Here is a 113,034-nt window from a genome sequence, read left to right on the forward strand (position 1 = left end):
CGGCCGATCGCCCGGATGCCCATGCCGTTCATGTACATCTCGATCGCCAAAGCTTTCGTCTCGGCACTGAACCTGGGCTGGCTGTCGGTGCAGTATCGACCGCAGGCCCGGCACACATAGCGCTGATGCCCCGACTTGCGGCCCCGCTTGATCAGGTCGGTCCCCTCGCACGCTGGACAACGCATCCTGTCCTCCCCGTCCCAAATCAAAGGAACACAGAAGAATCCAAAACGCGCCTCGTGTAAACAGTCCCCGCGCAGTCGGGGGTCCAGCGTTCCAGACACAAGCCATTGTTTTGCTTGGCTCTGTACCCCCGCCTGCGCGGGGGCACGGTGAGTTTCTGGCCAAGCTTCCGACTTTTGCAGAGGTTTCGCCGTTGCCGAAGTACGCCAAGAATACGAAGCTTCTTGCGACGTTCGCAGCCCTACTGCTTCGCCCGGCTTAAAACGCCTCTGAAGCCGATAAGAGCGTCGCCTTAATCCGGTCGCCGTCCACCACGACCCGGTCCGCGTCCTTCCGGTCCCCGAACGCGACCACCGCCCGGACGAACCCCTTCAGGTCGCTCGAACCCGCGCACCGCGCCGGCCCCTTGTCTCGGCGACTGGCCGGACCCGCGTGGCACATATTCGAACCCCCGCCGTCGCTCGAAGCCCGGCCGGGTCGCGCTGCCCGGTGAGGCATCCGGCTGACCGGGAACCGGGGACTGGCTCGATCCACGCGGTACATAGTCGAACCCGCGTCGACGATCGAAGCCCGGCCGCGCGGCACCATCCGGCCGCACGTCCGGCCTGCCACGCCAGCCGCCTGGGCGACCGGGCAGCGGCGACTGGCTGCTCCCCCGCGGGACATTCTCGAAGCCGCGCCGCCGGTCGAACCCCGGTCGATCCCACCGATCCCAGCGCGGCCGCCCATTGCCCCGGTCGCCGCGCCACTGGCCGCGCCGCTGCTCCCAGAAATAACGCTGGCGGTCGTTCCAGCGGAACGGCCGGCGATAGCGGTCATAGACGTAATAGCCGGTGCCCGGATAATAATAGTCGCCGAACCATCCCCAATACGGATCGCCGAACCCGGCGGCATAGGGATCGCCGTAGCCGCCATAACCGCCGCCGCCATAATAGCCCGATCCGACGCCGACCCCGACGCCACCATAACCAAGATCGCCATAGGCGCAGGCGGATACGCTTGCGCCCGCCGCCAGTGCCAGCACGATCGCGCGCAGCCGGTAGAACATGCGATTGCTCCCGCGGGTCGCTCGCCTGTGTAGAACGGCTGTCGCGCCCGATATTGGATAATGACGTAAAACGATCGTTCGACGCGGCCGGTTCCTGTACGCCGCCGTCCCGGCATGGCACGATATCGTGCCGCTTGCCCGCTGCCGTCCGAAACGATTAGAGCGTGCCACATGCCGACTGCCGCCCTCGCCGCCCATTCCGGGATCGTTCCTCCCCGCGAGGGCTTTGCGGTGTCCGATGTCGCGGCGTTCGCGGCGTTCGTGTTCATGGTGGTGCTGGCCCGGCGGGCGATCCGCAACCGCAAGCGCAAGGACTGACATGGACGCGTTCGATCGGCTCGAATCGGTAATCGTCAGCCGAATCGGCGGCGATCCTACCCAATCCTATGTCGCGAAGCTCCATGCACGCGGCACGGGCAAGATCGCGCAGAAGGTCGGCGAGGAGGCGGTAGAATGCGTCATCGCCGCATGCAGCGGTGACCGTGCCGGCCTGATCGGCGAGGCGGCCGACCTGATGTTCCACCTGACGCTGCTGCTGCGGACAAGCGGCATCACGCTGGACGACGTCCGCGCCGAACTGACCGCCCGCGAGGGCCGCTCGGGCATCGCCGAAAAGGCTGCCCGTCCCAAGGAGTGATCCCATGCCGATCAATGCCACCCAGGCGTATGATTCCGACAACATCTTTGCCCGCATCCTGCGCGGCGAGATCCCGGCGAAGCGCGTGTACGAGGATGATTTCGCCCTCGCCTTTCACGACATCGCCCCGCAGGCACCGGTTCATCTCCTCGTGATTCCGAAGGGCGCGTACGTATCGTGGGACGATTTTTCCGCGCGCGGGAGCGATGCGGAAATCGCCGGTTTCGTGCGGGCAGTGGGACAGATCGCCCGCGACAACGGACTGGTCGAACCGGGCTATCGCCTGCTCGCCAATATCGGCGGAGACGGCGGACAGGAGGTGCCGCATCTGCACGTCCACCTGTTCGGCGGGCAGCCGCTGGGACCGATGCTGTCGCGATAGGACAGCTTTATTACACGAAAGGAATTGCACGGACGGTTTTTGCGGGTAGCATCGCCCAATTCAAAAAAGGGCACCGCCCGTGCAAGCGCGGTGCATCCAGGGGATCGCTTCATGATATTCGGGCGCGTCAAACCACTCGACGCCATTCTCGCCGCCGCCGAAGGAAAGTCGCTGCCCCGCACCCTGGGCGCGCTCCAACTGACGCTGTTCGGCATCGGATCGGTGATTGGCACCGGCATCTTCGTCCTGACCGCTGCCGGCGCGCAGAAGGCCGGACCGGGACTGATGCTGGCATTCGCCATCGCCGGGCTGATCTGCGTGGTCGCGGCGCTATGCTATGCCGAGATCGCATCGATGATCCCGGTCGCGGGATCGGCCTATACCTATACCTATTCGGTGATGGGCGAACTTCTGGCATGGACGGTCGGATGGGCGCTGGTCCTTGAATATGCGGTCGCGGCCTCTGCGGTCGCGGTCGGATGGTCGGGCTATTTCAGCGGCACGATCCTCAATGAATTCTTCGGGATACAGTTGCCGGCATGGCTCGCGGCCGGACCGTTGGCGCTGGGTGGCGCGCCGGGCGGGTTCATCAACCTGCCGGCGGTGCTGATCGCACTGCTGGTCACCGGGTTGCTCATCATCGGCACCAGCGAGAGCGCGAAGTTTAACGCGATCCTTGTCGCGATCAAGGTCGTGGCGCTGACCGTGTTCATCGCGCTGACCCTGCCGTCCGAACAGTTCAGCGCCAGCCGGTTCAACCCGTTCCTTCCGGCGGGTGTCTTCGGCGGCTGGGGTACCGGCGTCGGGGCGGTCGGCGCGGCGGCGACGATCTTCTTCGCCTATGTCGGGTTTGACGCTGTCTCGACCGCTGCGGAGGAAACGAAAAATCCGCAACGCAACGTGCCGATCGGCCTGATCGGGTCGTTGCTGTTCTGCACCGTGTTCTACATCCTCGTGGCGGCCGGCGCGATCGGCGCGATCGGTGGCCAGCCGCTTGGCCCCAACGGTTTCATCACCGGGGGCGAAATGCCCTTCGCCGCCGGCTCGGCCGAACTGGCCCGCCAGTGCGCGATGCCGCAATATGCCGACGCGCTGGTCTGTTCGAACGAGGCGCTGGCGCACGTCCTGCGCGAGATCGGCTTTGGCAAGGTCGGCAACATGCTGGGCATCGCCGCCTTCGTCGCATTGCCCTCGGTCATCCTCGTGCTGCTGTTCGGGCAGACCCGCATCTTCTTCGTCATGGCGCGTGACGGCCTACTGCCCCCCAGCCTCAGCAAGATCCATCCGAAGTGGAAGACGCCCTATGTCGTGACGGCCATCACCGGTGGGGCGGTGGCGTTCGCTGCGGCGTTCCTGCCGGTCGGGCAGCTCGCCGACATCGCCAATGCCGGCACGCTCTATGCCTTCATGATGGTGGCGATCGCGGTGCTCATCCTGCGCAAGACCGAGGCAGCGCGGAAGCGGCCGTTCAGGGCACCGTTGATCTGGCTGGTCGCACCCGCGACGATCGTCGGCTGCATCTTCCTGTTCTTCAACCTGCCGATCGACGCGATGCTGGTGCTGCCGGTGTGGGGCGCGATCGGGCTGGTCGTCTATTTTCTCTACGGATACAGGACGAGCCATGTGGCGAAAGGCGTCATCGAGGTGCCGCGCGACGACGTCTTCGACGTACCGCACGACCCGCGCTGATCACGCGCCGAGGCAATAAGAAAGGGGGAGGCCGATCGGTTCGGCCTCCCCCTTTTTCGTCGGATGGTGTCGGGCGGCTCAGCCCAGCTGTTCAACCATCAGCTTGGTCAGATCAGCCTCGGGGCGCGCGCCATAGTGCGAGATGATCTCGGCGGCGCACAGTGCGCCCAGCTTCAGCGAGCGTTCGATGTCGTAGCCATGCGACTGGCCGTGCAGGAAGCCGGCGGCGAACAGGTCGCCCGCGCCGGTCGTGTCGACGACGCGATCGATTGGCTGGGCGGGCACGCTGGTGCGCTTGGCCTCGGTCACCGCGATCGCGCCGTGCTCGCCGCGGGTCACCACCAGCACCGGCACCTGCGCGCTCACCTGATCGACCGCAGCGTCGAAATCCTCGACCTGCGCGAGCGCCAGCAGCTCACTCTCGTTGGCGAACAGGATGTCGACCTGCCCCTCGGCAATCAGCGCGCGGAAGTCGTCGCCGTGGCGCGAGATGCAGAAGGTGTCGGACAGGGTGAAGGCGACCTTGCGCCCTGCGTCCCGCGCGATGCGGATGCCGGCCCGCATCGCCGCGCGCGGCTCTTCCGGGTCCCACAAATACCCTTCGAGATACAGGATCGCGCCGCTGGCGATCAGATCGGCATCCAGCGCCGCTTCGGGCAGGAACTGCGACGCGCCGAGAAAGGTGTTCATCGTCCGCTGCCCGTCGGGCGTGACGAAGATCAGGCAGCGGGCGGTCGTCGGCTCGCCGGGGCGGGTCGGGGTATCGAAGCGGACGCCGGCGGCACGGATGTCGTGCGCGAACACCGCACCCAGCTGATCGTCGGCGACCTGCCCGATGAAACCAGTCTTGCCGCCCAGCGCGGCGATGCCGGCAACGGTGTTCGCCGCCGACCCGCCGGAAATCTCGCGGCCCGGACCCATCTTCGCATAGAGCGCATCGGCATCGGCGGGCGAGAAAACGAGCTGCATCGACCCCTTCGTCATGCCTTCGGCGGCGAGGAAGGCATCGTCGGACTGCGCCAGAATATCGACGATGGCGTTGCCGATCGCGACGACGTCGAGCGTGGGTTGGGTCAAATAAGGTCTCCGGACAATCGATCCGCCGCCAGCATAGGCGGGGACGTTGCCGTTCGCGTTAGCCAGCGGCGTGGGGGCAGGCAAGGCGTTGACGGCGGGCGGCACTCCCCGCATCGTCGCCGGCGATGATCGAGAGCTTTCTTCTGTCCGTGCGCCAACTCGGCGACCGCGTGTTTCTGCGCGTGCTGGCCAAGTCGCTGGCGCTGACGCTGCTGCTGCTGGCCCTGCTCGGCGCGGCGATCGCGTGGGGGGCGCACTGGCTGACCGCCGATTTCCTGCTGCTGGGCGACGATGCCGGCACGCTGGCGGCGGTGGCGGCGGCCATCGCCGCGATCGGGATCGCATGGCTGCTGTTCCGCATCGTCGCGATCGCGGTGATCGGCCTGTTCGCCGACGAGGTGGTCGAGGCGGTCGAGGCGAAGCATTACCCCGCCGCGCTCGCCACTGCCCGCCCGGTGCCGCTCGGCCGGTCGCTGGCGATGAGCGGGATGTCGGCGCTCCGCGCATTGGCGGTCAATCTGATCTTCCTGCCGCTCTATCTGGTGCTGCTGGCGACCGGGATCGGGACGGCGGCGGTGTTCTTCGTCGTCAATGGCCGGCTGCTCGGCCGCGACCTGTCGGACATGGTCGCGGCCCGTCATTTGCCACCGGCAGCCATGGCCGCCGAACGGTCCGCCACGGGCGGGCGGCGCTTCGTGCTGGGGCTTGCCGGAACCGGATTGCTGCTTGTGCCGTTTGTGAATTTCGTCGCGCCCCTGATCGGTGCGGCGATGGCGACGCATCGGTTCCACCGGCGACGCCCACGGGGGGACGGACATGCGTAGCGGTTTCATCGCGGTCGTCGCGGGGTTGACCCTGTCGGCCTGCGCAGCATCGACCGGACCGGTCGTGCGTCAGAACGCCCTGCCCGTCCCACCGCGCCCGACCTATGGCACCGTCGGCCTCGAACGCGTGTTGGGTCAGAATGCCAATGCCCTGACCGGCCTGTTCGGCCAGCCGCAACTCGACCTGACCGAGGGGGCCGGGCGCAAGCTGCAGTTCGGATCGAACATCTGCGTGCTCGATGCCTATCTCTACCCGCCGCAGGCCGGGGGCGTGCCGGTGGTGCGCCATATCGATTCGCGCCAGCGCAACGGCGCGCCGATCGACCGCGCCAGTTGTGTCGCCGCCCTGACCCGCCGCGACGGTGGCCGCTGACGCCTTGCGACCTTTCCAGACCGGTGGCACGACGCCGCCGACCGCCCCACGCCGGAGTACATCCATGAAGCAACTCGTAGCCTTCGACCTCGACGGAACCTTGGCCGAAAGCAAACAGCAACTGACCGAGGCGATGGGCGAAGCGCTCGCCGACCTGCTGGGCGTCGCGCATGTCGCGATCATCTCCGGCGGCGACTGGCCGCAGTTCGAAAAGCAGGTCGCCACCCGCCTGCCCGACCGCGCCGATCTCACCCGCCTGTGGATGATGCCGACGAGCGGCACCAAGCTCTACACCTTTGGCGACGGGCGCTGGAACGCGGTCTATGCCGACCTGTTCGACGACGAGACCAAGGCGAAAATTCTCGCGGCGTTCGATGCGGCGCTGGAGGCGACCGGCTTCGTTCCCGAACAGACCTGGGGCGAGCGGATCGAGGATCGCGGCAGCCAGATCACCTTTTCGGCGCTCGGCCAGCAGGCACCGATCGATGCCAAGGAACATTGGGACCCCAGGTTCGAGAAGCGCAAGATCATTCAGGCCGACCTGAAGCAGCGGCTGCCGGGCCTGTCGATCAACATGGGCGGCGCGACGTCGATCGACATCACCAAGGAAGGTGTCGACAAGGCGACCGGTCTGGCCAAGCTGGCCGATTTCAGCGGCATCGCCACCGACGACATGCTGTTCATCGGCGACGCGATCTTCCCCGGCGGCAACGACTATGCACCGAAGGCCGCGGGCATGGACACGGTCAAGATCCGCGATCCGCAGGAAACGCTGGCGGTGATCGAGGCGATCGTCGCCTGTCAGAAGTAACCGCGCCCCCTGCCCCGTCGCGCGCGGGGCGGGGTTTGCGGGCCAAAGGTCACGAAAGTCACACTTGCACGCTTGTCGCGCGGCGTCGTGTTGTGCGCGGCCGGTGGCGCATGTGAACGGACGATGGAAAGAGCGCCGTCGAGGATAGGATAAGAGTTCCTCTGTAGGACAGCGTCGATTTCACACGTTGCACGGAAGATCACCCTCACCCTTCCCACCCGGCTGCGCCGGGCAAGCCCCTTCCCTCTCCCGCTGGGAGAGGGAGGGAGCGGCAACGCCGCGAACGGGTGAGGGCGATCGAGTCAGGTCGAGCATGACGATCGCGATCGGCTGATTGGCTATTTTTCGGCGGGCGGGCGGTAGAAGCGCGACAGGGCATATTCGTTGCGACCGCGATTGGTCTTTACCGCCAGTCGCTGCATCACGTCGCGCAGGCCCATCTTCGACAGCAGCAATTGCGTGGCGACGATCGTGCCGCGCAGCGTCATCCTTTCGGCGAGCGACCGGCGGGCGAGCAGCCGTGCGGTCCGGTCGTCGCCCTGCAGCCAGTGGACGACCGCCGCCCGGGCGAGGCCACCGGCGATCTTCTTCGATCGCGGCATATAATAGGGTGCGAGGACACCATGCCGGTCGATGACGTCCGCCGTCCCCCCGCTCGATAGCGCGTCGACGAACGCGTCGTGCCCGATCGCCGAGTAGAGTTCATGTTCGGCGAATTTGCCGGCGGAGGCGTTGACGCCGTCGCGGAACAGGAACCGCCGATACAACAGCCGATCGACATAGCCGAAATCGCCGATCCGGCTCATCCGGCGGAACAGGTCGGTCGCCTGCGCCACGCGGAAGAACGGACGATAGCCACCCGCCGCGATATAGGCCGAGCGGCGGAACATGACCTCGCCATGCGATATGCCGAACCCGGTGACCATCGGCCCCTTGCGGATCGCCGCGGCGGGCTGGACGAGATACCCCTTGCCGCCCTCCTCGACATTTTCGATCGCGCAGCCGACGGCGACGACGTCGGGATGGGCGAGCAGAAAGTCGCGTTGCGCGCGCAACCGGCCGGGCAGGCTTTCGTCGCCCGCGCCGTGGACGGCGATGAAGTCGGTATCGGCGGCAGCGCAGGCCGCCGCCATCGTGGCGGTAAACCCCGCATTGGGTTGCGCGATCACCGTCAGATTGGGGGCCGACAGCCCGCGAAGTTCGGCCAGCGTGTCGTCGCGCGATCCGTCATCGATCGCGACGATCCGCACATCGTCGCAATCCTGCGACAGCAGCGATTCGATCGATGGCCGGACCCGGCTGGCCCGATTGTGGAACACCGTGATGACCGTGATGCTCGCCATGGTCCGTCCCCCTGCCCCCGCACATGAAACGGGCCGCGCCTCCGGTCGGAGACGCGGCCCGCCCTGGCCGTCAAGTGGCGCGCTTACGCGGCCAGCTTGCGCAGCACGTACTGCAGGATGCCACCGTTCAGGAAATATTCCAGTTCGTTGATGGTATCGATGCGGCACTTGGTCTGGAACGTCTCGGTCGTACCGTCGGCACGGACCATGATGACGTCGACGTCCTGACGCGGACGGATGCCGGCAACACCCTGGATCGTGAAGGTTTCATCGCCGGTCAGGCCGAGCGTCTGGCGGGTCACGCCTTCGGCGAACTGCAGGGGCAAGACGCCCATGCCGACGAGGTTCGAACGGTGGATCCGCTCGAAGCTTTCGGTGATGACGGCGCGGACGCCGAGCAGGTTGGTGCCCTTCGCCGCCCAGTCGCGCGACGAGCCGGTGCCATATTCCTTGCCGGCGATGACGACCAGCGGCGTGCCGTCGGCCTTGTGGCGCATGGCGGCGTCGTAGATCGGCATGACTTCGCCGTCATAGCGGCTCATGCCGCCTTCGACGCCGGGGACCATTTCGTTCTTGATACGGATGTTGGCGAAGGTGCCACGCATCATGACATCGTGGTTGCCACGGCGGGCGCCGTAGCTGTTGAAGTCGCGACGGCTAACCTGATGTTCTTGCAGGAAAGTTCCGGCCGGGCTGTCGGCCTTGATGCTGCCGGCCGGCGAAATGTGGTCAGTGGTGATCGAATCGCCGAGGATCGCCAGCGGCTTCGCCTCGATGATGTCCGACGTCGGCTTCGGGGTCATCGTCAGCCCGTCGAAATAGGGCGGATTGGCGATATAGGTGCTCGACGTCGGCCAGTTATAGGTGTCCGACCCCTCGACCGAAATGCCCGCCCAATGCTTGTCGCCGGCATAGACGTTGCCATAGCGCGAACGGAACATGCCGTCGTCGATGTTGGCGGCCATCAGGTCGGCGACCTCTTCGTTGGTCGGCCAGATGTCCTTGAGATACACGTCCTGCCCGTCCGAGCCCTGCCCGATCGGGGTCGACACCATGTCCTGCGTCACGGTGCCCTTCAGCGCGTACGCAACGACCAGCGGCGGCGAGGCGAGGAAGTTGGCGCGGACGTCGGCCGACACGCGGCCTTCGAAGTTGCGGTTGCCCGACAGGACCGAGGCGGCGACGATGTCGTTGCCGTTGATCGCCGCCGAGATGGGCGCGGCCAGCGGACCCGAATTGCCGATGCAGGTGGTGCAGCCATAGCCGACGAGGTTGAAGCCGACCGCGTTCAGATCGGCGGTCAGGCCCGCCTTGTCGAGATAATCGGTGACGACCTGCGAACCCGGTGCCAGCGAGGTCTTCACCCACGGCTTGGGCTTGAGGCCCAGTGCATTCGCCTTGCGCGCGACGAGGCCGGCGGCGACCAGCACCGACGGGTTCGACGTGTTGGTGCAGCTGGTGATCGCGGCGATGACGACGTCGCCGTCGCCGATGTCATGGGTCGCACCCTCGACCGCAACGCGCTTGGCCGCGTCCTTCTTGTAGACGTTGGTCAGGTCGGCGTTGAAGACGTCGTCGACGTTCGGCAGTTCGACGCGGTCCTGCGGACGCTTCGGACCGGCGAGCGACGGCACGACCGACGACATGTCGAGTTCGAGCGTGTCGGTGAAGATCGGATCGACGGCGTTCTCGTCGCGCCAGAATCCGTTGGCCTTCGCATAGGCTTCGGTCAGCGCGATCACTTCGGCCGGACGCGCAGTCAGGCGCATGTAATCGATCGTCTTGTCGTCGATCGGGAAGAAGCCGCAGGTCGCGCCATATTCGGGCGCCATGTTGGCGATCGTCGCCCGATCGGCCAGCGTCATCGTCGACAGGCCCGGACCGTAGAATTCGACGAACCGCCCGACCACGCCGCGCGCGCGCAGCATCTGCGTGACGGTGAGCACGAGGTCGGTGGCGGTGATACCCTCGCCCAGCTTGCCGGTCAGCTTGAAGCCGACGACTTCGGGGATCAGCATCGACACCGGCTGGCCGAGCATCGCCGCTTCCGCCTCGATACCGCCCACGCCCCAGCCGAGCACGCCGAGGCCGTTGACCATCGTCGTGTGGCTGTCGGTGCCGACCAGCGTGTCGGGATAGGCGATCGTGCCGCTGCCATCGGTCGATTCCGACGACCACACCGCCTGCGCGACGTACTCCAGGTTCACTTGGTGGCAGATGCCGGTGCCGGGCGGGACCACCGAGAAATTGTCGAGCGCCTTCGATCCCCATTTCAGGAATTCATAGCGTTCGATGTTGCGCTGATATTCCAGCTCGACATTCTGTTCGGCCGCCTTCGGCGTGCCGAATTCGTCGACCATGACCGAGTGGTCGATCACGAGGTGGACGGGAACCTGCGGATTGATCTTGCCCGCGTCGCCGCCGAGCTTGGTGATCGCATCGCGCATCGCCGCCAGATCGACCACGCAGGGAACGCCGGTGAAGTCCTGCATCAGCACGCGCGCCGGGCGATACTGGATCTCGCGGTCCGAGCGGGCATCCTTCTGCCAGTCGACGATCGCCTGCGCGTCCTCGGGCGTGACGGTCACGCCGTCTTCGAAGCGGAGCATGTTTTCGAGCAGCACCTTCATCGAGAAGGGCAGCCGCGACACGTCGCCGAGCTTTGCCGACGCCTTTGCCAGCGAATAATAGGAATAGGTCTTGCCGCCGACATCGAGTGTGTCGCGGGTGCCGAGCGTGTCCTGGCCGATAGCGGTCATGCGGATCCTTCCCAGTTGGTCGCGGGCGGGATCGATCGGCCGATGGCCGTCGACGTGCATGCCGCCGCGGGAGGTTATCGAGCTGTACCCGAGCGCCTTAGCAACCGGGTTCCTTCGGGGGAAGTAGGTGAATCCGTGTTTGGGAAGCATAATACCACATCAAAACAATGTTTAAATGATTTAGATTTGCAATAGCAATACTCGCTCCCAATCTCCGTATGATGCGGAAGCTTGAACGCATCACTATATCCCAGTAGCCATTTGGCGGGATAATGCAGGAACGCGCCACGATGACCGAAGCTACCGAAGCGCCGCTGGATACAGCCATGCGGCGCGACGTCGAACGGGGATCGTCGTTTCAGTACCTGTCGGCTGATACGGCGATCGTTGAACGCGTCCATGACGCCGTGTCGATCAGTTTCCTGATCGATAGTATCCGCCCCTCCGGCGTCGTGTGGGATGACGAAAATGCGCAGCCCAGCCGGGTCGGTCGGCGCCGGGTAATCGAAGAACTCGCATCGGTGCGGATGACCCCGGACGCCGCAAATGCCCTGGCGATGGATATCCTCCTTGAGCTGGCATCTCTGGCCCTATCGACTGAGGTGCTAGAAAAAAACTTTGCGATCGTTCGATCCGCAGTCGAAGAACGGATGGCGAAGTCGGAGCAGGACAATCACGATGGGTGAACTCGCCGTCGTACCCCATCTCCAATACGGCTATGTCCACGGCATCCCGCCCGTCCATGAACCATTCGAACCGATCGCTCGATGGTTCGATGAAGATGACAACTCCCGCGAACGGGAAGATGTCGTCGTCCGGCTGGACATTTCTCCGCTTCGAAACCGGCGGCATTATCTGGGGTCGTGGACGCCCAAGCGGACGATGCGGCAAGGCGACGCTCTGGAAACACCGCGCCACCGTTACCGGATTGGGTCTCTGGCTGATGGCGGACGTCCCGTTCCGCGCATCGGGTTCCTGAAGGGCGCGATCCGCGTTCCCGACGATTTCGATACGATGGAGCAGGACGAAATTCAGGCGATGTTCGAGGGGTGACCCCCGTTCTGCTCGACACGCATCTGCTGCTTTGGTTAGCGGAGGGATCACCTTCGCTGCCCGATGAGGTAAAAACCCTGGTCGAAGACCCTGCGCAGACGATCTATTTCAGCGTCGCCAGCATCTGGGAGGTCGCGATCAAGTGCGGGCAGCAGCGGCCGGACTTCCTGGTCGAACCTGCCGAACTGCATGCCGGCCTGATCGCGGCAGGCTATGTCGAATTGCCGATCCATGGCCGCCATGCGGAGCGGATCCGATGGCTCGATCCGATCCATGCCGACCCGTTCGACCGGATCCTGGTCGCGCAGGCGATAGTCGACGGCATCACCCTCGTCACCTCGGACACGAAGGTCGCTGCCTACTCACCGGACATCCGCCTGCATCCGCGTCGCCGATAGACGCTGAACGACGAACCGCTTTCCTACACCATCTTTGTTCCTTTAATGTTCCATTTTCAAAGCTGAGGGGGAACGGGCAATGGCGACATATCGGGTGCGGCATGACGGGTGGACGCCGCAGCGGCAGCGGGCGTTTCTGCGGGCGTTGAGCGAGACGGGGTCGGTGCGCGATGCGTGTGTGCGGGCGCAGATCTCGACGACCTCCGCCTATCGGATGCGCGATCGATCGGCGACGTTCGATCGGGCGTGGCGGCGGGCGCTGGCCAAGGTCGCGCCGACGATCGAACAGGCGGCGTATGAACGTGCCGTACTCGGGTGGGACGAGCCGGTGTGGCATGGCGGCAAGATCGTCGGACATCGGCGGCGCTATTCGGACGGCCTGTTGCGATTGCTTCTGACGCGGGGCGTGTCCGCCGGGTCGGAGGACCCGGAGGACCGGCCGTTGAAGGGCGGATGGGTCCGTGCAACGCAGGCAGAGACCGATGCGATGCTGCTCGCCAATCTCCGCGGGTTGAGGCGGCAGAGGGAGGCCGAGGCGGCGCGCAAGGCCTTGCCTGCGCCGGCCCCGGTCGCCACCAACCGCGCGACACAGCAGGGGAATAACGATGCAGGTGACGCGGATCGGGGGACGGCGGGTGCTGTTCGTCATGGCGACGGACCACGAATATGGACCCTGTCTGGCTGAACGCTTCGTGCCGGTCATCACCGGGGTCGGGCCGATCGAGGCGGCGATCGGCACGACGCAGGCGCTGGCCGGGATGGCGGACCTGCCCGATCTGGTCGTATCGATCGGATCGGCGGGGTCGCGGCGGTTGCCGCTCGGGTCGATCTGGCAGGTCGCCAGCGTGTCATGGCGCGACATGGATGCGACGCGGATCGGCGTGCCGAAGGGGGTGACGCCCTTTGCCGATCATCGCGCCGAACTGCCGCTGGCGACGCCGCTCGACTGGCCGGTGGCGCGGTTGTCGACCGGGGCGGATATCGTCGGGGGTGACGCGTATGATGCGATCGATGCCGAGCTGGTCGATATGGAGACGTTCGCGGTGCTGCGGGCGTGTCAGCGGTTCGGGGTGCCGGTGATGGGGTTGCGGGGCGTTTCGGACGGGCCGGGCGAGCTGGAAGCGCTGGGCGGGTGGACGGCAATGCTGGGGGTTTTGGACGAACGGCTAGCGGTAGCGGTGGATCGGTTGGGGTAGGAAGAAGACCGAAAATAAGAAGGAAGTTAGTTCGCGCAGAGGCGCGGAGGCGCAGAGAGGTTGCGTTTGTGGCCAGAGCACCCGCGTCAGCAGGCCTTGAACCCGGCTGTTACCTGTACGAGCGCCTCCCGGTCGCGCGCGGATTGCTTGAGGCGCAACCGCTCTGCGCCTCCGCGCCTCTGCGCGAACATCCTCTGCCCCCTACGCCTTGTCGAGGAACACGACGCCCGGAATGGCAAGCCGCGCCGGGGTCGGGCGTACCGGGCCGTCGACCGTCACGTTGAACACCGCGACGTTGCCGCTGCGTTCGTTGGCGACGAGCAGCTGGCCGGTTTGCTCCAGCAACAGGAAGAAGCGCGGCCAGTCGCCGCCGCAGTCGATATGCTGGGCGAGCGTGGCGGTGCCGTCTTCGGCGAGGTCGAAGACCGCGATGCTGTTATGGCCGCGGTTCGAGGCGAAGAGGCGGCGGCCGGCGCTGTCGATCGCGATGTGGGCGGCCTGCGACTGGCCCTTCCAACCGGGCGGGAGCAGCGAAATGGTGGCGCGGGTGATGAAGCTGCCATCGGCCTGCGCGTCGAGCGTAACCAGCGTGTTGGCCATTTCGGTGACGACATAGGCCGTCGTCAGCGTCGGGTGATAGGCGAGGTGGCGCGGGCCGGCCCCGGGCGGCGCGCGCCATGCCACCACCGGCTCGGCGATCTCGCCGCTGTCGAGCGGATAGGCGAAGATGGCGTCCGCGCCGAGATCGACCGAATGGCAGAAGCGATCGTTCGGGGTGAAGCCGACCCAATGGGCGTGCGGGGCGCTCTGCCGATCCTTGTTCGGGCCGGTGCCGCTGTGGCGGCGGACGATCGGCGGCTGCGGCAGGCCGGCGGCGAGCGGGTAGAGCGCGACGGTGCCCGACGAATAATTGGCGACGGCGAGCAGGGTGCCGCGATGGTTGAGCGCGACATGACACGGATCGTCGCCGCCGCTGGGCAGGTCGGCGAGGATGCGGCCGGTGCGGTCGGTGGCGATCAGCCGCCCGGCGGCCGATTCGCGGACCAGATAACGCATCTCGCCGCGCGACACGCCGAACGAGATGTTGGTGAGCGTGGTATCAGCGGTGCCGACGCTCCAGCCGGTGCCGCGCGCGGGGAGCGCGTACAGCCCCTGCCCGCCCGGCCTGGCATAGGTGCCGGCGATCAGGTCCTGTCCACGCCCGGCCGCCCGGACGGGGACGGCAGCGAGCGTGGCGGTGGCGGCCATGCCGGCCAGGAGCGTGCGTCGGGTGGTCATCCCGACTCTATGCCCGTGGCCGGACGGCTAGGCAATCAGGCGGCGGCGAACACGCCGCAGGCGATGCGCCCGCCCGAATTGCCCGACGGATCGGTCTTGTAGTCGTCGGCATTGGCGTGGATGACGAAGGCCGCGCCATCGGCGTCGAGCAGGCCGTCCATCGTGCCGGCGGGCAGCTCGACGGTGACCGATCCGGTACCGTCGGCACCGATGGTCAGGTTGGGCGCGTCGCCGGCATGCGGACCGGCGGGATTGCTGGTGCCGTGCTGCTTCGACGTCGGGTTCCAGTGGCCGCCGGCGGTGGTGAAGTCGGGCGCGTCGCAGCGGCCGATGGTGTGGACGTGCGCACCGTGCACGCCAGCGGGCATGCCGCGCGCGTCGACGCGGATTTGGATGCCGTTCGCGGTCTGGGTGGCGGTGACGGTACCGACATCGGTGCCGGCTGCGGTGCGCAGCGGCGCGGTGGCGCTGCGCCCGGCGGCTGCGCCCGATCCGGCGGTGGTGGTGGTGCAGCCGGCAAGCGCGGCGGCGGCAATGGCGGTCAGGATGGTGGCACGCAGCATGGTCGGAGTCCCCTGTAATCGTGGAGCCGGAATGATCGGGACCGCCACGCGGTTCCTTTACTGCGGCATCGGTCCGGCGAGCAGCAGCGGATCGATGCGCGCCTCGTGCCACTTCATGCCCCAGTGGAGATGCGGGCCGGTGGCGCGGCCGGTCGCGCCGATCGCCCCGACGACCTGACCCTGCGCGACCCGGTCGCCGACCGCCACGTCGATGCGCGACAGGTGCAGGAACGCGCCGTTCAATCCCATGCCGTGGTCGATCATCAGCAAATTGCCTTCGAGAGTGAAAGGCGTAGCGGCGGCGAGGATGACGACGCCGTCGGCGGGTGCGGCGACGGGCGTGCCGGTGGGACGGGCGACGTCGACGCCCGAATGATAGGCGCCGGGTTCGCCGGCATAGATACGCTGCGCCCCGAACAGGCCGGAGACACGCCCCCGGACCGGCCAGACGAACCGCTGCCGCCAGCCCTGCGCGTCGGTCGCCCGATCGCGCGCGGCGGCGATCTGCGCCAGTTCGGGGGCGCGGCGGCGCTGGAATTCGGGGGTGGGCTGCGACACGCGCGGCAGGGTCGGCAGGCGCTCGATCCGCCATGCGCGTGGGGCGATGGTCAGGGGGTGGACCAGCCGGCGGCCATCGGGCAGGGTCGCGACCAGCGTGGCGGCAGGACCGGCGTCGCGGTCGAACGCGATCAGGAACGCGCCGTCGGGGGCGACCGCCACCGGTTGTCCGTCGAGCGTCAGGATCGTGCCGGGCGGGACCTGTCCGGTCATCGCCGCCCCCTGCCCCGGTGATCCGGTCAGCGCGATCGCGGGCGCGGGCTGGGCCGCCACCAGCAGCGTGGCGGCGAAGGCGATCACTGCGGGGCCATCGCCTTCGTCGAAGCCTCGGCGTCGATATAGGGTTCCTGCCGCGCCGCGCTCCAGTAGCGCAGTTCGTCGAGCGGGATGCGCGCGCCGGTGATCGCGCAGGTCACGAAGTCGCCATCGACCAGCACGCGGAAATTGTTCGTAAGATAGTGCAGCTTGGCAGGGCGGCTTTCGGTTGTCAGCATCGATCGGGTCCGGTTCTACAGCAAGGTGGGTTGCGCGGGCGAGACATAGGCGCGGCCGGGGGTGCGCTCAACCTTCGCGTCCAGCGCGCCGTCGCCGAAGTGGAGTTGCAACGCGCCCGCCGCGCGGGCTTCGGCGGCCGACGTCACCGTCTTGCCGGTGGCGCGGGCGGTGACGCGGACATAGCCCTTTTGCAGCAGATTGTCGGGATCGACCTGCCCCAGCATCCGCGCCGTCCCCTCGAACTGCGCGCGGGCCTGTGCCAGCCGCTGGGTCAGCATCGCAGGGCGCAGCGCATGGCCGTGGCGGTCGAGATTGCGGCGCGCGGTCGCGACCCGGCGTTCGAGTGCGAGCGACAGGCGGGCGGCGGCATCGTCGAGCCGCTGACGCTGCGGTCCGAGCAGCGCATCGCGGCGCGGCATGACGCGGACCAGCGCCGCCAGCTGCTCGGTCCCGCGCTCATGATAGCGGCGGACGATCCGCTGGGTCCGCAGCGACAGGGTCGCGATATTGTGCGCCAGTTCGGCGCGGACCGGCACCGCGATCTCGGCGGCGGCGGTCGGCGTCGGCGCGCGCAGATCGGCGGCGTGATCGCACAGCGTCGTATCGGTTTCGTGGCCGACCGCCGAGATGACCGGGATCGGCGAGGCGGCGACCGCGCGCACCACAATCTCTTCGTTGAACGACCAGAGGTCCTCGATCGAACCGCCGCCGCGCGCGACGATCAGCAGGTCGGGGCGGCGGACCGGTCCGTCCTCCGGCAGCGCACCGAACCCCTGTACCGCGCGCGCGATTTCCGCCGCCGAGCCTTCGCCCTGCACCTTGACCGGCCAGACGATGACATGGGTCGGGCAGCGATCCTCCAGCCGGTGGAGGATGTCGCGGATGACCGCGCCGGTGGGCGAGGTGACGATGCCGATGGTGCGCGGCAGGAACGGCAGGCGGCGTTTCTTCGCCGGGTCGAACAGCCCCTCGCCCGCCAGCTTACCTTTAAGCTTTTCGAGCAGTGCCATCAGCGCGCCTTCGCCGGCCAGTTCCATCCGGTCGATCACTATCTGATAGCGCGATCGGCCGGGATAGGTGGTCAGCTTGCCGCTGGCGATCACCTCGACGCCGTCCTGCGGCGTGAACGGCAGGCTGCCTGCTGATCCGCGCCACATCACCCCGTCGATCAGCGCCGAATCATCCTTCAGGCACAGATAGACATGGCCCGACGACGCGCGCTTGTAGCCCGAAATCTCGCCGCGCAGGCGGACGCGGCCGAATTCGCCCTCGACCATGCGCTTGAGGCGACCGGCCAGTTCGGACACGCTTTCGGGCGCGGCGTTGTCGCCGGGCTGTTGCTCGGCTACGAGCCGGCTCGACTGAAAACCGGGGAAGCGATCGTCCATGAATGTCCTGTTGATCGGATCGGGTGGGCGCGAACATGCGCTGGCGTGGAAGCTGGCGCGTTCGCCGCTCCTAGGTACGCTTTATGCCGCACCGGGCAACCCCGGCATCGGCAACCACGCGACGCTGGTGCCGCTGGACGTGACCGATCACGCCGCGGTTGTGCGGTTCTGCGTCGAACGGACGGTCAGGCTGGTGGTGGTGGGGCCCGAAGCGCCGCTGGTCGCGGGGCTGGCCGACGATCTGCGTGCGGCGGGCATCGCGACCTTCGGCCCGTCGGCGGCCGCCGCACAGCTGGAAGGATCGAAGGGCTATACCAAAGATCTGTGCCGCGAGGCCGATATCCCGACCGCCGGCTATGTCCGCGTGACCGACCTCGACGGTGCGATCTCGGCACTGTCGCCCTTCTCGCTGCCGGTGGTCATCAAGGCCGATGGTCTGGCGGCGGGCAAGGGCGTGACGATCGCGATGGACCGTGGCGAGGCGGAGGCGGCATTGGCGGCGATCTTCGAAAAGCCCGGCGGCGAAGCGGTGATCGAGGAATTTCTGGCCGGCGAGGAAGCCAGCCTGTTCGTGCTGACCGATGGCGTATCGCTGATGCCGTTCGGATCGGCGCAGGATCACAAGCGCGTCGGCGATGGCGATACGGGTCCGAATACCGGCGGCATGGGCGCCTATTCGCCCGCGCCGGTGCTGACGCCGGCGCTCGAACAGCTGGCGATCGACACGATCGTCCGGCCGACCATCGCGGCGATGGCGGCGCGCGGGACGCCCTATTCGGGGGTGCTGTATGCCGGGCTGATGCTGACCGATCGGGGACCAAAGCTGATCGAATATAATGCGCGGTTCGGCGATCCCGAAGCCCAGGTGCTGATGGCGCGGCTGGACAGCGATCTGCTGCCGCTGTTGCTGGCGGTGGCCGAGGGGCGGCTGGCGGAAGCGGAAGCGCCCGTCTTTTCGAACGATACCGCGCTGAGCGTGGTCATGGCTGCGCCCGGTTATCCGGGGACGCCCGAGACCGGCCAGCCGATCGGCGGGATCGATGCGGCCGAGGCGGCGGGCACGACCGTGTTCCACGCGGGAACCCGGATGGGCGATGCGGGCGTTGTCACTGCCGGAGGCCGGGTGCTGGCCGTCACCGCGCGCGGGGCGACCGTCACCACCGCACAGGCGGCGGCGTATCGCGGTGTCGATGCGCTCGACTTCCCCGGTTTTTGCCGCCGCGACATCGGCTGGCGCGAAGTCGCACGTGAGAATGGGCAGGATTAAAGCATGCAGGATAGCGGTACGACCCCGTTGCAATCGCCGGGCTTTCTGGGCGCGCTGACCACGGTGCATTTCGTCATCATCGCGCTGCTGGCGGTGCTGGTGATTATCGGCATCGGCTATGGGATGAAGCTGGCGCGCGCGCGGCGCGCGGCGACGCGCGAGCTGGAGGATGCCGGGCATCTGGAACGAACCGGCGACGTGCCGGCGGCCGATCCCGACCGACCAGCGGAAACGGGTGAGCCGGTGCCGGTCGAACCGCCAGCGTCGACACTGATCGAACCGGTCGCGCCGGTCGTGGAGGAACCCGCCGCGCCGATCGTGCAGGAACCGATCGCGATCCCCGTGGAACCGCCGGTCGCCGCGCCCGAGCCGGCGCGTGCGCCATTCGTCGAAACGGCCGCGCCAATAGTGCCCGCCGCGCCGGCCGGGTCCGATCTGACCCGGTTGAAGGGGCTGGGTCCGAAAGTCGCGGCGATGCTGGTCGAACAGGGTGTTCCCGATATCGCGACGCTGGCCCGGTTGCAGCCGGGTGAGGCGGACGACGTCGCGTCACGGCTCGGCACGTTCGCGCCGCGCATGGCGAAGGACCGCTGGGTCGAACAGGCGCGGTATCTGGCGGCCGGGGATATCGCCGGGTTCGAGGCGGTGTTCGGGAAGTTGTGAGGGGGGCGCTTAGGTTCGATCGATAGTCAGCGTTACCCACGGAAGCTCGTCATTCCCGCGCAGGCGGGAATCCATAAACGCCGACGGTTTGGCAGGATTCGCGACGCTGACGTATATGGACTCCCGCCTGCGCGGGAGTGACGAACGGGGATCGGACGCTATTCCTGCATCTAGCGAACTGAATGTCGATCCCGCCTGGGACTTAGCGCTCATCCTCACCCTTCCCACCCGGCTGCGCCGGGCGGGCCCCTTCCCTCTCCCGATGGGAGAGGGAGGGAGCGGCAACGCCGCGGAAGGGTGAGGGTGACGCCTAGTCAGCGGCGTCGGCTGGCGGACATTCCCCGAAGCGCGGGACGTCGCTCGACCCGCTGCTGCATCGCCAGCACGACGAACAGCATCGCCGGCCAGAATACCGAGCAGGTGAAATCGACCGTCGTGTCGCTCCACCGCCATGATCCGAAATTGAGCCGGTTGAGCACTTCGTTTGCCGCAGCGACGACCAGCACCACGATGAACGGCACCGGGTGCGACAGCGGATAGCGAGTCACCAGCCGGGCAAGAATCAGCACGATCATGCCGGCATGGATATGCAACACCGCGTCCGACGCGTCGGTATTGTCGCGTATCCACTGTACCAGCGACGCATATTCCGAGGAAATCTGCATGGCAGGCCAATACCACGCACGTCTGCTGCGATGCAACATGGCCACCTTCGCACAGGGGGCGGGCCCGTGGCTATTCGACCGGTTGCACCAACAGCTTGTCGATCTTGCGGCCGTCCATGTCGACGATTTCGAAGCGCCAGCCCTGTTCGGCGAAATGCTCGCCTTCGGTCGGCAAGTGCTTCAGAATCGCGAGCGCGAGGCCGGCGACGGTCGCGTAGTCGCGGTCTTCGGGCAGGTCGATGCCGATGCGTTCGGCCAGCTGGTCGGCCGGGGTCTGGCCCGACACCAGCAGCGATCCGTCGTCGCGGCGAACGATCAGCGGGTGGTCGCCCTCCTCCGCATCCGATGCGAAATCGCCGGCGATGGCGCGCAGTAGATCGGCGGGGGTCACGATCCCTTCGAAATGGCCATATTCGTCATGGACGAGGCCCATCGGCACGGCGGCGCGGCGAATCGCCTGCAACGCGTCCATCGCGTCGACCTGATCGGGGAGCACCGGTGCCTCGTGCAGCAGCGTGCGCAGGTCGAGCGGTTCGCCCCGGCACAAAGCGGCGACGATGTCGCGCGCCTGCACGACGCCGATGACCGCGTCGACCGACTCTTCGGCGATCGGCAGGCGGGTGTGCGGCGTCGCCGCCATCGCTGCGCGGATGCCGGCTTCGTCGAGCGAGACGTCGAGCCATTCGACATCGGTGCGCGGGGTCATGACTTCGCGCACCGGCCGGTCGGCAAGGCGGACGACGCCCGAAATGATCGAGCGTTCATGCTCCTCGATCACGCCCGACTTGCTCGCCTCGGCGACCAGCAGGTGCAGTTCCTCCGCCGTGACCCGGTTTTCGGATTCGCGGTTCATCCGCAGCAGCTTGAAGATCAGCGCGGAGGTGGTGTCGAGCAGCCATACGAACGGCGCGGTGATCCGCGACAGCCACAGCATCGGCACCGCGACCAGCACCGCGATCGGTTCCGGGCTGCGCAACGCGAACTGCTTGGGTACCAATTCGCCGATGACGAGGCTGGCGAAGGTGGTCACCCCGATGACGACGCCGAACCCGACATTGGCCGCCAGCGATTCGGGCAGCCCCAGCAGCACCATCCGTTCGCCGACCGGGCCGCCGAGGCTGGCCCCGGAATAAGCGCCCGACAGGATGCCGATCAGGGTGATGCCGATCTGGACGGTCGACAGGAATTTGCCGGGATCGTCGGCCAGCCGCATCGCAGTTTGCGCGCCCCTGCCCCCCGCTTTTGCCAAGCCTTCCAATCGGGCCCTGCGCGCGGAAACGATGGCGAGTTCGGACATGGCGAACACGCCGTTCAACGCCACCAGCGCGAGGATGATGACGACGTCGAACCAGGGGAAGGGAGAAAGAGGTTCCATCGAACTGCCCCTCCCATGCAGCAATGCCGCGTGCCGCACAACCGGCGAGTCGCCCCGGCGATACGATTTGGTGAACGCATCGGTCAGCGCCCGTTCAAAACGGCTGCGGAACAATGCCCCGCCTGTCCGGTTTTTCCGGGCGACGACGAAATCGGATACGACGGAGAATTATCATGGCAGCTCGTTCGAAAATCTGGGTGGCGGGTGCGCTGTCGGCAGCGATGCTGACCTCGGCCTGCGTCACCGACCCCGAAACCGGCCAGCGCAGCATTTCGCGCGCGGCGATCGGCGGTATCGGCGGTGCGGTCGGCGGCTATCTGCTGGGCGATCTGGTCGGCGGACGGCGCGACCGGACCGAAAAGATCCTCGGCGCGGGCATCGGCGGTTTGGCCGGCGCCGGGATCGGGGCCTATATGGACAAGCAGGAGCGCGACCTGCGCGCCCGGACCGCCGGCACCGATGTCGAGGTGACGCGGCGGGGCGACGATCTGGTGCTGAACATGCCGTCGGGCATCACCTTCGCCACCGACAGTTCGAATGTGCAGCCGCAGTTCCGGCCGACGCTGGACCAGGTCGCCGACGTGCTGCGCGACTATAACCAGACCTATATCGACGTGTACGGCCATACCGATTCGACCGGATCGGACGCGTACAATCAGACATTGTCGGAACGGCGCGCCAGCGCGGTCGCCAGCTATCTGAGCAGCAAGGGCGTGCAATCGGCACGGATCGGCACGCGCGGTTTCGGCGAGACGCAGCCGATCGCATCGAACGAAACCGAGGAAGGCCGGTCGGAAAACCGCCGGGTCGAAGTCAAGATCGTGCCGATCGCGCAGAACGAACTGCGCTGATCCTAGCCGCGGCGCTGCCCGAAGAAATCGCGGAGCAGCGCCGCTGCCTCGCCCTCACCGATCCCCGGATAGATGTCGGGGCGGTGATGGCAGGTCGGCTGACCGAAGAAACACGGGCCGTGCGCGACCGCGCCGCCCTTGGGATCGTCCGCCGCGTAATAGAGCCGCGCGATGCGGGCATGGGCAATCGCTCCGGCGCACATCGCGCACGGCTCCAGCGTCACCCATAAATCGCAATCTTCCAGCCGGTCGCGGCCCAGCGCCTGCGCGGCGGCACGGATCGCCAGCATCTCGGCATGGGCGGTCGGGTCATGGCGCGCACGCGGGGCGTTGGCCCCGGTCGCAATCACCCTGCCCTGCTGCACGATGACTGCGCCGACCGGCACCTCGCCGGCATCCGCGGCAGCGCGGGCGGCGGCGAGCGCCAGATGCATGGGGGACGCGTCGAACATCGCGCATCCTCTGCCATCCGCCAGCCGCAGCGGCCAGCACCTTATTGCGCGGTGGCGGGGCGTTCGACCTTGATCGCCGGTACTTCGACGGTGCGGTTGACGGTGCCGACATCGACCTTGCCGACATCGACGTCGAACTTGGGTGCCTGTCCCCCTTCGACCCGCACCTGCGGCAGGGCGGCGGTCCGCGTCTGATCGATACCGATGAAGCCGAAGCTCATCAGCGCGGCGACGATCAACGCCGCGACCCCCAGCAGAACCAATATTGCGCGCATTCCGCCACTCCCTTGCGATGTGCCATTGTCCGAATCGATGCCGTAACAACGCCGGGGCGGCGACGAGGGTTGCAACGGCGCGCAACGGTTGACGTCCGCGCCGTTCGACGCTATCCGCGCCGTCTTTCCGGGGCATGTGTCCCGACACAGAATCAGGATCAACGATCATGTCGCGCATCTGCGAACTGACCGGCAAGGGCCGGCAGGTGGGTCACAACGTTTCCCACGCGAACAACAAGACCAAGCGTACCTTCCTGCCGAACCTGCAGAATGTCACGCTGATGTCGGAAGCGCTGGAGCGCTCGATCCGTCTGCGCGTATCGACGCACGGCCTGCGCTCGGTCGAGCATGTCGGCGGCCTCGACAACTGGCTGCTCAAGACGCGTGACGACGACCTGTCGCTGCGCGCCCGTCGCCTGAAGCGCGACGTCGCCAAGAAGGTCGCCACCGCCGCCGCTGCATAAGCGGGTCGGTTGGTGTGATACAGACCCCCGGCACCCCCGCGGTGCCGGGGGTTTTGTCGTGGGTGGATGCCGCTGACCTATCGCGCCAGGTCTGGCGTAGCGATGATGGTTTCCCGCCTTCGCGAGAAGGACGGACGCTGTTCCAGTACCGTCGTCCTCTCGGCGGTCGTCATTCCGGCGCAGGCCGGGAGTGTTGCGAAGATACCGACTCCTGCACCCTGCCGTTCCCCCACGCAGGCGGGGGTCTAGGGTTCCTATCGCAAGCCGTTGTTCTGATTGGCTCTGGACCCCCGCCTGCGCGGGGGTACGGCGCGTTTTTTTGCGACGCTGGCGAATTTCGCATCGGTCACCGGTGGGCCGGAATCCATGGACACGGGGCTTTTCGGTGGAGCCGATGCCGGCCGGGTCCGTGGATTCCGGCCTTCGCCGGAATGACGATATAATGTTCAGCGGGGCTTTCGGGCCTTCGGCTTCCCGGGTTTCGGCTGCCACGACTCTGGCAGCGGGCCGATCGCGAATTTCAGCAGCAGCGAGCGTTGCAGCATCGACTGGTTGTCGTCGCTCGCCAGCCACAGGATCCGCCGTCCGCTTTCGTGGGTGATCGCCATCGCTTCGAAGTTGTCGTGCAGGGTCGGCGGCACCAGCCGGGCGAGCGTGCGGCCGCGCAGCGACTGGCCGGGGCGGACGCCGCGCAGGTCGACCAGTTCGATGCCGGTGGTGAAAAAGTCCTTCAGCCGGGTGCGACGGGTCAGCACCAGCAGCCGGCCATCGGGCAGTTGCGCGGCATCGGTATTCACGAAACTGGCGGGCGGCGCATAGCGAAAGCCGTAGCGGGGCGTCTTCGGATCGGTCGGATCGCCGAGGAAGCGGATCGCGCTATAGCCCCGCCGCCCCTTCTCGCCATGGCTTTCGCTGAACACGACGACGCTGCCGTCGTGCAACTGCGCCATCGCCTCCGCACCGCTGTTCGCCGACCAGTCGGCCATGCGCTGCGGCGCGGCGTGCGACAGGGTGCGCGACAGGTCGGCGGTGAAGCGCCAGATCTGGTTATGGCGTTCGTATCCGACCAGCACCGACCCGTCGGGCCGGACCGCCAGCGATTCGGTATCGCGATCGCGCTTTTCCCAGCCGGTGCCGGGACCGGCGATCTCGCGGATCGCGACGTCGCGCGGGGTCCAGTCGGCACCCATGGTGAACTGGACCAGCGATCCGCCATCGGACAACAGGCTGAACCGGTCGCCATCGACGTGCATCGACGAAAAGCCCCCGAACGCAGGATCGTTACCGCGCAGGACGACCCCGCCCAAATAGGTGAACGGTCCGCGATCACGCCGCCGGGGGTTCTTGGGATAGAGCGCGACCCGATCGGCGGTGATCGTCGGCACCTTCGCATAGAGCGGTAGCCGTTCGGCCCCACTCCAGCTGGGCACGAGCAGCAGCACCGCCAATATCACGAACAGGATTCGCATCGCCCCGGCTGTAGCGTCCGAACGCCCCAGCGCCAGTGGCGTTTGCCCCGGCATAGGGTACAGCCGCGGCGAAATCCGCGTGGAGAAGCCTATGTCTGCCGATGTCGTCGACCTGACCTGCCGCCTGATCGCCTGCGACAGCGTGACCCCGGCGACCGGCAGCGTGTTCGATGTGCTCGAGACCGCGCTGACCGCGATCGGCTTCGACGTCGACCGCTTCACCGTGGGCGAAGCACCGGACGGACCGGTCGAAAACCTGCTGGCGGTGCGGGGGCACGGCGGACGGCATTTCGCCTTTGCCGGCCATGTCGACGTCGTACCCGCCGGGAATGGATGGCAGGGCGATCCGTTCGGCGGGACGATCCGCGACGGCATGATCTTTGGGCGCGGCGCGGTCGACATGAAGGGCGCGGTCGCGGCGTTCGTCGCCGCGGCGGCGCGGGTGCCGGTCGAGGCGGGAACGATCAGTCTGATCATCACCGGCGATGAGGAAGGACCGGCGGTGTACGGCACCCGCGCGCTGATCGATCGCATGGCAGCGCGGGGCATCGCGCCCGACCTGTGTCTGGTCGGCGAGCCGACGTCGCAGCAACGGCTGGGCGACATGATCAAGATCGGGCGGCGCGGATCGGTCAATATCTGGATCGATGTGCCGGGGCGGCAGGGGCATGTCGCCTATCCGCATCTGGCCGACAATCCGATCACCCCGCTGATCGCTGCGCTGCACGAGATCGAGGGGATCGTGCTCGATAGGGGCAATGCGTGGTTCCAGCCGTCGAATATCGAGACCACCGACCTGACCGTCGGCAATCCCGCGACCAACGTCATCCCCGGTCATGCGGCGGCGCGGCTGTCGATCCGGTTCAACGACGAGCAGCGCGGCGACGCACTGGTCGAGCGGATCGCGGGCGTCGTGCGATCACATGCGCCGGAAGCACAGGTCGTCGGGCGGGTGTCGGGTGAGGCATTCCTGACCGCACCGGGGGCGTTTTCGACGCTGATCGCCGATGCGATCGGCAAGTATACCGGGCTGGAGCCGGAATTGTCGACCACCGGCGGCACGTCCGATGCCCGGTTCCTGTCGGCGCTGTGCCCGACGGTGGAGTTCGGGTTGCTGAATGCGACGATGCACAAGGTCGACGAGGCGGTGGCGGTCGACGACCTGCGGCTGCTGACGGCGATCTATGTCGATATCGTGAAGGCGGCGCTGGTAGGGAAATGAGGCGACATTCGTCATTACCGCGAGGGCGGAACCTCAGCAAAATTGCTCACAAGCGTACCCCCGCGCAGGCGGGGGTCCAGGGACCCGGGCACAGGCCGTCATTCTGCTTGGCTCTGGACCCCCGCCTGCGCGGGGGTACGGCGAGTGTACGGTTGGGGGGCGAGCCTTCGCAGAAGTTCCGCCTTCGCGGGAATGACGCAAGACAGGAGCAAGTCGCCGCCGTCAGTTGACCTTGTAATAGCCCTTGTACCACTCGGCGAACCGGCCCAGCCCTTCGGCCAGCCGGACCTTCGGTTCGTAGCCGGTCAGCGCGCGGAGTTGCGAGATGTCGGCATAGGTCGCGGTGACGTCGCCGGGCTGCATCGGCTTCATGATCTTCACCGCGTCGCGTCCGATCGCGCGTTCGAGTGTCTCGATCATGTCCATCAGCCCGACCGGCCGGCTGCCGCCGATATTGAGGATGCGGTGGTCGCCGGGCGTCGGCGGATGGTCGAGCGCGCCGATGATACCGTCGACGATATCGTCGATATAGGTGAAATCGCGCGCCATCCGGCCTTCGCCGAAGACTTCGATCGGGGTGCCGGCGACGATTTTGTCGGTAAAGCTGAAATACGCCATGTCGGGCCGGCCCCATGGGCCATAGACGGTGAAGAAGCGCAGGCCGGTCTGCGGCATGCGATAGAGATGGGCGTAGGACTGGCTCATCAATTCGCAGGCGCGCTTGGTCGCAGCGTAGAGCGAGACCGGGCGGTTCGCCGGTTCGTCCTCGCGAAACCCCTCCCCGCCCATCGGCTTGTCGCCATAGACCGAACTGGACGAGGCATAGACGAGGTGTTCGAAGCCCGGCGCATGGCGGCACGCTTCCAGTATCGTAAGCTGGCCGCCGACGTTCGAGCGTTCATAGGCAAAGGGGTTGTCGATGCTGTGCCGGACCCCCGCCTGCGCCGCCAGATGGACGACGCGGCGGATATCATGGTCGCGGACCAGCGCGGCGACCGCAGCGGCATCGGACACGTCGACCCGGTGAAAGGTGAAGGCATCGATCCTGTCGAACGTCGCGAGCCGGGCTTCCTTCAGCGTCACGTCGTAATAATCGTTGAGAATGTCGATGCCGATCACCCGCTCGCCGCGCGCGAGCAGGCGATGCGCGGTGGCATGACCGACGAACCCGGCCGCGCCGGTCACCAATATCGGACCCGACATCAGCGCAGACCCGCCGCGATGCCCATGGTCGGATCGTTCGGCATCGCCCGTTCCGAACCCGTCTGTCGGTCGCGTATCATCCGTTTCCCTTACCGCAACATGTTGGTATCGTGCCGCGGTGCAACATCGGCATACGCAGGAACACTCGTCAAAGGCCGTAGCATATCGGCCATCCGCCGCCATGCAAGACATGCGGCCGACGATGTGCGGGATATACCGATGGCCGTTAACAAATTCGCATGACCCGGCGTGTATCGATTTCCCAATGACTTGGGCGGCAATGCAGCGGGACTGGACCCGTCGGCACGGACGATCTAAGGCACCGCCGATCAACGACCTTGCCGGACGCGAAACCGCCGACGGATCTGGGCCGAACCGCGGCGGGCTTGGCAGGTGCCGGGATCGTCTGGCCAACGGGGAACAGGGACGGATGACTTTCGCTGCCGATCTCGCCCCGCAGGGCCATGCGCCGGACGCCGGCGTCGCCGCCGCGTTGCGCCGTGCGTTGCCGTCGGGGGAGGTTGCGACCGATGTGCCGCTGGCGACGCTCGGCCGCTGGCGGATCGGCGGCCCCGCCGATATCGTCGTCACCCCGCAATCGGTCGAGACGCTGGCCACCGCGCTGGCGGTGATCGCCGAACAGGATGCGCGCCATATCGTCATCGGCGACGGATCGAACCTGTTGTTCGACGATGCCGGATTTCGCGGCGTCGTGCTGCGCATCGGGCGCGGGCTCGGCGGTATCCGCAACCTCGGCGACGGGCTGGTCGAGGCCGGTGCAGGGCTGTGGGTGCCGGCGTTCGTCCGGCAGGTCATCGACTGGGGTCTGGCGGGGGCGGTTCATGCGATCGGCATTCCGGGGACGCTGGGCGGCCTGATCACCATGAACGGCGGCAGCCAGCGTAAGGGCATCGGCGAGAATGTCGTGCGGGTCGATGCGATCGATCCTGCCGGGCGGATGCAGCGGCTGACGCAGGACGATCTCGACTATCGGTATCGCGCGTCGCGATTGCAGCGCGGCGACCTGATCGTCGTCGCGGCGCAGTTGCGCTTCGAAACGGGCGACCGGCAGGCGATGCGGCGCGAGGCGCTGTCGATCCTTGCCGCGCGGCGCGCCAAGTTTCCGATGGTGCGCGCCAATTGCGGATCGGTGTTCGTCAGCGATCCCGCGCTCTATTCGCTGATCGGCCCCCCCGGCCTAGCCATCGAGCGGGCCGGGTTGAAGGGCGTGTCGGCGGGCGGCGCGCAGATTTCGCCCGATCACGCCAATTTCATCGTCAACAATGGCGGCGCGCGGGCGCAGGACGTATTGCACCTGATCCGGCTGGCGCGACGCTCGGTCGCCGCCATGTCGGGGATCGCGATGGACGCCGAAGTCCGCCACCTTGCCCCCAATGGCGTCCTGCGTCCGGCGCACGAAGTCGCCGACTTGCTGGCCGACCGGGCATGACCGTCGTCATCGAGACCGCACACGTCGCGCAGCCGACGACCCGCATCCTGAGCGTCGAACCGTCGCGGCTCGAAGGGATCGTCACCGTCAGCGGGGCGAAGAACAGTGTGCTGCGGCTGATGGCGGCGTCGCTGCTGACGGCCGGACGGATCGTGCTCGACAATTATCCGCAAGGGCTGCTCGATGCGCAGGTTCATGTCGGGATGCTGGAGGCGCTGGGCAAACGCTGCACGGTCGCAGGCGACGCGCTGACGATCGAGGAGGCATCGCCGCCGCCGGCCGAACTGGTGTGGGACGGACGTTCGATCCGCAACACGCTGCTGATCCTCGGCGCACTGGTCGCGCGGACCGGCGCGGGCAGCGTGCCGCTCCCTGGCGGATGCGATCTGGGCGGGCGCGGCTATGACCTGCACGAACTGGTGCTGACCCGGCTGGGCGCGCGGGTATGGGGCGAGCAGGGCCGGCTCCATGCCGAAGCGCCGAACGGGCTGACCGGGGCGGAGATCGTGCTGCCGCTGCGCTCGACCGGCGCGACCGAGAATGCGCTGCTCATCGCCTCGCTCGCGCGCGGTACGACGCGGCTGTGGAACCCGCATATCCGGCCCGAAATCCTCGACCTGTGCGATTTCCTGCGGTCGATGGGCGCAAGGATCACCGTCTTTGGGCAGGAAAGCATCGAGATTACCGGCGTGGCCGAATTGTCGGGTACCAGCCGGCGGGTGATGCCCGACAATATGGAAGCGATGACATGGCTGGTCGGGTCTGTCATCACCGGCGGCGACGTCGAAATCCGCGACTTCCCGTTCGACGATCTCGAAGTCCCGCTGATCTTCCTGCGCGAAAGTGGCGCAAAAATCTTTCGCGACGGCAATGTCGCGATCGTCCGGTCGGGCCGCCCCTATCCGGTCGAGATCAGCACCGGCCCCTATCCGGGGATCAATTCGGACATGCAGCCGCTGTTCGCCGCGCTCGGCGCGTGCGCGCGGGGCGAGTCGCGGATCGTCGACCTGCGCTTTGCCGGCCGCTATGCCTATCTGCCCGATTTCGAGCGGATGGGCGTGCGCAGCTTCGTGCGCGACGGCACCGCGCATATCATCGGCACGCAGACCCTGGTCGGCGCGGACGTTCGCGCAGCCGATCTGCGCGCGGGTGCGGCGCTGGCATTGCTCGGCATGAAGGCCGCGGGACAGACACGCATCAGCGATGCGTGGCAGATCGAGCGCGGCTATGATAAATTTCTCGAGAAGGCGCGCGGTCTTAACGCCACGCTCGCCTATCATGGTTCATAACGCGCGCATCTAACTGGCCCGTTTTAAAGGGATTCGGCTTCTTCCCATGTCCTACGAATCGAACCCGTTGCAGGCAGCCCTGCGCAAATGCCGGCGGCATTTCATCGCCACCGGCATTTTCTCAGGGCTGATCAACATCCTGTACCTCGTGCCCTCGATCTTCATGTTGCAGGTGTACGACCGCGTCGTGCCGACGCGCGGCGTCGCCACGCTGCTGGTCCTGTCGCTGATCCTCGCGATATCGCTGATCGTCTTCGCCGCGCTCGACACGGTGCGCATGAAGCTGCTGCTGCAGGCCAGCATGCGGCTGGAAAAGATGGCGGCCGGCAACATCCTGCATCGCATCCTCGGCAGCAACGGCGCATCGCCGGCACAGCGCGCGCAGGCGATGCGCGATTTCGATACGCTGCGCGGTACGCTGACCGGGCCGGCGATCATCGCGATGTTCGACGCCCCCTGGGCACCGATCTACATCATCATCTCGTACCTGCTGCACCCGCTGATCGGCCTGCTGGCGCTTATCAGCTCGGCGCTGCTGATCACGCTGGCGGTGCTGAGCGACAAGACGACCAAGAACAAGCTGAACGAGGTCGGGCAGCGCACGACCATGGCGTATCGATCGCAGGATTATTCGATCCAGGCATCCGAAGTCGCCCGGGCGCTGGGCATGCGCAGCGCGCTGGTCACCCGCCATCTGGTCGAGCGCGCCGATCTGGTCCGCGCGCAGGGCGATATCGCCGGCACGTCGGGCATCTTCCTCGCGATCACCAAGTTCTTCCGCCTGTTCCTGCAGTCGATGGCGCTGGCGCTGGGTGCCTATCTGGCGATCAACCAGCAGATTTCGGGCGGCGCGATCTTTGCCGCGTCGCTGATCCTCGGCCGCGCGTTGCAGCCGGTCGAACAGATCCTGAATGCGCTGAAGAACGTCATCAGCGCGCAGAACGCGTATAAGGGTCTCAACGCCTTCTGCCTGCTGCCCGACGTGACCGTGCAGCGCACCTCGCTGCCCGATCCGCGCGGCCGGATCGAGGTCGACGGCCTGACGATCCGCGTGCCCGGTTCGGATCGGGTGCTGCTCAACAAGCTGAGCTTTACCATCGAACCCGGCACCATCGTCGCGCTGGTCGGCCCGTCGGGTGCCGGCAAGTCGACGCTGCTGCGCGCGCTGGCCGGGGCAATCGATCCCGACGAGGGCGAGATTCGCGTCGACGGGGCCAGCCTGAACGACTGGAACCGCGAAGAGCTGGGCCGGCATATGGGCTATATGCCGCAGACGCCGACGCTGTTCCCGGCGACGGTCCATTCGAACATCTCGCGCTTCCGCCAGTTCGAAGGGCTGAGCGGACCGGAGCTCGATGCGCAGGTGGTGACCGCCGCGCAGCTGGCCGGTGCGCACGACCTGATCCTGCGGTTCGAGCGCGGCTATGACACGCAGTTGGCGATGCGCGAGGGCGGCGGTCTGTCGGCCGGGCAGCGGCAGGTGGTGGCACTGGCGCGTGCCCTGTTCGGGGCACCACGCATCCTGTTCCTCGACGAACCGAACGCGCACCTCGACATCAGTGCCGAGGGGCGGTTGATGGAGACGCTGCAGCACCTGCGCGAGCGCGGCGCGACCGTGGTCGTGTCGACGCACCGGACGGGCCTGTTGCAGGCGGTGGACAAGGTCATGCTGCTGCGCGACGGCGTCATCCAGATCTATGACGATCGCAGCAAGGTGATCCGTCCCGCCGCACCGCAGATGGAGCAGCAGGGCGCGGGTGCGCCGGGTGGCGGAACCCCGCCCCAGTCGGATCATGGACCGGCGACCCCGCCGTCCGGCCCGCCGCTACCGGGCAATGACGGTGCGCAGAACGATGCGACGGGCAACCGCGCCAACGGAGGTGAAGCGTGAGCGGCGAACTGGTGAACGCCCCCCAGACGGGGCAGAACATCGTACCGGTCGCGCAGGCGATCCGCGAACGGCTGGAAATCGACGATTCGCCCAACAAGGCGTTGCGCGCCGGCGTCATCATCGCCGTGCTGTTCTTCGTCGTGCTGCTCGGCTGGGCGTCGTTCGCCCGGCTCGATGCGGCGGCGGCGGGGGACGGCCGGGTCGTGGTGTCGGGCAATCGCCAGACGGTGCAGCACCGCGACGGCGGCTATGTCGAGCATCTCGACGTCCGCGAGGGGCAGCACGTCAACCAGGGGCAGGTCATCATCCGCCTGCGCGGGGCGGAGGTTCAGGCGACCGAACGCGCGCTCGCCGGCAGCGTAATCGATCTACAGGCGCAGCGCGCCCGCCTCGAAGCCGAAATCCGCGGCACGCCGATCCAGTGGCCGGCAAGCTTCGCACAGGCGACCGGCGACGACCGGACGCTGGTCGAACGCGCCAAGACGTTGCAGATCGCGCAGCAGAGCGCGCGCAACAACGCGCTGACCGCCAACCGCGCGGTGATCCGCCAGCAACAGGCCGAAGCGTCGCAGAGCATCGGCGGCTATTCGGCGCAGTCGCGCGCCAGTTCCGAACAGCGCCGCTCGCTGGAGGAACAGCTGGCCAGCACCAAGCGGCTGGCCGATGAAGGCTATGTCTCGCGCAACTCCGTCCGCCAGATCGAACGGTCGATCCAGCAGCTTGAAGGGGCCGATGCCGATTATGCGTCGCGCGCTCGTGCCGCCCGCGAACAGGTGGGTCAGGCCCGCGAATCGTCGGTCGCGACCTCGCGTCGGTATATCGAGGACGCGGCGACGCTGTTGCGCGATACCCAGTTCCAGCTGAACGAGGTGATGCCGAAATGGATCGCCGCGAAGGAACAGCTGGAACGCACCGTCATCCGCGCGCCGGTCGCCGGGCGGGTGGTCGAACTGCGCGTCTTCTCGCAAGGCGGCGTGGTGCAGGCCGGACAGCCGATCCTCGACATCGTGCCCGATGCCGCACCGCTGGTCGTCCGCGCCAATTTCGACCCGAGCGACATCGACGGCGTCTATGAAGGACGTCAAGCGGAAGTGAAGTTCCTGTCGCTGCACGAACGCGATCTGCCGATTCTGCTCGGCAACATCCGCAACGTGTCCGCCGACAGCCTGACCGACGAGAAGTCGGGCCGCAGCTACTTCACCGCCGAGATCGTGGTGCCGCAGTCGCAGATCGCGATGCTGAAGGAAGTCCGCGGGGCCGACACCGGCATCCGCGCCGGCGTGCCGGTCAGCGTATTGGTGAAGCTGCGTCCACGTACCGCGCTGCAATATATGCTCGATCCGCTGACCGAGGCGTTCCGCCGGTCGCTGCACGAGCGTTGATCGACCCTGTGCCGGACGGGCGGAAACGCGCTTCGTCCGGCACTTATCAGGGTTACTTCTGTCGGGCGCTGCGATAAGGATCGCGGCATCGACACGACCGCCCGTCCGGACAGGGAAGCCGGAGGCAGGTTCTGACAAGGGGGATTTTATGTCGGCGGGATATCGTTCGCGCGCACTGTTGCTGCTGTCGGTGGCGCTGACCGGGGTCGCCCCGGCGATGGCGCAGGTCGCCCGTCCGACGACGCGACCGGCCACGCGACCGGCGCAGCCTGCCCTCACCCCGATGCGGTCGGACCCGGTGTCGTCGGAAATCCCGACCCTGCCCGCCGATCCCAATGCGCGGACCGAAACGCTGGCCGAGGCGGTGGCCGATGCCTATCGCCACAATCCGCAGCTCGAGGCGCAGCGCGCCCAGCTGCGTTCGATCGACGAAAGCGTCATCCAGGCCAGCTCGCCCTATCGTCTGCGCTCCAGCGTCGTCGGCACGGTCCGGTACCAGGAGCAGGTGCAGCGGCAGATCTTCTTCAACGATCTGGTCACCAACCGGAACCGCGCGACCGGCGCGTCGCTGACCGCGTCGCAGATCCTGTTCAACGGCGGTCGTACCGCCGCGCAGGTGTCGGCAGCCGAGGCCGATGTGCTGTCGGCGCGCGAACGGCTGCGCGAGGTCGAGAGCTTCATCCTGTTCGAAGTCGTCGATGCCTATGCATCGGTGCTGCGCGACCAGACGCTGATCGCGATCCAGCGGCGCTCGGTCGATTCGTACCAGCGGCAGGTCGATCAGGCGCAGGCGCGCGAACGCGCGGGCGACCTGACCCAGACCGACATCAATCAGGCGCAGGCCCAGCTCGGGCTGGTGCAGGCGCAGCTGGCGCAGGGCGAGGCCAATCTGGAGCGCAGCCGCGGCCGTTTCGCCGTCGCGGTCGGGCGCAATCCGGGTAATCTGGCCCCGCCGCCTGTTCTCCCGGGCATCCCGACATCAATCGACCTCGCGTTCCGCAGCGCCGAGCAGGAAAGCCCGGCATTGTGGCAGGCGATCCTGAACGAACGCGGCGCGCGGGCGCGGATCGCCGCCGAGCGTGCCGAGCGCAATCCGGTGCTGAGCGCGGATGCGTCGATCGGCCTGAACGACCCCACCGGCATCGGTTTCGACAATCTGCGTCGCGGCGCGAGCGCGTCGGCGACGCTGACCGTGCCGCTGCTGACCGGCGGCGTGGTCGATTCGCGCGTGCGGCAAGCGCTGGCGAACCAGCAGGCGCAGGCGTTCACCGTCGAGGCGACCCGCCGGGGCGTGTCGTCGCAGGTGCAGCAGGCGTGGAACCAGACGATCTCGTCGGGTGAACAGCAGACGATCGGCCTGCGCAGCGTCGAGGCGGCGGCCCGCGCGCTGGAAGGCGTGCGGCGCGGATTCCAGGAAGGCTTCCGTTCGAACTTCGAAGTGCTCGATTCGGAGCAGCGGCTGCTCAACTCGCAACAGCTGGTCGCGAACGCCGAATATCAGCGTTACAGCTCGCAGGCGACGCTGCTGACCTATATCGGCCGGCTGGAAACCGCGTTGCTCAATCCGGGGGCCGCGACCTATGACATGGAGCGCAACCTGAAGAAACAGAAGGCGATGCAGATCGATCCCTTCCAGCCTTTCGTCAGTGTCCTCGACAAGCTGGCGCGCGCGCCGGACGATCCCAAGGAAGCGCCGGCAGTGCCGGTCGCCGGCCCGCCGAACCTGCTGCCGCCGACCGCCCCGCTGCCCGGCCGTCCGCTCGGCACCGCGCTGCCGGTGTTCAAAGACCCCGGTGCGATCGCGCTCCCGGCCGACGATACCGCCCCGCCGTCGGCACGACGCAACCCGGCGGCCGCCCGCAAGGACGACTGAGGATCTGGCGCGGTCGGGCTGTTGGTCCGGCCGCGTTTTTTCTGGACGGGCTGATCGGCAAAGGATCTCTTCGTGAATTGCCGGGGCACGGGACCCGAGGCGCACGCTCCGTCCGACCGCACACTTGCGAAAACACTTTCCTACAAGCTGTCGCCTATGGAACGAACCGTGAACGATCCACCTGGATCGTCAGCGGGAGAATGTTCATGTCCGATCCGTTCCAGTCCTTCACCGATTCGCCGGTCGGTCCGGCCCGCACCGCGGTCGCGGTGACGCCGAGCGACAGCGCACCGCTGCCCCGTCTGCCCAAGGCGCTTTATATCGGGGGCGGCGGCGACGTGACGCTGCGCTGCGTCGACAGCAGTGCCGACATCGTGTTGAGCGCGGTGCCGGGGGGCAGCGTGCTGCCGGTGCGGGCGCAGTTCGTGCGTGCGACCGGAACGACCGCCACCGCGATCGTGGCGCTCGGCTGATGCTGGGGTTCGCCTTCAATGTCGGCGCATCGCGCGGGCGACGCAGGGCCACGCCGTCATGGCGTGGTGCGACCCGCGACCTGATCGCGCGGATGGACCCGCCGCCCTCCGTCGACCGGACGGCGCAGATCGACCGGCTGATCGGCGCGCTGATCGATGCCGATATCTGGAGCCGGCTGGATACCGTGCTGATCCTCGCCGCGCATGGTCCGAAAGTGGCGCTGCTGAACTGGACCGGACGGCGCGATGCGGCGATCGGCGGTGGCACGCCGGTGTTCGTGCCCGATCGCGGCTATTGGTGCGACGGGCTGGACGACTGGATCGACACCGCGCTGGCACCGGTTGCGGGGACGCAGTTCCAGCGGAACGCCGCGATGGTGGGCGCGTGGACGCGCAAGGACGCACGCAACCCGGCCGCGCCGATCGGGACGATCACCGGCAGCTCGCTGCTGATCAACCCGCGCAACGTCGGCAATGCCAGCACCGGGCGGCTGAACGGGACGACGCTGGTCGCAGGCGGTACCGTCGACACCGGCTATGGCTTTACCGCCATCGACCGCAGCAGTTCGTCGCGCCTGCGCCAGATCATCAACGGCCGGGTGACCGGCAGCACCAGTTCGGCGACGTCGACCACGCCGGCATCGGCGACGATCGGACTGGGACTGACCAACGACATCTATTCGGAGGGGCAGTTCTGCGCATTCGTCGCCGGCGGCACGCTGTCCGACGCGCAGCACCAGACGCTGGCGACGGCACTGGCCGGCTATATGCGCGAGGTTGGCGTCGCCCCCCTGCCCGCCCCGACCAGCCGGACCTTGCCGTCGTCGCAAAGCATCGCCCTGCCCGATGGATCGGCACCGATCAGCGCGGGCAGCGGCATGGCGGTCACCGGCATCACCCGCGATCTGGCCGGTCGCTGGTATCTCGGCAATGGCCGACCGACCCGGACCGCGTTGCTGTTCACCCGGATGAAGCCCGACCTGTTGGCGATCGACGAGGAATTCGACCTGACGCGACTGGGGCTGTCGAGCGACTTTGCCGGATCGTGTCAGGGCATGACCTGCGACCGGACGACGGGACGGATCTGGTTCCTGTTGAAACAGGCGGGCAGCAGCGGCGACAAGACCTATCTGGCGAGCTTCGATCCGGCGACGGGCGCGCTGGCGGGTGCGCCGACGCTGGTCCTGCCGGGCGACAACGGCATCGCCTTTGATTCGCGGCGCGACGGTTTCTGGATCGTGCGCGATCAGAACGAGTTAGTATTGTACGATCGACAGGGTCGGCCACGCACCGGCGCGATCGAGCTGCCCGCGAACAGCGACCATGTGGTCGTCGTCGAAACCGCGCAGGGTGACTATGCGGTCGGCGATATCCTCGTCACCTTTGGTGCGAACGGCGCGGCCGGATCGCTGCTTCGCCTGCGGACCGGCGACTATGGCGGGCCGAATCAGATCGCGATCGACGTCCTGACCGGGGCCGATTCGGTCGAAGGCGTTCATATCCAGGGCAATTCGCTGTGGATCGGCAATGACGGCGCAACGAATTCGGGCAATCCCCCGCGAAATCGTCTGTTGACCTATCTGCCCTGACGAACGGATCGGCGCGGGCCACCGGTTGCCCGCGCCGATCCGTCCCGTCGGGGGACGCGCGTCCCCCGATCGGACAGAATTCGTTACGGTAGCGGCCAATGGTGTGCCGACGTCGATCAACGACCTTCAATCCTGCATTCGGCCGTTTGGGTAAACGGCCAGTCCACCATTTGCCGTATCATGACGGCACGCCGAATAGTCCTTGATCAGCCAAGGTTCTGCAATGGAACGCGAGAGCTCGCGAGGACACCATATCGTCGGGCGTTCAACAATCTTCGGTAAACACCCTTATAACCTCGTACTTTAGAACATCGGAAAAGGGATTCGGTGTCTATGGTCCTTGGGTTTGCGAAGCAGTCCAGACACTGCTCACCGCGAGTTCCACCGAGATTTCACAATCATTTTCGGCGGGGAAAATCGATGACCATGAACAGCGCAGTCGCAAACGGCGAACTTCATCTTCAGGGCACTTATCTGAGCATCGGCATCAATGCCGACGGCAACCTTGGCACCACCAAGAACGCACCGACCGGTTTCGCGACCGACGCCGACAGCGGCTTCCTGCGCGTCGGCATGTTCGCCGACCTCGACGGGTTCGGCCAGGGCAACGCGACCACGCTCGACGACGCGCTGCTGCAGGGCCGTTCGATCGAAGGGTTCAACATCGGCTACACGATCGGTTCGAACAAGGTCGTGCAGAGCAACCAGATGCTCACCGGCTATCACCAGATCAACGGCAAGCTGAGCGATGCCAGCACCGAAACCGAAGGCAAGGCGATCTGGAACGGCGCGACCAAGGACAATCTGGGCGTCGCACAGACCATCACGCTGGCCAATGACGCCAAGTACATCAAGATCGACGTCACGCTGACCAACAATTCGGCGACGACCATGAACGACGTCCGCTACATGCGGACCGCCGATCCCGATCAGGCCGGCAAGTACGACACCGCGAACAAGATCGAAAAGCAGGGCAACGGCGCGCTGGTCACCGCGATGCTGCAAAAGGACACCCCCTTCTTCCTGTATTCGCAGGACGCCCGGGCGACCGCTTCCTTCTACGGCTTCGTCAATCTCGATCCCTATGCAGCGACCAACACGTCGCAGGCGCAGGGCTATACCAAGACGGTCGACCAGACGCTGAACCTGACCTTCGGCCTCGGCACGCTGAAGCCCGGTGAATCGACCAAGATCACGCTGTACATGGGCGTCACCGACAATCTGAAGTCGACCATTGCCCAGATCGACGCCGGCAAGGCACCGGTCGTCGTCAACCTCGCCCCCGAAGCGGTGGCCGACGCCTTTGACGGTGACCAGGACAATGCGGTGACCGGCAACGTCCTGTCGAACGACAAGGACCCAGAGGGCAAGAAGCTGACCGCCAGCCTGCTCGACGGTCCGGACCATGGCACGATCACCTTCTCGGCCGACGGTTCGTTCATCTACACGCCGGACGCCGGCTGGAGCGGCGGCGACAGCTTCACCTATGCCGCATCGGATGGTGTGCATAACTCGAACGCCACCGTCGACCTGTCGATCGAGGCCGCCCCGGTCATCGAGGAACCGGTGATCGAACTGCCCCCGGTCGTCGCTCCGGTCGTTCTGCCGCCGGTGTCGACCGATCCGTTCCTCGACCTGCTCCAGGCCGCGTCGGTGATCCATGGCAATGCCAGCGCCAACGAAATCCTGACGGGTACCGCCGGCGCCGACGTCTTCCACTTCTCGAACGCTGCCACCACCGGTCAGGACCGCATCGTCGGCTTCGGCAAGAGCGACCTCTTCGTCACCGACGCCAAGCTGTACGACGGCAACAATGACGGCATCATCGCCCTGTCGCGGAACAAGGTGTCGATCGACGGCGGCAAGAATGGCGATACGGTCGTGATCGAAGGTGTGTCGAAGCTGCGCTTCCTCGGCACCGACGATGCGGGCCATGCGGTCTATGCCGATGCCAGCGCCCGTCCGAAGAGCGCCAAGGAAGGCACCACCGCCGACGACGCCTTCATGGGCGACGCCCGCAACAAGTCGAAGAACGTGTTCTTCTTCGACACCAACCACGGCCTCGACCTCGGCAACGACACGATCGGCAACTTCGGCAAGCATGACCTGGTCGTCACGACCACGAAGCTGGCCGACGACAACAGCGACGGCATCGTCAGCGCCACCGGCGGCAAGTTCGCGCTGCCCGGCGACACCGGCTCGCTGCTGGTCAGCGATACCAAGGGTGCCGCGATCGACTCGCTCGAATTCGACGGATCGGTCGTCCGCGACGGGCTGACCTACTATGTCTACTCGCTGGTCGGATCGGTCGGCACCGACGCGAGCGATCTGAGCTTCTGAACCGTCCCATCGGGACACTAGCGAACGCCGGTCCCGCAAGGGCCGGCGTTCTGCCGTTCAGCGGCGTGCCGCACGCGCGAAAAAGTTAACGAAAAGCGCCGCGCGCATTTGGCACATCGTTTCTTCACCTTTACAGGCTATCGATGGGGAATCGGTGGGAGGAAGCCATGCATCTCGATAATCTTTGCGCCATCATTGCCGAAGTCGAACTGATGGGCGGCGACCCGGTCAGTGAGATCCTTGCGCCCAGCGAAGTGCGCGCCATTGCCGAAGCGGTATTGGCGATCAGCGCGGCCGCGCCGGCGGCGCATGGCGAAGCCGCTACCCCGTTCGCCAGCGTGTGGATGCAGACGATCCCGCCATTCATGCACGATTGTTTCAGCGCGTAACGCAGCCGGGCCGGGCCTTCCCCGGTCCGTGACGATGACCGACGGCGACCGGGCACGCGATGGCGTTCCCGGTCGCCGTCGTTTCGGGACTGGCGCGTGCGCCACTGCCCGCAACGGTTCGGGCATCGTGGTACGGAACCGACCGAGCAGGACGGCCAGCATTATGATTACGGGAAATTAATATGCCTGTCATGTAACCACCCTACCCAGCGGACAAATCACAAGGGGACGTGGCGTGGCAGTTGCTGGAGATATCGCGTTGGTCGGCTATGGTGCCGATGCCGGGGTAAAGTCGTTCGCATTCGTCCTGCTGGCCGATCTGGCCGGGCAGACCCTCTATTTCACCGACAATGGCTGGCTGGCGGCCGGCGGCTTCCGTGCCAATGAAGGTACGGTCTCCTATACCGTGCCCGCCGATGCGAAGATCGGGACGGTCGTGACCATTTCCGGCCTGACCGGGATGCTCAATCCCTCGGCGAGCGGCGATCAGATCCTCGCCTATACCGGCAGCGCCACCAATCCGACCTTCCTGTTCGCGCTGAACTTCGCCGACGGCAAGACGGCGTTCGCCGGCGACGCGACGAGCTCGAACACCAGCGCGGTCCCGACCGGCCTGACCGCCGGCGCAGATGCGCTGGCCTTCGGCGACGACAACGGTGCCTATACCGGCCCGACGACCGGCAGCCGCGCAGAAATCCTCGCCGCGATCGCCGATACGAAGAACTGGACCACCAACGACACCGCCGGCGTGGCCTATGCCAGCGGCTTCACCGTCGGCGGCGGCAGCAATGCCGGGGCGTTCGGCGTCGCCGATATATCGGTGGAAGAAGGCGATGCCGGGACGACCGACCTGACCTTCACCGTCACCCGCGACGGCGGCAGCGACGGCGAAGCCACCGTCGACTATGCCGCGACCTTCGGATCGGCCGATGCCGGCGATATCGTCGGGACGTTGCCGACCGGCACGCTGACCTTCGCCGCTGGCGAGACCGCGAAGACCGTGACCATCACCGTCGCCGGCGACACCGTCCGCGAATCGGATGAGACGATCGCCCTGACGCTGACCGGTGCCACTGGCGGCGCGACGATCGCCGATGCGACCGCGACCGGCACGATAGTGAACGACGACGGCACCGCGCCCGCGGTGTCGATCGGCGACGTTTCGGTGGTCGAGGGCGATGCGGGCCAGACGCTGGCAACCTTCACCGTCACCCGCACGGGCGGCGATGGCGCGTTTTCGGTCGCCTATGAGACGATGAGCAACACCGCGACCGCCGGCAGCGATTTCGTCGGTGCCGACGGCCGCATCGACTTTGCCGCCGGCCAGCAGACGGCGACCATCTCGATCGCGGTGAACGGCGATACCGTTCGCGAAGGCAACGAAAAATTCTACGTCGCGCTGTCCGATGCCACCGATGGCGCGACGCTGACCGATTCGCTGGGCGAAGCGACGATCGTCAACGACGACCTGTTCCGCATCCATGACGTGCAGGGCGCGGCGTTCTTCAGCCCCGTCCTCACGGCCGACGGGGTCGGCGGCTTCAACATCCGATCGACGACCACCGTCACGGTACAGGCGGTGGTGACCGCGCTCGACGGCACCGGCGCACGGCAGGGTTTCTACCTGACCGAAGAGACCGCCGACTGGGATACGAGCGCGCTGACCTCCGAAGGCATCTTCGTGATGGCCCGCGACGATCGCAACGCCGGCACGACGCTGGCCGCGCTTGCGCCGAACCTGCGGGTCGGCGACCTCGTGACCGTCACCGCGCAGGTGATGGAGTATCAGGCGTTCACCAACATGCCGCGCACCGTGCTGACCGGTGTCAGCGGCATCACCGTGGATGCCAGCAACCAGGATCTGCCGACCCTGATCCTCGACGGATCGCCCGGCCGCGCCATCCCCAGCGCGATCCTGACCGACGAGGTGCCCAATTACTTCGATTCGGTCGGCGGTGCGGGTTTCGATCCGGCCAACGACGCGCTCGACTTCTTCGAAACGATCGAGGGGATGCGGGTCACCGTGCCCGACATGGTGGTCGCCGACGGTTTCGTCGGCGTTTCGGGCGGCAAGCCGTTCCTGAAAGCCTATTCGGCCGTCCATGCCGATGCCGACCAGATCAACAGCCGTGGCGGCTACACGATCGGCGGCGACCCGAAGCTGTCGCCGCCCGATACCGCCGATACCCGCGACGACGTTCGTTCGGGCGGGCGCTATATTCATGACGGCGATACCAATCCCGACATCCTCGAACTCGATTTCACCGACTTCGCGACCGCCGCGCCGGCGGCGCTCGTCACCGCCGCATCGGCGGGCGACAAGCTGGGCGACGTGACCGGTATCGTCGAATTCGACTTTACCGACCTGAAGCTGTTCGTGACCGACCCGGTGACGATCAAGGAAGACGTGACGCCCGTGCGCGAAGTGACGACGATCGTCGCCGATGCCCGCGCGCTGACCATCGGCACGTTCAACGTCGAAAATCTTGCCGCGACCGATGCCGACGCGCGCTTCACCGCGATCGCCGATGCCATCGCCGTCAATCTGAAGACGCCCGACATCCTGACGATCGAGGAAATCCAGGACAATAACGGCGCGACCGCGGGCGATGGCACCTCGTCGACCGGTACCGACGCCTCGCTGACGTGGCAGAAGCTGGTCGACGCGGTCAACGCGGCGACGGGGCAGCGGTACCAGTGGGTCGACGAACTGCCGGTCTATAATGCCGAGGGCGGCCAGCCCAACGGCAACATCCGCGTCGGCTTTCTCTACAATACCAACCGGGTGCAGCTCGGTGACCTCGCCGCCGACGCGACGATCGAACAGCGCCGCGCCTTTACCGACCGGATCGGCGACGGTGTGCGCGATGCCGGCGACCGGATCGGCCATGACGACAGCCAGATCGCCGGCCAGATCAACGCCGCCGATTGGACCAACACCCGCAAATCGCTGCTCGGCCAGTTCAGCTTTGCCGGCAACGACGTCTATGTCGCCGCCAACCACCTGCCGTCGAAGGGCGGATCGGGCGAATTCTGGCAGCTCGACCAGAATATCGACAATGGTCAGCCGACCAATGCCGGCTGGGCCAAGCGCAACGCCATCGGCGAAGACGTCTGGCACATGCTCGATACGATCCAGTCGGCATCGTCCGACAACCGGATCGTCGCGGGCGGCGACTGGAACGAATTCTACTTCAACCGCGCGATGGAAGCGGCGACCGGCTATGTCGACGCCAACGGCACTGCCCGCGACGGCGGCGCACGGTTCGACAATCTGACCGTGACCGAGCTGACCGAGGCCGAGCGCTATACCTATATGTTCGATGGCCGGTCGCAGGCGATCGACCATGTCATCGTCGATCAGCAATTGGGCGCGGTCGCCAGCTATGACGTCGTCCATATCAACACCGGCTATAACAATCGCGGTGGCACCAACCCGGCCTTGTCGGACCATGACCCCGCGCTCGCCCAGTTCGATTTCCGCAATTTCGGCGAACGCCTGCGTGGCACTGCCGCGATCGACCGGATCGAGGGGCTTGGTGGCGACGACCGGATCGAGGGGCTGGCCGGCAACGACCAGTTGTTCGGCGGTGACGGCAACGACCTGCTGATCGGCGGTGCCGGCAGCGACACGATGTGGGGCGGTGCCGGCAGCGACGCGTTCTTCTACGATGCGACCGGAGCCGGCGGAAAGGACCGGATCAAGGACTTCTCGTCCGAAGATTTCCTCGTCACCACCGTTCGCTTGCGGGACAACAACAAGAACGGCCTGATCGCGGCCGGCTCGAACAAGGTGTTCGACCTGTCGGGCGGCGGTTCGATCGCGATCGAAGCGGTCAACGGATCGAGTGTCCGTACGATCGAATATGACGGCATGCTGATGAAGAACGGCGTGGCTTATTATATCTACAGCACGGTCGGTTCGACCACCGATCCGGTAGAGGCGCTCGCGCTGCTCTGATCGGCCGGGCGGTGACGAAGGGGGCGGAACCGGTTTGCGGTTCCGCCCCTTTTTTGCGTCCGGAGCGATCTCCGATCCGGTTGGAGCATCGGCCCGCGGGCGACTTTGCTTTCCCGCGCGGCGCGGACCGACAGCGATACCGAAGCATCGCGACCGACACGCGACGAAACCGCGGACATGCCAGCGGCCCACCGCGCAACGGTCGCCCGCAGCGCACCGACGGTGCTCCGACGTGATCGGCAACTGCCCTATTGCGATTGGGCCAGCGTTCCCGGTCCTGCCGGGTCAACACCCTGCCCGTCGCAGCTATTCGCCAGATCGTGTTCGCCTTGCCCGGCGGGAAACCGATCGCGCGACCCATTCACCTGCGATTGCCGTACGCACCATCGATATCGTCATCCCGGGCTTGACCCGCGATTCCACTGTTCTTCGATGACGGCGGGCAAGAAGCGGGCTCCTGGGTCGAGCCCGGGGTGACGATCGGGAAATGGACGTCGGCTTCATCGCACTTGCGCGCCATCTCAGAATGGAGAGCGGGCGTATTGTACGCGGGTGCAGGCCAGAGCGCCGGCCACAGGCGCGATCGTACCGCAACGATTGTCCGTGCTCGACGCGATACGGCAGTACGACCGCCATCATGGCAGTTGGTCGGCGTTCGGTCGACCATGCGCCGCGCAACAAAAGAGGCGCCGGCTTTCGCCAGCGCCTCCCTTACCGATCGCCGTAGAAGCGACGGTTTGCCGTCAGCTTAGAGCGGCGGGGTCGAAGCGTCGGGTGCTTCGTAGATGTAGTAGGTCACGCCGCCATGGACTTCCGTCCCGGCATACTTGATCTTCGTCACGTCCGGGCTCGAGATATCGATCTGGCCGCCCGGGCCCATCTTCGGATCGGTCGACTGCGGCCCCGTCGAACCCGAAACGTCGAGAACGAAGTTCTTGCCGAAACCGACGACATTGTTGGTGGTGTTGTCGAACAGCTTGGCAGTGGTGACAATCTTGTCGCCTGCGCCGAAGTTGGTCAGCACGTCCTGACCCATGTTCAGGCCGAGTGCGTTGTCGATCAGCAGGGTCTTGTTGGCACCGGCGAAATCATAGGTTTCGTTGCCGACCTTGTTTTCCATGACGTTGGCGCGGCCACCGAACTCGGAAATCCACAGGTTCTTTAGCGTCGCCGAATTGGCATAGACGTGCAGGCCATTGTCGCCGGTGCCGCCCTTGCTGCCGAGGTAACGCAGTTCGGTGACGGGGCCGTTATCGCCGCTGACCTGGATCTGGTCGTTGCCGGCGTTCTTGCGGCTGGTGCGATCGATGTCGAGTTCGCCGTTCGCGCCGAACTGGATGAAGCCGTCGCCGTTGCCGTCGAAGATCTGCTTGTAGTTCAGGATCGAATCGTTGCTGCTGAAACCGTTGAGCGTGTCGTCGCCGGCGTTGCCTTCCTTGAACACGAATGCGGTCGCGCCGGCGCTACCGTTGTAAACGTCTGCACTGTTGTTCAGCAGAATGTCGACCTTGGTCGCGCTCGTGATGAGCGTGCTGTTGTCGCGGAACGTCGGAACCGTATCAGCCATGGTGTTTCTCCCTGAAATACTAAAAAAACATCGTTCGGCACGCCCGCCGTTTGAAGGCGCACCGTGCTTAAGAGGGCATTTACGTAGATTGTCGTGAACCGTCAATGAATTATGAAGGGTTCAACATGAACAGGAATCCAACCTATCCAGCTTTAGGACAGGCGTTAACGTTCTAATTTTGTTGACGCAGGACGACGCCGCCCTTCGCGACCGTCCGTTTCTACCTCGTATGAAGTATCGATCCGTTTCGGTTCGTTCGGCCGCCGCAAACATGCGACGACCTGAACCGGCTGCCGCTCGGATGCGATTTTTTTACTACAGCTTTATTTGACGGAACGCTGGAACATCGGCGACAGCCGGTCGCTGCCGAAATCGCGGTTTCCATCGAAACCGTCGGGCCATTCCAGCCGGTGCGGAAGGATGCGCTTTCGCGACGTCGCGTTGCCGACATCGTCAGCGTTACGACCTCCAACCTTGCCCAGTCGTTTCGGACGTGGACCCCTTATTTTCCCCGGCGTCGCTCTACGAGAATTGGTGCGGGATGCAAGCCGATTGGTGCGGCACATTATGCCGGACTGTCCCGACTTTCCCGTGTCGGGACAGTCTTGTGCCATTTTCGTCACGGTTGCGGGTGTTTCATGAACAATCGTTAATTATCAGTTTGCGCAGTGCCCCAATCCGCGCATCATTCGCGCAGTTGTACAGGGAGCGTAGCGTTGCCCGATTTGCCGAATGCCATGCCGCCCGCCCTGTCCAGCTTCGCCGCCACCCAGTCGCAACGCTCGATCGCCGCGCCGCTGTGGCGCGGGGTCCGATCGGTCGGATTGACCTGTGTTGCCGCCACGCCCGAACAATGCGCGACGCTGATCGCGACCGCGCAGCGGGGCGCGCCGGTGTCGATCGACGGCACCGATGCGACCGATCGGGCACGCGTGCAACTCACCGCCGATCTGACGCCGGTCGATGGCCGGCCGGCGATCACGATGTCCGCACGGCCATCGATCGTGATGGATGATGCACAGGGGGAATGGAACGGTCCGGCGGTCGTTGCCGGCGAGGGCGAGGATTTCGCGACCCTCGCCGAACGCGCGCTGGACCGGGCGCTGCCATGGCGCGGCGCACGACCGGATCACCGACTTACAGGGGAGATGAAGTAATGCAGAATAGCGCTCTGGTACCCGGCACGCCCGTCGAACGCGACTGGCCGCTGGGTGGTGCCGACGACCTCGTCGAATCGCTGTCGCTCGATCCGTTCGCGGGTCAGACCTATGCGAACAAGCCGATCGCCACGGCGACCCAGGCGGGGAACATCCTGACCCGTTCGGGCTGGAACTGGACCTACAACAATTACGGCGAATTGAGCGATGGGGTCCTGAACTTCGGTTTCTGGAACAGCATCGATGAGCTGCAGAACAGCTATTACGTCAACGCGACCGGCACGCTGGCCCTGAATGAGGCGTTTTACGGCGCCGATTTTTCGGCTTTCAACGCCGATCAGCGGATGCTGGCGCGCGCGGGCATCGCCCTTTGGGACGATCTGATCGCGATCAGCTTTCAGGAAACCAAGTCGTACAATGCCGACATCACCTTCGGTAACACCTTTACCGGTGGTGCGCAGGCCTATGCCTATCTGCCGTTCGGCAACATCTTCGATGCCTCTGCGCTGCAGGACGGGTTCGAGGATTATGGCCGGCTGAGCGGCGACGTCTGGATCGACGGTTTCGTCAGCTCGAACTTCTTCCCGGTCCGCGACAGCTTCTATGCCAAGACGACGATCGTCCACGAACTCGGCCACTCGCTCGGGCTGAGCCATCCGGGCAATTATGATGCGCTCGACGATGACGACGGCGACGGTCAGCCCGATCCGATCACCTATGCCAACGATGCCGCCTATGCGCAGGATTCGGCACAATATTCGATCATGAGCTATTTCAGCGCCTATGAAACCGGCGCGCAGCATATCGACTGGGCCAATCTCCGCTTCGGCTATGCGGCGACGCCGATGGTCCACGACATCGTCGCCATCCAGAAAATCTATGGTGCCGACCGGACGACGCGGACCGGTGACACCGTCTATGGCTTCAATTCGACCGCCAATCGCGCCGAATACGACTTTACGAAGAACGCGGCACCGATCGTCGCGGTCTACGACGCGGGTGGCAACGACACGCTCGATTTCTCTGGCTGGAACACGCCATCGGTCATCGACCTGAACGCCGGCGCGTTTTCGTCGGGTGGCGGGATCGAGGCGTTCCTGACGCTCGAACAGGTCAATGCCAATCGCGCCGCACAGGGCCTGGCCGCCCGTTCGCAGGCGACGTTCGACGCCTATACCGCGCTGCGTGATGACCTTGGCCTGACCAACGGCCTGTACAAGGACAATATCTCGATCGCGTATGGCGTGACGATCGAAAATGCGATTGGCGGCGGCGGCAACGACCGGCTGATCGGTAACCAGGTCGCCAACAAGCTGACCGGCGGTGCGGGGCGCGATATCTTCGAGTTGCGCAACTCGGGCGTCTCGGGCGTCGACACGGTGACCGATTGGCAGCGCGGCGACGTGCTGGCGGTCGATCGGGCGCTCCGCGACAACAACAATGACGGCATCATCACGTGGCGCGGTGGTACGGTGGCCATCGACACCACCGATGGCGACGCGGTCACGCTGACCGGGGCGAACGGGGCTGCCGGGCTGCGCCTGATGGGCAGCATCGACGGCACCTTCTATTATGGCGACGCCCGCGTCCGCCCGGTCGCGGGTCGCAGCCAGCAGGTCGCGGAAAGCGGCTTCGGCGACGATGTCCTCAAATCGTCGAGCAACAAGAAGATCAGCGACATCTTCTTCTTCGATACCGCCAACCCGATCGCCGGGCTCGGCAACGATTCGCTGACCTTCACCGCACGCGACATCATCGTCACCACGACGGCGTTGTTCGACGGGAATGACGACGGCATCATCCGCTTCAACGACGGCATCCTCGACCTGTCGGGCGCTGGCGGCACGGTCGCCATCTCCGGTACGCGCGCGCTGGAATTCGACGGGATGATCGAACAGAACGGACTGCGCTTCTATATCTACAGCGCCGTCGGTTCGAGCGTCGGCCTGGGCAGCGTCGACGTCTGACGACCTGGGTGGCACGATCCCCGATACGGGATCGTGCCACCCCCTTCCCCCCTTCGCAAACCGGGCAAGGCTCTGCTATTGGCGGGACTTCGCTGGGAAGGGATCGATCGCCGTGACGTTTGGCCATACACACGCGGCGGCGCGATGAACCGCATCGCACGCCAGGCCGGCACCGGTCGCGATTCGGCGGCGCTGCGCTGGACGATGACGCTGATCCCGCCCTTCGCCATCGCCTATAACGGTATTTTCGCCGCCGCCGCCGCGGTGGGCGCACCGATGAATAACGCGATCGTCATCGCCGCCGAACTGCTCATCATCCTCAGCGCGATCGGCCTGTCGTTCGTCCGCGACGGCATCCGCCGCGAGGATATGGCACCGCTGCTGTTCGTCGCCGGGATCGTCGCGGTCGCGATGATCGGGTCGCTGGTGTTCGAACGCCCGATGATCGAGGGGGTGCGCAACGCGCTGATCATCGCCGCCTTCACGATCCTCGGCATCCGCTGCGACGAACGAATGGTTCGCATCGCCTTTGCGGTCGGTTGCGGGATCGCGCTGGGCGTCTTGCTGCTCGAAATCAGCAGCGTCGACACCTATGCCTCGATCTTCCAGCCGGCGAGCTATCTGACCAAGACGCGCGGGTTCGTCGTCAAGGATTTCATGGACGAGAATTCGCTGGCGATCGGGACGATCTCGTACAGCGGGCGCTTCACCTTCGGCCTGTATGACGGGCCGCGCACCTCGTCGATCTTTCTGGAACAGGTCAGCATCAACTGCTTCTCGATCGTCATCATGGTGTATCTGTGCACCATGTGGCAGCGGCTGAGCCTCGCCGAACGGATACTGGCGCTGGCGACGGTGTTCCTGATCGTGGTCACCAACAATGCGCGCATGTCGGCGCTGCTCGCGCCGCTGTTCCTGATCGGGTATTTCCTGTTCCCGCGCCTGCCGCGCTATTGGCAGGGGCTGATGCCCGTCGTGTCGATCGGCGCGACCTTCCTACTGTTCGCGTTCATCCCGTGGCGCGCCGGCGACGATCCGGTCGGGCGGCTCGGCGTGACCTATCGCTATCTGACATCCTATAATGCCGGCGATTACTTGTTCGGCGTGCCCGCGCTCATCGCGCGGACCGGCGATACCGGCTATGGCTTCGTGATCGCGTCGATGGGACTGGCGGGCGCCTTCGTCTACTGGGCCTATCTGATCGTCGTCGTGCCCCAGAATTCGGACATGTCACGACGCGCGGCATGGGCGTCCGCGCTGTACATCTATGTCTGGCTGCTCGTCGGCGGCACCGGCACCTTCTCGATGAAGTCGGCCCCGCTGCTCTGGCTGCTGCTCGGCTATTGCCGGGCAACCTATCTGGCGGCGCAGGACGAAGGGGCGCGTCGGCAGGCCGAAGCCCACCGACTGACACCGCGCGAGCGCATGGCCCGGCGACACGCCGCCGCCGGTTGACCGGTCAGTGTGACCGGAACAGATGGATCGCCGCCATGATCGCCAGCCATGGCGTCGCGGCATAGACCGCCAGCGTCATCAACCGCTGGCGCGGTGACCATTTGAACGGTTGGGCAGCCGGTGCGACGTCGAAGCTGACGACGTTGCCGCGAGTCGCGTCGGACACGGCACCCGACGGCAACGTTCCGATGAACTCGCAGCCATATTGGGTACCCTCGCCCCACATCACGGTCGCCTCGACCGTGCCGACCCCGGCAAGGCCCAGCAGGACCGATTCGCCGACGCCCAGCGGATGGCCGGTGCGGATACGGCACCCGTGGCGGGTCAGGTCGAGCAGCGCGCTATGCACCGGCGGCCGCCCCGCAGCGCGCAATACGCACGCACGACCGACCGAAACACGATCGTCATCGCGACGACCGACAAACTGTTCTTCAATTATGCGTGCCTGAAGACTCATGGCATCCTCCATCTGGCTCCACACCGGATAGCGGATCAGGTCTTACCAAAGCTTTTCTGCGCACATCGAATTGATGGTTACTAATCGGTGATTGGTAAACGGCGGGTAAATCATTGCGCCTTTATTGTTCACCAGCGAATTTCGCGATCAGATCGTCCAGGTGACCGGGCGGATATCGCGTGCCGGACTGCCGGCGACCAGCATACCGGGCGCGACGTCGCGGACCACGATCGATCCGGCGGCGATCACCGCGCCCGATCCGATCGTCACGCCCTTCAGCACCATTACCCCCAGCCCGATCCAGACATCGTCGCCGATCACCACCGGCGCGGTCCGCCCGCGCGAACCGGTCAGATCGTGATGGTCGGTGTCCATGATGACGGTGCGCGCGGCGATCGCGACACGTTGGCCGATCGTCACCGCATGATGGCAATCGATCCGTACGTCGTCGGCCAGATAGCCGCTGCCGAGGGTCAGCCGCCCGCCCTTTCCAACGCGGATCTCGACGCCGCGATGCAGGGCGAAGATGCCGTCGACTTGCATCGCGCCGCCGGGCCGGACAGCGACCTCGGTCCCGCGCGACACCTGACCGGGCCAGCATTTGCCGATCGCCAACCGCCCCTTGCCGCTCACCGGCCCGGCGATCGACAGCCGCGCGCGCCGGTAGATCAGGACGCGAAACGGCGTACGCAGATTTGCGAACATGGTCGCGAAGGGTCGCAACCGCAGCAGCAGCCGGAGAAAAGGTGCCGCGCGCGTAAATACATTCAAATCAATTCCCCCGCCTTTTCACGGCGAACGAACGATAAGTATTTAGGTTCAATATGTGTTTTTGTGGACGACGACCTTCACGGTCATCGCGAGGATCGTGACGTCGCGCCAGAACGACCAGTTGGCGGCATATTCCAGATCGGCCTGCAAGCGGCGGGTCAGATCCTCGACATGGTTGGTCGCGCCGCGATAGCCGCGCACCTGTGCCAGACCGGTGATGCCGGGCTTCAGCGCGTGGCGATGCCAGTAGCGCGTGTCGACGTCCCAGAACAGGTGATTGCCGGCCAGCGAGCCCAGCGCGTGCGGACGCGGGCCGACGATGCTCATCTGTCCAAGGAACACGTTCAGCAGCTGCGGCAATTCGTCGATGCTGGTGCGGCGGATGAAATAGCCGACGCGGGTGATACGGTCGTCATCGCGGCGAGTGGAGACATTGCCATCGGCGTCGCAATTTTCGACACGCATGCTGCGGAACTTCAGAATGTCGAAGAATTCGTTGCCGCGTCCGACGCGCCGCTGGCGGAACAGCACCGGACCCGGACTGTCGAGCTTGATGAGCAACGCCGTCAGCAGCAGCGCGGGAGCCAGCGCGATCAGCGCGGGCACACATACCGCCAGATCGAACGCCCGCTTCGCAAACGCATCGCGCAACGACAGCGGCCCGACCGACACAGTCAGCGTCGCCCGGTCGCCGATATGCGATACGCCCAGCGCCCCGAAATGCGAGATCGTATCGACCACCACATCGCCGCGCACGTTCGCGCCCTTCAGAAGCATTGCCCAGTCCTGGCAGCGCGCTTCGGAACAGGCGACCACCACGCGTTCGCATTCGCGGATCAGTGATCCGAACGCGTTGAGCATCGCCGGGTCACGCAGGTCGGGTACCAGACCGATATCGCTCGCCCGAACCACGCGGTATCCCGGCGGCGGTGCGATGTCGGCCCCGTCGAGGATCAGCATCTGTACCAGCAACCGGTCGCGCAGCCGCGATTCGACGTAGATCGCCACGATCTGCCGGAACACGACCAGCGTCAGCGTGCCGACGACCATCGCGATGCCGATCAGCAGGCGCGACAGGTCGCGCTCGAGCTTCAGGAAATAGGACAGCAGGAACAGCACGCCATAGGTGAACAGCAGCGCCCGCACCGCAGGCGCGGTGTCGACGGATACGTCCTGCGCCGACCGCAGCGAGAACGCGCCCGAGTTGAACGCGATGCCGGTATAGACGATCGCGGTCACCGTCAGCAGCTCGAACAGCTTGAAATCGGACTTCAGCAAATGGCTCGGCAACAGGAAGCCGAACGCGATGGCAGTGATGTCCAGCGCCAGCAAAATCACATAGAGCCGCAGCCGAAGCGCATGCGGCGTCAGCCAGAAACGCGAACTTTTGGTCGCGCCAGCAATATCCGTTCCGGAATCGGCTGGTATTCCTGTCACCCTGATCCCCGATGTCCGCTATTCGCCGTTAACGGCTGTAATTGGTCTTGGTCTTGAAGGCCATGCGTGCGCCGCGCGTCCATGGATGAGTTGCGCTTGCAGCGCAAGTCCGGTGCGACGCGGGCGTACAAAGGGCGTTACGGTGAAAGCGTTACCATCTCTTTACTTCCCCGCAACGCGATACAAGTCGTAAAACGCATCGACATGCCCGCGCCAGCCGAAGCGTGCGTCGAGCAGTGCATCCAGCGCGCCGGGATCGGGCCGGTCGATCGTCGGCCAGTCGCGCGCAAAGGCCGCGCCCGATGCCGGATCGGTGAAATCGACGATGCGGCCGAAGCCCATCGTCTCGATCGTCCGTTCGAACGCGGGAATCGCGTTCAGCACGGGGTAGAGATGCGCCGACGCCCCCTCGATCGCCGCCAGGCCGAAGCCTTCATAGCTCGACGCCGACACATAGACCGACGACCGGCGCACGATATCGGCGATCTCGGCATCGGTCGGCGTCACCACCACCTCGACCGCATCGGCGACACCGGCCGCGGCGGCACGCTCGCGCAGGTCGGCGGCTTCCACGCCCATCGGCTTGCCCGCGATCACCAGCCGCCACGCCGGATCGACCTCGCGCGCCCGTGCGAACCATGGCAGCAGTTCGAACAGCCCCTTGTTCGGTGCCAGCCGGCCGAAATACAGCATCGTGTTCGCCGACGGATCGGCCAGCCCGCGAAACTTGTCGAGGCTGACGCCATTTTCGATCAGCCGCAAATTGCGCGGATGGATCTGCTGGAACCGGTCATGATCCTGCGTGCTCGACGCGCCGGTCGCGGCATAGGCGCGCATCGCGGTGCGGGTGACCGTCGCGAAATAGCGCAGCTTCATCTTGCCGGCGAATTGGGTGTGAAAGAATCCGCCATGCGTCGACAGCACCAGCGTGCGGCCATGGATCGGCTTGGTCAGCGCCAGATAGTCGAACAGGAAATCGACGCCATGGACATGGACGATGTCCGCACCGTTCAGATGTCGCAGCACGCCCGGCGCGATCGGGTAGCGTTTCGACCCCTTCCACGGCACCCGGCGGATCTCGACCCCGTCGATCGCGTCATGGTGCGGCAGCGCGGCCGTCGCATCGTCGTCGAAGATCGTGTCCAGCGTCACCACGCGAACGCCGTGCCCGTCGCGCTGCTGATAGCGCGCCAGTTGCAGGACGCATTCCTCCATGCCGCCGATCCCGGGATGGAACTGGCGGACGACATGGACGATCGACAGGGGGCGATCGGCGGTCATCGACGCGGCTCCGCTCGGTCGGTGCGCGGCCCGGGTCCGGGAAGCGGTCCGGGGCCGGTGGAAAGGGCCGGGTTCAGCATCCGTTGATACTCCGATGGAGGACAGGTCAATCGATCGTTCTTGGAACATTCGATCTTGAACAGATAGCGGTCGGGCCACATCCGGCCCCCGCCCCACCAGGTGATGCCCAGCAGCACGTCGCTGTTCGCGCGCAGTTGCGCGACGGCATCGGCCCCGACCGCCACGCAGCCGGGCGGCACCGCCGCATAGCTGCCGAACGCCGATTCGGTGATGTAGGCGCGCAGGCCGCGTCGCCGCAATTGCTTCGCGAAGCGGTCGAACCCGCTGTCGATGCGTGGCTCGCCCTTGTCGTTGGTGCAATCGCGCTTCGTGCCCGAACCGTCCGAATCGAAATAGCGATGGCCGTTCAGGAACGTGCGGTCGATCGGATCGAGCGGCCCCGGCGTCCGATCGAGCGCACAGCCCGCGCTCTGACACTTGCTATCGGCCGCCTCATGCTTGTCGAACCGCTGGATGCCCGAATATCCCGGCCATTGCAGCAGGATCGGATGGCGGATGCCAGCCCGGCGCAATCCGGCGATCACCGCCTTGGCCTCGCTGGCCCATTGCATCCACTCGACATTGCCGGGTTCGTTGACCAGATCGATCATCACCGACCCGTCGTCGGGAAATTGTCGCGCCAGATCGGTCCAGAACGCGATCTGCTCGCCGACCGGGTTCCAGCGCGAATTGTGATTGTCGAGGATCAGCGGCACCCGGCGCGTGCCGGTAAACGCGGCGATCGCCTTCAGTTCCTCGACCCGGTCGGGCATCATCCGGCTCGGGCGGAACGGATAGCGGATCAGGCCGAAGCGCAGCCGGTCGACGGCGTTGCGCACATCGGCCAGCGTCGGGCGCGGCGCATCGCTCTCCTTGCCCTCGGCTCCCGACAGATTGACGCCGAAGCGGGGCGGCGGCGCGGGACGGCGCGGCGGGTCCTTGGGCTGGGCCTCCCCTTGCCCATTGCATCCCGCGACCAGCATCATGGCGGCCAGCAGCCACGCGGCGCGCATCACGACACCGCCCCCCGCCGCCGGGCAACGGATCGGGCTGCATCGTTCATCAGCGACACCAGAAAATCCCCCAACAACCAGCGCGGCCGTCGCCAGAACAGCAACAATGCCACCACCGCCAGCACCGCCCCGGCGACGCCCAGCGTCACCACCGCCGGTGCCGCCGCCCGCCGCAACGCCGTCACCACCGGCAGGACCACCGCGACGCTCAGTACCGCCAGCAGCACCCCGTGCAGATGGCTGGCAACGAACGCGCGCAGGTCGACGCCAGCGATGCGACACGCGTTGACGTTGATGGTGATATAGGATGCGACCACGGCGATGCTCCCTGCCAGCGCGACGGCTTCGATGCCATAGGGATAGGCGATCAACGCCCCGCCGACGACCATCGCCAGATACACGATCTGGTTCGTGATCATCGCGCCGGTCGCGGCCTTGGCCCGCTGCAACGATCCGCCGATCTTCGAACCCAAGCGGAAATAGCTTGCCGAACACAGGATCGCGAACGGCCCGATCACCGCCGCCCACCGCGATCCGAGAATGATTTCAATGACTTCTGGGGCAAGGACCGCCAGCAACGCCGACATCGGCATCCCGATCGCCGCCGTCAGTTCGGTCCCGCGCAGGAACGCCGCCCGCAACCGCGCGGCATCGTCCTGCACCTGCGCCATCGCCGGAAACACCAGTCGTTCGGCGATGCGGGTATAGAGTTCGGACGGTACGCTCATCAGGTTGAAAGCGCGCGAATAGATGCCGAGCGCGGCGGCATCCATCGTCCGCCCGACCACCAGATTGTTCGACCGCAGCGCAAAGAAGTTCAGGATGCGCGCGACCGAAAACCCGGCGCTGCGCCCCATCAGCCGCTTCGTACCGGCGCGGGTCAGGAGCGGGCGCATCGGCGGACGAACGATCGCGACCAGCCACGCCGCCTTGACCACCGTCTCGACCAGCGCCGCCGCCACCAAGGCCCAATAGCCCCAGCCGAGCCATGCCAGCGCGATGCCGACTCCACCGGTCCCGACGATCCGCGCCAGCACCTGCGCGATCATTACCCGCCGCACGTCGAGACGGCGGACCAGCAGGTTTTCGGGCACGATCCCGAACGACTGGATCACGAACACCAGCGCCAGCACGCGCAGGACACCGGTAACACCATCGATGTTCAGAAACGCCCCCGCCAGCGGCGCGAACAACTGTGCCAGCAGGAAATAGCCGATGCCGCTCAGGAACACGAGCGTGCCGGCGACGCGGACATCGTCGCGGGTCAGCCCCGGCATCTGCACGATCGTCGCGCCGATCCCGACCTCGGCCAGCAACAGCGCCAGTTCGATGAAGATCGTCGCGCCCGCAATCACCCCAAAGTCATGCGGGAACAGGATGCGGGCGAGGACGGCGGTAAAGCCGAGTTCGATCGCCTTCGACGTCAGTTGCAGCGCGGTGGTCCACCCCGCCCCGGCCGCCAGGGTGCGCTTCATCGACCCCGGCGGACCGGTATTCGCCAACGGGTCGCGATCGTCGATACGGCTGTCGTCGCTCATCGATCGCGCGACCGATGCGAACGGGTCGGCGGACGCCCGGACCGAGCGCCCGCCGGCCGGATCAGAAAATGCGCTCGCGCACGAACAGCACGTCGTCGGGCAGGACCGGTGCGGCCAATTCGGCCTCCAGCTCGCGCCCGCCGCGATACAGCGTCACCTTGCGCTCCGACCCCGACAGGGTCGGGCCGCCGGCACGGGCCAGCGCCTGCCGGATGGTCATGCCCGGCGCGATCGCGAACGCGCCGGCGTTGCCGATCTGGCCATAGACATAATATTGCGGTGCCGGGATCGCATAGACCGCATCGCCCGGCTGCATCGCGACGTCGGGCTGCTGCCCGCGCGCGATCTGGGTCAGGCTATAGGTCGTCACCTTGCCGGCACGGCGCAGTTCGACGATGTCCGAACCGCCTTCGCGCAGACCGCCGGCCCGCGCCGCCAGTTCGCTCAGCTGGGTCGGCCGGTCGAGCGGCACCACCCCCGGCTTGGCGAATTCGCCAAGCACGGTGACCGTGCGGCTGGCATATTCGGCGATCTCGACATTGACGATCGGATCGTTGACGTAACCGCCGCGACGCAGCTGTTCCTGGATCGCGCTGGCCAGCGCCTGCGTCGTACGATTCGACGCCTCGACCCGGCCGACCAGCGGCAGGGTGATCGATCCGTCGGACTTGATGCGTGTCTTGGTCACCGAACCGCCCTGACCATAGATCGACACTTCGATCTGGTCTTCGGCCCCCAGCCGATATCCATCCCACGTCGCCTGCGCGGCGGCGGGTTGCGCGAGGGCGCACGGCATCGCAATCGCGATGGCCAGACTGACGAACGCCTTCATCCCCATATCCTTTCCCATCATATGCTCAGCATCGCCCGCAATGTCGTGGCAAAGCTGTCATAATCGTAAAAATCATTTTCGGCCGTACGCTGCCGGTACCGGGCGGCCAGTTCCAGCGTGATCGGCTGCGCCAATCGGTAGCGGACATCGGCCTGAGCGTTAAGCTGCGTATCGGACAGACGCGGCTCCGCGACGAACAACGGGTCCTCGCCCTTGTAATCGCGCTGCGACAGCTGGACACCGGCCCCGAACGACGTGCGCCGGCTGATCGTCAGCCGTGCGCCGAAATCGACCTGATCGCGCAGGATATAGCTGACGCCCAAATTGCCGCGCGCCGACACCGACCGGCCGAACGCGGCCGTCAGGACGAATCGCGAGATCGGGGTATAGGATGCGTTGATCGAATAGGTGATGCCGCTGAACGGCGTCGCCTGCGGCGATGCGGGATCGGCGGAAGTATAGCCGACCTCGCCGCTCGCCTTGATCCGGGTGCCGACGTCGCGTCCCACGCGCAGACCGGCCGACCGGATCTGCGTCACGTCGCGGACCTGCCCCTCGGGCGTATCGTAGAAGCGCGCGCGACGGATCGTCGAGAACGCACCGAACAACTGCGCCGTGCCTAGGCTGGGCAGGCTGTAGCCGATGCCGACGCGCCCATCGATGATGTTCTGGTTGCGCAACTGGCGGCGTTCGTTGTCGACCTTGAAATATCCGGCCGAGGCGATCGGATAAAATCCGGAGGGGCGCGGGCAGCTGGCCGCGATCGAGTAATCGGTGGTCGTCGCCGTGTTGCTGATGACGACGCCCAGATCCTCCAGGTCGGACTGTGCCTGCACGAAGGTACCGAGCACCGTCGCCCGACATTTCGGCCCGACGCGGATGTCGGCACCGCCGGTCAGCGCGATATCCTGCCGGTTCAGGAAGTCGAACCGGTTGTTCCACACATAACCGGCATAGCCATTGGCGAAGATCCGCTGCCGCGCCAGTTGCCGGCTGTAATCCAGCGTCAGCCGGGGTGCGGTCGACAGGTTGTCGGTCGGCTGGTTCGTGCGCTGCTCTCCCAGGCGCAGGATATTGGTGTCGTAGGTTTCGACCAGCGCCAGCGACAGGTCGAACTTGTTTTCCTGCGCCCGCGCGGGTGCTGCGGCCATGACAAGGCCGACCGCGCCAGCGGTCGCGGCGATGGCGACTGGACCCTTCATTCCCCGAACTCCCTGTCGGATGCGGCGCATCCGGCCCACCGCTCTATGACTTTCCGATCGTCCGGTCAAAATCCGCACGCGACCGTTACGATACGGGCGAGTTCCGGCACGCAGCCGGTCCGATCGCCCGATCGGGTTGCCGTAACTACCGATCGCGGCACGAAAAGTATATCCCGATGCTGCACTGCGGCATCATTTTGCCCGCGCACCATTGACCCTGCGCGCGCGGCAAGCCATTGCGTCGCCGAACGCGCGGATCGAGAATGCGCGCAGCACGCCACAGGGAGCGCGACATGAGCAAGGGACGGGTCGTGTTCGTGTCCGCGTTTCACGATTATCGCACCGCGAAGCGGGCGAGCATCCATCCGATCGCCAAGGCGCTGGCCAATACCGGGTACGACGTCACCTTCCTGTCGACGCGGTTCAGCCGCCTGTCGCGGCGCAAGGGCGATTCGCGGCTGTTTTTGTGGGACCGGGCCAACCAGTTCGAAACCGTCGACAACATCCGCTGCTATCTGTGGCGCACCGCCTTCCACCCCTTTGCCACGGGATCGAAGCTGGGTGACAAGGTGATGGGCACGCTGTTCCCGCTCTATGCCGAACTGCCCAATCGCGACGTCGACCGGATGTTCGCACAGGCCGATTATCTGGTGGTCGAGGCGACGGTTGCGGCGGTGATGCTGCGGCGGATGCGCCGGCTCAACCCGACCGCGCGGATCATCTATTACGCCACCGACCGGCTCGATACCGTCGGGGCGCATCCCTATGTCCGCCAACGGCTGGAGGTCGATGGCGCGCTGGTCCATCATGTCAGCCTGCGCTCCAGCGTGATGGCGGAGGATTTCGGCTGGGCGACCGACCGGCTGACGCGAATCGGCTTCGGCATCGATCCCGACGATTTCGTCGACGACGGGGTCAATCCGTACGCGCCCGGCACGGTGAACGCGGTGTCGGTCGGGGCGATGCTGTTCGACCAGAATTTCTTCCGCATCGCCGCGCCGGCCTTTCCCGACGTGCAATTCCACGTGATCGGCAGCGGCGCGAAGTTCGATGTGCCGCCCAACGTCATCCTGCACGACGAGATGCCGTTCCGCGCGACCCTGCCCTATCTGCGCCATGCGACGATCGGGCTCGCCCCCTATCACCGGGCGGCCGGCGTCGAATATCTGGCGGAGTCCAGTCTGAAGCTTGCCCAGTATGAATATCTCGGCCTGCCCGCGGTTTGCCCAGATTTCGCCTGCGGCGATGTGACGTCGCGTTTCGGATATCGTAACGACGATGCCGTATCGATCGGGGCGGCAATACGCGATGCGCTGGCGGCAGCGGGCAGCGTGGCACCGCGCGCCTTCCCGACATGGGACGGGATCGGCGAACGGTTGCTGCACCCCGAACGCTATCCGGACACCGCGTTGCCGGGTCACGCCCTACCGCATTCGAACCGATAGGCAATTGATGACGTTTATGCGATGCAAGGTCCGGGCAGGCCAGCGCCGGCCCGCGGGGAAGGAGGCGGAATGTTCGATCGATTGATGGGCCGCGTCCGTCTGCTGTTGCGAAAGCTCAATGGTGATACCGGCCGGATGCTGCCCAGTCCGCTGAAGGTCGCGGCGCAGGCGTCGCGCCCTCCGGTTCCGCGCGCGCCGACGGCACCGGCCCGGACCGCCACCCCCGAATTGTCGCCCGAACGCCGTATCGAGCGTACCCGCGCCCTCGCCGTCCGCCTGTTCGGCGCGAATCAGCCGGTCGACAATCCGCGCGACCTGTTCGGGCGGGAACACGAACTGGCCACGCTGCGCGAGACGGTACTCGAATCGGGCATGCACGCCGTAATCCACGGCCCGCGCGGCAGCGGCAAGACGTCGCTGGTCCGCGTCTTCGGCGACATGGCCGACGCCCGCGGTGCCACGATCATCTATCTGTCGTGCGCCGGCACCGGGGACTTCGGTCAGGTGATCCTGCCCTATCTCCACGAACTCGGCCCCGCCCCGTTCGGGTTGCGCGGGGACGAATATGCGAAGGCGATCGACCTGCTGTCGGCAGCGCCGACACCGCGCGCAGTCGCCGCGCTGCTCGCGCGGGCCGACCGCGACGATGTCGTCTTCATTCTCGACGAATTCGACCGGCTCGACGATAGCGAGACCAAGGCGCAACTGGCGCTGCTGCTGAAACTGCTGTCCGACATGCGTTCGCGCGTCCGGCTGCTGTTCGTCGGCATTTCGGGCGACGTCAGCGAACTGATCGACGTCCATGCTTCGGTCCGCCGCCATCTGACCGCTGTCGGGCTGAAACCGATCGCCGATGCCGAGGTTAAGAATTTCATCCGCCTGACCAGCAACGCCATCGGTCTGACCATGGCACCCAGCGCGCTGGAAGCGTTGCGTTGGGCGGCGTGCGGTTCGCCCTATCACATGCGGCTGTTCAGCCTGCAGGCCTGTCTGGTCGCGATCGATCGCGGACAGCAGGAGGTCGACGATGCGGCGATGACCGAAGGGCTGCGCCGCGCGCAGGCGGTCTGGCGGACGACCAATCCGCGCGACGACGAACTGTTCGCCCGGCTGCTGGGCGAACACCGCTATCCGATCGCGCTGCTCGAAAGCTTTGCGCGCGCCTGCGCCACCCATCTCGAATTCACCGTCGCCGACCTGACCGAAGCGCTGATCCGCGACGGCCATGATCCGGCGCAGGTGCCCCATCTGATCGAAAGTTTCGCCCCGGCACTCGGGCGAATGCAGGAAGGATCGCAGCGGCTGGCGTTCGACGACGTGCTCGCGCCGCAATTGCTGCTGGCGATGTGCGTGACGACGCGGACGGGGTCCGTCCCCGCGTCGTCCGCCGACGAAGGAACCATGCAATGAATGTCTGGGACTATCTCGAGTCGCTGAAAAGCCGCTGGCGGCTGGTCGCGCTCGTCGCGATCGCATGCATCGTCGCGGTCGCGATCTGGACGTGGCAGTCGCCGCGTACCTATACCGCGTCGTCGACGCTGCTGTTCGATCTGCAGCAATCCGATCCGGTCGCCGGCGGCAACGGCGCTGCCAAGGCGTCGGCATCGGTGCTGGGGACGCAGGTCGACATCATCCGGTCGGGCGTCGTCGCGCAGCGTGTCGCCGAAAAGCTCGGCTACGACAAGGACCCCGACCTGATCCAGCGCTATCGCGAATCGGGCGAACAGCGCATCGGCCTGCGCGAATGGATCGGCCGCCGGCTGGTCGCCCCGCTCGAAGTGGTGACTACCCGCACGACCAACGTGTTGTCGCTCAACTACAAGAGCGCCGACCCCGAAAAGGCCGCCCAGCTCGCCACCGCCTTTGCCGAGGCCTATGTCCAGACGCAGTTGCAGCTGCGCATCGATCCGGCGCGTGTCTATTCGCAGTGGTTCCGCTCGCAGATCAACGAAGCGCGCGACCGCCTCGAACAGGCGCAGCGTCGCCTCAGCAGCTTCCAGCAGGCACGCGGCCTCGTCGGTGCTGGCCGGTTCGACATCGAACAGGCGCAGTTGAGCGAATTGTCGCAACAGATGACCACGGCGCAGGCCGAAACCGCACAGTCGCGCGCCCGCGCCAACACCTCGGTCGGGTCGTCGTCCTCAGCCCAGCAGTCCGCCGTCGTGCAGGGGCTGGACGGGCAGATCGCGACCAAGTCGGCGGAATTGTCGCAATTGCGTCAGTCGCTCGGCCCGAACCACCCGCTGGTCGTCGCCGCGCAGGCGCAGGTCGCTGAACTGCGCGCCCGGCGTGGTCAGGCGGTCGGCACGGTCGTCGACGCGGTTCGTACCGACAGCGCCGCCGCTGCGGCACGCGAGGCCAATCTGCGTGGTCTGGTCGCGGCACAGCGCGAACGGGTGCTGCGGCTGGCCAGCGCGCAGGACGAAATGGCGGTGCTGCAACGCGACGTCGACTCGTCGCGCGCCGCCTATGACGCGGTCACCGCGCGGCTGAACGAAGTCCGCCTGCAGAGCGAAATTCCGCAGACCAACGTCAGCGTGCTCGACCGCGCGACCGCACCGACGCTGCCGTCCAGCCCGGACGTCGCCTTGCGGCTGCTGCTCGGCATCGTCGGCGGCGTGTTCGCCGGGATCCTCCTCGCGCTGTTCCTCGAATGGCGCCGGCCCCGCGTGCGCACCATCGACGGGTTCGAACGGGCGACCGGCCTGCCGGTACTCGCCGATCTCAGCCGGGGTTCGGTCCATGTTGGTTTTGCCGGAAAGGAAGCATCGGCATGAGGTTGCGTTCCAGCACGTCGCGGCCCGCGGCGGATCGCTACAGCGACATCGAAACCGCGCTGATCGATGCCAACCGGCTGGGTCGCGAAGAACTGGACCGGATCGAGGCGTATCGCGCCCGGACCGGGGCCAGCTTCACCGAAGCGGTCGTCGACCTCGGCGTCGTCGCACCCGAACAGGTGCAGCGGACGCTGGCGACGCGCGCCGAGGCAGGCACGCTGATCGATCCCGACGCCACCGGCGTCAGCCGCGCGGTCGTCGCCGCCTATGATCCCGACAATCCCCTGACGGTGAAGCTGCGCGCGCTGCGGTCCAGCCTGTTCGCGATCGAGGATCTCGAACGCGGCGACCTGCGGGTGATCGTCGTCGCGGCAGTCGGCACCGACGATACGCCGGGCGTCGCCGCCAATCTGGCGACGCTCGTCGCGCAGCTCGGCCAGCCGGGACTGCTGGTCGATGCGAACTTCGCCGCGCCCACCCATCACAGCCTGTTCGCGGTCGATCCGGTCGAGGGCGTCACCTCGCTCCTGTCCGGTGCCGAGGATCGCGAAGCGACGGTGACCGAGACGCCGGTGCCAAACCTGTCGCTGATCGCCGCCGGTCCGGCGATCGCCGCGCTGCCCGAAACGGTCGAGCGCGTGTCGCTGGTGGAACAGATTCGCGCCATCCGCCTCGGCCATCGCTTCGCGATCATCGACGCCGGTCATCAGCCACCCGAAATGATCGCCGCGATCGCGCGCGGGGCCGATGGGCTTCTGCTGGTGGTCGAGCGTACCCAGACGCCGTTCGCCGCGCTCGACACGCTGCTGCCGCGCCTCGAAGCGGCCGACGTGCCGGTCCTCGGCAGCATCCTGATCCGGTGAACCTTTGGCAGGACGGCCCATTGCGGCCGTCCTGCCCGGTCAGTCGTCGGACTGGCGAAAATAGGCCAGCCGCTGCGCGAGGATCGGCCGCCCTATTCGGTCCCAGATCACCGGCGACGTGTGCAGCCCGGCCAATGCGTGGATCATCCGCACCTGCCAGCTGCCCGCTTCGCGGCGCGCCTGTTCGATCACCGGCCAGCCCCGCGCGAAATCGCCCTTCACCATCAGGCGTGCCCCATACCAGGCGAGCTTGCGCGCCAGCACTTCGGGTCGTTGGCGCAGGAATGGGGCAAGATAGCCATGCCGGTCGATCGGGTCGTCCTCCCCCCGGTCGACCGCCAGCGCGCACTGCACGGCAAAGTCCGACAGATAGGCCTGCAGCACCAGCTTCTGCGGATCGGCGCTGACCCCGCCCGCCGGCTTGAACCGCCGGTACAGGATGTCGGGAACGATCGCATAGCCGGTATGGCGTGACATGCGCAGCCACAGGTCGCGATCCTGCGCATAGCGGAAGAACTCGCGGTAGCCGCCGACCCGATCGTACAGCGCCCGGCGGAACATCGTCTCGCCATGAGTGAACAGGTTGCGGCCCAGCAACGCCGCATGAAACGGCAGCCCGGCGGGCGGGCGGAAGACCAGCGTACCGTCGCCTACCGTCTCGTCATCCTCGACCCAGCATCCGACCACGCCCATCGTCGGATCGTCGATCAGCACCTGCGCCTGCCGCGCGACGCGGTCGGGAAAGGACAGATCGCCCGAACCATGGATCGCGACGAACGCACCGCTGCTGGCGCGAATGGCTTCGTTGATCGACGCAACGAACCCGCGATTGTCGCGCGTGATGATCTTGAGTCGGGGATCGTCGAACGTCTTCAGCTGCGCCAGCGTATCGTCGGTCGATCCGTCGTCGACGATCACCGCTTCGAGGTTCGGATAGGTCTGCGCCAGGATGGTGCCGACCGATTCCCTCACCCGGCTGCCACGATTGTAGAAGGCACTCACCACCGACACGCGGGGCAGGTCGGTCATTCGCTTTCCTTCTATCGTCCTGCCGCGACCGTCCTCGCCGGTAGCGTAGGACAGGCCCGGCACAAAGTCTGCCCTCAATTACAAGACACTGCGCCCGTGATTCCCGCGGTAGCAGTTCGTCTTTACCAGCCGATGAACGATACGGACGGGATGGTCGATCTACGGCGTGGTTCCGATGGCGGCAAGTGGGCGGTGCTCCCCGATACCGAACGTGGCGATACCGCCCGCCCCATAAGGGACGAACGGTATCGCGGGTTCCGACGGAAACCGTCGATCAGAGGATGAAGTCGCTGGCCGCCAGCTTGTAGTGGAATTCTTCGAGCCGGATGCCGAAATCAGCCTTGCCATCACCGTTCAGGTCGACTTCGACCTGGGTGTAATCGTCGATCACTTCGTAGCGGAGTTGCCCGGCCTTGCGACCGAATTCGGCGGTGCCGATAAAGGTCATCGCCTGATTGCCGCTCATCTTGGTGTTGGCGTCGAGCGCCGACAGGTCGATGACGTCGTCGCCGCGCGTGAAGTCGAGGATGCGGTCCATCGTGCTACCCTTGGATTCGTTGCCGGCAAGGTAGCGGAAGGTGTCGCGCCCGGCCCCACCGGTCAGCCAGTCGCGATTGGTGCCGCCGATCAGAATGTCGTCGCCGGCCCCGCCGGACAGCCTGTCCTCGCCTTCGCCGCCTTCCAGCCAATCCTTGCCGGCACCGCCCGTCAGGATGTCGTCGCCCTTCAATCCGTACAGGGAATTGCCGGCGTCGTTGGCGATCAGCTTGTTGTCGCTGCTGTTGCCCGTTCCGCGCCGCGCGCCACCCGACAGCGTCAGGTTCTCGACATTGGCGGTCAGCGTCCAGTCGATCGTCGCGATGACGATGTCGTTGCCGGCCTTGTACGCCTCGACCGTCTCGTCGCCGACATTGTCGACATAATAGGTGTCGTTGCCGGTACCGCCGATCAGTCGGTCCGCACCACCCAGACCGTCGAGCACATCATCGCCCCAGCCGCCGTTCAGGACATTCGCCACCGCGTTGCCGATGATGACGTTGTCCAGCTTGTTGCCGGTCCCGCTGATCGCGGTACCGTCGAGCTTCAGATCCTCGAACGAATTGCCCAGGACCCAGTCGACGGTGGCGTGGACCACGTCATGGCCCTCGCCGACCCGCTCGGTCAGCACGTCGCGGGCGTTATCGACATAATAGACGTCGTCGCCAAGGCCGCCGGTCAGGATATCGGCCCCCGCCCCGCCGTCGAGCACGTCGTTGCCCTTGCCCCCGATCAGCGTGTTGGCGGCGCTGTCGCCGACCAGAACATCCTTGAAATTGCTGCCGACCACTTCCTCGATCGACACATATTTCAGGCCATCGAGCTTGACGGTGACCCCCCCCGTCGCGGTCGAGAAATCGACCTTGTCATAGGTGCCGGCGGTGCCGATCCGCCCCGCAGACGTTGTGGTGTTGACGACCGTTCCGGTCGAAACGGGATCGGGTGCCCACAATTGCGCCAGCCCGACATCGCGACCATCGGCCAGGTTCGACAGCAACGTGTCGAGCGACGCCTTCCCGTTGCCGTTCTTGTCGAGCAGGCCGACATTATAACCGTTGAACCACTTGCCGGCGCCCCAATAGGTGCCCGACAAGCCGTAATCGTTCATCGCGTCGAGCATGTTGTCGAGCGCGACCTGCCAGCGCGGATCGTCCGAAGGGACGCCGAATTCGCCGATGAAGCCGCGTGCGCCCTTTTCCTCCAGCCACGCGACGAACGCCTGCAACCGCTTCACGCCGACATCGGCGGTGGCCCCTTCCGCATCGTAGCTGCCGGCATAGGTGCCCGACTGGTTCTTATCGAGGTAGAGGTGCGCCTCGTAGACGATGTTGTCGGCCGGGTCCTTGATGTCCAGATTGGGGTTGTTCGACCCCCAGTTGGTCGCATTGGCCCAGCTTTCGCCCTCGACGAAGATCGTGGTCTTGTCGCCCAACGCACGGATCGCATCGACCGCCGCCTGCGCCGCCGCCGGCCACACCGTCTTGTTCGGCATGTTGTGCGGCTCGTTCATCAGGTCATAGCCATACACCGCCGGCTTGTCGCCGATGGCATCGGCCAGCTTCGACCAGAAATCGGCGAACTTCTCGACCGGAACATCGGCGGTGCCGATCGCCTTGCCGGCAAAGCGGCCGTAATTATGGACGTCGATGACCACCTTCATGCCCAGGCTCTGGGCATTGTCGAGGAACTTGGTCAGCCGCGCCATTTCCTGCTCGTCGAGCGGCCCGCCCAGCTTGTCTTGCAGACGTTCCCACTTCACCGGAAGACGAACGAGTTCGATACCCTTTTGCGCGTAAAAGGTCAGATCCTTCAGCGATGGGTAGACATAGTCATAGCCATAGCGGTCGCCCTTGCCGAACTCCGCACCGGACAGGTTGATACCAAGCATTTCAGACCCCGCAGCCGTCGCAGTTGTGCGACCTTCCCGGGCTTTATGCTGCCAAGCCTGTCGATAATCGGTTGCGTGATCCGGATAACACGTCGTTCATTACATTTTAGTCGTTACGCCTGCGATCCTTTAGGACACCTAACAGGAATCGCGGATTGCCGAGGACATACCGGTCGAACATCCGCCGCGGCTCCAGCGCGAGGCGGTATACCCACTCGAGCCGCGCCGCACGCAGCCAACCCGGCGCGCGCGGGATCGCACCAGAGGTGAAGTCGAGAAACGCGCCGACGCTCATCGACGCCATCCCGATCTTCGCCGCATGTTCCGCCGCGAAAATCTCCTGCCGCGGCTGGCCCATGCCGATGACCAGCAGGTTCGCGCCCGATCGCGCAATCTCTTCGACCAGCGCAGGCTCTTCGTCCGGTTTGAAATAGCCGTCGCGGACGCCCATCACGCGATGGCGCGGATACCGCTCCGCGATGATTTCGCCCGCCTGCGCGGCGATGCCCGGTCGGCTGCCGAGCAGGAACAGGCGCAGGTCGTGGCGGCTTCGTTCGAAAAAGATCGGAATGAAGTCGCTGCCATTGACGTTCGCCGGGAACGGCGCGCCGTATAACAGCTTGCGCGCCATATCGACGCCGATCCCGTCGTTCAGCACCAGACTGTCGGAATAGGCGTCGACCAGTCGCCGGTCGGTCCGGGCGAGATTGACGCTGTGCGCGTTGCAGAAGGTGACGCTGCCACCATCGGCTGCGTCGATACGGTCGTCGACTGCCGCCACCGCTTCGTCAAAGGTCAGGACGGCGATATCGACCGGGCCGATCCTGCTGGTTTCCGCCTCGATCATTCCTGCTCCGTCGGGTTGGTATGTGCGCACTATGGTGAACCCGGCGCTAAGCCTATCGCTCAACCGCCCCGCAACCGCGCTCGTAGCAATGCCTCGGACGAATAGTCAATCGAGGCGGGCCGATGACCGATACTGCCGATCCCTATACGGTACTCGATATCGATCGTGGAGCGGACCCGGAGCAGATCAAGCGTGCCTTTCGACGGATGATCGCGCAGTGGCATCCCGACCGGTCGCGCGATGCCGAAGCCGCCGATCGTGCGGCGGCGATCATCAGCGCCTATCGCACGCTGTCCGATCCCGAACAGCGTCGGATGGTTGATCGACGGCAGACCATCCGGCCGATGCCGCCGGGGACCGAACGGCGACAGACCGTTCGCCGGGCGGCGGATCGCGCCGCGCTATCTCGGTCGCCATGCCCGACCGTGCGGGTGCGCGACGGCGCGTCGGCGGCCGTTGCGTTCGCGCTCATCGCCTATGTGCTTTCCCCCGATATCCGCGCCTATCAGCGCGACCGGGGCGACGGTGCCGCCGTCGCGGCAGCAACCGTCATCGGGCCGGAACGATGAAAAGCCCGACACTTTCGTGCCGGGCTTTCCGTCCGTTACCGAAGGTACGCTTATGCGCCCGGGGTCGGATCGAAGGTCGAGTCGGTGGTGCCGTAGTAATAGTACGTCACGCCGCCGATTTCGTTCGAACCCAGATACTTGACCGAAGTCTGGTCGGTGAAGTTCAGCTGGCCGCCCGGGCCACCCATCGGGTCGGTCGACGCCGGACCGTTCTGACCCGAGATGTCGAGCACGCCGTTCTTGCCGAACGTCACGGTGTCGTTCATGTCGCTGTCGAAGATCATCGACGTGCTGACGAGCAGATCGTCGCTACCGAAGTTGCTGATCGTGTCGCCACCGAGGTTCAGACCCAGCGCGTTGTCATGGAACAGCACCTTGGCGCCGCCATTCATGTCGAACGTGTTGTCGCCGACCGTGCCTTCGATCACGTTGGTGCGGCCGAAGGGCTCCCACAAGTTCTTCAGCGTTGCCGATTCGGCATAAACGTATCCGCCGTTCTTGTTGCCGAGATAGCGCAGTTCGGTGACGAGAGCGTTTTCGCCGGCGAGCTGCAGCTGGTCCTGACCGGCATTGCGACGGCTGACGCGATCGATGTCGAGGACGCCGTTCGAACCGAACTGGATGAAGCCATCGCCATTGCCGTCAAAGATCTGACGGTTGTTGATGATCGAGTCGTTTGCGCCCCAACCGATGAACAGGTCGTTGCCGACGTTGCCATTGGCGATGACGAATGCGTTTGCGCCGTCGCCGGCCTGATACGTGTCGCTGTTGCCGTTCGCGACCACATCCTGCTGGGTCGCGGTCGTGATCAGAACACTGTTATCACCAAATGCCATAAAATAATCCTCCTTGTTGCCCCGGAGGTGCGCGGTGGCCGACGATCGACTCCCTGCACCATTCGGTCCCCCCTTTTCCGCGCAAGGCAGGAAACAGGTTTGTCGAATGTCTTCACCCGGGTCAGCAACGTCACTTCGACGAGCACCGCATTTACTGTCGAGTAACCATTTCGTTCCCGGTCGGAGACGGCCTTTTACATATGTCTTGTTGCGGGACAGCACAAGCGTGGCAAATATGTATCAAACCGGGATCAACTTATTGAAAAACAACTAGTTCCCGCAAACGATATCGCCGTCGATACGCATGCGTTACGATCCCTTGACTTCTGCGGTTTTTAGGCGGGAATCGACCGTAGACTACCCGGCCGAAACGCCCCCGTCGCAGCGATTTTCAGCCCGTTCGGTTGCGCCGCAAAATAAGGTAGAGCGCGCCCCCTCCGCCATGCCTTGGATGCGCGCCGCGAATTGATGCGATGCGGTCGACGTGCCGGCCGGCCGCGATCCAGTCGCCGATCGCCGCCCGAATCGCCCCGCGGGCATGCGGCCGTTCCGATTCGGCACGCGGCGGGCGACCGGTCACGACCAGCAGCACCCGGTCGCCGCGAACGATCGCCCGTCCCAGTTCCTGATCGAGCCGCGCATGGGCCGATGCCAGCGTATGGCCGTGCAGATCGATCGTCGCATCGGGACTGACCAGTCCGCGCGCCAGCTTGTGGTCCCAGCTCGCGTCGAGCGTATCGCCGGGCGTCCGTGCCGGGCGTGCGGGCTTGACGGCGGGTGACGCGATCGGCCGCGCGGGCTTGGGCTTGGGCGCACCATGTTGTTCCAGCACGGCGAGCGGCGCGACGGGTCGCGCGCCGTGCAGCGGCTTTACCGCCGCGACGACCCGCGCCCAAAGCGCCGCCTCGCCCGGATCAAGGCGTCGGCCGGCCACTCGCGATCCGTGCGACGGTACCGATCGGCAACAGCAGGAACGCCGTGCCGCGCGCGCTCATACCCCCGGCGATCGCCCGCGCCTCGTCGCCCGCGCCCCAGAAGGTGTCGAAGCGATTGGTGCCCTTGATCGCGCCGCCGGTATCCTGCGCCACCCACAGGCCGGAGGCATCGGTGCGATCCATCGACAGGAACACCGGCGCGCCCAGCGGCACGAAGCGGACATCGGTCGCCACGCTGGCATTGCCGGTCACTGGCAGGCCCATTGCGCCCAGCGGCCCCGGCCCGGTCAGTTCGCGAAAAAACACGAAGCTCTTGTTCTCGCGCATGACGGCGCGCCCCTGTTCGGGATTGGCGCGCAGCCACGCCATCAGCCCCTGCATCGACGCCTGCCCCGGCCCGATCAGCCCGCGGTCGCGCATCAGCTTGCCGATGCCGGTATAGTCGCGGCCATTCTGCCCGGCATAGCCGATGCGCATGACCCCGCCATCGGGCAGGCGCAGCCGCCCCGAACCCTGCACCTGCAAGAAGAACATCTCGACCGGATCGGCCGCCCACGCGATTTCCAGCCCGCGTCCGGCCAGCGCCCCGTCCTCGATCGCGGTCCGGTCGTAATAGGGCACGAACTTCGCACCCTCGATGCGGCCGCGGACCTTCTTGCCCTTCCAATCGGCCGAAAACAGCCCGAGATCGGCCTCGACCAGATCGCCCGGCACGCCATAGATCGGGGTTTCATAGCCCGGCTGCCGGGTCCGCGCGCCGTGAATTTCCGGTTCATAATAACCGGTCGCAAACGCCTTGCCGTCGCCCACTTGCACCGTTTCGAACCATTGCGTGAAGAACGTCCGCGCCTGCCCCGCCCCGACGCCGCGCGCCGCATCGCACGCGCCCTGCCAGTCGGCCCCGCGCGTCAGCCCGGTCGGATCGGCCCGCCGCACCAGCGACGGACAGGAAATGCGAAACGCTGCCAGAGCGCGCGCGGCGGACTCTTCGGTCAACGGCAGGGTCGTGACCGGCGGCCCGGCAACGACCCCCGCCGCCAACGCGGTCGTCGCGCCGTCGATCGCAGCACCGCCGGTAATCGGCGGCAACGGCACCGCCCCAGTCGGCTGGCGCACCGCGACCGGCCGCTGCGCCGGCGCCTGACCCCGCACCGGAGGACGCGCAGACGTCGCCGTCTCCACGCCCCTAGGCACGATCGCATTCGAACAGCCAGCCAGCAACAGCGCGGCAAGCGCCGCCAATCCCCCCTTGCGCATCGACGTCAGGCTTCGTCGGTGTCGGCAAGCTTCCAGTTCGGGTCGTTGCTCTTGAGCACCCGCAGGAACGTCCAGACGTCATGCGTCTCGACCGCATCCGACATCGACCCGGCAACGATATTGCCGTCGGCATCGCGGGTGATCGCGGCGATATCGGCGTCGAAGCGCACCGACACGCGGGCCACGCCACCTTCGACCGATGCCTCGGTCACCACCGCGCGCTCGATCGATACCAGCCGGTTGTCGAGGACATGGCCTGCCGCATTGCGATCGGCGATCGCCTGCGCGAATGCTTCGCGCACATCACGCTCGGTCAGCCATTCCAGCGTCGCCTCGTCACCCTTCCAGAAGGCTTCGAGGATCATGCGATAGGCCGACTTGGCTCCTTCGACGAATTGCGCGACGTCGAACGACGGGTCGGCGGCGATCAGCGCGCGCAGACCGCCCTCGGCACCGCTGTCGACATGACGCGGCCCGAGCACGCGCGCTTCGGGCGTCACCTCGATCGGGCGCGCGACCGGCGGCGTCGCGATCCGCTCGTCCGCGGTGCGCGGCAACGGTTCATGGCCGGTACGCTTCCCCAGCACGGCATAGAGCCGCATCGCCAGAAACGCCGCGACCATTGCGAGCAGGACGACAAAAACCACCATGCCTTCACTTCCTTCCATCGTCCGGACATAGGACCGAACGAGCGCGGATACAAACGGCGTGACGGCCATATGTTCACCCGGGTGGTCGACCCGTTGAATCGTGGTCTGGCCGCTGCTAGTCCGCGCCATCTTAACGCGGGAAGCGCCAAAGCTATCCGCCCGAGCCGACAGGGATCGACATGGACGAACAGAACGCCGCAGGCGGCATCGACGCCTTTGCCAACGGGGACGACAGCCAGCCGGCGGTCAACGTCATCACCCAGTACGTCAAGGACCTCTCGTTCGAGAATCCGAACGCGCCGGGCGTGTATCAGATCGCCGGTCAGCCCAAGCTGGACGTGCAGTTCAACATCGGTGCCAACCAGGTCGGCGACGACGTCCACGAAGTTGTGCTGAAGATCGAAGCGCGCGCCGAGGTCGAGGATCAGGTCATGTATCTGGTCGACCTGTCGTTCGCCGGCCTGTTCGGGCTGCGCAACATTCCGGCCGAACATCTGCAACCCTTCCTGCTCGGCGAAGCCCCGCGCATCCTGTTCCCCTTCGCCCGCCGCGTGCTGGCCGATGCGGTCCGCGATGGCGGCTTCCCGCCGCTGCTGCTCGAACCGATCGACTTCGCGCAACTGTATCTGTCGCAGGCCGAACAGCAGGGCGCGCTCGGCGAAGTCGCCGGCCACGCCTGATTTCTCGGGGTGGGCGCGGGATCACAGGGCTGATCGACATGGGGCAATTCGCTTCGTCGAGCGTCACCCCGGACTTGATCCGGGGTCCCGCTTCTTCTCTACCCGCCCGGAAAGCGGGACCCCGGATCAAGTCCGGGATGACGCGGATACTGGGGTTCAGATCAGTGGCCAAAGCGTTCGATACGTGTCGATCCGTCCCCGTACCCCCGCCTGCGCCGGGGTACCGCCCGCACATCGATCGGCGCTAACCGCATGAAACTGGCGAAATCGCTGGGGTCGGTCGGCGGCCTGACGCTGGCCAGCCGCGTGCTGGCGGTCGGCCGCGACTCGCTACAGGCGACGTTCGTCGGCGCGGGGTTCGCGTCGGACGCGTTCCTCGTCGCCTTCCGCCTGCCCAACATGTTCCGCGCCCTGTTCGCCGAGGGGGCGTTCAACGCCGCCTTCGTGCCCCTCTTCAACAAGAAGGTGGCCGAAGGCGACGCGGCGGCGGAGGGTCAGGGGCTGCCCGCCGCGCTCGGCTTTGCGCAGGCGGTGCTGTCGGTGCTGCTGCCGGTGCTGATCGCCGCGACGGTCGTGATGCTGATCGCCGCATGGCCGCTCACCTATCTGCTGTCGGGCGGGTTCAACGGCGCGACGACCGAACAGTTCGCCTATGCGGTCACGCTGTCGCGGATCACCATTCCCTATCTGCTGCTGATTTCGATCGTGTCACTGTTGGGCGCGATCCTCAATTCGCTCGACAAATTCTGGGTCAATGCCGCCGCGCCGATCCTGCTGAACGTCGCGATGGTCGCCGGGCTATTGTTCTTTCACGGCCCCGATCCGTACGCGACGGCGCAGGTACAGGCATGGGCGGTCACTGTCGGCGGCGCGTTGCAGCTTGGCTGGGTGATGTTCGCCTGTCGTCAGGCGGGCGTGTCGCTTCGCCCGCAGCGCCCGCGCCTGACCCCCGAAGTACGCGAGATGCTGCGGCTGATCGTCCCCGCCGCGATCGGCGCGGGCGCAATGCAGATCAACCTGCTGATCTCGACCGCGCTGTCGGGGCGGCTGCTCGATCAGGGATCAATTTCCTACATCTATTATGCCGACCGCCTGAACCAGTTGCCGCTGGGCTTGATCGGCATCGGTCTCGGCACGATCCTGCTGCCCACCATTTCGCGACAACTGGCGCGCAAGGAAGACGCGGCGGCGATGGATACCCAGAATCGCGGTATCGAACTGGCACTGTTGCTGACGCTGCCCGCGACCATCGCCTTCCTGACCGTCGCCGAACCGATCATCCGGGCGCTGTTCCAGCATGGCGCCTTCGGGCCCGAGGATACGCTGCGCAGCGCCCAGTCGCTCGCCGCCTTCTCGCTTGGCCTGCCCGCCTATGTCCTGATCAAGGTGATGACGCCGGGCTTTTATGCGCGCGAGGATACGCGGACGCCGGTGCGGTTCGCGATGATATCGATCGTCATCAACATCGTCCTCAACCTCGCCTTCATCCCGACCATCGCCCATATCGGCCCGCCGCTCGCCACCGCCGTCGCCGCATGGGTCAACTTCGCGATGCTCTACGTGACGCTCCGGCGGCGCGGGCATTTCGCCTTCGACCGGCAACTTACCCACCGACTGCCGCGCTTCGCCATCGCCGCGCTGCTGATGGGCGCGGCACTGTTCTTTGCCGACCGCGTCGTCGCACCCTGGACCACCGGCGAAGTGCTGACCCGCATCATCGGCATGGTCGCGCTCGTCGGGGCCGGGGCCATCGTCTACGGCCTTGCCTGCCTTGCCACCGGAGCGTTCCGGCTGGCCGATCTCCGCGCGCTGCTGCGTCGGCGCGCCGCCTGATAGGATAAAACCATGCGTGTCGTCTCCGGCATCCAGACCACCGGCAACCTCCATCTCGGCAATTATCTGGGCGCGATCCGCAACTGGGTGCGGTTGCAGGACCGGATGGGTCCGGACGATGTCTGCCTGTTCTTCCTTGCCGATCTGCACGCGCTGACCGTGACGCAGGACCCGAAGGAAATGGCGTCGAACACGATCGAGATGGCGGCGACGCTGCTCGCCGCCGGCATCGATCCCGACCGCTCGATCCTGTTCAATCAGGCGCGCGTCCCCGCGCATAGCGAGCTGGCATGGATATTGGGCGGCACCGCCCGCGTCGGCTGGCTCAACCGCATGACCCAGTGGAAGGACAAGGCCGGCAAGAACCGCGAAGGTGCCAGTGTCGGCCTGTTCACCTATCCGGTGCTGCAGGCCGCCGATATCCTCGCGTACCAGGCGACGCATGTGCCCGTGGGCGAGGACCAGAAGCAGCATCTGGAGCTTGCGCGCGACATCGCCACCAAATTCAACCTCGATTTCGGCGTCGATCTGTTCCCGCTGCCCGAACCGATGATCCCGGAGGATACGCCGCGGATCATGTCGTTGCGCGACGGCACGGCCAAAATGTCGAAGTCCGATCCGTCGGACCTGAGCCGCATCAACCTGATCGATTCGGACGATCAGATCGCGACCAAGTTCCGCAAGGCCAAGACCGATCCCGAACCCCTGCCGTCCGAGATCGCCGGCCTTGCCGAACGGCCAGAGGCGCGCAACCTCGTCACCATCTATGCCGCGCTGTCGGGGGAGACGTCGCAGGACGTGCTCGCCAACTTCGGCGGTCAGGGCTTCGGCGCATTCAAGCCCGCCCTCGCCGATCTGGCGGTCGCCAAGCTCGGCCCGATCCGCGACCGACTGGTGGCGCTGCTCGACGACCGCGCCGCCGTCGGCGCGACATTGGCCAAGGGCGCGGCAAAGGCCGATGCGCTGGCCCGCCCGACCCTGTTGGCAGCCCAACAGGCATTGGGACTTCAGATCTGAATATTTGTTTTATTTAATCGGCGTGCTGCGGCCAAATATATGTTGTCCGTGGCACCTTCGTCACCTTATGCGTTCGGCAAGGCCCACTACAGGGGAAGCCGTTCGTGACCAGCATTACTGTCGAGACCAAGCCCTTTACCGACCAGAAGCCCGGCACGTCGGGCCTGCGCAAGAAGGTGCGGGTGTTCCAGCAGCCGCATTACGCCGAAAACTTCATCCAGTCGGTGTTCGACGTGGTCGAGGGCAAGGACGGCGCGACGCTGGTGATCGGCGGCGACGGCCGCTATCTGAACCGCGAGGTCATCCAGACCGCGATCCGCATGGCCGCCGCCAACGGCTTCGCCCGCGCGATCGTCGGACAGGGCGGCATCCTGTCGACCCCCGCTGCGTCGAATGTCATCCGCCAGCGCGGCGCGATCGGCGGCCTCGTCCTGTCGGCCAGCCATAATCCCGGCGGCCCGGACGAAGATTTCGGCATCAAATACAACGTGTCGAACGGCGGCCCCGCCCCCGAAAGCTTCACCGACGCGCTCTACGCCCGGACGCTTGATATCGATCGCTATGCCATCAGCGACTCGATCGGCATCGACCTCGATTCGCTGGGCGAACAGGATGTCGACGGCATGACCGTCGAGGTGGTCGACTCGGTCGCCGCCTATGCCGACCTGATGGAGACGCTGTTCGATTTCGCCGCGATCCGCGACCTGATCGCCGGCGGCTTCCGCCTGTCGTTCGACGCGATGAGCGCCGTGACCGGTCCCTATGCGACCGAGATTCTCGAACGCCGCCTGGGTGCCGCTGCCGGGACCGTCGTCAACGGCACCCCCCTGCCCGATTTCGGCGGGCATCACCCCGACCCCAATCTGGTCCATGCCCATGAACTGTACGACCGGATGATGGCCGCCGACGCACCAGAATTCGGCGCGGCGTCGGACGGCGATGGCGACCGGAACCTCATCATCGGCCGCGGCATCTTCGTCACCCCGTCCGACTCGCTCGCGGTGCTCGCCGCCAACGCGCACCTCGCCCCGGCGTACAAGGACGGCATCGCCGGTATCGCCCGTTCGATGCCGACGTCGGCCGCCGCTGACCGTGTCGCGCAGGCGCTGAACGTGCCGCTGTACGAAACCCCGACCGGCTGGAAATTCTTCGGCAATCTGCTCGACGCCGGCCTCGTCACCATTTGTGGCGAGGAAAGCGCCGGCACTGGTTCGGACCATGTCCGGGAGAAGGACGGGCTGTGGGCGGTGCTGCTCTGGCTCAACATCCTCGCCGCCCGCCGTCAGCCGGTCGCCGAGATCATGGCCGATCATTGGGCGCGTTATGGCCGCAACTATTATGCACGGCACGACTATGAGGGCGTCGAGCAGGCGGGGGCCGATGCGCTGATGGCGTCGCTGCGCGACCGTCTCGCCACGCTGCCGGGCACCGCGATCGGCGATCTGACCGTGTCGGAGGCCGACGATTTCGCCTATCACGACAGCACCGACGGATCGGTCAGCCGCAACCAAGGCATCCGCATCCTGTTCGCCGACGGATCGCGCATCGTGTTCCGCCTGTCGGGCACCGGTACCCAGGGCGCGACGCTGCGCGTCTATATCGAACGCTACGAACCGGCCGAGGGCGATCTGGCGCAGGAAACCGGCGATGCGCTCGCCCCGCTGGTCGCGGCGGCCGAGACGGTCGCCTCGATCAGGCAGCATACCGGCCGCAACGAGCCGGACGTCATCACGTAAGAAGAAGGATTTCGCGCGGAGGCGCGAAGGCGCGGAGGGGTTGTGTTCGCAGCACCCCCTCCGCAATCGGGAGACGCTTGCGCTTGCGGCTACCGCATGGGTGAAGGCCGCTGGCGCGGACGACGGCCATGCCGGGACGCAACCCCTCTGCGCCTCCGCGCCTCTGCGCGAACCAATTCTTCTATTACTTCTGTACGTCTATCGAACCACGTTCTCGACGGACGCTTCTCGACAGGCTCGAAGCTGCTCGAACCGAACGGGGTGGGTAAGACCCGCGCTCAGCCCTCGAGCGAGCGCAGCAGCGTTCTGACCGCGCTGTCGATCTCGCGGTCGAGCCCGCGCAATTCCTCGATCCGGCGCACGGCGTGGATCACCGTCGAATGGTCGCGATTGCCGAACTTGCGTCCGATCTCGGGGAGCGAGCGCGTCGTCAGCCGCTTGGCGAGATACATCGCCACCTGCCGCGGCCGCGCGATCGCCTGCGCCCGCCGTGCGGAGATCAGGTCGAGTTGCTTCACCTCGAAATGCGCCGACACCGCCCGCTGGATGTCATCGATCGTGACCCGCCTGGCGGGGCCGGCGAGCATTTCGCCCAGCGTCGCATGGGCGAACGCCATGTCGATCGTATCGCCGGTCAGCGAGGCATAGGCGATCAACCGGTTCAGCGCCCCTTCCAACTCGCGCACGCTGCCGCGAATGCGTCCGGCCAGCAATTCGAGCACATCCTCGGGCACGACGATGCCGGGCACCTCGGCCAGCTTCGCCGCGAGGATCGCATGGCGCAGCTCGGTTTCCGGCAGCTTGATGTCGGCGACCAGCCCCCCGCCCAGCCGCGACAGCAGCCGGGGATCGATACCCTCCAGCAGCCCCGGCGAACGGTCGCACGCGATCACCACCCGCTTGCCCGCGTCCATGAACGCGTTGATCGTGTGGAGGCATTCCTCCTGCGTCGCATCCTTGCCCGCGACGAATTGCAGGTCGTCGATCATCAGCAGGTCTACGCCGCGCAACCGCGCCTTGAACCCATGGGTATCGCGCGCGCGCATCGCCGCGACGAATTCGAACATGAACCGCTCGGCCGGCAGATAGGTCGCGCTCGCCGCCGGATCGGCGTCGAGGAACGCATGACCGATCGCATGCATCAGATGGGTTTTGCCAAGGCCGGTACCGCTATGCAGGAACAACGGGCTGAAGCGCGGCGCACCCGGCTCGGCCACCGCCTTCGCGGCATTGAACGCGACTCGATTCGACGCCGAAACCACGAACCGGTCGAACCGGTAGCGCGGATCGAACACCGGCCGCTCGCCCGGCACCCGCTGCGGCACGGCGGCGGCAAAGGCGACCGGCGGCGCGACGGGGGCCGGTGCCGAGTCGGGCAGGACGGCCGGCGGCACGATTCGCGATTGCAGCGCGCTCGCCGTTTCGACCACCACGTCGCGCACTTCGGGCAACTGCGCCCGGAATTCGTGCGTCAGCCGTTCGGCATAATGATTGCGGACCCAGTCGGTCATGAACGCCGACGGCAGCGTCAGGCGGACGACGCCGTCACCATCGGGGGCAACCAGTTCCATTGGCTTCAGCCACCGGTCGAACAGCCGCTGTCCGGCGGACGCACGCAGGTTCTGGCGCACGCAGGCCCATGCCGCGGCAACCTCAACCTGACCATGATCCACCGGCTTCGTCACGCAGATACACCCCTCCCGCCCGGAGAATCGACTTCTCCGCTACGGTTCATCCATCGGTTAAAAGCCCCCCTGACCGCGCCGGAGCGACGATCGTACACGGAGATTCGTGCGGGCCCCGACCACCGCTATCGGCGTCGGGAAGTGCTGTTTAGGAACCGCGACGCCGATCGATCAAGTCACGAAACGGAAATAAAGGCGGTTGACAGCGCACCAGCGGCGGAAACCCGTTGTATTTATTTTTTAGCGTTTTTAGTCAATATCTTAGCGCATTTCCGCCCGACCCGAATCCTCGAATCCACGGATTTCCGCCGTTTTCCCGGACGTTGATTCGGTGCGGTTCGCAGGAACCATTCCAGCGCGGGACGGGCGCTTCGGACCGACCCGTGACAGCGCGGACAGGCGACGCAAGAAACCCCGCCGACCATAGGGTCGACGGGGTTGATCCTGTCCGACAGGGACGAAGCGATCAGGCGATCGCGCCGACCGCCTTCGTCAGGCGCGAGAACTTGCGGCTCGCGGTGTTCTTGTGCAGCACGCCCTTGGCGACGCCACGGGCCAACTCCGGCTGGACGCTCGCCAGCGCGGTGGTCGCCGCTTCGCGGTCACCCGCGACGATCGCTGCTTCGACCTTCTTCACGAAGGTACGGATGCGGCCAACGCGCGCACCATTGATTTCCGCACGACGCGCATTGCGCCGGATACGCTTCTTCGCCTGTGGCGTATTCGCCATGCCGTCCTCGACTCTCGCAAATGATTGGTGCCGATCGAACAATCCGACCGGAGAAGGTGCGCCCCTTAACTGGTCGGGGGCGGCAGGTCAACTATCGCTGGCAGGATCGGCACCAGAAGGTGGAGCGCCCGCCATCGACGCGCCGTTCGACGACACCGCCGCACGGGCACGGCTCGCCTTCGCGGCCATAGACCCTGAATTGTTTCGAGAAATAGCCCAGTTCGCCATCGGGACGGGCATAGTCGCGCAGCGTCGATCCCCCCGCCCCGATCGCCGACAACAGCACCGCGCGGGTCGCATCGACCAGCAGCGCCAGCCGTTCGCGCGCGATCTGCCCCGCCGGCCGGGTCGGTGAAATGCCCGCGACGTTCAATGCCTCGCACACATAGATATTGCCGAGTCCCGCGACGATTCGCTGATCGAGCAACAGGATCTTGACCGGCGCGATCCGCCCCGCGAACCGCCGCTCCAGATGCTCGGCGGTGAAGTCCGGTCCCAGCGGCTCGGGTCCTAGTGCAGCAAAGGGCGGCCATGCCGCAACCTCGGCGGTCGGGATCAGATCGACCGACCCGAAGCGGCGCGGATCGTTCAGCACCACCTGCCGCCCGGCATCGGTCGCCAGTACCAGATGATCGTGCGCCAGCGGTTCGGCCGGATCGACCCGCCACCGCCCCGACATGCCGAGGTGAAAGATGAAGGTGTCGTCGCGATCGGTCGCGATCAGCCCGTATTTGGCGCGACGCGACAGGCCGGTCACCGTCGCCCCGGTCAGCCGCTGCCCGAGATCGACCGGCATCGCCCGGCGAAGATCGGCACGATTCGCGACGACCCGCGCCAGTCGTTTCCCGGTCAGCACCGGCGCCAGACCGCGCACGGTCGTCTCAACCTCGGGAAGTTCGGGCATTCAGATCCTTTCGGTCACCTCCGGCGTCACCCCAGCGCAGGCCGGGGTCTGACAGCGATCAGCGATGCCCTTGCCGCGAGAGACCACAGCCTGCGCCGGGGTGACGTCTGGAGCCAGGAACGTCGCTGGTTACAAAGAAAGCTAGGTTCGGTTTGCTCCGGCCACAAGGCACCGCTAGGGCAGTCTCATGAACGACACGGTATCCTTCGGTTACGAAGATGTGGCTCCCGCGGAAAAGACCAAGCGCGTCGGCGATGTCTTCGCCAGCGTCGCCTCGCGCTACGACCTGATGAACGACGCGATGTCGGGGGGCATGCACCGGTTGTGGAAGGACCGGTTCGTCGCGCGGGTGAAACCGCAAAAGGGCGAATCGATTCTCGACATGGCCGGCGGCACCGGCGACATCGCGTTTCGCATGGCAAAGGCCGGCGCACATATCACGGTCGCCGACATCAACCCCGCGATGCTGGGCGTGGGCATGGAACGCGCCGAAAAGCGCGGCATCGACGGCCTGCTCTGGTCCGAACAGAATGCCGAGACGCTCGATTTTGGCGACCGGTCGTTCGACGGCTATACGATCGCGTTCGGCATCCGCAACGTGACTGATATTCCGAAGGCATTGCGCGAGGCGCACCGCGTGCTGAAGCGCGGTGGGCGCTTTTTCTGTCTCGAATTCTCGACGGTGACGTGGCCGGGCTTTGCCGATGTCTACGACCAATATTCGCACAAGCTGGTGCCCAAGCTCGGCAAGCTGCTGGCGAATGACGAGGACAGCTATCGCTATCTGATCGAATCGATCCGCCGCTTTCCCGACATGCCCACCTTCGAACGGATGATCGGCGAGGCGGGCTTCATCCGCACGCGGGTGGAACCGATCATGGGCGGGCTGGTCGCGATCCATAGCGGGTGGAAGATTTGATCGCGATCCCGTTGGACTATCTTCTGTCCCGTCATTCCGGCGCAGGCCGGAATCCATGGACGGGGAACGGTTGCGATCCATCGACGACACCCGACACAATAGATTCCGGCCTGCGCCGGAATGACGGTGGGGGCATAAGGCTCGCATGACGTCGACCCTCACCCATTACTGGCGCATCCTGAAATGGGGGCGCACGCTGGCGCGCCATGGCGCGTTGATCGAGGTGGAGCGCAACCCGCGCACGCCGCCGCGCCTGCGCCGCGTAGTGCGCCTCGCCCGGCTGGGCGCGCGCGTTCCTGCGACCCCGCGCTATGCCGAGGCGTTCGCGGCGCTGGGACCGGCGGCGATCAAGCTGGGCCAGACGCTTGCCACCCGCCCCGATCTGGTCGGCGAGGATGTCGCGCAGGACCTGTTGTCGCTGCAGGACGCGCTGCCGCCGCTGTCGTGGGCCGTGGTGCGCCCGGCAATCGAATCGGGATTGGGTCAGCCGATCGAGCGCCTGTTCCAGTCGATCGAGGAGACGCCGGTCGGTGCCGCCTCGATCGCGCAGGTCCACCGCGCCATCACCACCGATGGCCGCCGCGTCGCGGTAAAGGTGCTGCGGCCGGGCGTCGAGGCGCAGTTCTTCGACGCGATCGACACCTATGAATGGGCCGCCGCCCGCATGGAGACGATGGGCGGCGAATTGCGGCGGCTTCGTCCGCGCCTTGTGATCGAGACGATGAAGCGCTGGACCGCGCGCGAACTCGACCTGCGCCGCGAAGCCGCTTCCGCCTCCGAACTGGCGCAGGGGATGGAGGCCGAACCCGACTTCACCATTCCCGATATCGACTGGCAGCGGACGACGTCGAAGATCCTGACGACCGAATGGATCGACGGCATCAAGCTGTCGAACCGCCCGGCGCTGATCGCGGCGGGGCACGACCTGCATGCGATGGCGACGCGGCTGGTCCGCGCGTTCCTGCGACAGGCGATCGCCGACGGGTTCTTCCATGCCGACATGCACCAGGGCAATCTGTTCGCGCTGCCCGATGGTCGCATCGCCGCGATCGACTTCGGCATCATGGGGCGGATCGACCGCCGGGCGCGAGTGTGGCTGGCCGAAATCCTCTATGGCCTCATCACCGGCGACTATAAGCGCGTCGCCGAGATCCATTTCGAGGCGGGCTATGTCCCCGCCCATCACAATGTCGCCGAATTCGCCACGGCGCTGCGTGCGGTCGGTGAACCGATGCGCGGGCTGGCGGTCAAGGACATGTCGGTCGGCATGATGCTCGATTCGCTGTTCAACATCACCCGCGACTTCGACATGGAAACGCAGCCGCATTTGCTGCTGCTGCAAAAGACGATGGTGATGGTGGAGGGGGTCGCGACCGCGCTCGATCCCGACATCAACCTGTGGGAGACGGCGGCACCGTTCGTGCGCGGCTGGATTCGCGACGAGCTGGGGCCGGAGGCGATGGTCGCCGACCGGATCATCACCGACCTGCGCACCTTTGCCCGGCTGCCCGACCTGATCCGCAATATCGAGGCGCGCTATCCGGCGCCCGGCGGTGCCCCGCCCTCCCCGCCGCTGCCCGAGGTCGCCGTCGTCCGTGTCGGCGGCGGCTGGCGCTATGCGGTGGTCGGGATCGTCGGCGGCCTTATCGGCGCGGCCTCGGCGATGCTGCTGGGATGATCCGCGCGCGACCGCCGGTCTGGCTGTCGTGCTCCAGCCGGTTCGCGACGCTGCGGCCCGGCATGGCGCTCGGCATCGCGCTGCTGGCGCTCGCCCTGCTGGCATCGGCCTGGTTCCTGCCGGCCGAGGACCCGGCGCGCGACGCGCCGCTCGGCGTCGACCTCTACGCCTCGGTCGTCGACGGGCTGCGCAGCGGCGGCGATTATTATGCCGTCGCCGCGCAGGAACTGCGCGCCGATCGTGCCCCGCTCCACCCCTTCCCCGCGATCCGCCTGCCGACGCTGAGCGTGGTGCAGGCAGTGCTGCCCGATTTCGTCTCGATCCTGTTGCTGATCGCCATCGCCGCCGCCACCGGCCTTGCCTGGAGCCGGCGGATCGGCGGCTGGTTCGAACGCGGCCCGCCGCGCATCGCCGCGCTGTTCCTGCTGGCCGGCGGGATGGTCGCGTTCGTCCAGCCGTCGCTGGTTGCATTCCACGAGCTATGGGCCGGGCTGCTGATCGCATGGTCGCTGGCGATCCGGCGCGAGGATCGCTGGGTCGAGGCGGTGGCGCTCGCCCTGTGCGCGATGGTGATCCGCGAGACGTCGGCGCTCTATGCACTGGCGATGCTGGTGGCGGCGCTGCTCGACGGGCGTCGGCGTGAGGCGCTGGGCTGGGTCGCGGCGCTGCTGGTGTTCGTCGCCGTCCTGCTGCTCCATGCCCGCGCGGTCGCGCTGGTCGCCGGGCCGCTCGACGCGGTCTCGCCCGGCTGGGGCGGGCTGCACGGCCCCGGCCTGTTCGCGTCGGGCATGGCGCGATCGACCGCGCTCATCATCCTGCCATGGTGGCTGGGCGCGCCGCTGGCGATGCTGGCGATGCTCGGCTGGGCGGCGGCACCGGGTCCGCTCGGGCGTCGGGCCGCGCTCACCTTTGGCGGATATGCGCTGGCGATCGCGGTGTTCGCACGCACCGACAATTTCTATTGGGCGCTTGCCGCCGCGCCTGCCTATCTGGTCGGCATGGCGTTTCTTCCCGATGCGGTACGCGACCTTGCCCGGCCGATCCTCGACAGGCGGCGTGTTCGGGTGCAGAGGATTACCCGATGACACGCATCTTGCTGATCGTCGGTGGCGGCATCGCCGCGTACAAGGCGTGCGAGCTGATCCGCCTGTTGCGCGGTCGTGGCCATGCCGTCCGCTGCGTGCTGACCGATGGCGGCTCGCAGTTCGTGACGCCGATGACACTGGCGGCGCTGAGCGAACAGCCGGTCCATACCAGCCTGTGGGACCTGAAGGACGAGGCGGAGATGGGCCATATTCAGCTCAGCCGGCAGGCCGATCTGGTCGTCGTCGCCCCCGCCACCGCCGACCTGCTCGCGCGCATGGCGGCGGGCATGGCCGACGACCTCGCCACCACGCTGCTGCTAGCCACCGACAAGCCGGTGCTGGCCGTCCCGGCGATGAACGTCCGCATGTGGCAACATGCCGCGACCACCGACAATGTCGCCACGCTGCGCCGGCGCGGCGTGACCGTGCTCGATCCCGATAACGGGGCGATGGCCTGCGGCGAATTCGGCCCCGGCCGCCTGCCCGAACCGCCCGCGATCGTCGCCGCGATCGAAGCGATGACCGCGTCCGCCCCCCAGTCGCTGACCGGCCGCCATGTGCTGGTCACCGCCGGCCCGACGCATGAGGCAATCGATCCGGTCCGCTATCTCGCCAACCGATCGTCAGGCAAACAGGGTTTCGCCATCGCCGCCGCCTGCGCCGCGCGCGGTGCGCAGGTGACGCTGATCGCCGGGCCGGTGACGCTGCCGACCCCGCCGGGTGTGACGCGGGTCGACGTCGAATCGGCGCGCGACATGGCGAACGCCGTGGCACAGGCGCTGCCCGCCGATGCCGCCGTCATGGTCGCCGCCGTCGCCGACTGGCAGGTCGAGGCCGCCCCGTCCAAACTGAAGAAGGGCGACGGCCCGCCGACGCTCACCCTGCTGCCCAATCCCGACATCCTCGCCATGCTCGGCCGGTCGCCGCGCCGCCCGCGCCTGCTGGTCGGCTTCGCGGCCGAAACCGACGACGTGCTCGCCCATGCCACCGCCAAGCGCAGCGCGAAAAATGCCGACTGGATCGTCGCCAACGACGTGTCGGGCGATGTGATGGGCGGGGATCGCAACGCGGTCCACCTCGTCACCGCCGACTGTGTCGAACGCTGGTCCGACGCCCCCAAGACCGATATCGCGGCCCGACTGGCCGACCGGATTGCCGATGCGCTGCTTTAGTCCCTTGTTGCTCCTCGCCGCCGTCGGCTGCGCCACCACCGCGCCGCCGCCGGTGACGCTGGCCGGTGCCAGTTTCGGCCCGACCGCGTCGCGCGACGTCCGCACCCTCGTCCTCGTGCTGCACGGCGACGGCGACGGCATGGTCCCCGCCGCGTTCAACGACGCCGCCCATGCCATTGCCGACGCGATCCCCGGCGCACGCGCGGTCGCGTTGCTGCGGCCCGGCTATCGCGACATGGCGGGCAATGCGTCGCCCGGCACCCGCGGCGGCACCGATGGCGACAGCTATACCGCCGACCGGGTGGCGGCGGTCGCCGATGCGATTGCGGGCTGGCGCACCCGCTATCCACAGGCGCGCGTGATCCTGGTCGGGCAATCGGGCGGGGCGGCGATGGCGGCGACGTTGATGGGGGTCCGTCCGGGGCTGGTCGACGGCGTCGTGCTGGCGGGTTGCCCGTGCATGTTGCCCGAATGGCGAAAATATCGCGCGAAACAGGGTGCGGCCGGGTTCAGGACGGCGGTCGACAGCTTCGATCCGTTGCAGACCGTCGGCGGCGTCGCGCCATCGACCCGCGTCGCGTTGCTGGTGGGTGCCGACGACCGGGAAACGCCGCTGCGCTTTTCGCGCGGCTACGCCGAGGCGCTGGCGCTGCGCGGCATCGCCACCGATTACCGCGTCCTGCCCGGGCGCGGCCATGACCTGTTGCGCGACGGCGACCTGATCGACGCGGTGCGCCGCATGGCCGCCGCGCCGCCCGCGACCCCGCAACGCAATGCGATGGTGACGCCATGATCCCGATCCGCCTGCGCCGCCTGCCGCATGGGAACGACTTGCCGCTGCCCGCCTATGCCACCGCCGGCGCGGCGGGCATGGACGTGGTCGCCGCCGAGGAGGTCGAACTCGCCCCCGGCGCGCGCCACGCCGTCGCCACCGGCTTCGCCATCGCGATCCCCGACGGGTATGAGGTACAGGTCCGCCCGCGCTCGGGCCTCGCGCTCAAATATGGCATCACCTGCCTGAACACCCCCGGCACGATCGACAGCGACTATCGCGGCGAAGTGAAGGTGATCCTCGCCAATCTCGGCGACCGACCGTTCCGCGTCGTGCGCGGCGAACGCATCGCGCAGCTCGTTCCCGCCACCGTCACCCGCGCCGACGTGATCGAGGTCGATACGCTCGACGATACCGCGCGTGGCACCGGCGGATTCGGTTCGACCGGGCGATGACGCTGCTGACCCTGTTGACGCTGGTGCAGGCGATGCCGCTGGTGCCGATGCCGGTGCCTGCCGCGCCCCCGATCGCCCGCTCGCCGATCGACTGGGCCGCGCTGCCGCCCCTGCCCTATCGCAGGACTCCGCAGCCCACGACGTCGATGGTCAATTTCGTCGTGACCGAACTGCGGCGCAACGAATGCCCGCGGCCGATGCCGGTAAAGGGCCGTACCCAGTTGCAGGTCGATGTCGCGGTGCTGATCGGCGAGGATGATCTGGTCCGTGCCACCATCCCCCGTGCGATCGGCTGTCCGACCGTCGAACAATATGGGGCCGGACTGGTCGTCAGCTTCGCCCGGGGCAATCTGATGCCGCATTTCGTCAACGAAGGCGGCTGGTATCGCGCGTCGTTGCGGTTCGACTGGACCGAATGACCTTTTCCGACGCCGAACTCGATCGCTACGCCCGCCACCTCGTCCTGCGCGAGATCGGCGGCGCGGGACAGGCGGCGTTGAAGGCCGCGCGCGTCGTCGTCATCGGCGCGGGCGGTATCGGTTCGCCCGCGCTGCAATATCTGGCGGCGGCGGGGGTCGGTACGCTGCTCGTGATCGACGACGACCGGGTCGACGCCAGCAACCTGCAACGCCAGACGCTGTTCGGGGACGGCGATATCGGCACGGCCAAGGTGACCGCCGCCGCGCAGGCGCTTGGCCGCATCAACCCCTATGTCACGGTCGAGCCGATCGCCACGCGGATCGACGCGACCAACGCCGCGACGCTGCTCGCCGGGGCGGACGTGATCCTCGACGGCTGCGACAATTTCGCGACGCGCCTGATCGTCGCCGATGCCGCGCTGGCGGCGCGCATCCCGCTGGTTTCGGCGGCGGTCGGCCAGTTCGAGGGGCAATTGGGGGTCTTTCGTGGCTGGGAAGCGCATCTGCCCTGTTATCGCTGCTTCGTCGGCAACGATCCCGCGCGCGCCGATGCCAGTTGCGCCGATCAGGGGGTGCTGGGCGCACTGACCGGGGTGATGGGCAGCCTCGCCGCGCTGGAGACGATTCGCGCGATCGTCGGTTTCGGCGACGATCCGGCGGGCAAGCTGCTGGTCGCCGACCTGCTCGCCTGCCGCTTTCGCACCCTGTCGCTGCCCAAGGACCCGGGTTGCCGATGCGCGGGCTGACGGTCGTCGTCGTCGCGCCCGATCCCGACCGGTTCCGTGCCGCCCTGACCCTCGCCTGCGCCGCCGCGGCGCTGGGCGGACGAACGCGGGTCTATCTACATGAGGGGGCCGTGGCATTGCTGGCGATGGCCGCGACCGCGCCGGCGGGCTTGCCGAACCTGACCGAACTGCGCGCCGTCGCGATCGACAGCGGCGTCGAATTGATCGCCTGTCAGACCGGGCTAGCGCTCGCCGGGCTGGCGGCGGACGACGCGATGGTCGCGGCCGGTGGCATGATCCACCTGCTTGCGACCCTCGCCGACGACCGGCTGGTCACTATCTAGACGGGGCGGAGGCCGTGTGGCCCCCGCCCGATCCGCTCAACCGTTGGCGAGCGCTTCCTGGGCGAACGCACGCACCGCCGGTCCGATATCGGCCCGGCTCAGCGCCACGGCGATATTCGCCTGTACCCAGCCGGCCTTGTCGCCGCAGTCGTAGCGCTTGCCGTCGAAGGTGAAGCCGTGGAACGGCTGGTTGCCGATCAGCTTGGCCATCGCGTCGGTCAGCTGGATTTCGCCACCCGCGCCCGGCTCCTGCGAATCGAGGATCTGCATGACTTCGGGCTGCAAGATGTAACGGCCCGGAATCATCAGGTTCGACGGTGCCTTGCCCTTGGGCTTTTCGACCAGCGCGGTGACCTCGGTCAGGCGACCGTCCTGCTTGCCGGGCGAGATGATGCCGTATTTGTCGGTCTCGCTGTCGGGCACTTCCAGCGCGCCGATGACGTTGCCGCCGACCTGGTTATAGGCTTCGACCATCTGCTTCAGGAAACCGCCGACCATCAGTTCGTCGGGCAGCAGCACTGCGAACGGCTCGTCGCCGACGATCTCGCGCGCGCACCACACCGCGTGGCCGAGGCCCAGCGGCTCCTGCTGGCGGACATAGACCGGGCTGCCCGGCTTCTGGCGGATACCTTCGATCAGCGACATCGACTTGCCGCGCGCCTTCATCGTCGCTTCCAGTTCGTAGGAAACGTCGAAATGGTCTTCCAGCGCGCCCTTGCCGCGGCCGGTGACGAATATGATCTGTTCGATGCCGGCTTCCAGCGCCTCTTCGACGGCATACTGGATCAGCGGCTTGTCGACGACCGTCAGCATTTCCTTCGGCATCGACTTGGTGGCGGGAAGAAACCGGGTGCCGAGGCCGGCGACCGGAAAGACTGCCTTGCGAACCTTCTTGATCGTCATCGTTTCATCCCCACAATTGCTGCGCCGCGATAGAGATACGCCGCGGAATTGGCAAACGACCTTTGTCCGCCGGGTCGTCCGCTGCGGCACGGCGGTTCATTGATCGTACAGCCCCTTTCCCCTAAGGGCGACGCGCATCATGGTGTTCTCCAAGCTATTTCGCAGGCCCGCAACCCCCGCCCCGCGCATTCCCGACGATATCGTCGTGTATGCGATCGGTGACGTGCATGGGCGGTTCGACTGCCTCGACGACCTGCTGGCGCAGATCGACGCCGATCCGGCACGCGGCGGACGGCGACCGGTGCTGGTGTTCCTCGGCGACCTGATCGATCGCGGGCCGGAATCGCGCGGCGTTGTCGACCGGGTCATGGCGATGTGCGCGGCCAGCGCCGATGTGCATTGCCTGTGCGGTAATCACGAGGAACTGCTGCTGACCGCCGCAGAGGGCGCGCGCCAGGCGCTCGGCGTCTTCGCACGTGCCGGTGGCAAGGAAACCCTGCTCAGCTACGGCGTCAGCGAAGAGGCCTATGAGCGCGAGGATTTGAAAGGCGTTCAGCGCCTGATCGCCGAGCATGTGCCGGCGGTGCATCTCGACTTTCTACGCGGCCTGCCCGACCAGTTGGTCGTCGGCGAATATGTGTTCGTCCATGCCGGCATCCGCCCCGGCGTCCCGCTCGATGCGCAGAAATCCTCGGACTTGCGCTGGATTCGCTCGCCGTTTCTCGACCATGTCGGCCGCTATGAACGTTTCGTCGTGCATGGCCACACCGTAACGCACGACCCCGACATCCGCGCCAACCGCATCGGCATCGACACCGGTGCCTATCGCAGCGGCCGACTGACCGCGCTGGTGCTGGAGGGGGACACGCGGCGGTTCCTGTCGACGGCCCTGTCCGCAGGCAACTACGCCGCAGCGGCGTAACCGCCAACCGTTCCTGACTATCGACGAGCACAGCATGCCGCTGTGACCGGCATCGCCCATTATTCCGACCGTCGTACCAACGAAAAAGGGCACCCCGAATGGAGCGCCCTTTTCCTAGACTGAAGCGCGGTTTCCCGCGCGAGCAATCAGTTGCTGTCCGAATCGCTGTCCGAATCGGCAACAACGACGATGCCCGCAACGACAGCAGCCGCGGCGAGAAGCGCCACGATGATGCCGCCGCCGGCCAGCTTTTCGCCCTTGGCGGCCGGAGCCGAAGCGCGAGCAACCGACAGCTTCGAAGCGTTGGCGGCGGTAGCAACCGTCGGAGCAACGGTCATCGAAACGGCCGAAGCCGCGATCAGCATGTTCTTAGCAAAACCCATGTCAACACTCCCTTGTATCTCTACACGTCGAGCGGCCCTTCGCATACGGCCCGCTCCCCTGCAAGCCTTATCATACCAATCGCGGCCAACCGTTTCCGGTCCCGGACCAACATAATACGCCCTGCGCACGGCTGAAACTCACCGGGGCGTGCCCGGTTTCGTTCGCAATCGCGGCAGTTCAGTATGCAGTGCGGCACCAAATTGGGCAAGCCACCCCGGCCCGATGATGACCGCGTTATTCGAGCGGCTGATCGCGCGTCGCCAGGACCGGCGGCACGTACGGGGTCGGTGCGCCGGGCGGGATGGCGGCGATCTCCGCGGCGATATTTTCTGCCCGTTTCCCGGCGGATGAATGGGTCCGGCTGTGGAAGATACCGCCGTCGATACGGGCACCGGGGCCTTTCCAGAACGCGACGGCCGACACCGGATTCCAGCCCGCATTGCGCAGCAGATGGACGCTCAGCCGGTCGGCATCGTCTTCGCTCATCCGAAAGATGCGTCCATTTCGGCCCAGTTCACGCAGCAGGCCACGACTGATCTTCGCCGCGTCGAGCCGGACATGGTGGCGCAGGATATTGTGGGCCAATTCGTGCGCGACGACGACGGCGAGTTGCGAATCGTCGAATCGTTCGAGAAACTGGCTGGAAATCTGCACCAGCCGGCCGTCGGCGACGGCATCCATCGATGGCCCGACCCGCAATTCGAACAGCGTGCGACAGCCGGGCGAGGCTGCAATGGTCACCGCGCGTTGCTGGCCTGCACGGCGCAGGACCATCGTCAGCGGGCGATCGGACGGTTGTGCGTCCAGTAGAGCGGCGAAGGCGTCGCGGGTGGCGACATGCCCGCCGCCCTTCGCAACCGGCACCGGCTGCGCATCGATGCTGACGATGGAATCGTTCGCACGCACCCCGGCGCGGGCGGCCGGGCTGTCGGGGACGACCGCTTCGACCGCGATCGCGGTTTCGAAGCCGAACGTCGTGCGGGCGGTCGGCTGCTCACCGACGTCATATTGATCGATGGCGTGCACGATCAGGCCGGTCACCGGGGCACGATCGGTACAAAGCACGGCATTGGCGTGGGCCAGCCGATAGCCGATCGCCCCAAGCCGCAGGTCGGCAGCGCGAAGGGTCTCGAGGGTCGCCTGATCGGTTCCGGTGGTGACGGCGGTATTGGGCGCAGCACCGATCGTCAGCAAGATCGTCGCGAGCAAAACGGCGCGCCGCGTCAGAACCGCGCGGCGACGCTCGGCAATCGAAGGGAAGGGAAAGGACATCCGCCCGCGATAGCATGATCGCGAAGGCCAAGGCGATGCCGGGCGGACTGTCGGGTTTCGGCCCACCGGAACGAAAAACGGCGCCGGAAACTTCCGACGCCGTTTTCGATCGAACCGGTCGCGCGCTTAACGCATGCCGGGCGGAAGCGCCTGTCCGGGGGGCGGCGCGCCGGCACCACCGGCACCACCGCCCTGCTGCTGCATCATCTGTTGCATCTGCATCTGCTGCAGCACCGCCTCCGGGATGAATTCGATCATGTCGACATCGAACACCAGCACCTGCTTCGACAGCTTCTTGATCTCCGGCGACATCGCCGGCGCACCGTCGGGACGGGGCGCGCCATAGCCGAGCGTCGGCGGCAACCAGAAACGGTAGCGCGACCCCTTCGGCATCAGCTTCAACGCCTCGCCGAACCCCGGCACGACCTGCTTGGGCGACATCGGGGTCGGGTTGCGGCTCTGGTCGAAGATCGTGCCGTCCGTCAGCTTGCCGACATAGTTGATCAGCGTGACGTCGGCATCGGTCGGGGTCGGGCCGCTGCCCTTGGTCAGCACTTCATATTGCAGACCGCTCGCGGTGGTGACGACGCCGGGACGCGAGGCGTTGGCGGCGAGGAACGAAGCCGTTTCGCTGCGCGAACCGACCCAGGCGAAAACCGCCGCGACCAGCAACGCCAGCGCGATCCCGATCCACACCCAGACGATATGACGCTGCTTGACAGGTTGCAGCGGAACGGCAGTGACCGACATCGACACCCCTTTGGCACGCCTCGCGCACCCGATCTCAGGAAACCGGCGGCATCGTCGACATCATCGGCGACGGGCCGCTATCCGTGGAATTACCGGGCGCCGTCGCGCTCGAGGCGCTTGCGCTCCATCTTGCGCGCCCGGCTGATCGCCGCCGCCCGTTCGCGAGCACGCTTTTCCGAAGGCTTTTCGTAATGACGACGCAGCTTCATCTCGCGATACACACCCTCGCGCTGCAGCTTCTTCTTGAGCGCGCGCAGGGCCTGATCGACATTATTTTCACGAACCATGATCTGCATGAGGTCGAAAAACTCCGGGTTTTTTCATCGCAATAGAATAGGGTTCGCCGAAGCATGGCCGCGGCGTGACGCTCCCCCCTAACAGGAGTACCCCCTGCGGGCAAGCGCGTGCGCCCGCCGGATCAGAACAGCAGGTCGCCCCCTGCGCGTCGCGCCAATATCCGGCCGATCGCGTCGAACAAGGCGTCCATCGCCACCGGCTTGAACAGGACTTCGTCGGCACCGGCGGCAAGACATCGCTCGGTCAGATCGATCGCGGTATCGGCGGTGACGATGATGATCGGCAGCGTCCGTTTCGCATCCTCACGCGCGCGCACGCGGCGGATGACCTCGAACCCGTCCATGCCGGGCATGCGCAGGTCGAGCAGGACGAGGTCGAACTCTTCCTCGTCGATCCGACGCAACCCGGCTTCGGCAAGGTCCGCCTCGACCATGGTCGCCCCGGCGACGTCGAGCATGTCGCGGACGACCCGGCGATTCATCGCGTCATCCTCGACGAACAGGATCCTCATGCGTCACCGATCCGAAGGATCGCCTTCTTTTCAAAGCTTTGCATATCGAAATCCGCTATCGCTACGCCGCATTTGAAACAAGGGCTGTTGGCACCGCACCCTGATTATCCCGACCGACGAACAACGCACCGATAAGTTGCTTAGCCGAAACCGGCTTGTTTAGCAATGTTATGACGCTTTTTTCGACATTTACGTCACATTCTTCTGAACTGCACATCAGAACGGCCGGTACCGGTGCCGTCCGCAGCATCGTCCCGATCTCGGTAAGATCGCGCTCCGGGGCATCGCTGCCCGCGCGGAACGCTTTCATATCCATCAACAAAGCGAACACCCTGCCCCCGGCCAGCAGCTCCCGCACCGTCGCCACGTCGTCCACGAACGCGATCGCCGCGCCGTGATCGGCAAACAGGGTCCGCATCATCCCCCGGGCGATCGGATTGCGTTCGAGAATGACCAGCTTGTCCGGGCTCGCATCCTCGCCCCGGTCCATTATTCGCGGAGTCGCCGGCGTTACCGGCAGGTCGAGCGTGAAGGTCGACCCCTCGCCCGCGACACTCGTGACGCGAATGTCGCCCCCCATAGCGCGGGCAAGATTGCGACAGATGGTCAGCCCGAGGCCGGTGCCCCCGAAGCGACGCGTCGTACTGTTGTCGGCTTGCTGAAACGATTCGAAGACATCGTCAATACGGTCGGCGGCGATACCGATACCAGTATCCGTCACGGCGATCCGAACATGTTGGTCGTTGCCCTCGACCCGCAGGCCAATGCCGCCGGTTTCGGTGAACTTCAGCGCATTCGACAGCAGGTTGAAGAGGATCTGGCGCAACCGTACCGGATCGCCCTCGATCCAGCGCGGCACCTGCCCGATCCCCAGCGTGAAGCGCAGCCCGCGATCCTCCGCCTGCCGCCGCGACGATCGCGCCAGCGTCTCGACCGTCTCGATCAGGTCGGTCGGAATGCGTTCGACCGACAGATTGCCCGACTGCATCTTCGCGACGTCGAGAATATCGTCGACCAACGCGCGCATCGTGACCCCGGCGTCGTGGACGATGCCCAGCCGATCGCGCAGGTCGGGCGTCAGTCGGGAATCGCGCAACATGACCTGCGCCATGCCGAGGATGCCGTTGAGCGGGGTGCGGATCTCGTGGCTGGTCGTCGCGAGGAAATCGCCCTTGGCCTTCAACGCCTTTTCCAGCGCGACATTGGTCGCCGCCAGTTCGACGTTGGCGTTGCGCACGGCATTCCGGCTCCGGCGCAACGTCACGACACCGAAGGTCAACAGCGCGACCAGCACCGCGACCGCGGCCGCGATGCCCCCGAACAGGATGCGCTGGTATCGCGCGCTCGCCCGCTCGAACACGATGTTGCGGCGCAGTTCCTCCTGCTTCAGCCGGGCAATGCGCAGTTCCTGATTCTGGAAGTCGAAGCGCGCCGCGATCAACGCGGTCTTGGTCGAGGTGGTGAGCTTCGTCGCCTGTTCGTTCAGCCGGCTGAGCGCTTCCAGATGGGCAAGCGATTTCGGTGCGTCGCCGACCGCCGAATAGACGGCATAGGCGTTCTGGTGATTGTCGCGCGCGGGAAGCCCGGTCGTGCGCAGATCGACCCCGTCGAACGCGGCATCGACCAGCTGCACCGCCAGCGCGGTGTCGCCGCGATCGATCGCCACCCGCGCCGCCAGCGTGCGCAGCTGATCCAGCGAGGCTTTCGACCCGACCGTTTCCGCGATCTTCATGCCCGCCATGACCGACTGCCATGCCGCCGCATCGTCGCCGGCCGCGCGCTGCGTCCGCGCGAGGTTGCGCAGGATCTGCACTTCGAACGACGGGTTGTTGAGCCGGCGCACCGCGACCAGCGCCCGTTCGAAATCCACGATCGCGCGTCGATAGTCGCGCATCTCGCTGATGACGTTGCCGCGATTGTTGAGCAGCGAAACCGACAGCAGGGGATCGCCGCCATAAGCCTCGATCGCCTGCTCGTAATAGCGCAGCGCCGCTTCGAAATCGCTGCCCTGCCGATACAGGGCCCCGATGCTGAGCAACGCCATGGCCTGCCCGCGCCGATCACCGGCGGCAAGATAGACGCGATAGGCCGATTGATAATCGGCCAGCGCCGCTGCCACCTGCCCCTCATCGGCGGACAGGTCGCCCCGCGTGCGCAGCGCATCGCCTTCGATCGCGACACGGGGATTGAGCCTGGCGAGGATTGCCAGCGAACGGTCGACCGAACGCTTGGCGGCGGCCTCCTGGTCGAGCCGGATATAGGCTTCGGCCTGCAACCAGATGCCGGCGGCGACCAGCCGCGAGGAGGCACCGTCGCGTTCCAAGGCGACGCGTTCCAGTTCCTGCCCGGCCCGCAAACCGGCGCGAGGCTCGGCGACCAGCGCGGCGCGAATCGCATCGAAACGGCGGTCCAGCGGGTCGACGCCCGGCTGCGCGCTTGCCGGCAACGCGATGGTCGCCATCCACAGAGACAGGGCAAGGAGCGGGAGACGCAGGCGCATTGGGGCAAACTAACCCGATTGAGTTAATGATTGGTACCGATCAACCGGTCTTCCATTGGCCTTCGTTGCGCAGGAAGGACAGGCGCGGGCTGGCCATCGCCGCCAGATGGCCTTCTTCCCGCAAGAAGGTGCGGAACGCATCGAACTCGATCGGGCGGCTGATCAGATAGCCCTGCACCATGTCGCAGCCCATGACGCCGAGCAGCGCCAGCGCGGCGGGTGTTTCGACGCCTTCGGCGGTCACTTCCATATCGAGCGCATGGGCGAGGTCGATCGTCGAGCGCACGATCAGCGGATCGCGGTTGCTGCTGGTCAGCTGGGTGACGAACAGCTTGTCGATCTTCAATTCGCTGGCGGGCAAGCGCTTGAGATAGGCCAGCGACGACAAGCCAGCCCCATAATCGTCGATCGCCAGCGGCACGCCGATTTCGCTGAACGTCCGCAGATTGGCGATTGCGCTCTCCGGATCGCGGATCACCGCGGTCTCGGTGATCTCGAACCCGACCCGCGCGCCGCCTTCGCGAACGAGTCGGCAGGCCTCGCGGACGAACCCCGGATCGGACAGCAGGACGCCCGACATGTTGATGAAGATCGGAATGTCGTAGCCGGCCGCCGCAAGCATGCGCTGATCGGCGATCACCCGGCGGATCGTCCACAGCGTCAGCGCGCCGATGACGTGCGATCGTTCGGCCGCCTCGATGAAATCGCCGGGCAGCACCAGCCCGCGGGTCGGATGCCGCCACCGCACCAGTGCCTCGGCACTCGCCACGCATTGCTGGCGCACCCGCACCTTGGGCTGATATTGCAGGAATATCTGCCCGTCCTCGATCGCGCCGGGCAGGTCGCGCATCAATTGAACCGGGTCGTGCCCCGCGGCGGGATCGCTCAGATCGCGTACGACGTCCGTGCCGATCTGCTGTCCGTCGACAAGCGCAAGCTCGGCTGCCTCAATCAGGCGAACCTCGTCGGCCTCGCGCACCCGGGCACCGACGCCGCCGATTCGCAACGTCACGCGACAGCTTTCGCCGTTCAGGTCGAACGGCTGCGCCATCGCCGCTCGGATACGCTCGGCCACGGCGTTGCCGGCCGTGGCCGAATCGCGCTCGAACTTGATCTCCAACCCGCTCCGGCCGACCGGCGTGATCCGGCTATCGGCGATCATCGCCCGCAGACGCGCGGCGATGTCGGCCAGCGCCGCGCCGGCACCGACGACCCCGACCTGCCGTCTCAATGCCGCGAAATCCTCGATTTCGGCGAGGAACAGGAAGCGATACCCGGCGGAGGGCGCAACGGCGCGTGCCGACACCGGTCCGTCGCGCACAGCGACCGGCGACAGGGGCCGCTGCCCCCTCCCGTGTCCTGACGGCCCGACCAGCGGGATATGTTCCGAATCGGCGCGTGCCATGATGTTCAGTGCTACCGCCCAAACCCCGAAGCATCCGTTAACGCCAGCAATCGCGGGGGGATGGTTTTCGTGCCGATTTGCGATTGGCGTATGGTTAATTTCCGGTTAATACGGCCTCGCGCTTCGGCGCTTCTGGGAGACTGAAAATGCAGGCGTTTTTCGCACTGTTCCGTGATCACTACGGCGAAGACCTTCGTCCGATCTAAATGGAACATTCGCCTGGATCGGGACGGTTCGCCGGAACGATCCAGGCGTTTTTGTGGAACGTCCTGTTTTGGGAAACGCCGTGCCGGACCCGGACGGCCGCTGCCCCGACGTGCCCGATTCGAACGCGGCAAAGCTGAACTGGCGGGCACGCGAAGAATCGTTGCCTTGTCGCACCGCCGTTGGTCGCTACCTGCGACGGGACCATGACCGATCCCGCATCCCATCGCCTCACCCATCTCGAACGGCTCGAGGCGGAAAGCATTCATATCCTGCGCGAAGTGGTCGCCGAGGCCGAACGCCCGGTGATGCTGTATTCGGTCGGCAAGGATTCGGCGGTGATGCTGCACCTCGCCAAAAAGGCATTCTATCCGGCCCCCCCGCCCTTCCCGTTGCTGCATGTCGACACGACGTGGAAATTCCGCGCGATGTACGATCTGCGGGACAAGGCGGCGCGCGATGCCGGCATGGAATTGCTGGTCCACCACAATCCCGATGCACAGGCGCGCGGCATCAACCCGTTCGATCATGGCAGCCTGCATACCGATTTGTGGAAGACCGAGGGGCTGAAACAGGCGCTCGATCACTATGGCTTCGACGCCGCCTTCGGGGGTGCCCGCCGCGACGAGGAAAAGAGCCGCGCGAAGGAACGCGTCTTTTCCTTCCGCTCGGCCAATCACCGCTGGGACCCGAAGGCGCAGCGGCCCGAACTGTGGCATCTGTATAACGCGCGGAAAGCGAAGGGCGAATCGATCCGCATCTTCCCGCTGTCGAACTGGACCGAGCTCGACATCTGGCAATATATCCTGCGCGAGAAGATCGAGATCGTGCCGCTGTATTTCGCCGCGCCCCGCCCGACCGTAGAGCGCGACGGGATGTTGCTGATGGTCGACGACGACCGCTTCCGTCTGCTGCCCGGCGAAGTACCGACGACCCGATCGATCCGGTTCCGCACGCTTGGCTGCTACCCGCTGACCGGTGCGGTCGAGAGCGAGGCGGCGACGCTGAGCGACGTCATCCAGGAAATGTTGCTGACCACCACCTCCGAACGGCAGGGGCGCGCGATCGACCGCGACGCCGGGTCGGCCAGCATGGAAATGAAGAAGCAGGAGGGCTATTTTTGATGGCAACCGCCCCCGCCTATACGCCCGACGCACTGATCGCGGCCGATATCGACGCCTATCTGGCGCAGCACCAGACCAAGTCGCTGCTCCGTTTCATCACCTGCGGATCGGTCGACGACGGCAAATCGACGCTGATCGGCCGGCTGCTCTATGATTCGAAGATGATCTTCGAGGATCAGCTCGCCGCACTGGAGAGCGATTCGAGGCGCGTCGGGACGCAGGGGCAGGAGATCGATTTCGCGCTGCTGGTCGATGGCCTCGCCGCCGAGCGCGAACAGGGCATCACCATCGACGTCGCCTATCGCTTCTTCGCGACCGAGAAACGCAAGTTCATCGTCGCGGATACGCCCGGCCATGAACAATATACCCGCAACATGGTGACCGGCGCGTCGACCGCCGATCTGGCGGTGATCCTGATCGACGCGCGCAAGGGCGTGCTGACCCAGACGCGGCGGCACAGCTATCTCGCGCATCTGATCGGCATCCGGCACATCGTGCTGGCGGTGAACAAGATGGATCTGGTCGGGTATGACCGGGTGACGTTCGATCGCATCGTCGCCGACTATGCCGGCTTTGCCGAATCGATCGGCATCGCCGGCTTCACCGCGATTCCCTTGTCGGGGTTCAAGGGCGACAATATCGCCGCTCCCTCCGACAACACGCCATGGTATGCCGGCCCGGCCCTGATCGAGCATCTCGAATCGGTCGCGCTGGACAGCGATGCGGCAGCGGCGCAGCCGTTCCGCCTGCCGGTGCAGTGGGTCAACCGCCCCGACCTCGACTTCCGTGGCTTTGCCGGCCTGATCGCCAGCGGGACCATCCGTCCGGGTGATGCCGTGCGGGTGCTGCCGTCGGGCAAGACGTCGCGCGTGGCGCGGATCGTGTCGATGGACGGCGATCTGGCGCAGGCGGTCGCCGGTCAGTCGGTGACGCTGACCCTGACCGACGAAATCGACTGTTCGCGCGGCGACGTGATCGCCGCCGCCGATGCGCCGCCGCAGGTCGCCGACCAGTTTCGCGCGACGATCGTGTGGATGGACGGCGAACCGATGCTGCCCGGTCGCGCCTATTGGCTGAAGACCGGGGCCGGCACCGTCTCGGCGACGGTGCAGCCCCCGCGCCATGCGATCGACGTCAACACGCTGGCCGAATTGTCGGTCAAGACGCTGTCGCTGAACGACATCGGCGTCGCCGACGTCTTCACCGATCGGGGCATCGCCTTCGAACCCTATGCCGACAATCGCGACCTCGGCGGGTTCATCCTCATCGACAAGATCACCAACGCCACCGTTGCCGCCGGCATGATCGACTATTGCCTGCGGCGTAGTCAGAATGTGCATTGGCAGTCGATCGACATCACGCGGCAGGCGCATGCCGCGCAGAAGAACCAAAGCCCCCGCGTCCTTTGGTTCACCGGCCTGTCGGGGTCGGGCAAGTCGACCATCGCCAATCTGGTCGAGAAGAAGCTGCATACGCTCGGCAAGCACAGCTTCCTGCTCGACGGCGACAATGTCCGCCATGGGCTGAACCGCGATCTGGGCTTCACCGATGCCGACCGGGTCGAGAATGTCCGCCGCGTCGGCGAGGTCGCCAAGCTGATGGCCGATGCCGGACTGATCGTGCTGACCGCCTTCATCTCGCCGTTCCGTGCCGAGCGCGATCTGGCGCGGTCGATGCTGCCGGCGGGTGAGTTCGTCGAGGTGTTCGTCGATACGCCGCTGGCCGTCGCCGAGGCGCGCGACGTGAAGGGGCTGTATGCCAAGGCGCGCAGCGGCGCGCTGGCCAATTTCACCGGCATCGACAGCCCCTACGAACCGCCGCTCGCACCCGAAATCCATGTAGATACGACGCGCGAGACGCCGGAAGCGGCCGCCGAACGCATCGTCGAACATGTGCTCGGCATCTGGGCACCGGTATTGTGACCGACGACGCACTTCTCGCCACCGCGATCGCCGCCGAGGCTGGCAAGCTGTTGCTCGCGATCCGGGCGGAGGGGCGCGAGAACGGCAAGGCGCTGGGCGACCGCGGCGACCGGGAAGCGAATACGCTGATCCTCGAACGACTGCGCACCGCCCGCCCCGATGCGTTCGTGCTGTCTGAGGAGTCCGCCGACGACAAGGCGCGCTGTGCCGCTGCGCAGACATGGATCGTCGATCCGCTGGACGGCACCCGCGAATATGCCGAAGGACGCGACGACTGGGCGGTGCATATCGCGCTCGCGGTCGGTGGCCGTGCGGAGGCCGGGGCGGTCGCGTTGCCGTCGCTGGGCATCACCTTGTCGAGCAGCCCCGCCCCGGTGGTGCCGCCCCGCCCCGATCGCCCGCGCATGGTCGTCAGTCGTACCCGCCCCGCGCCGCAGGCGCTGGCGGTTGCCGAAGCGATCGATGCCGAACTGATCCCGATGGGATCGGCGGGTGCCAAGGCAATGGCGGTGGTGCTTGGGCAGGCCGACATCTATCTGCACGCCGGCGGGCAATATGAGTGGGACAGCTGCGCGCCGGTCGCGGTGGCGCTGGCAGCCGGATTGCACGCGTCGCGGATCGACGGGTCGCCGCTCTATTATAACTGTCAGGATACGTGGCTGCCCGATCTGCTGATCTGTCGGCGCGACGATGCGGCCCGGATCCTGCCGATTATCGCCGGTCTGGGGCTCGACCGGTAGCGTACGGCTTCCAAGCGGCCGCCGCCCTGGTTTGACCGATCGGGGCGGGTCCGATGCTTCGATCCGTTCGCCGACAACAGGCTGCGATCGATGCCGGCCTGTGGCCCATGTCCGTCGTCCCCGCCGACCCCGGTTGCGGCCACGAACCGCATCGCATCTGGCCTCGGCACGACCCACCTGTCAGAAGCGGGCCATGGGCAATCATCATCACGACCATGGCGACCATTCCGGGCATGGTCATCACCAGCACGGGTCGCACGGGCATCTGGGCCATTCGCATGCCCCTGCCGATTTCGGCCGCGCCTTTGCGATCGGAACGCTGCTCAACATCGGCTTCGTGCTGGTCGAGGGCGCGGCGGGCTTCTGGTTCGATTCGATGGCGCTGCTTGCCGATGCCGGGCACAATCTGTCGGACGTGCTGGGGCTGCTGATCGCATGGGGCGGGGTCGAACTGGCCAAGCGGCCGGCATCGCGGCGGTTCACCTATGGCCTTGGCGCGTCGACGATCCTCGCCGCGCTCGCCAACGCGCTGGTGCTGCTGATCGCGGTCGGGGCGATCCTGCTCGAAACGATCCAGCGGCTGGGCAGTCCGCGCCCGATCGATGGCTGGCCGGTCGTCTGGGTCGCGCTGGCCGGGATCGTCGTCAACCTTGCCACCGCACTGCTGTTCGCGCGCGGGCGGCATGGCGACGTCAATATCCGCGGCGCATATCTGCACATGGCGGCCGATGCGGCGGTGTCGGCGGGGGTGGTGATCGCCGGGCTGGCGATCCTGTGGACCGGGGCGGGATGGATCGATCCGGTCGTCAGCCTTGCGGTCGTCGCGATCATCCTGATCGGAACGTGGAGCCTGCTGAGCGAATCGCTGCTCCTCGCGCTACAGGCGGTGCCGCGCGGGATCGATGCGGCGGCGGTCGAGGCGCTGCTGGCCGGTCTGCCGGGCGTCGCGCGGGTGCACGACCTGCACATCTGGCCGATGAGCACCACCGAAACCGCGCTGACCGCGCATCTGGTGATGCCCGACGGGCATCCGGGCGACGCGTTCCTGACCGACCTGTCGGAACGGCTGGAGCAGGCGTTCGGCATCGGCCATGCGACGGTGCAGGTCGAGACCGGCGACGATTGCGCGCTGACCCACGCGCATTGAGGGCTTTGGTCTGCGCCCCATAAGCGTATCCCCGCGCAGGCGGGGATACGCTTTCCCTTGGTGAAACTTACCGTGCCACCGACACGCGATAGATCATGCGGTGGTGGTACGGCTTGCCCGGTTCGACCCGTGCCGATCCGAATGCCGGCTGGTTGGGCGTATCGGGGAATTTCTGCGGTTCGAGCGCGATGCCGTCGCCCATGCGATAGACATGGCGATCCTTGCCGATCAGCGTCCCGTCGATGAAATTGCCCGAATAGAATTGCACGCCCGGTTCGGTCGTCAGCACTTCGAGCACGCGGCCCGATGCCGGGTCTTCAAGGCGTGCGGCAAGCTTGGGTTCACGGGTAATCCCGGCATCGAGCACGAAATTATGGTCATAGCCGCGCCCGGCGACGATCTGCGGATCGCGACCGTCGCGGACATCCTGTCCGACGATCCGCCCGCGGGTGAAATCGAACACCGTGCCCGCGACCGGACGACGCTCGCCGGTCGGGATCAGCGCGTCGTTGACGGGCGTGTAGCGGCTGGCCGGAATGGTCAGCTTGTGGGTCATCGTGCCCAATGCGCTACCCTCGCCGCCCATGTCGAACAGCGCGTGGTTGGTGAGGTTGACGATGGTCGGCGCATCGCTCTTCGCATCGAAATCGATGGTCAGTGCGCCCTTGTCGTCGAGCGCGTAGGTCACCGTCACGTCGAGCGTGCCAGGATAGCCTTGATCCCCGGCCGGGCTGTTCAGCGTCATCGTCACCGATGCGCTCGGGCCGTCCTTGACCGACACGATCCGCCACACCCGCTTGTCGAAGCCGACCGTGCCGCCGTGCAGCGAATTGGCCTTGTCGTTGCGGGTCAGCTGATACGCCTTGCCGTCGAGCGTGAACTTGCCACCGGCGATGCGGTTGGCGTAGCGGCCGATCGTCTGGCCCCAGTAATTGGGTGCGGTGACATAGCTGGCGGCATCGTCATAGCCGAGCGTGACGTCGGCCACCTTGCCCTTGCGATCGGGGGCGTTGAGCGCCTGCAACGTCGCGCCCAGCGTCATGATCCGAGCGCTGACGCCGTTGCTGCCGGTCAGCGTCACCATCTCGACCGCGGTACCGTCGGGCAGCTTGCCGAAGCTCGACCGCTTGGCCGTCGCCGCGTTTGCCGTCCCCACACACAACAGGGTCGCCACCGCCAACGCGCTGATCGAAATCGCCTTTTTCATTGTCACCCTCCCAAAGTCACCGGCGGGGCTATCGCGCCGCGTCCGGTTCGTCGGGAGGGGTATAGTCAGACAATAACGGCTTGTTCAAGCGGCGACCGGCGCAAAGCTCAGCCGTCGCCGAGCCGCTCGATATCGGCACCGACGGCCTGCAGCTTTTCCTCCAGCCGCTCATAGCCGCGGTCGAGGTGATAGACGCGGCTGACTGACGTCTCGCCCTCCGCCGCAAGCCCGGCGATGATGAGGCTCATCGATGCGCGCAGATCGGTCGCCATGACCGGCGCACCGACCAGTCCGGCGACCCCGCGCACCACCGCCGAACGGCCGGTGACGGTGATGTCCGCGCCCATCCGCGCCAGTTCGGGCACGTGCATATAGCGGTTTTCGAAGATCGTTTCGGTCAGCACGCTGGCACCGTCGGCGCGCGCCAGCAGCGCCATGAACTGTGCCTGCATGTCGGTCGCGAACCCCGGATAGGGTGCGGTCGACAGGTTGATCGGGCGGATGTCGCCGCTCGCCTCGACGAACAGCGAGGTCGCGCCCTCGCGCACCGCCACGCCCGCCTCGACCAGTGCATCGATCGTCGCGCGCATGTCGCTGGCCACGACATTGGCCAGCTCGACCGCGCCGCCGGTGATCGCGGCGGCACAGGCATAGCTGCCCGCTTCGATCCGGTCGGGCATCACCGCATAGGTCGCCCCGTGAAGCTTGCCGCGCCCCTCGATGGTCAGCGTATCGCTGCCGATGCCATCGATGCTCGCCCCCATCGCGACGAGGCAGCGGCACAGGTCGACGATCTCCGGCTCGCGCGCGGCATTTTCGAGGACGCTGGTTCCCTTCGCGAGCACCGCCGCCATCACCGCATTCTCGGTCGCGCCGACCGATACCACCGGGAAGCGATAGCGACCGCCGGGCAGGCGTCCGCCGGGCGCGGTCGCCTTCACATAGCCCGCCGCCAGCTCGATCTCGGCACCCAGTGCCTCCAGCGCCTTCAGATGCAGGTCGATCGGGCGGTTGCCGATCGCGCAGCCGCCGGGCAGCGACACCGTCGCCTCACCGGCGCGCGCGACCAGCGGCCCCAGCACGAGGATCGACGCGCGCATCTTGCGGACGATGTCATAGGGCGCGACCGTCGACGTCAGCCGCTGGCCACGCAGCGTCATCACCCGGCCGAATTCGCTGGGGTGCGATCCCTCGATCGTGGTCGATACGCCGAACTGGTTGAGCAGATGGCCAAAGCTGTCGACGTCGGCCAGCCGCGGCAAGTTGCGCAGCGTCAGCGGCTCTTCGGTCAGCAGCGCGCACGGCAACAGGGTGAGTGCGGCGTTCTTCGCGCCCGAAATGACGATGCGGCCGGACAGGCGATTGCCGCCGCGAATGACGATACGATCCATGGGGCAGCTTCTAGTGGGTACGCTAGGGTGTGCAAGGGGGTCGCCAGCTCCTCCCCGGTACGGGGGGGGGACCGTCGCCGGAGGCGATGGTGGAGGGAGTGCCCCACGAACGCAACGGTTCCGACTGCGGCCCTCCCCCTCCACCAGCCTGCGGCTGGTCCCCCTCCCCGCAAAGCGGGGAGGATCTATGTCGCCCGTTGCTTGGCTGCGGGGTTCGGGCCATTCTCTCGTCATCGGGACTATGGTGGAGATGATCGGTGACCGGAATCGCCGCTACGTTGCTGACGCTCGCAACGCTGATCGTTATGTCGGTCCGCTTTGATCGGCGTCACCGCGGGATCGCACGGTTACCGATGCAATGGTCGCTGTCGGGTCGTGTGAACTGGACCGCGCTGCGCCGCCTCGCGCTGGCGTTCACGCCGGTGCTGGCGGCGATCGTCCTGACGACCATCCAGATTACCGCACCCGTGCAGACCCAGCCGCCGGGGCCGGACGGGTCGGTATTGCCCGCCCTGCTAACGGCAGCGGTGTTGCTCGTCGTCGCCCATGCGATTCATCTTCGGCTTTGCGACCGGACGACCAGTCGCATGAACTGACGAAGGGTATCAGGCGGAAGCCGGGATCAAGCCTTTTCCAGCGTGCATTGCAGCGGGTGCTGATTCTGGCGAGCGAAGTCCATGACTTGCGCCACCTTCGTCTCGGCGACTTCGTAGGTGAAGACGCCGCACACGCCGACGCCGCGCTGGTGGACGTGCAGCATCACCCGCGTCGCTTCCTCCATGCTCATGCGGAAGAAGCGTTGCAGGCACAGGACAACGAATTCCATCGGCGTGTAATCGTCGTTCAGCATCAGCACGCGGTAGGGCGTGGGCTTCTTGACGCGGATTTGGGTGGCGACGCCGAGACCGGTCGAGCGGTCGTCGTCATGGTCGCGGTCGTCGCCGGCCATCTGGATGCAAAGCTGTCGAGACATGTCGCCATAAAATATGGCATGCGGGCCGGACAGGGCAAGGGGGTGCGTGGTCATATGCGCCGATTTGGAAATGACAAAAGGGGCGACCGCTCGCGCGACCGCCCCCTTCGTTAGCCCGTAAAGGTAACCGACCGCTTACGCGGTCGTCTTCACCTTGTCGGCGGCAACCGCAACGCGGTTGCTGATCGGCTGTGCGGCGTCGCCGGCCAGCTTGATCATCATTTCGGTGGTCTTCGACGCTTCGGCGACGAACGAGTCGAACGACTGACGGACGAAATCCGACTGCAGCTTCATGAACTCGGCCGGCGACTTCACGGTCGCGAGCGTCTTGGCGGTCGAGGTCGCGTGTTCGAACGACTTGCGACCGAAATCGGCCATTTCCTGACCCAGGGTTTCAAGGCCCTTGGCGGCGATGCGGCTGGCTTCGACCATCGCTTCGATGTTGCCCTTGGCCATCTCGTTCATTTCCTCGAAGCCCTTGGCGCCCTTTTCCATGGCGGCCTTCGCCTTTTCGTTGAACTCGGTCGACACGGCCTGCGCCTTGTTCGCGGCGTCCTGTGCGAAGTTCTGCGCCTTGTTGGCGGTATTCTGGGCGGTGGCGGTCGCTTCGTTGGTGACGTCCATGGTCTTTTCCTCGACTTGTGCGGTTACGGTTTCGACCGCCGCGGTGGTTTCCTCGGCCATGACCGTGCTGGTCTCGACCGCGGTTTCGGCGACTTCCACGACCGGCTCGACCGGCGGCGTCGGAATGACGGCGGCGGCGGTTTCGGTCTTGAAAGGCAATTCGACGGGAGCCGGCTTGGGCGCCGCCACGAACGGCACGGGCGGAATTTCCGCCTGTTCGGGTTCGGCGGGCGGCACCACGGCTTCCGGCGCGGCAGCCTCGACGGGTGCCGTGGCGACCGGTCGGGTGGATCGGGAAATGGCAGGCTTGCGCGTGCCGGTCTTCGGACCTCTGATGGCCACTCGGACATCCTCCATCTGATTACTGCTGCGGCGCATCACCTAATCGATCGGCGTGACGCTTTCAAGACGATTTTGTTGCGCCGCAGCATAAATATACAGATAGAAAAATCAAATGTTCTTATCGGGTTCGGACATATTCTCCCGGCGCGTCGCCCAATGCTGCTGCACTGCCGCCACCGGGAATGCGCGCCCCGGTCGCCGGTACGGCACCGCCGTCCGCCGCCGCAATCCATTGCCGCCAGTCCGGCCACCAGCTGCCCTTAATCTCCTTCGCCCCCGCGACGAAGGCGGCAAGCGAGTCGGCTGGTTCGTCGTTGGTCCAATATTGATATTTGCCGGCGGACGGCGGGTTCACGACGCCGGCGATATGCCCCGATCCCGCCAGCACGAACCGCAACGGCCCGGCGAAATGCTCGGTTACCTTCCACACGCTTTCGGGCGGGGCGATATGATCCTCGCGACCTGCCTGGATATAGGATGGGGTCTTGATGGTGGTCAGGTCGATCGGCGTGCCGTCGACGGTCATCGACCCCGCCTGCACCAGCCGGTTGTCGCGGTACAGGTCGGTCAGATACCCCAGATGCCAGTTCGCCGGCAGGTTGGTGACGTCGGCGTTCCAGTGCAGCAGGTCGAACGGCGCATAATCGTTGCCGAGCAGATAATTGTTGGTGACGTAGTTCCAGATCAGGTCGCGCCCGCGCAGCAGGTTGAACGTCGCGGCCATGTATCGCCCGTCGAGATAGCCGTCCTTGCCGACCTGCCGGATCATCTTCAGCTGCTCGTCATCGACGAACAGCGACAATTCGCCGGCTTGGCTGAAATCGACCTGCGCGGTGAAGAAGGTGGCGGTGGCGACCTTCGCCGCCTCGCCGCGTGCCTCCAGCAGCGCCAGCGTTGCCGCCAGCGTGGTCCCGGCCACGCAATAGCCGATGGCATGCACCGATTTGACGTCCAGCGCGGCGCGCACCGTGTCGATCGCGTCGATCTGCCCGCGCACGACATAATCGTCCCACGTCACATCCTTCATCGATGCATCGGCCGACTTCCACGACACGACGAAGACGCTCAGGCCCTGCTCGACCGCCCAGCGGATGAAGCTCTTCTCCGGCGTCAGGTCGAGAATGTAGAAGCGGTTGATCCATGGCGGAAAGATCAGCAGCGGGATCGCCCCGACCTTTTCGGTGGTCGGCGCATAGTGGATCAGTTCGTAGAGCGGCGTGCGCTTGATGACCTTGCCCGGTGTCATCGCGACGTTGCGGCCCAGTTCGAACGCGCTGGTGTCGCTCTGCGTCATCTGCCCACGGGCCATGTCGGCCAGCATGTTCTGCATGCCCTTCAGCAGGTTCTCGCCGCGCGTCTCGATGATCTTCTCGACGACCAGCGGGTTGGTCGTGGGAAAGTTGGTCGGGCTCATCGCGTCGATCAGCCCGCGCGTGGCGAAGCGCAGCTGCTCCTTCTGCTTGGCATCGACGCCGTCGATCGCGTCGACGCCCTTCAGCATGTGGTCGGCGATCAGGAAATAGCTCTGTCGGATGAAGGCGAACACCGGGTCGTCATGCCATTGCTTGGCCTTGAACCGCTTGTCGCGGGCGCGTTCGGGCGATTCGTCGACCGGCGTCGCGTTGGCGGGGTCGAGGAAGCGCTGCCACAGCTTCATCGTATCGGTCCAGAAATCGGTCTGCACCTTCAGCATGCCGGTCGGGTCGGGCAAGGCGGGCGCGCGTTCCATCAGGTCGATGCCCTGTTCGAGCATCATCTGTTGCGCACGACCGAGCATCTGCGTCCAGTGCTGCATCTCTTCGAGCGACATGGTCGGCAGGGCCGGATCGGCCGTTCCGGTCGGCTTCGCGGTCGATTCGGTCATTTTCCTCTCCATGGCGGCCCGGGCGCTCTACCGGTCAGCGGCTTCGTAGCGTAAGGATGCACCCGAAAGGAACGAGAATGTCCGACGAATTCTACCGCATGAAACGCCTGCCCCCCTATGTCATCGCCGAAGTGAACGCGATGCGGGCGGCGGCGCGTGCCGGTGGCGAGGACATCATCGACCTCGGCATGGGCAACCCCGATCTGCCGCCGCCCGACCATGTCATCGAAAAGCTGGTCGAGGTCGCGCGCAAGCCATCGGCGCACGGCTATTCGCAGTCGCGCGGCATTCCGGGCCTGCGCCGCGCACAGGCCAATTATTACGGCCGCCGCTTCGGCGTCGACATCGATCCCGACAGCGAAGTCGTGGTGACCATGGGGTCGAAAGAGGGTCTCGCCAGCCTCGCCACCGCGATCACCGCGCCGGGCGACGTGATCCTCGCGCCCAATCCCAGCTATCCGATCCACATGTTCGGCTTCATCATCGCCGGGGCGACGATCCGCGCCGTGCCGACCACGCCCGACGAACATTATTTCGAAAGCCTCGAACGCGCGATGGCGTTCACCGTGCCCAAGCCCAGCGTGCTGGTGATGGGATATCCGTCGAACCCGACCGCCGAAGTCGTCGACCTCGCCTTTTACGAGCGCGTCGTGGCGTTCGCAAAGGAACATGGGCTGTGGGTCATCTCCGACCTCGCCTATTCCGAGCTCTATTATGACGGCTGCCCGACGCCCTCGATCCTCCAGGTGAAGGGGGCGAAGGACGTCGCGATCGAATTCACCTCGCTCAGCAAGACCTATTCGATGGCCGGCTGGCGGATGGGCTTCGGGGTGGGCAACAAGAAGCTGATCGCGGCGATGACTCGGGTGAAGTCGTATCTCGATTACGGTGCCTTCACCCCGATCCAGGCGGCGGCCTGCGCCGCGCTCAACGGTCCGCAGGATATCGTCGAGAAGAATCGCCAGCTATATCACAAGCGCCGCGACGTACTGGTCGAAAGCTTCGGTCGTGCCGGCTGGGACATCCCCTCCCCGCGCGCGTCGATGTTCGCCTGGGCACCGCTGCCGCCCGCCCTCGCGCATCTGGGATCGCTCGAATTCGCCAAGCAGCTGCTGACCGAGGCGAAGGTCGCGGTCGCGCCGGGCGTCGGCTATGGTGAGAATGGCGAGGGCTATGTGCGCATCGCCATGGTCGAGAACGAACAGCGGCTGCGACAGGCGGCGCGCAACGTGAAGAAGTATCTGCAATCGATGGGGGTGAATACGCCGGCGGGACGCAGCGCGGGGTAATCTCTTCTCCCCTCCCTTGTTCAAGGGAGGGGAGCGTCCCTCATGGAACCCGCGCCCACACCCATCGCTATAGCGCACAACCACAGCGGAGCGCGCCGATGACCAATTTGCCGATCGAACTCACCCTGCTCGGCTGGTCGGTGGTGCTGCTGACCATCGCGATCCTGCTGCAAGGCCGGTTCGCGACCAGGGAGCGGGGCACGAAATGGAATGCCGGCCCCCGCGACGGCGACAATGCGCCCAAGGGGGTAATGGCAGGCCGGGCGCAGCGCGCGCTCGACAATCTCAAGGAAAGTTATCCCGCCTTCATCGCATTGGCGCTCGCGCTGGCGGTCAGCGGCCGTACCGACGGGCTGGGCGCGTCGGGGGCGATCCTGTGGTTCGCGGCGCGCATCGTCTATCATCCGCTCTATCTGTTCGGCGTGCCCTATGTGCGCAGCATGGCGTGGCTCGCGTCGATGCTCGGGCTGTTGCTCATGCTGATCCGGCTGCTGTGATAAGCGGCACTTCGTCCGTCAGAACATAATCTCGCTACGCCGCTGCGATCGATTGCCGCAGCTTCGCGCCGTACCGCGATCCACCGCGGTGGGAGCGTCGGCGTCATGTTCGTGTTCAAGGGTCTGGAAAGCCATCCGCGCAGCTTCGTGAAGGCGGTGTCGTGGCGGACGGTCGGATCGATCGACACCTTCCTGCTGGGACTGTTGTTCTCCGGCTCGGCGAAGCTGGCGGGGGCGATCGCCGGAACCGAAGTGCTGACCAAGATCACGCTGTTCTATTTCCACGAACGCGCATGGTCGCTGGTCCGCTGGGGCCATCGCGCCGATCCCGCCGCGACCACCGACGCCCCGACCCTCCCGGCGAGCTGACCTCCGTGGCGACCGGCCGGGCCGGTCAGTCGCGGACGACGTCTTCCTCAAGCGACCAGATCAGATCGCCCTTGCCCAGCACCCGCCCGTCATGGCTGCACACCGCGACCGGCTGCACCGGGCGATGGTCGCGGGCATCGACCAGTACCGGCGTCGCCGCCACGCCGGTTTCCCACCGCTCGCCCCATTGCCGCAGCGCGACCATGGTCGGTTGCAGCGCATAGCCCTTTTCGGTCAGGCGATATTCGATCTTGCGACGATCGCTCTCGACCGCGCGCCGTTCGAGGATGCCGTGCCCGACCAGCCGCGACAGCCGGTTAGCGAGGATGTTGCGCGCGATGCCGAGTTCCGACTGGAACTCCTCGAAATGCGAAAGTCCGTTGAACGATGCGCGCAGGATCAGGAACGACCAGCGTTCGCCCATCGCCTCCAGCGCGGCGGGCAGGCTGCACTGATTGGCAAGGTCGCGTAGCGGTTCTCGAAGGACGGTCATCATCCGCTCCGATTCTAGCGCATGACGACGGGCAAAGGAATAGCACTTCTCTCGCTACCGCAGCAAACATCGCAACTTGCAACTTACATTCATGTAGATTAGGCGCAGCACACCTTAATTCGAGATGGAGCCGTTGCCCGTGAAGATGCTCGCCCTGCTAACCGCCGCTGCGCTGACCCTGCCCTTCGCCGCCGCAGCACAGCCGAACCGCGGCTACAGCGCCGTGCCGGCGACCGCGCCGGCCGTCGACACGATCCTGACCCGCAGCACGCTGTGGAAATGCTCGGCCGAGCGTTGCGCCACCCCGCGCGGCGAGGGCAGCCACCTGACCATGTGCCAGCTCGCCGCCGCGCAGCTCGGCCCGCTTGCCGCCTTCACCGCCAACGGCACCGCATTTCCGCCGGAACAACTCGCAAAATGCAACATCCGCGCCAAAGGTGCCTGATCGACGCGAAAACGGTTGCAAAGCCGCCCCGGCCCGCTCCATCTAGATCGCATGCTGCGGCAGTATGAATTGGTGGAGCGGGTCAAGACCTACGACCCGGACGCGGACGAGGCGCTGCTGAACCGCGCCTATGTCTTTTCGATGCACGCGCATGGCAGCCAGAAGCGGGCATCGGGCGACCCGTATTTCAGCCACCCGATCGAGGTGGCCGGCATCCTGACCGACCTGCACCTCGACGACGAAACGATCGCGACCGCGATCCTGCACGACACGGTCGAGGATACCGTGGCGACGCACGAGGAAATCCAGGCCAAGTTCGGGGTCAACGTCGCGCGAC

Annotated in this window: 108 protein-coding genes (1 of these 108 only partly in view); 59 read left to right on the forward strand and 49 right to left on the reverse strand. The window is 66.1% G+C overall.

Features of this window, described 5'->3' with window-relative positions; all coding sequences use genetic code 11:
- Nucleotides 1-185, reverse strand: a 185-nt coding sequence (locus ASE50_RS19460) for a transposase-like zinc-binding domain-containing protein (RefSeq protein WP_321163369.1), incomplete at its 3' end; no start/stop codon positions are given.
- Nucleotides 186-475: 290 nt separating this feature from the next.
- Nucleotides 476-1,231 (reverse strand): hypothetical protein, encoded by a 756-nt coding sequence (locus tag ASE50_RS07100; RefSeq protein ID WP_056397726.1) that lies wholly within the window; start codon nt 1,229-1,231, stop codon nt 476-478.
- A 171-nt stretch (nt 1,232-1,402) separates the two neighbouring features.
- Here ASE50_RS07100 and ASE50_RS18715 point away from each other — a divergent pair, with 171 nt between their 5' ends.
- From ASE50_RS18715 to ASE50_RS07115, 4 genes are all read left to right on the forward strand, one after another.
- Complete coding sequence (locus ASE50_RS18715) at nt 1,403-1,549, forward strand: hypothetical protein (protein WP_156347334.1); 147 nt, start codon at nt 1,403-1,405, stop codon at nt 1,547-1,549.
- Between the two features lies 1 nt (nt 1,550).
- Nucleotides 1,551-1,868, forward strand: coding sequence for a phosphoribosyl-ATP diphosphatase (locus ASE50_RS07105; RefSeq protein WP_056397729.1), 318 nt, complete (start codon nt 1,551-1,553; stop codon nt 1,866-1,868).
- Between the two features lie 4 nt (nt 1,869-1,872).
- The gene (locus tag ASE50_RS07110) at nt 1,873-2,250 is read left to right on the forward strand and encodes a histidine triad nucleotide-binding protein (RefSeq protein ID WP_056397733.1); all 378 of its coding nucleotides are present in this window, start codon (nt 1,873-1,875) and stop codon (nt 2,248-2,250) included.
- A 111-nt stretch (nt 2,251-2,361) separates the two neighbouring features.
- Nucleotides 2,362-3,939 carry an amino acid permease gene (locus ASE50_RS07115; RefSeq protein ID WP_056397734.1) on the forward strand — a complete coding sequence of 526 codons (1,578 nt, stop codon included), beginning with the start codon at nt 2,362-2,364 and terminating at the stop codon, nt 3,937-3,939.
- Between the two features lie 78 nt (nt 3,940-4,017).
- Here ASE50_RS07115 and ASE50_RS07120 read toward each other — a convergent pair whose 3' ends face one another.
- A complete protein-coding gene (locus ASE50_RS07120) occupies nt 4,018-5,016 on the reverse strand; it encodes an adenosine kinase (RefSeq protein WP_056397737.1) in 999 nt (332 codons plus the stop codon).
- 149 nt (nt 5,017-5,165) lie between these two features.
- Between ASE50_RS07120 and ASE50_RS07125 the strand changes: the two genes are divergently transcribed.
- The 3 genes from ASE50_RS07125 (at nt 5,166) to ASE50_RS07135 (ending at nt 7,024) form a co-directional block, all read left to right on the forward strand.
- Nucleotides 5,166-5,840, forward strand: a complete 675-nt coding sequence (locus tag ASE50_RS07125; protein WP_321163370.1) for an EI24 domain-containing protein — start codon at nt 5,166-5,168, stop codon at nt 5,838-5,840.
- Nucleotides 5,833-6,213, forward strand: a complete 381-nt coding sequence (locus tag ASE50_RS07130; protein WP_056397742.1) for a hypothetical protein — start codon at nt 5,833-5,835, stop codon at nt 6,211-6,213. The genes ASE50_RS07125 and ASE50_RS07130 overlap by 8 nt, the downstream gene beginning before the upstream one ends.
- Nucleotides 6,214-6,277: 64 nt before the next feature.
- Nucleotides 6,278-7,024, forward strand: coding sequence for an HAD-IIB family hydrolase (locus ASE50_RS07135; RefSeq protein ID WP_056397746.1), 747 nt, complete (start codon nt 6,278-6,280; stop codon nt 7,022-7,024).
- Between the two features lie 338 nt (nt 7,025-7,362).
- Here ASE50_RS07135 and ASE50_RS07140 read toward each other — a convergent pair whose 3' ends face one another.
- Both ASE50_RS07140 and acnA read right to left on the reverse strand, forming a co-directional pair.
- Nucleotides 7,363-8,367: a glycosyltransferase gene (locus ASE50_RS07140; RefSeq protein WP_056397750.1), complete on the reverse strand. Its 1,005-nt coding sequence runs from the start codon at nt 8,365-8,367 to the stop codon at nt 7,363-7,365.
- A gap of 83 nt (nt 8,368-8,450) precedes the next feature.
- Nucleotides 8,451-11,126 (reverse strand): aconitate hydratase AcnA, encoded by a 2,676-nt coding sequence (gene acnA, locus ASE50_RS07145; RefSeq protein WP_056398019.1) that lies wholly within the window; start codon nt 11,124-11,126, stop codon nt 8,451-8,453.
- A 290-nt stretch (nt 11,127-11,416) separates the two neighbouring features.
- Here acnA and ASE50_RS07150 point away from each other — a divergent pair, with 290 nt between their 5' ends.
- The 5 genes from ASE50_RS07150 to ASE50_RS07170 all read left to right on the forward strand — a co-directional run bounded on the left by ASE50_RS07150 (nt 11,417) and on the right by ASE50_RS07170 (nt 13,773).
- Nucleotides 11,417-11,812, forward strand: coding sequence for a hypothetical protein (locus tag ASE50_RS07150; RefSeq protein WP_156347335.1), 396 nt, complete (start codon nt 11,417-11,419; stop codon nt 11,810-11,812).
- Entirely contained in the window at nt 11,805-12,179 is a 375-nt protein-coding gene (locus tag ASE50_RS19215; RefSeq protein ID WP_056397755.1) for a hypothetical protein, read from the forward strand. Before ASE50_RS07150 ends, ASE50_RS19215 begins: the two co-directional genes overlap by 8 nt.
- On the forward strand, nt 12,176-12,577 hold the full coding sequence (locus tag ASE50_RS07160; RefSeq protein ID WP_056397758.1) for a type II toxin-antitoxin system VapC family toxin: 402 nt from the start codon (nt 12,176-12,178) through the stop codon (nt 12,575-12,577). The genes ASE50_RS19215 and ASE50_RS07160 overlap by 4 nt, the downstream gene beginning before the upstream one ends.
- A gap of 79 nt (nt 12,578-12,656) precedes the next feature.
- Nucleotides 12,657-13,262: a hypothetical protein gene (locus tag ASE50_RS07165; RefSeq protein ID WP_056397764.1), complete on the forward strand. Its 606-nt coding sequence runs from the start codon at nt 12,657-12,659 to the stop codon at nt 13,260-13,262.
- On the forward strand, nt 13,225-13,773 hold the full coding sequence (locus ASE50_RS07170) for a 5'-methylthioadenosine/S-adenosylhomocysteine nucleosidase (protein WP_235512234.1): 549 nt from the start codon (nt 13,225-13,227) through the stop codon (nt 13,771-13,773). The genes ASE50_RS07165 and ASE50_RS07170 overlap by 38 nt, the downstream gene beginning before the upstream one ends.
- A gap of 201 nt (nt 13,774-13,974) precedes the next feature.
- Here ASE50_RS07170 and ASE50_RS07175 read toward each other — a convergent pair whose 3' ends face one another.
- The 5 genes from ASE50_RS07175 to xseA are packed head-to-tail and all read right to left on the reverse strand — an operon-like array spanning nt 13,975 to nt 18,055.
- Nucleotides 13,975-15,051: a lactonase family protein gene (locus ASE50_RS07175; protein ID WP_056397772.1), complete on the reverse strand. Its 1,077-nt coding sequence runs from the start codon at nt 15,049-15,051 to the stop codon at nt 13,975-13,977.
- Nucleotides 15,052-15,086: 35 nt separating this feature from the next.
- On the reverse strand, nt 15,087-15,614 hold the full coding sequence (locus ASE50_RS07180; RefSeq protein WP_156347336.1) for a superoxide dismutase family protein: 528 nt from the start codon (nt 15,612-15,614) through the stop codon (nt 15,087-15,089).
- A 57-nt stretch (nt 15,615-15,671) separates the two neighbouring features.
- Entirely contained in the window at nt 15,672-16,472 is an 801-nt protein-coding gene (locus tag ASE50_RS07185; RefSeq protein WP_056397775.1) for a M23 family metallopeptidase, read from the reverse strand.
- Nucleotides 16,469-16,666 carry a DUF2093 domain-containing protein gene (locus ASE50_RS07190; RefSeq protein ID WP_056397778.1) on the reverse strand — a complete coding sequence of 66 codons (198 nt, stop codon included), beginning with the start codon at nt 16,664-16,666 and terminating at the stop codon, nt 16,469-16,471. Before ASE50_RS07190 ends, ASE50_RS07185 begins: the two co-directional genes overlap by 4 nt.
- Nucleotides 16,667-16,681: 15 nt before the next feature.
- A complete protein-coding gene (gene xseA, locus ASE50_RS07195; protein ID WP_056397781.1) occupies nt 16,682-18,055 on the reverse strand; it encodes an exodeoxyribonuclease VII large subunit in 1,374 nt (457 codons plus the stop codon).
- Here xseA and purD point away from each other — a divergent pair.
- Both purD and ASE50_RS07205 read left to right on the forward strand, forming a co-directional pair.
- Nucleotides 18,054-19,322: a phosphoribosylamine--glycine ligase gene (gene purD, locus ASE50_RS07200; RefSeq protein ID WP_056397786.1), complete on the forward strand. Its 1,269-nt coding sequence runs from the start codon at nt 18,054-18,056 to the stop codon at nt 19,320-19,322. The two genes, xseA and purD, sit on opposite strands and share 2 nt — an antisense overlap.
- Nucleotides 19,323-19,325: 3 nt before the next feature.
- Complete coding sequence (locus ASE50_RS07205; RefSeq protein ID WP_056397788.1) at nt 19,326-19,985, forward strand: hypothetical protein; 660 nt, start codon at nt 19,326-19,328, stop codon at nt 19,983-19,985.
- A gap of 314 nt (nt 19,986-20,299) precedes the next feature.
- Here the strand turns inward: ASE50_RS07205 and ASE50_RS07210 are convergent, their stop codons facing one another.
- Together ASE50_RS07210 and ASE50_RS07215 are read right to left on the reverse strand one after the other, a co-directional pair.
- Entirely contained in the window at nt 20,300-20,650 is a 351-nt protein-coding gene (locus ASE50_RS07210) for a hypothetical protein (protein ID WP_056397791.1), read from the reverse strand.
- 70 nt (nt 20,651-20,720) lie between these two features.
- Nucleotides 20,721-22,025 carry a hemolysin family protein gene (locus ASE50_RS07215; RefSeq protein ID WP_056398024.1) on the reverse strand — a complete coding sequence of 435 codons (1,305 nt, stop codon included), beginning with the start codon at nt 22,023-22,025 and terminating at the stop codon, nt 20,721-20,723.
- A gap of 173 nt (nt 22,026-22,198) precedes the next feature.
- Here ASE50_RS07215 and ASE50_RS07220 point away from each other — a divergent pair, with 173 nt between their 5' ends.
- A complete protein-coding gene (locus tag ASE50_RS07220) occupies nt 22,199-22,876 on the forward strand; it encodes an OmpA family protein (protein ID WP_056397794.1) in 678 nt (225 codons plus the stop codon).
- Between the two features lie 2 nt (nt 22,877-22,878).
- On the opposite strand, the gene ASE50_RS07225 is transcribed toward ASE50_RS07220, so the two are convergent.
- Together ASE50_RS07225 and ASE50_RS07230 are read right to left on the reverse strand one after the other, a co-directional pair.
- Nucleotides 22,879-23,310: a nucleoside deaminase gene (locus tag ASE50_RS07225; protein WP_056398026.1), complete on the reverse strand. Its 432-nt coding sequence runs from the start codon at nt 23,308-23,310 to the stop codon at nt 22,879-22,881.
- Between the two features lie 59 nt (nt 23,311-23,369).
- On the reverse strand, nt 23,370-23,603 hold the full coding sequence (locus tag ASE50_RS07230) for a hypothetical protein (protein ID WP_056001837.1): 234 nt from the start codon (nt 23,601-23,603) through the stop codon (nt 23,370-23,372).
- Between the two features lie 167 nt (nt 23,604-23,770).
- Here ASE50_RS07230 and rpmB point away from each other — a divergent pair, with 167 nt between their 5' ends.
- The gene (gene rpmB, locus ASE50_RS07235; protein ID WP_056397797.1) at nt 23,771-24,067 is read left to right on the forward strand and encodes a 50S ribosomal protein L28; all 297 of its coding nucleotides are present in this window, start codon (nt 23,771-23,773) and stop codon (nt 24,065-24,067) included.
- A 446-nt stretch (nt 24,068-24,513) separates the two neighbouring features.
- Here the strand turns inward: rpmB and ASE50_RS07240 are convergent, their stop codons facing one another.
- A complete protein-coding gene (locus ASE50_RS07240; protein WP_082438874.1) occupies nt 24,514-25,536 on the reverse strand; it encodes an esterase-like activity of phytase family protein in 1,023 nt (340 codons plus the stop codon).
- A gap of 91 nt (nt 25,537-25,627) precedes the next feature.
- Here ASE50_RS07240 and dapE point away from each other — a divergent pair, with 91 nt between their 5' ends.
- On the forward strand, nt 25,628-26,758 hold the full coding sequence (gene dapE, locus ASE50_RS07245; RefSeq protein ID WP_056397801.1) for a succinyl-diaminopimelate desuccinylase: 1,131 nt from the start codon (nt 25,628-25,630) through the stop codon (nt 26,756-26,758).
- A 222-nt stretch (nt 26,759-26,980) separates the two neighbouring features.
- Here the strand turns inward: dapE and ASE50_RS07250 are convergent, their stop codons facing one another.
- Nucleotides 26,981-27,961, reverse strand: a complete 981-nt coding sequence (locus tag ASE50_RS07250; RefSeq protein WP_056397804.1) for an SDR family NAD(P)-dependent oxidoreductase — start codon at nt 27,959-27,961, stop codon at nt 26,981-26,983.
- 430 nt (nt 27,962-28,391) lie between these two features.
- Here ASE50_RS07250 and murB point away from each other — a divergent pair, with 430 nt between their 5' ends.
- The 10 genes from murB (at nt 28,392) to ASE50_RS07300 (ending at nt 44,598) form a co-directional block, all read left to right on the forward strand.
- Nucleotides 28,392-29,411 (forward strand): UDP-N-acetylmuramate dehydrogenase, encoded by a 1,020-nt coding sequence (murB, locus tag ASE50_RS07255; protein WP_082438875.1) that lies wholly within the window; start codon nt 28,392-28,394, stop codon nt 29,409-29,411.
- Nucleotides 29,408-30,700 carry a UDP-N-acetylglucosamine 1-carboxyvinyltransferase gene (locus ASE50_RS07260; protein WP_056397807.1) on the forward strand — a complete coding sequence of 431 codons (1,293 nt, stop codon included), beginning with the start codon at nt 29,408-29,410 and terminating at the stop codon, nt 30,698-30,700. Before murB ends, ASE50_RS07260 begins: the two co-directional genes overlap by 4 nt.
- Nucleotides 30,701-30,746: 46 nt before the next feature.
- On the forward strand, nt 30,747-32,591 hold the full coding sequence (locus ASE50_RS07265; RefSeq protein ID WP_056397815.1) for a type I secretion system permease/ATPase: 1,845 nt from the start codon (nt 30,747-30,749) through the stop codon (nt 32,589-32,591).
- Nucleotides 32,588-33,973: an HlyD family type I secretion periplasmic adaptor subunit gene (locus tag ASE50_RS07270; RefSeq protein WP_056397820.1), complete on the forward strand. Its 1,386-nt coding sequence runs from the start codon at nt 32,588-32,590 to the stop codon at nt 33,971-33,973. The genes ASE50_RS07265 and ASE50_RS07270 overlap by 4 nt, the downstream gene beginning before the upstream one ends.
- Nucleotides 33,974-34,121: 148 nt before the next feature.
- Nucleotides 34,122-35,846 (forward strand): TolC family outer membrane protein, encoded by a 1,725-nt coding sequence (locus ASE50_RS07275; protein WP_056397823.1) that lies wholly within the window; start codon nt 34,122-34,124, stop codon nt 35,844-35,846.
- A 206-nt stretch (nt 35,847-36,052) separates the two neighbouring features.
- Nucleotides 36,053-36,319 (forward strand): spike base protein, RCAP_Rcc01079 family, encoded by a 267-nt coding sequence (locus ASE50_RS07280; RefSeq protein ID WP_056398032.1) that lies wholly within the window; start codon nt 36,053-36,055, stop codon nt 36,317-36,319.
- On the forward strand, nt 36,319-37,908 hold the full coding sequence (locus ASE50_RS07285) for a hypothetical protein (protein ID WP_056397826.1): 1,590 nt from the start codon (nt 36,319-36,321) through the stop codon (nt 37,906-37,908). The genes ASE50_RS07280 and ASE50_RS07285 overlap by 1 nt, the downstream gene beginning before the upstream one ends.
- Nucleotides 37,909-38,328: 420 nt before the next feature.
- Nucleotides 38,329-40,248 (forward strand): Ig-like domain-containing protein, encoded by a 1,920-nt coding sequence (locus ASE50_RS07290; RefSeq protein WP_056397829.1) that lies wholly within the window; start codon nt 38,329-38,331, stop codon nt 40,246-40,248.
- Nucleotides 40,249-40,391: 143 nt separating this feature from the next.
- Complete coding sequence (locus tag ASE50_RS07295) at nt 40,392-40,637, forward strand: hypothetical protein (protein WP_156347337.1); 246 nt, start codon at nt 40,392-40,394, stop codon at nt 40,635-40,637.
- Between the two features lie 235 nt (nt 40,638-40,872).
- Entirely contained in the window at nt 40,873-44,598 is a 3,726-nt protein-coding gene (locus ASE50_RS07300; protein ID WP_156347338.1) for a Calx-beta domain-containing protein, read from the forward strand.
- 748 nt (nt 44,599-45,346) lie between these two features.
- Here the strand turns inward: ASE50_RS07300 and ASE50_RS07305 are convergent.
- On the reverse strand, nt 45,347-46,165 hold the full coding sequence (locus tag ASE50_RS07305) for a hypothetical protein (RefSeq protein WP_056397838.1): 819 nt from the start codon (nt 46,163-46,165) through the stop codon (nt 45,347-45,349).
- A gap of 716 nt (nt 46,166-46,881) precedes the next feature.
- Between ASE50_RS07305 and ASE50_RS19010 the strand changes: the two genes are divergently transcribed.
- The 3 genes from ASE50_RS19010 to ASE50_RS07320 all read left to right on the forward strand — a co-directional run bounded on the left by ASE50_RS19010 (nt 46,882) and on the right by ASE50_RS07320 (nt 50,744).
- The gene (locus ASE50_RS19010; protein WP_162236176.1) at nt 46,882-47,322 is read left to right on the forward strand and encodes a hypothetical protein; all 441 of its coding nucleotides are present in this window, start codon (nt 46,882-46,884) and stop codon (nt 47,320-47,322) included.
- The gene (locus tag ASE50_RS07315) at nt 47,322-49,289 is read left to right on the forward strand and encodes a M10 family metallopeptidase (protein ID WP_056397843.1); all 1,968 of its coding nucleotides are present in this window, start codon (nt 47,322-47,324) and stop codon (nt 49,287-49,289) included. Before ASE50_RS19010 ends, ASE50_RS07315 begins: the two co-directional genes overlap by 1 nt.
- A 144-nt stretch (nt 49,290-49,433) precedes the next feature.
- The gene (locus tag ASE50_RS07320; protein WP_056397846.1) at nt 49,434-50,744 is read left to right on the forward strand and encodes a hypothetical protein; all 1,311 of its coding nucleotides are present in this window, start codon (nt 49,434-49,436) and stop codon (nt 50,742-50,744) included.
- A 4-nt stretch (nt 50,745-50,748) separates the two neighbouring features.
- On the opposite strand, the gene ASE50_RS07325 is transcribed toward ASE50_RS07320, so the two are convergent.
- The 8 genes from ASE50_RS07325 to ASE50_RS07360 all read right to left on the reverse strand — a co-directional run bounded on the left by ASE50_RS07325 (nt 50,749) and on the right by ASE50_RS07360 (nt 59,335).
- Nucleotides 50,749-51,201, reverse strand: coding sequence for a PilZ domain-containing protein (locus tag ASE50_RS07325; RefSeq protein WP_162236177.1), 453 nt, complete (start codon nt 51,199-51,201; stop codon nt 50,749-50,751).
- A gap of 147 nt (nt 51,202-51,348) precedes the next feature.
- Nucleotides 51,349-51,906 carry an acyltransferase gene (locus tag ASE50_RS19670; protein WP_156347339.1) on the reverse strand — a complete coding sequence of 186 codons (558 nt, stop codon included), beginning with the start codon at nt 51,904-51,906 and terminating at the stop codon, nt 51,349-51,351.
- 114 nt (nt 51,907-52,020) lie between these two features.
- Nucleotides 52,021-53,304 (reverse strand): exopolysaccharide biosynthesis polyprenyl glycosylphosphotransferase, encoded by a 1,284-nt coding sequence (locus ASE50_RS07335; RefSeq protein ID WP_056502166.1) that lies wholly within the window; start codon nt 53,302-53,304, stop codon nt 52,021-52,023.
- 267 nt (nt 53,305-53,571) lie between these two features.
- Nucleotides 53,572-54,690, reverse strand: coding sequence for a glycosyltransferase family 4 protein (locus ASE50_RS07340; protein WP_056397854.1), 1,119 nt, complete (start codon nt 54,688-54,690; stop codon nt 53,572-53,574).
- On the reverse strand, nt 54,687-55,763 hold the full coding sequence (locus ASE50_RS07345; RefSeq protein ID WP_056397856.1) for a cellulase family glycosylhydrolase: 1,077 nt from the start codon (nt 55,761-55,763) through the stop codon (nt 54,687-54,689). The genes ASE50_RS07340 and ASE50_RS07345 overlap by 4 nt, the downstream gene beginning before the upstream one ends.
- Nucleotides 55,763-57,301 carry a lipopolysaccharide biosynthesis protein gene (locus ASE50_RS07350; RefSeq protein WP_056397859.1) on the reverse strand — a complete coding sequence of 513 codons (1,539 nt, stop codon included), beginning with the start codon at nt 57,299-57,301 and terminating at the stop codon, nt 55,763-55,765. The genes ASE50_RS07345 and ASE50_RS07350 overlap by 1 nt, the downstream gene beginning before the upstream one ends.
- 61 nt (nt 57,302-57,362) lie before the next feature.
- The gene (locus tag ASE50_RS07355) at nt 57,363-58,154 is read right to left on the reverse strand and encodes a polysaccharide biosynthesis/export family protein (protein ID WP_082438881.1); all 792 of its coding nucleotides are present in this window, start codon (nt 58,152-58,154) and stop codon (nt 57,363-57,365) included.
- Nucleotides 58,151-59,335, reverse strand: a complete 1,185-nt coding sequence (locus tag ASE50_RS07360) for an outer membrane beta-barrel protein (protein WP_056397865.1) — start codon at nt 59,333-59,335, stop codon at nt 58,151-58,153. The genes ASE50_RS07355 and ASE50_RS07360 overlap by 4 nt, the downstream gene beginning before the upstream one ends.
- A gap of 293 nt (nt 59,336-59,628) precedes the next feature.
- Between ASE50_RS07360 and ASE50_RS07365 the strand changes: the two genes are divergently transcribed.
- The 4 genes from ASE50_RS07365 (at nt 59,629) to ASE50_RS07380 (ending at nt 64,420) form a co-directional block, all read left to right on the forward strand.
- Nucleotides 59,629-60,780, forward strand: a complete 1,152-nt coding sequence (locus tag ASE50_RS07365) for a hypothetical protein (RefSeq protein ID WP_056397868.1) — start codon at nt 59,629-59,631, stop codon at nt 60,778-60,780.
- Nucleotides 60,781-60,849: 69 nt separating this feature from the next.
- Nucleotides 60,850-62,190, forward strand: a complete 1,341-nt coding sequence (locus ASE50_RS07370; RefSeq protein WP_056397870.1) for an AAA family ATPase — start codon at nt 60,850-60,852, stop codon at nt 62,188-62,190.
- The gene (locus ASE50_RS07375; RefSeq protein ID WP_056397873.1) at nt 62,187-63,557 is read left to right on the forward strand and encodes a GNVR domain-containing protein; all 1,371 of its coding nucleotides are present in this window, start codon (nt 62,187-62,189) and stop codon (nt 63,555-63,557) included. Before ASE50_RS07370 ends, ASE50_RS07375 begins: the two co-directional genes overlap by 4 nt.
- A complete protein-coding gene (locus ASE50_RS07380) occupies nt 63,554-64,420 on the forward strand; it encodes a hypothetical protein (protein ID WP_156347341.1) in 867 nt (288 codons plus the stop codon). Before ASE50_RS07375 ends, ASE50_RS07380 begins: the two co-directional genes overlap by 4 nt.
- Nucleotides 64,421-64,459: 39 nt before the next feature.
- Here the strand turns inward: ASE50_RS07380 and ASE50_RS07385 are convergent, their stop codons facing one another.
- From ASE50_RS07385 to ASE50_RS07395, 3 genes are all read right to left on the reverse strand, one after another.
- Nucleotides 64,460-65,449 (reverse strand): glycosyltransferase, encoded by a 990-nt coding sequence (locus ASE50_RS07385; RefSeq protein ID WP_056397880.1) that lies wholly within the window; start codon nt 65,447-65,449, stop codon nt 64,460-64,462.
- Between the two features lie 274 nt (nt 65,450-65,723).
- Nucleotides 65,724-67,874, reverse strand: coding sequence for a cellulase family glycosylhydrolase (locus ASE50_RS07390; protein ID WP_056397884.1), 2,151 nt, complete (start codon nt 67,872-67,874; stop codon nt 65,724-65,726).
- 106 nt (nt 67,875-67,980) lie between these two features.
- On the reverse strand, nt 67,981-68,721 hold the full coding sequence (locus tag ASE50_RS07395; protein ID WP_056397887.1) for a WecB/TagA/CpsF family glycosyltransferase: 741 nt from the start codon (nt 68,719-68,721) through the stop codon (nt 67,981-67,983).
- Between the two features lie 122 nt (nt 68,722-68,843).
- Between ASE50_RS07395 and ASE50_RS07400 the strand changes: the two genes are divergently transcribed.
- Nucleotides 68,844-69,290 (forward strand): J domain-containing protein, encoded by a 447-nt coding sequence (locus ASE50_RS07400; RefSeq protein WP_056397890.1) that lies wholly within the window; start codon nt 68,844-68,846, stop codon nt 69,288-69,290.
- Nucleotides 69,291-69,340: 50 nt separating this feature from the next.
- Here ASE50_RS07400 and ASE50_RS07405 read toward each other — a convergent pair whose 3' ends face one another.
- The 4 genes from ASE50_RS07405 to ASE50_RS07420 all read right to left on the reverse strand — a co-directional run bounded on the left by ASE50_RS07405 (nt 69,341) and on the right by ASE50_RS07420 (nt 72,968).
- A complete protein-coding gene (locus tag ASE50_RS07405) occupies nt 69,341-70,348 on the reverse strand; it encodes a hypothetical protein (RefSeq protein ID WP_156347342.1) in 1,008 nt (335 codons plus the stop codon).
- A gap of 169 nt (nt 70,349-70,517) precedes the next feature.
- Complete coding sequence (locus ASE50_RS07410) at nt 70,518-71,060, reverse strand: Smr/MutS family protein (protein ID WP_056397896.1); 543 nt, start codon at nt 71,058-71,060, stop codon at nt 70,518-70,520.
- The gene (locus ASE50_RS07415; protein ID WP_056397898.1) at nt 71,041-72,318 is read right to left on the reverse strand and encodes a murein transglycosylase A; all 1,278 of its coding nucleotides are present in this window, start codon (nt 72,316-72,318) and stop codon (nt 71,041-71,043) included. Before ASE50_RS07415 ends, ASE50_RS07410 begins: the two co-directional genes overlap by 20 nt.
- A 5-nt stretch (nt 72,319-72,323) precedes the next feature.
- Complete coding sequence (locus ASE50_RS07420) at nt 72,324-72,968, reverse strand: Tim44/TimA family putative adaptor protein (protein WP_414881917.1); 645 nt, start codon at nt 72,966-72,968, stop codon at nt 72,324-72,326.
- 179 nt (nt 72,969-73,147) lie between these two features.
- On the opposite strand from ASE50_RS07420, the gene secB reads away from it, so the two are divergent.
- The 4 genes from secB to ASE50_RS07440 all read left to right on the forward strand — a co-directional run bounded on the left by secB (nt 73,148) and on the right by ASE50_RS07440 (nt 78,234).
- Nucleotides 73,148-73,648 carry a protein-export chaperone SecB gene (secB, locus tag ASE50_RS07425; protein ID WP_056397900.1) on the forward strand — a complete coding sequence of 167 codons (501 nt, stop codon included), beginning with the start codon at nt 73,148-73,150 and terminating at the stop codon, nt 73,646-73,648.
- A gap of 252 nt (nt 73,649-73,900) precedes the next feature.
- Nucleotides 73,901-75,481 (forward strand): murein biosynthesis integral membrane protein MurJ, encoded by a 1,581-nt coding sequence (gene murJ, locus ASE50_RS07430; protein WP_056397904.1) that lies wholly within the window; start codon nt 73,901-73,903, stop codon nt 75,479-75,481.
- Between the two features lie 12 nt (nt 75,482-75,493).
- Nucleotides 75,494-76,498 carry a tryptophan--tRNA ligase gene (trpS, locus tag ASE50_RS07435; RefSeq protein WP_056397906.1) on the forward strand — a complete coding sequence of 335 codons (1,005 nt, stop codon included), beginning with the start codon at nt 75,494-75,496 and terminating at the stop codon, nt 76,496-76,498.
- Between the two features lie 104 nt (nt 76,499-76,602).
- Complete coding sequence (locus ASE50_RS07440) at nt 76,603-78,234, forward strand: alpha-D-glucose phosphate-specific phosphoglucomutase (protein ID WP_056397909.1); 1,632 nt, start codon at nt 76,603-76,605, stop codon at nt 78,232-78,234.
- Between the two features lie 278 nt (nt 78,235-78,512).
- On the opposite strand, the gene dnaA is transcribed toward ASE50_RS07440, so the two are convergent.
- The 3 genes from dnaA to mutM all read right to left on the reverse strand — a co-directional run bounded on the left by dnaA (nt 78,513) and on the right by mutM (nt 81,553).
- Nucleotides 78,513-79,925, reverse strand: coding sequence for a chromosomal replication initiator protein DnaA (dnaA, locus tag ASE50_RS07445; RefSeq protein ID WP_056397913.1), 1,413 nt, complete (start codon nt 79,923-79,925; stop codon nt 78,513-78,515).
- 460 nt (nt 79,926-80,385) lie between these two features.
- On the reverse strand, nt 80,386-80,649 hold the full coding sequence (rpsT, locus tag ASE50_RS07450) for a 30S ribosomal protein S20 (RefSeq protein ID WP_056001951.1): 264 nt from the start codon (nt 80,647-80,649) through the stop codon (nt 80,386-80,388).
- Nucleotides 80,650-80,740: 91 nt separating this feature from the next.
- The gene (gene mutM / locus ASE50_RS07455; protein WP_056397914.1) at nt 80,741-81,553 is read right to left on the reverse strand and encodes a bifunctional DNA-formamidopyrimidine glycosylase/DNA-(apurinic or apyrimidinic site) lyase; all 813 of its coding nucleotides are present in this window, start codon (nt 81,551-81,553) and stop codon (nt 80,741-80,743) included.
- Between the two features lie 187 nt (nt 81,554-81,740).
- On the opposite strand from mutM, the gene ASE50_RS07460 reads away from it, so the two are divergent.
- The 9 genes from ASE50_RS07460 (at nt 81,741) to ASE50_RS07500 (ending at nt 89,122) form a co-directional block, all read left to right on the forward strand.
- Nucleotides 81,741-82,472, forward strand: a complete 732-nt coding sequence (locus tag ASE50_RS07460; RefSeq protein WP_056397917.1) for a class I SAM-dependent methyltransferase — start codon at nt 81,741-81,743, stop codon at nt 82,470-82,472.
- Nucleotides 82,473-82,617: 145 nt separating this feature from the next.
- Nucleotides 82,618-84,150: a 2-polyprenylphenol 6-hydroxylase gene (ubiB, locus tag ASE50_RS07465; protein WP_056397920.1), complete on the forward strand. Its 1,533-nt coding sequence runs from the start codon at nt 82,618-82,620 to the stop codon at nt 84,148-84,150.
- Complete coding sequence (locus ASE50_RS07470; protein WP_235512235.1) at nt 84,147-85,235, forward strand: hypothetical protein; 1,089 nt, start codon at nt 84,147-84,149, stop codon at nt 85,233-85,235. The genes ubiB and ASE50_RS07470 overlap by 4 nt, the downstream gene beginning before the upstream one ends.
- Nucleotides 85,232-86,407, forward strand: a complete 1,176-nt coding sequence (gene coaBC / locus ASE50_RS07475; protein ID WP_056397923.1) for a bifunctional phosphopantothenoylcysteine decarboxylase/phosphopantothenate--cysteine ligase CoaBC — start codon at nt 85,232-85,234, stop codon at nt 86,405-86,407. The genes ASE50_RS07470 and coaBC overlap by 4 nt, the downstream gene beginning before the upstream one ends.
- Before the next feature lie 7 nt (nt 86,408-86,414).
- Nucleotides 86,415-87,200 (forward strand): alpha/beta hydrolase family protein, encoded by a 786-nt coding sequence (locus ASE50_RS07480; protein ID WP_235512236.1) that lies wholly within the window; start codon nt 86,415-86,417, stop codon nt 87,198-87,200.
- Nucleotides 87,197-87,634, forward strand: a complete 438-nt coding sequence (gene dut / locus ASE50_RS07485) for a dUTP diphosphatase (protein WP_056397925.1) — start codon at nt 87,197-87,199, stop codon at nt 87,632-87,634. The genes ASE50_RS07480 and dut overlap by 4 nt, the downstream gene beginning before the upstream one ends.
- Nucleotides 87,631-88,053 carry a hypothetical protein gene (locus tag ASE50_RS07490; protein WP_056397927.1) on the forward strand — a complete coding sequence of 141 codons (423 nt, stop codon included), beginning with the start codon at nt 87,631-87,633 and terminating at the stop codon, nt 88,051-88,053. The genes dut and ASE50_RS07490 overlap by 4 nt, the downstream gene beginning before the upstream one ends.
- On the forward strand, nt 88,050-88,799 hold the full coding sequence (locus ASE50_RS07495; RefSeq protein ID WP_056397930.1) for a HesA/MoeB/ThiF family protein: 750 nt from the start codon (nt 88,050-88,052) through the stop codon (nt 88,797-88,799). The genes ASE50_RS07490 and ASE50_RS07495 overlap by 4 nt, the downstream gene beginning before the upstream one ends.
- On the forward strand, nt 88,787-89,122 hold the full coding sequence (locus tag ASE50_RS07500; RefSeq protein ID WP_056397934.1) for a DsrE family protein: 336 nt from the start codon (nt 88,787-88,789) through the stop codon (nt 89,120-89,122). The genes ASE50_RS07495 and ASE50_RS07500 overlap by 13 nt, the downstream gene beginning before the upstream one ends.
- 36 nt (nt 89,123-89,158) lie before the next feature.
- On the opposite strand, the gene galU is transcribed toward ASE50_RS07500, so the two are convergent.
- A complete protein-coding gene (gene galU / locus ASE50_RS07505; protein ID WP_056397936.1) occupies nt 89,159-90,025 on the reverse strand; it encodes a UTP--glucose-1-phosphate uridylyltransferase GalU in 867 nt (288 codons plus the stop codon).
- A gap of 139 nt (nt 90,026-90,164) precedes the next feature.
- On the opposite strand from galU, the gene ASE50_RS07510 reads away from it, so the two are divergent.
- Nucleotides 90,165-90,947 (forward strand): metallophosphoesterase family protein, encoded by a 783-nt coding sequence (locus tag ASE50_RS07510; protein ID WP_056397941.1) that lies wholly within the window; start codon nt 90,165-90,167, stop codon nt 90,945-90,947.
- A 146-nt stretch (nt 90,948-91,093) separates the two neighbouring features.
- Here ASE50_RS07510 and ASE50_RS07515 read toward each other — a convergent pair whose 3' ends face one another.
- The 7 genes from ASE50_RS07515 to ASE50_RS07545 form a co-directional block, all read right to left on the reverse strand.
- Entirely contained in the window at nt 91,094-91,312 is a 219-nt protein-coding gene (locus ASE50_RS07515; RefSeq protein ID WP_200909493.1) for a hypothetical protein, read from the reverse strand.
- Nucleotides 91,313-91,565: 253 nt separating this feature from the next.
- Nucleotides 91,566-92,603: a M48 family metallopeptidase gene (locus ASE50_RS07520; protein WP_156347345.1), complete on the reverse strand. Its 1,038-nt coding sequence runs from the start codon at nt 92,601-92,603 to the stop codon at nt 91,566-91,568.
- Between the two features lie 126 nt (nt 92,604-92,729).
- Nucleotides 92,730-93,353 (reverse strand): FKBP-type peptidyl-prolyl cis-trans isomerase, encoded by a 624-nt coding sequence (locus tag ASE50_RS07525; RefSeq protein WP_056397944.1) that lies wholly within the window; start codon nt 93,351-93,353, stop codon nt 92,730-92,732.
- An 89-nt stretch (nt 93,354-93,442) separates the two neighbouring features.
- A complete protein-coding gene (gene rpsU, locus ASE50_RS07530; protein ID WP_056397945.1) occupies nt 93,443-93,649 on the reverse strand; it encodes a 30S ribosomal protein S21 in 207 nt (68 codons plus the stop codon).
- Between the two features lie 122 nt (nt 93,650-93,771).
- The gene (locus ASE50_RS07535) at nt 93,772-94,161 is read right to left on the reverse strand and encodes a response regulator (RefSeq protein ID WP_056397948.1); all 390 of its coding nucleotides are present in this window, start codon (nt 94,159-94,161) and stop codon (nt 93,772-93,774) included.
- A 61-nt stretch (nt 94,162-94,222) separates the two neighbouring features.
- Nucleotides 94,223-96,661 carry an ATP-binding protein gene (locus ASE50_RS07540; protein ID WP_082438884.1) on the reverse strand — a complete coding sequence of 813 codons (2,439 nt, stop codon included), beginning with the start codon at nt 96,659-96,661 and terminating at the stop codon, nt 94,223-94,225.
- Nucleotides 96,662-96,701: 40 nt separating this feature from the next.
- Complete coding sequence (locus ASE50_RS07545; protein WP_056398051.1) at nt 96,702-97,982, reverse strand: bifunctional diguanylate cyclase/phosphodiesterase; 1,281 nt, start codon at nt 97,980-97,982, stop codon at nt 96,702-96,704.
- A gap of 494 nt (nt 97,983-98,476) precedes the next feature.
- Here ASE50_RS07545 and cysD point away from each other — a divergent pair, with 494 nt between their 5' ends.
- The 4 genes from cysD to ASE50_RS07565 all read left to right on the forward strand — a co-directional run bounded on the left by cysD (nt 98,477) and on the right by ASE50_RS07565 (nt 103,203).
- Complete coding sequence (gene cysD / locus ASE50_RS07550) at nt 98,477-99,394, forward strand: sulfate adenylyltransferase subunit CysD (protein ID WP_056397952.1); 918 nt, start codon at nt 98,477-98,479, stop codon at nt 99,392-99,394.
- Nucleotides 99,394-101,316, forward strand: coding sequence for a sulfate adenylyltransferase subunit CysN (gene cysN, locus ASE50_RS07555; RefSeq protein ID WP_056397955.1), 1,923 nt, complete (start codon nt 99,394-99,396; stop codon nt 101,314-101,316). The genes cysD and cysN overlap by 1 nt, the downstream gene beginning before the upstream one ends.
- Entirely contained in the window at nt 101,310-102,056 is a 747-nt protein-coding gene (locus ASE50_RS07560; protein WP_056397957.1) for a 3'(2'),5'-bisphosphate nucleotidase CysQ, read from the forward strand. Before cysN ends, ASE50_RS07560 begins: the two co-directional genes overlap by 7 nt.
- Before the next feature lie 193 nt (nt 102,057-102,249).
- Nucleotides 102,250-103,203 carry a cation diffusion facilitator family transporter gene (locus ASE50_RS07565; protein WP_056397959.1) on the forward strand — a complete coding sequence of 318 codons (954 nt, stop codon included), beginning with the start codon at nt 102,250-102,252 and terminating at the stop codon, nt 103,201-103,203.
- 67 nt (nt 103,204-103,270) lie between these two features.
- Here ASE50_RS07565 and ASE50_RS07570 read toward each other — a convergent pair whose 3' ends face one another.
- A complete protein-coding gene (locus tag ASE50_RS07570; RefSeq protein WP_056397962.1) occupies nt 103,271-104,410 on the reverse strand; it encodes an aldose epimerase family protein in 1,140 nt (379 codons plus the stop codon).
- 107 nt (nt 104,411-104,517) lie between these two features.
- Nucleotides 104,518-105,801: a UDP-N-acetylglucosamine 1-carboxyvinyltransferase gene (murA, locus tag ASE50_RS07575; RefSeq protein ID WP_056397964.1), complete on the reverse strand. Its 1,284-nt coding sequence runs from the start codon at nt 105,799-105,801 to the stop codon at nt 104,518-104,520.
- Nucleotides 105,802-106,058: 257 nt separating this feature from the next.
- On the opposite strand from murA, the gene ASE50_RS07580 reads away from it, so the two are divergent.
- The gene (locus ASE50_RS07580) at nt 106,059-106,397 is read left to right on the forward strand and encodes a hypothetical protein (RefSeq protein WP_056397968.1); all 339 of its coding nucleotides are present in this window, start codon (nt 106,059-106,061) and stop codon (nt 106,395-106,397) included.
- A gap of 26 nt (nt 106,398-106,423) precedes the next feature.
- Here ASE50_RS07580 and clpS read toward each other — a convergent pair whose 3' ends face one another.
- The 3 genes from clpS to ASE50_RS07595 form a co-directional block, all read right to left on the reverse strand.
- On the reverse strand, nt 106,424-106,750 hold the full coding sequence (clpS, locus tag ASE50_RS07585; protein ID WP_156347350.1) for an ATP-dependent Clp protease adapter ClpS: 327 nt from the start codon (nt 106,748-106,750) through the stop codon (nt 106,424-106,426).
- Nucleotides 106,751-106,909: 159 nt separating this feature from the next.
- Entirely contained in the window at nt 106,910-107,740 is an 831-nt protein-coding gene (gene phaP / locus ASE50_RS07590) for a phasin family protein (protein WP_082438889.1), read from the reverse strand.
- Nucleotides 107,741-107,858: 118 nt separating this feature from the next.
- The gene (locus ASE50_RS07595) at nt 107,859-109,604 is read right to left on the reverse strand and encodes a PHA/PHB synthase family protein (protein ID WP_056397970.1); all 1,746 of its coding nucleotides are present in this window, start codon (nt 109,602-109,604) and stop codon (nt 107,859-107,861) included.
- A gap of 77 nt (nt 109,605-109,681) precedes the next feature.
- Between ASE50_RS07595 and ASE50_RS07600 the strand changes: the two genes are divergently transcribed.
- From ASE50_RS07600 to ASE50_RS07610, 3 genes are all read left to right on the forward strand, one after another.
- Entirely contained in the window at nt 109,682-110,893 is a 1,212-nt protein-coding gene (locus tag ASE50_RS07600) for an LL-diaminopimelate aminotransferase (RefSeq protein WP_056397972.1), read from the forward strand.
- Nucleotides 110,894-110,991: 98 nt separating this feature from the next.
- Nucleotides 110,992-111,390: an MAPEG family protein gene (locus ASE50_RS07605; protein WP_056397975.1), complete on the forward strand. Its 399-nt coding sequence runs from the start codon at nt 110,992-110,994 to the stop codon at nt 111,388-111,390.
- A gap of 105 nt (nt 111,391-111,495) precedes the next feature.
- The gene (locus ASE50_RS07610; protein ID WP_056397978.1) at nt 111,496-111,759 is read left to right on the forward strand and encodes a DUF2061 domain-containing protein; all 264 of its coding nucleotides are present in this window, start codon (nt 111,496-111,498) and stop codon (nt 111,757-111,759) included.
- A 25-nt stretch (nt 111,760-111,784) separates the two neighbouring features.
- Here the strand turns inward: ASE50_RS07610 and ASE50_RS07615 are convergent, their stop codons facing one another.
- Nucleotides 111,785-112,252, reverse strand: coding sequence for a winged helix-turn-helix transcriptional regulator (locus tag ASE50_RS07615; protein WP_414881925.1), 468 nt, complete (start codon nt 112,250-112,252; stop codon nt 111,785-111,787).
- A gap of 145 nt (nt 112,253-112,397) precedes the next feature.
- Here ASE50_RS07615 and ASE50_RS07620 point away from each other — a divergent pair, with 145 nt between their 5' ends.
- Complete coding sequence (locus ASE50_RS07620) at nt 112,398-112,697, forward strand: CC_3452 family protein (RefSeq protein WP_414881930.1); 300 nt, start codon at nt 112,398-112,400, stop codon at nt 112,695-112,697.
- 51 nt (nt 112,698-112,748) lie between these two features.
- Nucleotides 112,749-113,034 carry the start of a RelA/SpoT family protein gene (locus tag ASE50_RS07625; protein WP_056397987.1) on the forward strand. Its footprint extends 1,805 nt past the window's final position, so 286 of the gene's 2,091 nt are visible here — the first part of the coding sequence; its start codon is at nt 112,749-112,751; its stop codon lies off the right edge, out of view.

Origin of the sequence: Sphingomonas sp. Leaf5, from assembly GCF_001421155.1 — a bacterium.
In the GTDB taxonomy this organism is placed as follows: Bacteria; Pseudomonadota; Alphaproteobacteria; order Sphingomonadales; family Sphingomonadaceae; genus Sphingomonas.

Excerpts from the sequence above, each read along its gene's own strand:
- cysD (WP_056397952.1), top strand. The coding sequence starts at position 98,477 with ATGACCGATCCCGCATCCCATCGCCTCACCCATCTCGAACGGCTCGAG.
- ASE50_RS07260 (WP_056397807.1), top strand. The coding sequence starts at position 29,408 with ATGACCGTCGTCATCGAGACCGCACACGTCGCGCAGCCGACGACCCGC.
- ASE50_RS07220 (WP_056397794.1), top strand. The coding sequence starts at position 22,199 with ATGGCAGCTCGTTCGAAAATCTGGGTGGCGGGTGCGCTGTCGGCAGCG.
- ASE50_RS07510 (WP_056397941.1), top strand. The coding sequence starts at position 90,165 with ATGGTGTTCTCCAAGCTATTTCGCAGGCCCGCAACCCCCGCCCCGCGC.
- ASE50_RS07500 (WP_056397934.1), top strand. The coding sequence starts at position 88,787 with ATGCGCGGGCTGACGGTCGTCGTCGTCGCGCCCGATCCCGACCGGTTC.
- ASE50_RS07175 (WP_056397772.1), bottom strand. The coding sequence starts at position 15,051 with ATGACCACCCGACGCACGCTCCTGGCCGGCATGGCCGCCACCGCCACG.
- ASE50_RS07215 (WP_056398024.1), bottom strand. The coding sequence starts at position 22,025 with ATGGAACCTCTTTCTCCCTTCCCCTGGTTCGACGTCGTCATCATCCTC.
- acnA (WP_056398019.1), bottom strand. The coding sequence starts at position 11,126 with ATGACCGCTATCGGCCAGGACACGCTCGGCACCCGCGACACACTCGAT.
- ASE50_RS07460 (WP_056397917.1), top strand. The coding sequence starts at position 81,741 with ATGAACGACACGGTATCCTTCGGTTACGAAGATGTGGCTCCCGCGGAA.
- ASE50_RS07595 (WP_056397970.1), bottom strand. The coding sequence starts at position 109,604 with ATGACCGAATCGACCGCGAAGCCGACCGGAACGGCCGATCCGGCCCTG.
- ASE50_RS07395 (WP_056397887.1), bottom strand. The coding sequence starts at position 68,721 with ATGATCGAGGCGGAAACCAGCAGGATCGGCCCGGTCGATATCGCCGTC.
- ASE50_RS07350 (WP_056397859.1), bottom strand. The coding sequence starts at position 57,301 with ATGAGCGACGACAGCCGTATCGACGATCGCGACCCGTTGGCGAATACC.
- coaBC (WP_056397923.1), top strand. The coding sequence starts at position 85,232 with ATGACACGCATCTTGCTGATCGTCGGTGGCGGCATCGCCGCGTACAAG.
- ASE50_RS07525 (WP_056397944.1), bottom strand. The coding sequence starts at position 93,353 with ATGTCGGTCACTGCCGTTCCGCTGCAACCTGTCAAGCAGCGTCATATC.
- ASE50_RS07135 (WP_056397746.1), top strand. The coding sequence starts at position 6,278 with ATGAAGCAACTCGTAGCCTTCGACCTCGACGGAACCTTGGCCGAAAGC.
- murB (WP_082438875.1), top strand. The coding sequence starts at position 28,392 with ATGACTTTCGCTGCCGATCTCGCCCCGCAGGGCCATGCGCCGGACGCC.
- mutM (WP_056397914.1), bottom strand. The coding sequence starts at position 81,553 with ATGCCCGAACTTCCCGAGGTTGAGACGACCGTGCGCGGTCTGGCGCCG.
- ASE50_RS07365 (WP_056397868.1), top strand. The coding sequence starts at position 59,629 with ATGAGCAAGGGACGGGTCGTGTTCGTGTCCGCGTTTCACGATTATCGC.
- ASE50_RS07105 (WP_056397729.1), top strand. The coding sequence starts at position 1,551 with ATGGACGCGTTCGATCGGCTCGAATCGGTAATCGTCAGCCGAATCGGC.
- ASE50_RS07250 (WP_056397804.1), bottom strand. The coding sequence starts at position 27,961 with ATGTCGGGTCCGATATTGGTGACCGGCGCGGCCGGGTTCGTCGGTCAT.
- ubiB (WP_056397920.1), top strand. The coding sequence starts at position 82,618 with ATGACGTCGACCCTCACCCATTACTGGCGCATCCTGAAATGGGGGCGC.
- ASE50_RS07360 (WP_056397865.1), bottom strand. The coding sequence starts at position 59,335 with ATGAAGGGTCCAGTCGCCATCGCCGCGACCGCTGGCGCGGTCGGCCTT.
- ASE50_RS07325 (WP_162236177.1), bottom strand. The coding sequence starts at position 51,201 with ATGAGTCTTCAGGCACGCATAATTGAAGAACAGTTTGTCGGTCGTCGC.
- ASE50_RS07205 (WP_056397788.1), top strand. The coding sequence starts at position 19,326 with ATGCAGGATAGCGGTACGACCCCGTTGCAATCGCCGGGCTTTCTGGGC.
- ASE50_RS07305 (WP_056397838.1), bottom strand. The coding sequence starts at position 46,165 with ATGGCTGATACGGTTCCGACGTTCCGCGACAACAGCACGCTCATCACG.
- ASE50_RS07280 (WP_056398032.1), top strand. The coding sequence starts at position 36,053 with ATGTCCGATCCGTTCCAGTCCTTCACCGATTCGCCGGTCGGTCCGGCC.
- ASE50_RS07230 (WP_056001837.1), bottom strand. The coding sequence starts at position 23,603 with ATGCGCGCAATATTGGTTCTGCTGGGGGTCGCGGCGTTGATCGTCGCC.
- ASE50_RS19670 (WP_156347339.1), bottom strand. The coding sequence starts at position 51,906 with ATGTTCGCAAATCTGCGTACGCCGTTTCGCGTCCTGATCTACCGGCGC.
- ASE50_RS07495 (WP_056397930.1), top strand. The coding sequence starts at position 88,050 with ATGACCTTTTCCGACGCCGAACTCGATCGCTACGCCCGCCACCTCGTC.
- ASE50_RS07240 (WP_082438874.1), bottom strand. The coding sequence starts at position 25,536 with ATGCGAATCCTGTTCGTGATATTGGCGGTGCTGCTGCTCGTGCCCAGC.
- ASE50_RS07615 (WP_414881925.1), bottom strand. The coding sequence starts at position 112,252 with ATGACCGTCCTTCGAGAACCGCTACGCGACCTTGCCAATCAGTGCAGC.
- ASE50_RS07610 (WP_056397978.1), top strand. The coding sequence starts at position 111,496 with ATGTTCGTGTTCAAGGGTCTGGAAAGCCATCCGCGCAGCTTCGTGAAG.
- ASE50_RS07620 (WP_414881930.1), top strand. The coding sequence starts at position 112,398 with ATGCTCGCCCTGCTAACCGCCGCTGCGCTGACCCTGCCCTTCGCCGCC.
- ASE50_RS07285 (WP_056397826.1), top strand. The coding sequence starts at position 36,319 with ATGCTGGGGTTCGCCTTCAATGTCGGCGCATCGCGCGGGCGACGCAGG.
- ASE50_RS07600 (WP_056397972.1), top strand. The coding sequence starts at position 109,682 with ATGTCCGACGAATTCTACCGCATGAAACGCCTGCCCCCCTATGTCATC.
- ASE50_RS07415 (WP_056397898.1), bottom strand. The coding sequence starts at position 72,318 with ATGCGCAAGGGGGGATTGGCGGCGCTTGCCGCGCTGTTGCTGGCTGGC.
- ASE50_RS07320 (WP_056397846.1), top strand. The coding sequence starts at position 49,434 with ATGAACCGCATCGCACGCCAGGCCGGCACCGGTCGCGATTCGGCGGCG.
- ASE50_RS07180 (WP_156347336.1), bottom strand. The coding sequence starts at position 15,614 with ATGCTGCGTGCCACCATCCTGACCGCCATTGCCGCCGCCGCGCTTGCC.
- ASE50_RS07420 (WP_414881917.1), bottom strand. The coding sequence starts at position 72,968 with ATGGTGGTTTTTGTCGTCCTGCTCGCAATGGTCGCGGCGTTTCTGGCG.
- ASE50_RS07380 (WP_156347341.1), top strand. The coding sequence starts at position 63,554 with ATGAGGTTGCGTTCCAGCACGTCGCGGCCCGCGGCGGATCGCTACAGC.
- rpsT (WP_056001951.1), bottom strand. The coding sequence starts at position 80,649 with ATGGCGAATACGCCACAGGCGAAGAAGCGTATCCGGCGCAATGCGCGT.
- xseA (WP_056397781.1), bottom strand. The coding sequence starts at position 18,055 with ATGGACGATCGCTTCCCCGGTTTTCAGTCGAGCCGGCTCGTAGCCGAG.
- ASE50_RS07370 (WP_056397870.1), top strand. The coding sequence starts at position 60,850 with ATGTTCGATCGATTGATGGGCCGCGTCCGTCTGCTGTTGCGAAAGCTC.
- cysN (WP_056397955.1), top strand. The coding sequence starts at position 99,394 with ATGGCAACCGCCCCCGCCTATACGCCCGACGCACTGATCGCGGCCGAT.
- ASE50_RS07275 (WP_056397823.1), top strand. The coding sequence starts at position 34,122 with ATGTCGGCGGGATATCGTTCGCGCGCACTGTTGCTGCTGTCGGTGGCG.
- ASE50_RS07165 (WP_056397764.1), top strand. The coding sequence starts at position 12,657 with ATGGCGACATATCGGGTGCGGCATGACGGGTGGACGCCGCAGCGGCAG.
- galU (WP_056397936.1), bottom strand. The coding sequence starts at position 90,025 with ATGACGATCAAGAAGGTTCGCAAGGCAGTCTTTCCGGTCGCCGGCCTC.
- dapE (WP_056397801.1), top strand. The coding sequence starts at position 25,628 with ATGTCTGCCGATGTCGTCGACCTGACCTGCCGCCTGATCGCCTGCGAC.
- ASE50_RS07345 (WP_056397856.1), bottom strand. The coding sequence starts at position 55,763 with ATGCGCGCCGCGTGGCTGCTGGCCGCCATGATGCTGGTCGCGGGATGC.
- ASE50_RS07565 (WP_056397959.1), top strand. The coding sequence starts at position 102,250 with ATGGGCAATCATCATCACGACCATGGCGACCATTCCGGGCATGGTCAT.
- ASE50_RS19215 (WP_056397755.1), top strand. The coding sequence starts at position 11,805 with ATGGGTGAACTCGCCGTCGTACCCCATCTCCAATACGGCTATGTCCAC.
- ASE50_RS07290 (WP_056397829.1), top strand. The coding sequence starts at position 38,329 with ATGACCATGAACAGCGCAGTCGCAAACGGCGAACTTCATCTTCAGGGC.
- ASE50_RS07515 (WP_200909493.1), bottom strand. The coding sequence starts at position 91,312 with ATGCTGATCGCGGCTTCGGCCGTTTCGATGACCGTTGCTCCGACGGTT.
- ASE50_RS07520 (WP_156347345.1), bottom strand. The coding sequence starts at position 92,603 with ATGTCCTTTCCCTTCCCTTCGATTGCCGAGCGTCGCCGCGCGGTTCTG.
- ASE50_RS07385 (WP_056397880.1), bottom strand. The coding sequence starts at position 65,449 with ATGACCGACCTGCCCCGCGTGTCGGTGGTGAGTGCCTTCTACAATCGT.
- ASE50_RS07490 (WP_056397927.1), top strand. The coding sequence starts at position 87,631 with ATGACGCTGCTGACCCTGTTGACGCTGGTGCAGGCGATGCCGCTGGTG.
- ASE50_RS07150 (WP_156347335.1), top strand. The coding sequence starts at position 11,417 with ATGACCGAAGCTACCGAAGCGCCGCTGGATACAGCCATGCGGCGCGAC.
- ASE50_RS07355 (WP_082438881.1), bottom strand. The coding sequence starts at position 58,154 with ATGATGGGAAAGGATATGGGGATGAAGGCGTTCGTCAGTCTGGCCATC.
- ASE50_RS07130 (WP_056397742.1), top strand. The coding sequence starts at position 5,833 with ATGCGTAGCGGTTTCATCGCGGTCGTCGCGGGGTTGACCCTGTCGGCC.
- secB (WP_056397900.1), top strand. The coding sequence starts at position 73,148 with ATGGACGAACAGAACGCCGCAGGCGGCATCGACGCCTTTGCCAACGGG.
- ASE50_RS07470 (WP_235512235.1), top strand. The coding sequence starts at position 84,147 with ATGATCCGCGCGCGACCGCCGGTCTGGCTGTCGTGCTCCAGCCGGTTC.
- ASE50_RS07375 (WP_056397873.1), top strand. The coding sequence starts at position 62,187 with ATGAATGTCTGGGACTATCTCGAGTCGCTGAAAAGCCGCTGGCGGCTG.
- ASE50_RS07540 (WP_082438884.1), bottom strand. The coding sequence starts at position 96,661 with ATGCGCCTGCGTCTCCCGCTCCTTGCCCTGTCTCTGTGGATGGCGACC.
- dut (WP_056397925.1), top strand. The coding sequence starts at position 87,197 with ATGATCCCGATCCGCCTGCGCCGCCTGCCGCATGGGAACGACTTGCCG.
- ASE50_RS07605 (WP_056397975.1), top strand. The coding sequence starts at position 110,992 with ATGACCAATTTGCCGATCGAACTCACCCTGCTCGGCTGGTCGGTGGTG.
- ASE50_RS07315 (WP_056397843.1), top strand. The coding sequence starts at position 47,322 with ATGCAGAATAGCGCTCTGGTACCCGGCACGCCCGTCGAACGCGACTGG.
- ASE50_RS07265 (WP_056397815.1), top strand. The coding sequence starts at position 30,747 with ATGTCCTACGAATCGAACCCGTTGCAGGCAGCCCTGCGCAAATGCCGG.
- ASE50_RS07190 (WP_056397778.1), bottom strand. The coding sequence starts at position 16,666 with ATGCTGACAACCGAAAGCCGCCCTGCCAAGCTGCACTATCTTACGAAC.
- ASE50_RS07100 (WP_056397726.1), bottom strand. The coding sequence starts at position 1,231 with ATGTTCTACCGGCTGCGCGCGATCGTGCTGGCACTGGCGGCGGGCGCA.
- ASE50_RS07535 (WP_056397948.1), bottom strand. The coding sequence starts at position 94,161 with ATGAGGATCCTGTTCGTCGAGGATGACGCGATGAATCGCCGGGTCGTC.
- ASE50_RS07400 (WP_056397890.1), top strand. The coding sequence starts at position 68,844 with ATGACCGATACTGCCGATCCCTATACGGTACTCGATATCGATCGTGGA.
- ASE50_RS07295 (WP_156347337.1), top strand. The coding sequence starts at position 40,392 with ATGGGGAATCGGTGGGAGGAAGCCATGCATCTCGATAATCTTTGCGCC.
- ASE50_RS07390 (WP_056397884.1), bottom strand. The coding sequence starts at position 67,874 with ATGCTTGGTATCAACCTGTCCGGTGCGGAGTTCGGCAAGGGCGACCGC.
- clpS (WP_156347350.1), bottom strand. The coding sequence starts at position 106,750 with ATGGCCGGCGACGACCGCGACCATGACGACGACCGCTCGACCGGTCTC.
- ASE50_RS07340 (WP_056397854.1), bottom strand. The coding sequence starts at position 54,690 with ATGACCGCCGATCGCCCCCTGTCGATCGTCCATGTCGTCCGCCAGTTC.
- rpmB (WP_056397797.1), top strand. The coding sequence starts at position 23,771 with ATGTCGCGCATCTGCGAACTGACCGGCAAGGGCCGGCAGGTGGGTCAC.
- trpS (WP_056397906.1), top strand. The coding sequence starts at position 75,494 with ATGCGTGTCGTCTCCGGCATCCAGACCACCGGCAACCTCCATCTCGGC.
- ASE50_RS07110 (WP_056397733.1), top strand. The coding sequence starts at position 1,873 with ATGCCGATCAATGCCACCCAGGCGTATGATTCCGACAACATCTTTGCC.
- ASE50_RS07570 (WP_056397962.1), bottom strand. The coding sequence starts at position 104,410 with ATGAAAAAGGCGATTTCGATCAGCGCGTTGGCGGTGGCGACCCTGTTG.
- murJ (WP_056397904.1), top strand. The coding sequence starts at position 73,901 with ATGAAACTGGCGAAATCGCTGGGGTCGGTCGGCGGCCTGACGCTGGCC.
- ASE50_RS18715 (WP_156347334.1), top strand. The coding sequence starts at position 1,403 with ATGCCGACTGCCGCCCTCGCCGCCCATTCCGGGATCGTTCCTCCCCGC.
- ASE50_RS07225 (WP_056398026.1), bottom strand. The coding sequence starts at position 23,310 with ATGCATCTGGCGCTCGCCGCCGCCCGCGCTGCCGCGGATGCCGGCGAG.
- murA (WP_056397964.1), bottom strand. The coding sequence starts at position 105,801 with ATGGATCGTATCGTCATTCGCGGCGGCAATCGCCTGTCCGGCCGCATC.
- ASE50_RS07170 (WP_235512234.1), top strand. The coding sequence starts at position 13,225 with ATGGCGACGGACCACGAATATGGACCCTGTCTGGCTGAACGCTTCGTG.
- ASE50_RS07210 (WP_056397791.1), bottom strand. The coding sequence starts at position 20,650 with ATGCAGATTTCCTCGGAATATGCGTCGCTGGTACAGTGGATACGCGAC.
- purD (WP_056397786.1), top strand. The coding sequence starts at position 18,054 with ATGAATGTCCTGTTGATCGGATCGGGTGGGCGCGAACATGCGCTGGCG.
- ASE50_RS07115 (WP_056397734.1), top strand. The coding sequence starts at position 2,362 with ATGATATTCGGGCGCGTCAAACCACTCGACGCCATTCTCGCCGCCGCC.
- rpsU (WP_056397945.1), bottom strand. The coding sequence starts at position 93,649 with ATGCAGATCATGGTTCGTGAAAATAATGTCGATCAGGCCCTGCGCGCG.
- ASE50_RS07140 (WP_056397750.1), bottom strand. The coding sequence starts at position 8,367 with ATGGCGAGCATCACGGTCATCACGGTGTTCCACAATCGGGCCAGCCGG.